Consider the following 115,343-nt stretch of genomic DNA (forward strand, 5'->3'; position numbering starts at 1 on the left):
AGTGACACTTAGGAAGCTGGACAAGGCTAAGTGATTCGACCAGTTTACGAGAGGAAGGTTCACTAATGTGGAAATACGTACGACGACTTTCGTTCATTATCATTTGTCTAAGCTTATTCGCACTTCCATCCCTTACAATGGCTAGAACTATTATTCCAACTGGTAAATTACTGTGGAAGCAAAATCTCGTTCATACATCGGTTAACGCTTTAGCGATTGGACCGGACGGAACCCTATACGTCATCAAATCTATTCAGAACGGCTTCCAAATGGACTCCTTTCGATCGGATGGATCTTTCAATTGGTCGTTCGTCATTCCGGATGCAGTCCCCTTCCCCTCATCCGACTTTATGGAGATCACGGTTGGACCAGATGGCGTTGTGTACCTGAGCGCGAATAACACTTGGGGAGCTGGCAAAGATTTTTTATATGCCATTACGAAGAATGGACAGCTTAAATGGAAATTGAAGCTTGATGGCAGCGCCATAAGCAAGCTTGCTTTTGCCAAAGATGGGACGATATATGTAAATACCTACCGCGGACTTCATGCAGTTACTACCGATGGTCATCTGAAATGGGAGTTACTTAACTTGGGTCATCCGGAACATTTAACAGCGCCTGCGGTCGGGCAAGATGGAACCGTGTATCTCGTAACGGAACCTGATAATTTAATCGCCGTCAATCCGGTTAGAGCAAACAGTTGGTATAAATTCCATTCACGGAATACATCAAACTACCTTAACCCTTTCACACCTGTAAAATGGAAACATCCCCATGGGAAACACTTGACGACACCAGTCGTCGGGCCGGACGGCAGCATATATGTTGGCTCGCACGTCTCGAATAACGGACAATTGGATAATGAAGTCTACGCATATGAGCCCAATGGTTACACCAAATGGGAATGGACATTTATGACCGATAACAGTGACATCCAACTATCTCCAACTTTCGGTAATGATGGGACCATTTATCTGAGATCGGATAATCATAAGCTATACGCCATTCGCCAGGATACCGGAAAGCAGAAGTGGGAATTTACAACGAAAGGTAGACTTACAGCTGCGCCTCAAGTTGGAGCAGACGGAACCATCTATATCCTTTCTTTAGATAATTATCTATACGCTATAAATCCTGATGGCTTTGTAAAATGGAAGTATAATGTCGGGCAAGGCTACTCGCTTGTACTCGATTCGAACAAACGCGTGTACGTATTAAGCTATGTTACTACTACTACGAGTACTTTGTTTGCAGTCAAAGCTCCGACAATCCCGTTCATCCCTTTTTAATAATGAGAGTCTATTATCTTCTCTTTCTCAACACTCTAATTATCGTGCTAATTACCATGTATATGATGAAAATATACAACACAGAAAACAAATAGGACATGAAAGTGAAACTTATCCATTGCGCTGTCACTGTAACTGAACCGTCCGAATGTACGACTTCGGTTGTTGATTTGTACTTGAAAACAAGTAGGAGTGCTAACGGAGAAACCGCTGAGATGATGAGACCTATGATTATATCTTTTAATTTGAACATTCTAGTATTCCCCCAATACAATTGAGACGCAGATGGAAAAATATAGTTGCGGTGAACTGTTCGCCATCCATTTTACACCATCCCCGTACAAGCTATAAGCCTTTCTCATCAGCTTATTTCTATGTAGGGACACCTGACCTAGCAACGGCAAGCGCCTTGCTCGTATCGTAAAAGTGCTGAAATAAGCGGTTCCGTTCGGAACAGATTGCGTTTATCGTTGGGCGGCAATAATTATGCGTTTTCCATGATGGCGTGAAAAGACAAAAACGTGACTTTTCTATCTAAATACCGGAAACCCTTGTAGCATCTACAATTAGTCTATAAAAATTGATCATATCCTTTGGAGGAATGTACGATGATAACAACTCAAGATGCGGAATTTTACAAAGAACATGGCTATTTGCTCGTCAAAGGCGTTTTCAATCAAGAGGAAGTTGCAGAGATGCGCAAAGCGGTTAACGGCATCGTCGATCGCGCCGCGAAAGAGAAGATGGATCATAATACGCAATGGCAGGGCGATTTTCTTCCGCCGGAAGAACTGAAGAAGCTCGTGCTTAAAGGTTTCCATGACGTGCACTATCACGACGCATCATTCCTCAGAGCACTGGCTCACCCGAACATGACAGCGGTGCTGTCCCAGATCATCGGGCCGAACGTTCAACTGCACCACTCCAAAATGCTGGTGAAGCCGCCTGAGAACGGCGCGGCGTTCCCGATGCATCAAGACCATCCATATTTCCCGCATGAGCAGCACACGATGCTGGCGGCGAGCGTTCACCTGGACGATGCCGACCTTGAGAACGGCTGTCTTCATGTCATCCCGGGTTCCCATAAGCAAGGTTCTCTGCCGCACATAGGTAAACATTATTTGAATGCGAAGGAATATCCAGTATCTGACGGTTTGCCTTGCATCGCCGAGGCCGGTGACGTGCTGTTCTTCAACTACCTTACGATACACGGTTCGCCGGCGAACCGCAGCGAACGAACCCGCCGCAATGTGCTGTTCCAATACCGCAGCGCGACGGACTCCCCGGTTAACAACGAGCACTTCGACTGGGGTATGGGCCTTATGGTGTGCGGCGAGAACCCGAATGTCAACCAAACAAGTCCGGAATTTACGCTCCTCTAATCATGCCTTTGAGGTAGATTGACTTTATAAAATGCAGAGGCGCCCCGACAAATCATCGGGGCGCCCTGCACTTTAAATCAACTTCACCATGCGGCGGTAGTCGCTGTCTCCGATGCGCAGCGTGCCGGCATCGCTATAACCGCTTGCCGCGTAGAGCTTATAAGCTCTATCGTTGTAGGCTTCTACGATCAGCGCCGTGCGGTCGAACCCGAGCTCGGCTGCACGCTGCTCGGCCGCAGCCATAAGCAGCTTCGCGATGCCCCGCCCTCGGTAAGACTCCGCGACAGCCAGCGCATCCAAGTAATATTCTCCGTCCTGAGCTTCCCTGACGATTGCGCTGTCAGCCATCGACGGAGACTGGCGGCGCAGCTGCGCCAGGAAAGGCTCGTCCAATTGATGCGCATCATTGCCGGAGTAGGCGACGAGCATGCCCGCGACCTGCCCGTCTTGCTCAGCGACGAGGACGTTGTCGCAGCTGACCCTATTGCCCGGCTGATTGTAGAATTCTCTCAGCCGGTCAGCCGCCTCGTCCTCATCGGAAGCGCCTGTAAGCAAATACGCGATGTCCCCGATCGCCTCGAGCAGCAGCGGAATAACCGCCGGCGCGTCGTCTCTTGTTGCCATACGCGTTAACACAGCAATTCGCCTCCATTCCATATGCACATTATAACCTTCTGCCGAATGTTGCTAAACTGCGGTAGTTGAACAAAAGCAGCCGGTCTATTCTGACCCGCTGCCTTCTATTTTATTTTCGTTTCCCAAGGAAGAGCTGACTCACGCGTTTAGAGAAATCTTCAATCCCAAAGCTGGCCGTATCGATACGGTTATACCAATTCGTTATCGTTTCCAAGATCCACAAAGGTACCTTTACCTCGTTGATCAATGGATAAAAATGCTTATATGTCCATACCAAGTGCTCCCACCGGCTGTCGTTGCCTTCTTGGATATATTCCGATACGTCAAGAACCTTCCCTCTTCCATCTTGCAGAAGCACGTTCTTCAGATGAATATCCCTTGGGTTCAGCCCCTGACTACGGACAAACGCCCTCGCATCTTCAACATCCTGCATGACTTGCTCCGGCACGCGTATACCTTGCAGAAGACAATCATATAAGGTCAGTCCTTGTTCGTAACTCAATACTAAGTAGTTGTCTCCTGCTCCATAACATCGTGGAAAATACTGTGATCCTTCTAAACGGCCGTATATATGTTGCTCAACTTCCTTCTTCTCTAACGCCTGATCGGAATACACTTTATATGCGTAATTCGGGGTTTCAGGGTGATAAAAGACCGCGGCATCCGTTCCGATACCTACGCAGCGTAAATCTTCCGCACAACCGGTGACTGAAACAGGCTTATTGTTGTCATGTCCAACAACCTCGATATCTCCCAATGTTTCCTCGACTTGTTGCCAGTCTGCAATCACAAAGATCCTCTCCTTCTTGTTTGGCGTTCTTTACTCCGAAGGATTCTAGTTCCGATTCGTGATTCGAAGGTGAATTTGATTTCGTAGGTCGCCTTATATAAGGGTAATACGATTTAAATCCTTTCTCGTTACAAGTAGACTGCATTTTGCATCTTACTCAGGAGAAGCTTGTTTTCATGTTGTCCAACCCTTCATGAATATGCATATAGGGAGCAGTCGATGCTTGCATTACGAGCGCTATCATCATCTTAGGAGTGAGGTGGAGCTGTGAGCTTGATCCGCATGGAACATATCAGCAAGCACTACCGGATGGGCGGAGAGACAATTAAAGCGCTGGATAACATTAATCTCACGATATCGCAGGGCGAATTCGTGGCGATTATCGGTCCGTCAGGGTCGGGCAAATCGACACTAATGAACGTCTTGGGCTGTCTGGACGTGGCTGATACAGGCGTCTATGCAATCGAAGACGAATTGGTCTCTAAGCTTCGGTCGAACCAGTTGGCCGAGCTGCGCAACAAGAAAATCGGCTTTATTTTTCAGCAATTCAACCTGTTGCCCCGGCTAAGCGCTTATGAGAACGTCGAGCTTCCACTCATCTATCGAGGGGTAAGCAAAAAAACGCGACATAAGAAGGTACTTGAAATGCTGGAGCTGGTCAATCTGCTAGAACGCAAAGGGCATAAACCGCCTGAAATGTCTGGCGGCCAGCAGCAGCGTGTCGCCATTGCCCGCGCACTCGTCGGGGACCCGCCGATCTTGCTCGCCGATGAACCTACGGGCTCTCTGGATACACAGACCGGACTCGAAATTTTGGAATTGATGAAGAACATGAACGCGCTTGGCCGCACAATTATCTTGATAACGCACGATCCGGCGATAGCCGCGCACGCACAACGGATCATCAAAGTGCAGGACGGACAAATTTCGAGCGATTCGTCTAAGCCGGAACAGATTGCCGGACGTTAACCTCTTCTTACCCGGGCAAGATGTTTTCGCAACAGAGGCTATATAAAAGAATAGCGGTAGTCTAGGAGTGATCGATAACGTCCTAGACTACCGCTATTCTTTTATTTCGTGTAATTTTCGCCTCTCTCGGGCCGCTGAGAGAACGTATATGTGCTCTCGGCGGAGTTCTTGTAAAAAAATAATTACCAGTTTGAAGGAAATAGCCACACGTTTCTCGAAAATAATGTCAATTACTCACGAAAGGAACAGAGCCCCATGCTCTCACATTCCGACTTACTCCTCAATGCGTTCATCATTTTCCTGCCTTTAATTTTTTACCGTCCTTTCTATAAAGACAAGCATCCTCTCTTCTTATACGTTTTGTTTCTCATTCCCATGATTATTACGATGACTTTTCCGATCAAAATCTATGGCTCTGTGCTTGATTTAAGGGGAATTCCGCTCTTGATCGGCTCCCTCTACGGTGGTATTTATACGATGCTGCTCTTATTCGGCAGCCTTCTTGCGTATCGGCAAATCTTAGGCGACATCAATCTGTTTCATTACTTCCTCTCACTGCTGCCAACAATTATTCTGCTGCTATTCCTCTTCAAGAAGTTCGAGATCGCCAGCGCCAAGACAAGAATGCTGCTTGTTCTCGGCATGTGTTTCTTTCTCCGTTTGACGGTCGTCAATTTGTACGCTCTGCTTGAAGGCAATACTTCATTCTTTATTGATTCGTTCCTTCCGACTCTGCCCATCATCTTCGTCCAGTGCACGATGGCGGTGATGCTGGTGTTTATGATTGAAATGATTCGCGCACAGAATCGGATGCAAGAGGAAATCATCCAAGCGGAGAAAATGAAGGTCGTCAGCGAAATCGCAGCATCAGTCGCGCATGAAGTCCGCAACCCGTTAACGTCCGTCCGAGGCTTCATCCAATTGTTGTCCGACTCGGCACTTAACGAACGAAAGCGTAAAGAGTTCTCGGCCATTACGCTCGAGGAGCTGGACCGGGCGGAATCGATTATTTCAGATTACTTATCGCTCGCCAAGCCGCAAAGTGAGAAGCTTGAACCGATCCTCCTGGAAGAAGCGCTCACCAAGGCATCTCAGATCCTCAGCTCCTACGCGAATTTGCAGAATGTCGAGATTGTCACGGCCATCCCGCTCCCAGCAACGGTGTACGGCAGCAAGTCCAAGTTCAGACAAGCCATCATTAATATTGGCAAGAACGCCATTGAGGCGATGCCCCGCGGAGGAGTCCTGACCCTGACGTACTCGGTCAGTGAGCCTAGCCGTACCGTCACCATCATTATCACCGACACTGGCATTGGCATGAACGAGGAACAGGTTAACCGGCTAGGTTCGCCTTATTACACGACCAAGGATAAAGGCACTGGTCTCGGAACCATGGTCATCTTCAGCGTCATTCGGAGCATGAACGGCAAGATCGAGGTCCGAAGCAAAGAAGGTGCCGGAACCACGTATTACATCACGCTGCCATTGACACAGCAATCATAGATGTATACAACCATCCGACCTGATACTTCAACTGAAATAAGACCCGCAGAGCATCACCCTGCGGGTCTAAATAATATTTAGATGGAACCCATTTGGTTAGAGTAGTATTTCCACGCAATTTCATGATTCCAAATCTGCGCTTCGACGTACGGGATTGTACCTGCCGGGTGCATGGATTCTATGCTGTCCATTAGCTCAGTTGTAATAAGTGATCTTATTTCAGTTAATGTGAACACTTGCCCATGATAGCTAGGATGGTAAAATGCTTCTGGTTGATCTCTTGCGATCCAATATGAAACCATACTGTCCGGTAATGTGAAGCTTATATCATCCTCACTAAATAATGAAAGTGGCATTTGAAGCATATCAATAGCTATATCAGCAGATAATGAATAATTCTCTATCCAAGTTGCTGAACCAAGTACGGAATACAAAGGATATCGATCTCTGGGCTTGCCTCCTTTTTGAACAAATGCTGATTTTAACCAAGCTTCTGTTTCTAAGCGGTTTTCCCAATATTGATGCGGCTCCTTGAATCTCTCGAAGAAGGGGGAGTCATCGCACAAATCTTCCATTACTCTTAGCGCATCAGGCTTTGACAGTGCAGATAAACTTCGAAAGGGCACAGTATTATAGCAGTGTGTTATGTATTCAAAATTCATCATTATACCTCCAATTATGGATTACACACTAGAGAAGATAAGCAAGAATTATTACCTTATAATACCATAAGAAAAGAGGGTGAAGTGATGAAAAACCTGCGTGGAGTTCGCGGATTCGTAGTTGGTCTCCTTAGCGGTTGCATGCTCATGCTGGCAATGCCAACGATGGCTGCGACAGTGAAGCAATTTGTGCTTGGTGAGGCGCCTTATTCCATTGAAGTCAACGGGTCTACCTATGAGAGCGATCAGCTGCCGGTGATGAACTATAAGGGAAGCACGTATGTGCCGCTGCGAGCGGTCGGCGATCTGCTAGGCGCGAATGTCGGCTGGGATAGCGCTCAGAGACGGGTCATCATTACGTACGGCGGCGGCGGACCGATCCAGAACAATGCATTCCGCAACGTGCAGGTCACGGGGAGCGGAGGCAAATATACGGTAACGGGCGAAGGCAGAGTTTTCGAAGCGATGATGAGCTATGCCGTAGAGGACGGGCATAATTATTTGCTGGAGAAAAACTACATGCTGAGCGAAGGCGCACCGGCTTGGTCGCCTTTCAAGCTGAATATCACCATTCCAGCCAATAAGATTCCAGCGAACGGCACGTTGATGCTGCAGCTGTTCGAGTATAGTGCCAAGGACGGTAGCAAGGTGAATATATTGAATATTCCGCTGGAGACGTTCGGGGCGTAGAACGATCCGTATAACAATGAAATGCAGCCGACCACTCCATGGTCGGCTGCATTTATGTGTATCTCGTTCGTTGAACCTGAACAGTTTCAACGTAACGATTGATCTAGTTGATCCTGCAGCTGTTGGAAAGCCGCATCGGCGGTAATCTTGCCATCCGTAACGGCATCGAGCTGCTTGCTCGCAAGCTCATTTAACCGCGCAACTGTTTCCTGATATACTGGATCATTGTAGCCTCGTACGCTCTCTAGCACTTTAACCGGGTCCACCTTCGCCTCATAGAAAGCTCTCCACTGAGTTGCAGGCAGTTCCTTCATATTCTCCTCTCGTGCTGAAAGCCCTATATACGTATCTTCAAAGTTGTAAAATTGCGTATTTCTCTTGTTATCGTTCCCCGCAATATACGCAATTAAATGCCAAGCGGCATCCTGCTTATCGGATGCAGCATTAATCGCGTAGACGAGGCCTGGATTCAAGTACTGCCCCTGATTCGTCGCCGACGAAGGAAGCTCTACCGTTCGGGTAGACCAATGCAAGTTCCGATTCATATGTGCATCATAATACTTTAGATTGCTGTAAAAGAAGCTCGAACCAAGTTCCATTGCAACTTTACCTTGTACGAACAAGCTTTGGTTAGCCAGCTCATCAACCGACTTGTTATCGTTATACGCTGGATCTGACCGTTCATTTGCGATCCATCCGTCCTGATAACCATCGGCGACCTGTTTCCATACGCCGCTCCAACCGTTGCTGAATGTATAGGCTTCTTCCTTACTCTTGTGTTCTAATAAGGACAATCCTTGGGACTGACCGATAAAAGATACAAGCCGAAACGGATCACCAAGAGACATCGATCCAAGACCATAGGCACCGGTTCCTTTAAATCGAGCAGCCGTTTGCAACACCTCTCCCATCGTCATCCCGTCTCTAGGAATTGGAATATCGTATTTTCGGAAGAGATCCTCATTGATGTAGAGTCCAGATGAAGCAAATTCGTTAGCTAATCCGAATAGCTCACCATGACCGGCAGCTCGGAGCAGCTGAATTAATGGCTGGTGGAGTGAATCCAAGTCAAAGTGTGAAGAAGCGATCGTCGAATCAAGTGCCTTCAGCTTACCTTGTTCTACAAGCTCAGCATAAATCCCGATTGGAACTTGTACGACGTCTGGCTTCTGCACGTCCATCCAACTTATAAATGATGCTGCATCTTTATACTCATCAAGCGAAGCACTTATGACGTCAATGTGTAGCGACGGATGCTTAGCCAGATATGGCTTCTCAATCGTTTCTTCGAAAGGAATATCCGAGAACTTCTGAACCTTCAACGCGGAAGTAAGACTTACGAAATTATTGCCGGTACTCGATAACGGTGTAGTATCCGTACTCAGCTTCCTATGTAGTTGATCTAGATCCCCGCGGAACCACCAGAAACCTAGCAATATAATTACACTCAGTGCCGCTGCCGTCATTCGAAAAACAAATCTACGTGGTGTCGTCCTCATACGAATGCGTTCCCTCACATTCTGTTCTAAGTTTGAGGTGAACCCATTCTTAATCGGTGGTGAACCCGTAAGCCGGCGTTCCCAATTAGGTACCGGATCTTTCATGTCCATTCTTCCTCCCCGGCCAATAACTCTTCTTCGCGAAGACTCCGATTGACTGCAGTGCGCGCCCGGTGAAGCCGAGACTTGACTGTGCCGGGCGATACTTCAAGCATGTCTGCCATTTCTTTCATCGAGAGTCCATAATGACTGCTAAGCAGAAGCACTTCGCGCAGCTTGCGCGGCAGCTTCAACACAATTGACCATATTTCATCGGTCATCATTCGATCCATCGTCTCTCGCTCTGCCGATTGCACCTTCCGCGAGTCTTCCGTTGATTTTGCCATCAGTATGACTTTACGTATCCATGACGACCGCAACGCGTCGCGCGCCGTGTTGCGGGTGATGGCAAGCAGCCATGTTTTGACAGACGATTGCCATCGGAATTCGTATAAACGTTCAAACACTTTCACAAAAACGTCCTGAGCGATGTCGTCAGCCAGCTCTCTACGATTCGTCAAGAAATAGGCGAAGTTCCAGACATCTTTGCCGTACGCCAGCATCAGCTCATTTATTACGGCATGACGATCCAAGCCGCCTGTCACATGCTTCAAGTAATCAAACTGCAAGAATGTTCACCTCGTGAAGTAGACGATTGAGAATGGATTTGGTTCCCTCATTCGCAAAAAAATATTTCGTTGTTTGTAGGCCATCCAGGAAAAAGCATGCTAAAATATGAAAATATATCAAGAAAGGGGCTCCAATTGGGATGAACAACACTGATGCTTCACTAACGAAACCTGATGAAATCAACTACTTTACCGCCATCGAGAGTGGCGATCTTGCAGCGGTAAAATATCAGCTGGATCTCGGAATTCCTATCAATCTAACAGATGACAATAAGAGAACCGGAATCCTGATCGCAACCGACAATAATTATTATGAACTCGTAAAGCTATTTCTTGACCTAGGTGCGAATATCAATATTCCAAGCGATGAAATAGACAATACGCCAATTATGATTGCTAGTGTTAAAGGCTATGTCGATATTGTTCGTCTGTTGATTGAAAGCTCCAATCCGGATATGACCATCTTAAACGGGTATGGCGGAACAGCTTTAATTCCCGCCTGTGAAAGAGGTCATGTAGAGGTCGTCAGAGTGCTGCTCGAGAAAACGAATGTTAGTGTCAATCACGTCAATAAGCCTGGTTGGACTGCATTATTAGAAGCCATTGTCCTCTCAGACGGAGGAAGAAACCAACAAGAAATAGTAAAGTTACTGCTTGAATACGGAGCGGATAAACAAATAGCCGACAGAAATCGCATATTGCCAATAGAACATGCTAGTAATAGAGGCTTTACCGAGCTAGTTAACATTCTGTCGTAATTCTACCATCATCGCAACAAGAGGCTGCCATATTATTGGCAGCCTCTCCATATCATGAGCTTGTCTCCATGAGGTCTTCCATCTTAAACAGTGACCGGAATGACAGTCCTGAACGTTCCAAATTCTCTCGTCCTTGTTGTTCTCGTTCGATGACACATATTACATGATTTACAACGGCTCCGCAATCGATTAGCTCCTGCGCGCTCAACAATATTTGCCCGCCAGTCGTTACGACATCTTCAATGATACAAACATTTTTCCCTCTGATATCTTTGCCTTCCGCTAATTTACTCGTTCCGTATTCCTTCGCTTTCTTTCTAACGAAAGCAGCTGGAATTCCTGTCTTGAGCGATAATGCGGTCGCAATAGGGATTCCTCCCATCTCGAGTCCAGCCAGCACCTCCGTACCTTCCGGGACTAGCTCTGCTAGACAATCTGCAATTTGACTCAATAGCAGCGGATTCGATTCAAACAAATATTTATCAAAATAATCATTAGACACTTTTCCAGACCTAAGCTTAAAAGTTCCTGTTAAATGTGCGGTATTATAAATCGCTTGTGCCAAGTCTCTCTTTTCCATTTGATTCAATCTCCCACCTTCCACTTAAACCAACGACCATGGCCATCCGTTTCTGCCAACGTTTCACTGTGTTCGATCCCATTCACGTAATAATCGAGATGAAGATCGAGGTCCCACATATTGTTATACAGGTGGAACACGTCCCGTACTTTACCTACCGACTTGACGTATTCAATCAAATTAATCTTCGAGTCGGAGGCGATCTGATTGGCTACATGCGTATGAAATATACATAGAGTTGACTCCTCAGAAATCGTAGCGACGATATTCGGCAACAGTGCTACCCCATCTCCTTCGAATAATTCAAGGGAATGGGATCTTAGGCAATCGGCAGCCTGCTCGAAGTAGGAATTCCGTTCATGATGCTCAGGCCAGATCAATGCTTTTAGCCAAAAATAATCTTCAGGGTCATTCAAGTCATTCACGTGCAAATCCAGTCCGATTCTGCGCGAGACTGGTGGGCTATCTTTGCATACGAATGGCGTTGTATCGCCTAGAATCTCTGCGGTTATTTCTAGGGACGATGGCGTCGCTCCATAAGTTGCGTTCGGTTTATAGGAGTAACGATATTGGTCCCATAGAAGCTGCAAGCCTGCACTTGTGCCTATCTCTATGAGTGCTAGAGGTTTCTGCGTAATCGAGTAGATGCGGCAAAAGCTAGGGTACAGGTACGCGCAGCGTCTCACTTCGTTTGTTTGAACCAGCTTGCCCTGGAGGAGCTGAATAAGCTCATTCTCATACTGCTTGCAAAAGTCACTGAAGCAATGAATTGCCTTAGTAGGCTCTCTTGGTTCGTCTGCAATGCTGGCGTAATATGTGGCTAGCTCATGTTCGATCCCACTTAATAATAAGTGATGAACTGCCCCTAGGAAGACGTTAGGTACAGGCTGTCCTGGTCTCGAATTCGCTGCCAATTGAAGCAGCTTCGGGTCATTCGCAACGCCTCTAGCAAGCTGTTCATAAAGAGGGCTCGAATCCTTACACTCCCTCTCTGCAAAATTTCTAAAGCGTTCCGATAGCAATTCCAAACTGTCCACCTCGGTCACCACCTTTTCCAGATAATGTTATGATAGCATCGCCATCCAATAAACAAAACTTCATATATTTTATTAACTATATAGATATTATTTATTGAGCTGTCTTACTCATAGCTTCGACTCACTCACGATTCCCAAAAATATGAAATAATACCGAAAAAAGCTTCTATTTAAAGAGAATCAACACTTCGTTAAAGTTGAGTACAAGACATCAGAGCGTTATGCAGCCAATGTAAATCTATTCGGTAAAGGAGCTTTGGCATGAACGCAATCTTAGGTATATCGGGCATTTCTTTTATGCTTGTGGTTGTACTAACTCCGCTGCTCATATGGGGACTTCGCACCTTGAAGCTGACTCAACCTATTCGAGCTGAATTGCCTCCCGACCATCAAGCTAAGCGAGGTACACCATTGATGGCAGGCCTGATCCTGCTAATCGGAGTCATCTCTTCTTTGAACTTCTCTCCTGCGCCTCTGATGATTTTCTTGTGCGTCACGTTTATTTTATTCAGCTCGATTGGTTTCATGGATGATATCAAGAAGGCTGCATGGCAGGACCCGCAGGGCATTTCCAGCCGGACGAAACTAGTCTTTCAATTCGCGATCACCGCTATCCTCTTCATCGTGTTGTTCCGTTCGTTTGGACTAACGAGCGATATATCGCTGTTTCATGGCTCTCAGCTCCACTTGCCCGTCTATATCTATGTCGTCATCCTCTCCTTATTCGTCGTCGGTTCAGCCAATGCCATCAATTTCACGGATGGTTTGGACGGATTATTAATTAATGTTGCGATTCCAACGTATTTCTTCTTCTTTCTCATCTCGGACAAGCCGGAGGTACGGACCTTCTCGCTCGTCATGATCGGCTGCCTGCTAGGATTATTCCTCTACAACATCTTCCCTGCCAAAGCCTTCATGGGGGACACCGGATCACTTGCCATCGGAGGCTCACTATCCATCTTGGCGGTCATAGAGAAAGTGGAGCTATTGATTCCGATCTTGTTCTCCGTTTATCTCGCTGAGCAATTATCGGTCATTCTGCAAGTCTGGTACTATAAACGCACGAGAAAGCGGTTATTTAGAATGGCACCGATTCATTATCATTTTAGTATCAAATATGGTTGGAGCGAGAATACGATCGTCATGATCTTCGGCTTCGTTTCTTGGGCGTCTGTTCTCATTTGCTGGCTGATTTGGAAATATGCATTTTAGAAGCGTGTAGTTTTGAATGCATGGATGTGGTATCCTACTACCAATGTTTCATGCGGGCTAATTGTAATACGAAGCTCCGCAATCCAATGAACGAAGATGAGGTTCGTTTCTTATGCACATATCTGCTACGCATACACGCACTCATATCATCGAGACGTTCCTCAGATTATATGAAAGCCAGCCGGTCGAACGGATTCATATCAAGGCATTAACGGAACAAGCAGGCATCAATCGGGGGACTTTCTATCTCCATTTTTTCAATCTTGATGACTTAATCACAAGCATCGAGCAAGAACATTTAACCGCTATGGAAAGTTTCAGCAAGTCTGGAAAGAATTACTTCCTTTCTCCTCATGAAGGAGAGTTTCTGCAGTTCTTCATTCCGATCTACCACTATATCGCGAAGCACCATAAGTTGTTCAAAATCCTGACTGGACCTCACAGCCGTCCTCAGTTCCGTGAAGGATTTCTCGAATTGATTAGAGAAAACGTGAATAACCGGTTGCAGCATTATTTATCTACAATCCATGGGACTGAACGTATTAAGAAAGACTATTTGATTGAAAGCGCCATTCACGGCAATCTCGGCATTCTCGTGAGATGGATTCAGTCGGATATGAATCTTACGCCTGAAGAACTGGCTGTATTAATGAGCCGGATCGTACTTAAGAGCCCCCTGGATAACGTGCTCCATCCGGAAAAATAAGACCAGAGCGGTTTCCGCACTGGTCTCTTTATTACTGTATATGAAAGATTACGATTGAACTTCAACAACTGTCACGGATGGGACATCTTGTATAAGGGGCAGAAGCTTCTCGATTTCAAAATGAACAGGCAATCTAATGGTAATGTCGAGGACGAGCTCGGAAAGATCCTTCAGCTTTTCCGTATGGAAATGGATGATTGTGATTTCTCTGGCTTTAAGAAAATCCAGAATGTACGTAATGACATCAGGCTCATTATTCAATCGGATGGAGATCTGCTCGGTCTTAGGAGCTGCAAGCCAATTATTCTTGCTATGCAGCAGCTTCTGCGCAAACAGAATCAGAACGGTCGTACCAATACCTAATATATAAAGATCAGCAGCAATGGCCATGCCGATCCCAGCAGTCAACCATACCCCCGCAGCCGTTGTCAGTCCCTTAACCGTCTGCCGTTGCATGAAGATCATTCCTGCCCCAAGAAAACCAACACCGCTGACTACTTGAGCCGCAATTCGCGATGGATCGAGGGCAATGCCGCTCTTACCCGTCATATCACCAAAGCCGTATTTGGAAATTAACATCATTAGCGCCGCACCAGCAGCTACGACAAAATGCGTTCTAATCCCCGCTTCTTTCATTCTGTTCTTCCGCTCATAACCAATAATCGCTCCGCAAACACCGGCTAAGACGACACGTAATAAGAAACCATATTGCATCCTACTTCCTCCTTTAAGCTGCTCTCCGTTAATCCCTCTCCTTTTAATTAAACAAATTCGATCAATGAAAAAGCAGCCGAAACGAAACGGCTGCCTTTTATTTTCCAAAAAAAGGTGATACGTTTATAGGGACAACTTCGCTTTCCAAAGGAGAGGTTCATATGAATTATCCAGACCTTGTTTTGCCGCGTTTGCGTTATCAATTCTGTCCAATGTGCCGGAGCGAGCTAGTAAAGTCAGTGATAAACGATGATCATATCGAGCGAATGTGCTGCCCCGATTGCAAATGGGTTCACTATCCTACAAGTGCAATTGGCGTGGTTATTCTCATCACTACCGATGATGGTATAGTTGCGATATTACCCCATAACGCGCCTAAGGATTATCCAGCCGCGCTTCCAGGCGGACATGCCGAGTATGGTGAATCACCGGAGGAAGCGGCTATCCGGGAAGCGTATGAAGAAACAGGGATTCAAGTTGAAATTACGCGATGCCTCGGATGGGAATTCAAGAAAAATAACAAGTACCCTGGTCCAATGGCAAGCTTTTATTACGAAGCTAGGGCTGTGGCGGGCCATATAACGGATAGCGATGAAGGACGCGTAAAGATATACCGTCTTGAGGATTTCCCTCCAATTGCAGAAGGTAGACAAGGAAGTCGCAGGACGATGGAGCTTTATCAACAGAGCCGAAGCTAGAAGCTATTGATCTAAAGAATGACATACCTCTTCCAACTTCAGCCCTCTGGAGCCTTTCACAAGTACAACATCGTTCTTAGCTAATACTTGTTTACATTCGAATATAAGATCTTCTTTTGAAGTAAAATGCTTCACGGTTCCTTCAAAGCTTACATCGCTAAGAGCATCAGATATAGATCTGCTTAGCTCGCCATATGTAAACACGGAATGTATCTTTGCAGGATCGATGCTGCTTGCGATTTCATGATGAAACGCAATTTCGTCATCTCCGAGTTCCAGCATATCGCCTAACACCAACAAGCGTTTATGAAAGCCATCTAGATTGGATACAGTCTCAATTGCAGCTCGCATCGAAACCGGACTTGCATTCCAGGCATCGTTGATAATTAGGAAGCCATGCCGCGACGGAATCCGTTCCATCCTCATTCCAGTCATTTCTAACTGGTTTAGCCCACTCTGAATGTCCTCTGGACTGATGTGCAAACGATCCGCCACGGCAATCGCTGCCAATACGTTTAATACGTTGTGCTCCCCAATTAGAGGTACGGTAAAAGGTTGATTATGCCTGTTTGTTGTAAAAGAGATGCCAGATAGGTTAAGGCGGGTCGTAAGCGGAAAATAATCGTTGCTCTGAGATTCGCCGAATCGAATAACCGATAAGGATTCTGGGAGGTTCATTCCCTCAATTGGCTGCGTAAGTAACGGCTCATCCCCATTAATGATGAGAGCTCCATTCGTGTTCAATCCTTCGAGCAATTCCAGCTTGGCTAGAGCGATCCCCTCTCTCGATCCAAGGTTTGATAAGTGAGACACGCCAATCATCGTTATAACACCGATATCCGGCTTCGCAATCTCCGATAGGACCTTCATTTCGCCAGCGCTGCTCATGCCCATTTCCAACACAACAATGTCCGTATCTTCTTCAACCTCTAATAATGATAAGGGCAGACCGTATTCTCCATTTAAGTTCCCATACGTTTTTTGAACGTTGTAGGATGTACGTAATATCGAAGTGACAACATCTTTAACCGTGGTTTTACCGTTGCTCCCTGTGATTCCAATAACTTTACAGTCGAGTTGTTCTCGGTAGGACTGCGCAAGATTGTGTAAAGCGGTTAGCGTATCTTCAACAATAATGAGCGGCAAATCTCCGGGGGGTAGAGCATGGTCTGCTTGCCATAATGATGCGACAGCTCCATTCTCGAATGCCTGCATCACATAGTTGTGTCCATCATCTATTCTCACGATTGGAACGAATAAGTTACATCCCTTAAGTGTCCGGGAATCGATGGATACCCCTTGAATACTTAAGTTCTCAGGGGAAGCAATCGTTGTCTTACTTCCGCCAACCATGGATAGTAATTCTGCAACTGAGCGCTTAATCACCTAATCCCCCCTTAAGTCTCTACCCAATATAAGTCAGCAATTGATCCGCATTTCGTCTCATATCTTCTGTACGTTCCTTGAATGCGCAGTAGGCGATATGATCAAGCCCATTGTGGATGAGACAGCAGAGTAGACGTTCCTTCATCTGCTCAGGCGGGCCGCCACGCTTCGCCCAATGGTCATCTAGAATTTCCTGCAGGTCAATGCCCTTCCATTGTGGGAACCAAGGCCACCAATAGAGAAACAAAGCATGTTCATAGAGCGGATCGCCAAAGAACGCATTACCCCAATCGAAGACCCCGGTTAGTTTCCCCTGACTCACCAATACGTTTCGGTTCAGAAGATCGTTATGCACGATTCCTCGGATCTCCGGAAGCTGTGGTACGAGTTGACGCAGCTTCTCTACACCGGCATCGAAGATGCTAGCCTCTCGCGGCGATTGGTTTAACCGCTCGCGCCAGCCAGCAAGCCTCTCTCTTGGTTCTGCTACCGATAATAGCTCTGCTCCCCAGCTTGATCCTGTTCCTTCCGGACGCCACAATCCAACTTCCTGTGTGCTTGTAAGATCCATCTTCTGAAGCTCGTAAAGCGCATCGAACAATGCCGGAAGGATCATTCGCATCTCCGATTCGTCAAGCTCATCGAGATGCTTATCACCTTGAACTCGTTCCGATACGGCGAAGAATCCGTTCTCCGTCTCACCAACCTCGATAACCTTCGGAATCGGCAATGCTCCCGTGGAGAACGCCCCCATGACTCGATCCTTCTGAAAGTCATCCACATATGCGCCGAAACGAATAACCATCTCTCGCTCATCGAGCTTGAAGGAATAGGCTTTCGACCAACCTCCAGATGCCAGATGCGCTAGATCATGAGCACGGTCACCATAGCGCTCTTTGACAAAAAGGTTCGCTGTTTGCGTGAAATCTTCAATCGATCTAATACCTGCCTGCGCGAGCTTCTCATCCAATATTGCCTTTTGTCGCAAGTGGTGCTTGCTATGCATGCCGACCATTTCAAACCATTCACTCGCATCCAGCCAACCAAACCAGCCATGGCGCACCTTACAAGCTGGATTCGACTGATCGATGATGCCAACCCAGTAGTCCAATTTCTCTAGCATATGCTCGAGACCAGCTCTGATTTCATCCTTGCTCTCGGGATTGATTGTCGCGTTAGGCGGTTCATCCAGCTGCACACGGATATTCGGCCACTCTTTCTCGGCAAGAGCCTTTACTCCGACAGCAGTCTTTCCCTCAGACTCTTCGCGTGTTGCTTTGCTGCACGTTTCGATATGCCCGATGTACTCTTTCGCCACTTCGATGACATGGATATACATTTGCCCAATCGACCATACATTTTCTTCGCACTTATAACGCAGCTGCTCGATCGAATACCTATCCAAATTCCGTATGTATTGCTCAATAATTGCCGATGAATCGTTCAATTTCGAATCCTCTCCCTCGAAATCATTGGAAATTAAAAACCTGCTCCTGACATATCGTCAAGAGCAGGTTTGATTTTCAATATTACAGTTTTACAACATTCTCCGCTTGAGCACCGCGTTGACCTTGAACGACATTGAACTCAACACGTTGACCTTCGTCCAATGACTTAAAGCCGTCGCTTTGAATGGCAGAGAAATGTACGAATACATCGTCACCGTTTTCTCTTTGAATAAAGCCAAAACCTTTTTCTGCATTAAACCATTTCACTGTACCCTGTTCCATTAACAAATAACCTCCAAAGTTTAAACAATATGCCGCAACGAAGCGGACTATTCCAAGTATAACCCATCTTGGACGAAAAATTTGTTGAAATTTGTCTTTTGTAATAATTTTATTAAGAAATTTTCTAATTTGCCTTGTCCAATCACATTTAGACCGAGTTGCATACCTTTATTATAACGAAAATGAGGCAGGTGATTAAGCTTTGACCCGATTATTAGATTCGAAAACTTCACAAAATGCCAGCTATGCAAATTCCATTGCAATACCGATCATTCTGATTTCGCTCCCTCAGATCATAGCTCAACAGACGCTGAATTTATCTGCTGGTGCAGCGAATATGACTACGGTGTCTTTCTCCGGAACAGTTACCCTGCAATATGGCCCTTCACCTTCAGTAACCAACATCACCGTAACCGTGATTAGAGGCTTAACGACTTCTGGTGTTAGCGTCTTCTCTGCTTCTCAGAACTTGGATATTAACCTGCTCGGACCGCAAATCATTTCCTTTTCGGGGTCGGATTTCAATGCTCCTAATACAGCCAATGTCGCATACACGGTATTTATACAAGCCTCTCTTCTTGGTGTTACAAGGGTCGGACCGGAAAGTGTTAATTTTACTGCTGTATCTGAAGTCTGAACATCTTTAAGATTGCGCGTATTGCAGCTGGAATTTCGTGATCGCCTCGTACTCGGTTTCGAGCTGGCGTGCCAACCGAATATAGATCGGCAGCAGCTGATGATAGACTTTGGTATTCTCCTGTATGGGATGATGCACATGCGTTGCGCCGACCATCTTCGAGACGACATCCAGCGAATCGACTCTGCCAGTCGCGTAGAGACCGAGCACAACAGCGCCGAGACAGGAGCTCTCGAAGCTCTCCGGCACGACGACCTCCTGATCGAAGATATCCGCCATCATTTGGCGCCAGAGCGGCGACCTTGCGAAGCCACCTGTCGCTTGGATTCTGGTAGGGCGACCGATGTTCTCCTCCATGGCGAGCAGTACCGTGTACAGGTTGAAAATAACACCTTCCAGCACGGCGCGAATCAAATGCTCCTTGCGATGATGCATCGTCAGCCCGAAGAATGAGCCCCTTGCATTGGAATTCCACAGCGGCGCTCTCTCCCCAGTCATATAGGGATGGAACAGCAGACCGTCTGCCCCAGGCCGTACTTGCGAAGCGACCTGCATAAGCAGATCGTAAGCGTCTATCCCGAGCCGCTTCGCCGTTTCCACTTCTGCAGCCGCAAATTCATCTCGCGCCCACCGCAGCAGCATCCCCCCATTGTTGACGGCCCCGCCGATGACCCATAGCTTCTCTGTGAGCGCATAGCAGAATGTGCGTCCTTGTGGGTCTGTCACCGGCGTGTCCACGACTGTCCGGATCGCCCCGCTCGTGCCGATGGTCGCTGCAACGACGCCTGGCTCAATGGCGTTAACGCCAAGATTCGAGAGCACGCCGTCGCTTGCGCCGACGATGAATGGCGTCGAAACGCCGAGCCCCATCACTTCGGCGAATGCTGCATCCATGCCTTTCATGACATGCGTCGTCGGTACGGGCTGCGACAGCCGATCTCTTGTCACGCCAGCGAGGGCAAGCGCTTCTTCGTCCCAATCGAGCTTGCTTAGATTGAACATGCCTGTCGCAGATGCAATCGAATAATCAATTACATACTCGCCGAACAATCGAGCGAATACATATTCCTTAATCGAAATGAACTTGCTTGTCCGATTGAACAATGTTTCCTGTTCATGCCGAAGCCACATGAGCTTCGGCAGCGGTGACATCGGGTGAATCGGCGTTCCTGTTCGCAGATAGATGTGATGACCGCCGAATTCATGCTTCAGCCGCTCGGACCATGCCGCGCTCCGGTTATCTCCCCATGTGATGCAGCGCGTCAGCGGCTTGCCTTCGGCATCGACGGCAATTACACTGTGCATCGCCGAGCTGAACGAAACAAACCTAATTTGATTGGCGCTCGCGCCGCTTTGCGCGATTACGTTCTTAACGGTATGGATGACGGCGTGGAAAATTTGATCCGGATCTTGCTCGGCGATGGATGCTGTCGGCGTAAACAGCGGGTATCCTTCATCAGCCTTCGCGACAACAGTTCCGTTCTCCTCGAACAGCACGGATTTCGTGCTCGTTGTCCCGATATCTACTCCAATCACATACATAGGTTGACTCAAGTGAATAACCCTACTTTCCGGTGGATTGCTGCTCTCCTAGAGTAGCTTACATTAAACGACTACACTGAGAAGCATAATTAAGATGAGACCGACAACAGACAGAATGGTCTCCATCACCGTCCACGATTTCAACGTCTGGGGAACGGACATGTTGAAGAACTCCTTGACCATCCAGAAGCCAGCGTCATTAACATGAGACAGAATCAGCGAGCCTGCGCCGGTCGCGAGCACGACTAGCTCGACGTTGGCATCTGGCGTTTGTCCGAGGATCGGCGCTACAATGCCCGCGGCAGTCGTCATGGCAATTGTTGCCGAGCCGGTTGCCACGCGAATCAGCGCCGCGATGAACCAGGCGAAGAAGATAATATTCACATGCGCCGATGTCGCGATCGCCGCAATGGCATCGCCGACGCCGCTCGTAATGAGAACTTGCTTGAACGCTCCGCCTGCACCGATGATTAGGATAATCGTAGCGGTAGGAGCCAAGCACTCGCTTGCGAATCGTGATACTTCCTCTTTGTTGAATCCGCGTGCGAACCCAAGCGAGTAGAACGAGAACACGACCGCGATCAGCAAGGCAATCACTTCATGGCCGATAAATTCGCAGAACACCGTCCAGCTGCTTGTCGCAAGCGGGTCGATAATATTCGCAACCGATCCGATCAGCATCAGAATGACCGGGAGCAAGATTGTGAATAACGTAATGCCGAAGCCGGGCAGAACGCGTTCCTCTGAAGTCGCGAATTGCTCGACCAGCTTTGTTGGCGGCTCAGCCTCAATGCGGCTGCCGATCATCTTCCCGAACAGCGGACCAGCTAATATCGCAGTAGGCAAGCCGACGATTAGCGAGTAAAGAATCGTTTTGCCGATATCCGCATTGTAAGCGCTGATCGCAATCATTGGCGCAGGATGCGGCGGCACTAGTCCGTGTACGGTGGACAAACCGGCCAGCACCGGAATACCGATCTGTAGGAGCGGCATCTTCGTCTTCTTAGCGACAATAAATACGATCGGAATGAGCAGAATAACGCCGACCTCGAAGAAAACCGGGATACCGACGATAAAACCAACGATTAGCATCGCCCAATGAACGCGTCGCTCGCCGAAGAGGCGAATCATCGTGTTCGCGATTCGTTCCGCGCCGCCGGACTCCGCCATCATTTTGCCGAGCATCGTACCGAGTCCGATGACAATCGCGATTGTGCCAAGCGTGCCGCCAAGTCCGCCGGTCACCGCTTTAATATTGTCTGCCGGCTTCATCCCGGCAAGAAAACCGAGCATCAGCGCGGAAATAAGCAGCGTGACGAACGGATTCCATTTGAATTTTGCAATAAGCGTTACAAGAAAGGCGATCGACACGAGCGCCCAAATAATTAATGTCACATTATGACTGAGTCCGAAGATACTACTCATCATGAACCTCCTGTAAATTCTGGTTGTACGTTACCTAGGGTTCGACTAGCGTGATGCGGTTATTCCAATGTTGTCATAACTTGCATTCGCCACTATTTGTATACTTGTCGACAAGTTTGATTATGCGCTTGCTGAGAGCGCTTGATGTGTTAAGTAATACTGCTGTGCAGCGTCTGGTTCGAGTCGGCAAAATAATTCTCGACCACTTGCTGAATCTCCGCAGGATCCTGAGTTTCAATAGCCCGCACGAGCGTCCGATGCTTCTCGATAACGGTATGAAGCTTCTCTTCCCCTTGCGAGAATATTTCATCCGTCGTAATCAGCATCACCGTAAGCACGATATGACGGATGCTCTTCCATAAATGAAGAATGCGGGAATGCTTCGCCCCGACAATCATCGCCTCATGGAAGGTGAAGTCGAGGTGCGAGAACTCAACACTATCGTTGTATTTGACGGCAAGCTCCATTTTGTCTATGAGCTGTTTGAGATGAACGAGCAGCGGCTCGTGACCACCTTCTCCCAGTCGCTTCTGAGCAAAGCTCTCGATTAGATAGCGGACATCGTACAGCTCCTCGAGATCCTTCATGCTAAGACCGAGCACGACGGCACCCATCCGTTCCAGGCGGATGAGCCCTTCATTGGACAACGTCTTCAACGCTTCACGAACCGGAGAACGGCTGGTACCGAAATCAGTGGCAACCCGATTCTCCGAAATCACTTCCCCTTGTTTGATCGTTCCTCGAATAATTTGCAGTCTCAATTCACAAGCGATGGAGTCACCGCGAGAAACACCAGCAAGCCAAGCGGAAGGATAACGCATCTCTAATTCAACTCTCCTACGTCGATCAAATTTGAATGATTGCATAATAAAATCAGCATGACTGATTTTAACATAGATTCACGATTTGATACTATGTCTCTTCCTTATGAACGGACGACTGCATGTCCACCGAACTCATTACGAAGTGCGGCAACGACCTTGCCATGGAACGTATCCGTCTCTAGCGAACGGTAACGCATCAGCAGCGATAGCGCAATAATCGGCGTGCTCGCTTCGAGGTCAAGGGCTGTTTCAACTGTCCATTTGCCTTCGCCCGAGCTCTGCATGACGCCGCGAATGCCGTCCAGCTGAGGATCCTTTGAGAATGCATTCTCTGTCAGCTCCATTAGCCAGCTCCGAATGACCGAGCCGTTCGACCATACGCGGGCAACATCCTCATAATTGTAGTCAAAATCGCTCTTCGACAGCACTTCGAAGCCTTCAGCAATCGCCTGCATCATTCCATATTCAATCCCATTGTGGATCATTTTCAGAAAATGTCCGCTGCCGTTCTTGCCTGCATACAGATAGCCCTTATCAACCGCGATCGCTTGGAACAAAGGTTCGATGACGCTGAATTTTTCTTTGTCGCCGCCGATCATGAAGCAAGCACCTTGTGCTGCGCCTTCCGTTCCTCCCGATGTGCCGACATCGAAGAAATGGATGCCTTGCTCGCTTAATCGCTCAGCACGCGTGATCGATTCTTTATAATGAGAATTGCCTCCGTCAATGACAATATCTCCTGCAGCAAGCACTGGAGCCAGTCGGTCAATGACTTGATCAACAATATTTCCTGCGGGAACCATCAGCCACACGACGCGCGGCGTCGGCAGCTTCACAGCTACTTCCTCAATTGTAGCGGCAAACTCCGCGCCAAGCTTGGCAAGCTGCTGGCCTGGTTCGGGATTCACGTCGTTCACGACGACTTCATGCCCGTTTTGGAGCAAATTTTGCACGAGATTATAGCCCATCTTGCCGAGCCCAATCATACCTATCTTCATCATATCCACCTCTATTTAAGTCTACAAGTATACTTGTATACAACTTTACTTGCTCACCAATTTTACTGCTTCCTTGCATTTCTGTAAATATTGAATTTCGCATCTACTAGCTACCGAGAGCCCTGCTCTCTATGAATCATTTTTTATACCAATAAAGAAATATATCATATATCAAACGCATATCTATGGAACGAGAATCATTTTCAAGAATTGCTTGTATAAGACTAATCTCTTGAATTGGAGTGAACTTGTGCCATGTCCGTTAAGCTTGGTGTAATTGGTACCGGAGGAATCGCGAATCACCATTTGAAGAATCTCGTGAAGATGGATGGGGTTGAAATGTCTGCATTCTTCGACGTGGACTCATCGCGTGCTGAGAAGGCGGCTTCAGAATTCGCTGGAGCGAAAGCGTTTACTAACCTGGACAACATGCTGGATGATCGTAAGCTGGACGGCGTATACGTCTGCGTTCCTCCGATGGCTCATGGAGATGCAGAGCTGAAGCTCGTAGAGCGCGGAATTCCGTTCCTCGTTGAGAAACCTCTAGGCATCAACAATGAAGTGCCTGCTCTCATCGCTGAGAAAGTGAATGGCAAGCAGCTGATCACTTCCGTCGGATACCACTGGAGATATGAAGAGGCTACTGCTCAGACGAAGAAGCTGCTCGAAGGCGCTAAGCAAGGTATGGCTCTCGGCTACTGGATGGGCGGCATGCCGATGGTTCCATGGTGGAGAGTGATGAACGGCTCGGGCGGTCAATTCGTCGAGCAAACGACGCATATCGTTGACTTGCTCCGCTATTTGTGCGGAGAGGTCAAGGAAGTCTATGCGGCTTACGCTCTTCAAATCATGGATAAGCAAGTTCCGGGCACTGACGTTCCAGATGTAGGTTCCGTAACGATGAAGCTTGCGAACGGTACGATTGCAACGATTTCCAATACATGCGCCATTCCTGTCGGCTCCCATGTCGGACTCGATCTCTATACGAACCGCGGCGTGCTCGAGATCAGAGGCGGAACGCTTCGCGAGATCACACCTGATGGCATTAATACGTTCAGCGGCAGCACGAACCCTTACAATACCGAAGACGAAGCTTTTATTTATGCGCTGCGTACAGGCGACACTTCCAGAATCTTATCGAATTACGAAGATGCGCTCCGCACACATGCTGTGACGATTGCTGCGAACGAATCTGCCATATCGGGCAAGCCAGTCACCCTATAATCGAGTAAAGGCGGTTAGTTACAATGAAATTTGCACTCTGTATCGGCGCTTACCCCGGTAAAGACGAGATCTATCATCTGGAGAAAATCAAAGAACATGGCCTTCACGGCCTTGAATACTATGCTTGGTGGGATTTGAAGGACATTCGCCGCACGGCGAAGGAGCAGGAGCGCATCGGCGTTGGCATCAACGCGACCTGCACCAAGTTCATCAGCCTTGTGAATGAATCGCTTCGGGACGCATATGTTGCGGGTGTGCGTGAATCGATCGAAGCTTGTAACATCCTTAACGTTCGTTCGATCATTACCCAAACAGGCAACGTTCTCGACGGCATCCCTCGTTACATTCAGCGTGCGAACATGATCGAGACACTGAAACGCTGTGCGCCATTGCTTGAAGAAGCAGGCGTCGTTCTTGAAGTAGAGCCGCTGAACGGTTTAGTTGATCATGCTGGTCATTTCTCGCAGCGTTCCGATGAATCCGTCTACATCATTGACCAGGTCGGCAGTCCGAACGTGAAGATCGTATTCGATGTGTATCACCAGCAGATTACGGAAGGCAATGTCACTCGCAATGCGGTCAATTACATCGATCGGATCAACCACTTCCATATCGCTGACAACCCTGGCCGCAAGCAGCCAGGTACGGGCGAGCTCAACTATGTGAGCATCCTTAAAGCGATTCAAGGAACCGGATTCGACGGTTTTGTCGGTCTCGAGTGCGGCTATACCGTTGACACGGACGTTGCGATCGAGCAATTTAAGCGCGACATCGTAGCTAATCTCGAGTAGAACGGCTCCCGTGGTGGGGCACTTCGCACAGGAATTACGATTAGCGCTCCCGTGGTACTTCGTACCAAAGTCGCTCTAATTCGTAATTCCTGTTGCTGCGCTTACCACCAAAGTCGCCGGTGCGCTTCGTGCCGAAGCGCGCAAGGCAGAAGCTGAAGAGCCTTCGGCTCTGCTGCGCTAGGCGCCGCTGCGGCCAGCCTAATTGGATTTGCGCTCCCGTGGTGTTCCACCAAAGTCGCTCAAACCCAATTAGGCTGGAGCTGACGCTCGCCTTGGCGCTTGCAGCGCCTGAAAAGCAAAACCACAAGAAGCAAAAACATAAAAGCTAAAACACAAAAAGCTAAAAATACAAGCTAAAACACGAAAGCTAAAACACAATAACAAACACAAAAGCAGTGACATCTGGTCACTGCTTTTTGTGTTTGCGACTACGCATTGGCGTATGGTGACTTTACTAACGAATCGTAGGAACGCTATTTGGTCGAAATAAGCAGCTAAAAACTTCTAACGAACTCCAGCGGCGTTATCTGATGCATCTGGTGTTGAAAATAGCTCGATATACTGGAATAGCGTGACATGGATTCGTTAGAAGATAGACGAAGCTCTTTTGGAGCGAATATCGCTGACTGAGTTCGTTAGCGCATCGCAATCACCTGGCAGCGTGAATTCCGCCAGAATCTGAGTCGCAGGTGCAGCAGCCAGAGCTCAAATCCAGGTGTAGGCGAAGCTAGTTTTCTAGGTGCACCGAGGATTGCCTGTTGGTGAAGGCACAGCAGCCAGGTTCTGGTTACAGTTGAAGCCAACTTCTGCGTTGGTGTAGGCGAAGCTAGCTTTTAGGCGCAGTCCCTAGCCCAACATCTTGCAACAGCGGCAACAAATTAGCTAACGGAACGTAGCGGTCTTATTACGCCAATAATCGCGCTTTACAGAATCTAACGGAACACAGCGACACTATTGGCCGCATATCGTACCGTTAACGACCTATTTCCTCGCAATAACGTTTCCTAGTACCGTTAGACTCAGCATGAAGATGAATTTCGGCCAATAGCCCTTCTCTATTCCGTTAGAGTAGTTCCGTCGTCGCCTATCTTTTGGCTGGACAGCCCCACTCCGAACATCATCAGCGACGCGACCTGCGCATTACCAATTTCCGGGAAAATATTAACGGAAGGTCAACATCCGCCAGTTCGGATCAAAGGGAAGCAACAGAGCGGAGCAATAATTTAGAAAATATATGTATATTTAAGATAATTATAGGAATAGAGGAATCGTTTGGAGCATTCTCGAATGATATATGGGGTGTAAGCCTGCCTGGCGAAGCTGGTATCACACCAATATTGCAGCAGAGGAGCTGTCTTTTTTGACTTCCAACGAACCGACCAGAAGAGGAGAATTTGGATTAGCATTCCCTGTACGTTTAGTATCTGACATCAGAAAGTCTCAGGAATGGTATCGCAATGTGCTGCAATGTCACGACATCAGCGGCTATGGACATGCAACTCGGGGAGACGGGGGCGGCTTGGGGCTCATTGTCTGCACAGCTGCCTCGCAGGACCAGATTCGCCCGAACGCGGTCGCACAGAAGCGCTCAGATGAACCAGCTGAAGCGACAAGCTCAGAGTATGGCTGTGATTTTCTAGTTGAGGTCGCTTGGAACAACCTCGCTTACATCATCGAGGAAGTACGCAGCAGAGGCGGTAAAATTACGGTAGAGCCTTATGAATATACGCACGAAGAGCGACTCTATATGAAAGCGCAAATGGTGGATTATGACGGATATAACATCGTTCTCAGCGCTAACCGGTCACTGGCTGAAGAACCGACTACGAATCAGCCGGAAGATAAGTTTATGAAGACGATTCAAGTACGACTTGTTACCGATTTGAAGAAGTCACTGGACTGGTACAAAAACGTGCTGGGATGCGATGAAGTGAACGATTCCGGGTACGCAAGACGTGGAGATCCGAATGTACCGTATCCTGTAATGGAAGTGCTTTTACAACAGGCAGTATCTCCACAAGATGTATGTCCAAATGCTCTTTCCGCCAAAGTCAGAGGTGTCGAGGGTTTATGGGAAGGCCCCGATTACCCTTGGGATACATTCGTTCATGTGTCATGGGAGGATGTATCTCTTATCGTTGACGAAGTACGAGCAGCTGGCGGTACGATCGCAATGGAACCAGTGGAAACCTCAAATGATGGATGGGACTTTCTCGATGCACGCTTTACGGACCCGGACGGATACAGCATTATTCTTGGAGGTATGAGAAGGACCGGCGAAGCCTAAGAAGATCTTTCGCAGAGTAACAAGTAGCTCTTTATTGTACAGATACATAAACCAACAGCCTGCTGGACTCCAGCAGGCTGTTGGTTTATTGACGTATCGTCACGTTAGCACTAGCTACTCCGTTTACTACTCAAGCTGCCATGATACAGATCACTATACAGCCCCTGCTTTCTCAACAGCTCTTCATGAGGCCCCTGCTCCACCAGACATCCATCCTTTAGCACCAGAATGCGGTCGGCTTCGCGGATCGTGTTCAGCCTGTGGGCGATAACGAAGCTCGTTCGCCCCTTCATCAACCGCTTCAAGCCCTCCTGGATTTTGATCTCGGAGACGGTGTCGATACTGCTCGTCGCCTCGTCCAGCACGAGAATGGCCGGATCGGCAAGAATGGCGCGCGCGATGGCAAGCAGCTGCCGCTGTCCCTGACTGATACCGCTGCCATCAGCCATCAGCTTCCGGTCATATCCGCCGGGCAGCCGCATGATGAATGAATGGGCATTGGCGAGCCTGGCGGCTTCTTCCACCTGACTGTCGGTGGCATCGAGCTTGCCATACCGTATATTGTCGCGGATCGTACCTTCAAACAGGAAGGAATCCTGCAGCACGAATGCCATATGGGAGCGGAGGCTTTCCCGCCTAATCGTCCGGATATCTCGCCCGTCTAACGTGATCGTCCCCGCATGCGTATCATAGAAACGCGAGAGCAATTGAATAAGCGAAGTCTTGCCGGCTCCGGTAGGACCGATGATCGCTATCGTTTCACCGGGCTTCGCCTCGAAGCTAATCTCCTTTAGCGTATTTCTTCCCGCCTCGTAAGCGAAGGACACCTTATGGAAGACGATCGCGCCTGCCACGGCATCAAGCGAGGCAGCCGTGTGCTCGTCCACGTCTTCTTCCTGCTCATCTATGATTTCAAATACCCGTTCCGCTCCTGCGATGGCGGACAAGAGGGTATTCCACTGGTTGGCCAGATCGTTAAGAGGTCTAGTAAACTGCCGGGCGTACTCGACAAAAACGATGATGACCCCGACGGTTATCGCTCCCCGGATAGCCAATATTCCGCCGACACAGGCAATAATCGCGAAGCTCAGATTGTTGAGACCGTTCATCAGCTTGGGAATGAAGCCCGATATGGTCTGCGCCCAGAATCCCGATTGCTTGATGCGCACATTGCGTTCATGAAACGCCTCAATAACCCGCTCTTCCTGGGAAAACGCTTTGATAATCCGCTGGCCGGACAGCGTTTCTTCCACGAACCCGTTCAATTCACCCAAATTCCGCTGACGCTCCTTGAATAGCGCTCCTGTCCGCCGCGTAATCCACCGCATGCCGAGCACCATTAGCGGAACCACCAAAAAAGTAAGCAGCGTAAGCAGCGGACTGAGCAACAGCATGACGACGACCGTGCCCGTCAGCATCAGCACGCTGGATAACAGCTGGATCGCCGAGCTGTTGAGCGTAGAGCTCACGTTGTCGATATCGTTAGTCATGCGGCTCATGAGATCGCCCTGCCGGTTTTTCCCGAAGAACGGGATCGGCAGGCGATGCAGCTGCGCGAAGAGATCGGCGCGCATCCTCAGCACGGTTTCCTGGGCGATCTGAATCATCCATATATTTTGCAGCCAGCCCACAATGGATTGAAGCACATAGACACAGGTCAAACCGAGCAGAAACAGCAGCCATGGCCTGCCCCCCGGTCCCCCCAGATAATCGTCAATGGCCATTCCAATCAGATACGGACCAAGCAGCGTAAGCCCGCAGCTTCCAATAACCAGCAGCATGACCAGCGAAAGCTTGCCTCTCCGGTGAGACAGATAATTCCAAATCCTGCTGAGCGTTCCCTGCCAGTCCTTAGCCTGGGCTTTGGGACGCTTGTCCGCTGAAGATGCGCCTTGAACGGCATCCTTCCCGAGTGGCCTCGGATACCGGAAGGGCTCACGTAATGCTTCCCACATATGCCGCCCCCTCCTTCCCGAATTGCGATTCATAAATACGCCGATACAAGTCGTCGCTGGCCATCAGCTGGTCATGAGTTCCCTGTGCAATGAGACTGCCCTCGTCCAGCAGCAGAATCAGATCCGCCCCTATCGTGGAGCTGATCTTCTGCGTAATCAGGAGCGTCGTGCAGGACATGCCCTTGATCGCCTGCAACAATGCCGCTTCCGTTCGTACATCAAGCGCGCTGGTGCTGTCATCCAGCAGCAGGATAGCCGGCTTTCGGATCAAGGCGCGGGCGATTGACAGCCTTTGCTTCTGCCCCCCAGAGAGATTGATGCCCCGCTGTCCAAGAAGGGTATCGTACTGATCGGGCAGCTTCTCGATCGTCTCGTGAATTTGCGCCAGCCTAGCCGCTTCCATCACCTGCTCCATACTGGCATCCTCCAAGCCCCAAGCGATATTATCGCGTATCGTGCCCGAGAACAGCAGCACTTCCTGGGACACATAACCGATGGAGCGGTGCAAATTTTCCGAATCCAGTTCGCGGGCATTCCGTCCGTCGATGAGCACGCTACCTGCGGTTTCCTCATAAAGGCGCAGAACAAGCTGCATCAGCGAGGATTTGCCCGAGCCGGTAGCCCCCAGGATCGCCACGGTATCTCCCGGACGGACCTTGAAGCTAATATCCACCAGCACGCGGGCCTCCGAGTTCGGGTATTGGAAGGAAACATGTTCGAATTCTATGCCCCCAACACAGAGCCCTTCAGGATTCCGGTCCGACCTGACCGGCGCTTCGCTGTCCGTGTTCAATGCTTCATCAACCCGCTGAGCAGACGCACGGGCTCTGGAGAAAGTCGCCACGATCATGGAGAAGGCCGATAGGGCCCCCGCCGTTCGGAGCGAATAATTCACAACTGCCACCACCTCGCCCGCAGTCGCGGTCCCCATGCTTATTTGCTTATGCCCAAACCAAAGCACGGCAATAATTCCTGCGTTCATGATTAGCAGGATAAATGGCATCGTAATCTCCGTCAGACGCAAGGCGGAGACCGTACTCTTCATTAATTCGTCGCTCAGCTGTGCAAAACGGCCCGCTTCTTCCTTACGCCGGACAAACACGCGTATCAGCCGCATGCCGGTCAGATTCTCCTGCATCACGCGGTTCAGCGTATCCAGATTCATTTGAACTTTTTTGAATAAAACGGATGCTCTCTTCATGATCCAAATGACGAATACAAGCAGTGCGGGAACGGTCAAGGTAAGCAGGAAGCCCAGCTGCACATGGACGACAAGCGCCATGATGATGCTCCCGATGACAACAAGCGGCATACGCAGCATAAACCTCAGTCCCATGAATACCGTATCCTGAAGCTGCGTAACATCATTCGTTAACCGGGTGATGAGGGATGAGGTGGCAAAGCGATTAAAGACCGGATAAGCGAAGCCCTGCACCTTGGTGTAAAGGGCCTCACGGACATCGAACGCAAACCCCTGACTGGCATGCGAGGCAAAAAAAGAGCTCAGAATACCTGCGATGAATGCGGCAACCGAGCCCACTACCAATAATCCACCCCACAGCAGCACCACCGACGTATCCTTTTGCGAAATACCTTCATCAATAATGACCGAAATGAGAAAAGGCTGAATCAGCTCCACTGCCAGTTCAATCAACATCATAACGACAGCCATGCTGGCTGCAACCCTGTATTTCCCCAAAAAACGCAATATGTTCATGCCTGTGTTCCTCCGCCAAGTTTTGAAATCTTTACCTTCATTTGTTTCGTTCATTATAGCCGATTCTAGCAATAATCTGTGAATCTTGTTTTGCGAACATAGTAGACCATGTGACTGAACTAGACAGTCCGTTAGTGTTTTTAAAAGCAACAGGTATGCCGCTTTGGCGGCACTCCCTATAAACTCCATATTATCCCATATCAACTAAAACGCTATAAATGACGATTTGTTGCGCTAAACTGCCTCGTTACTTCAATGAAAAACGGCAGCTGATAACTAAGCCAGCTGCCGTCGTGTTGTATTGAGCGATAGTGCCCGTTAGCGCAATGAGCGACCGGGGAAGTTAACTATTCTAATCAGGGCTGAGCTCTACCAAATCATCAATAAATCGCTTATAAAGTTCTAATTCTTGCTTTTCCTTCTGTAGAAATTTCACTTCGACTGAACCTTCAAATCTTCACCAATCAGCTTTGTTCCATCATAAATGACACCTTGATCATAATTTTTGATATCAAAGAAACCATTGTAATAATCCCAGACATCTGGTTGATTCGAAAACTCGGCAATAGTATCCATTATGCGTCTGAATAATTTAGTTGCCTCATCTTCTGTAAGATTTCCCTCAACCATAAGTCTGAATTTAACATCTTTTTTACCATCAAACGCAGATACTGCTGTATCAATCCCATCAAGTCTTCTAAAAGAGTCCTCGGCTTTCCCTACTGCATCCCCAATATCAATGCTTGGCTTATTAGTGCAAGATACAGTTAATGAAAATAAAATAAGTATTAGGACGAATACTATCTTTCTACTCATCAACTTTACCTCCATTCCTGCGTTATATGATACCACATATTGGAACTAAACTGTCCGTTAGCTCAACAGGCCGCCAATAATAGGCGGCCTGTTCATCATAGTGCTATCGTGCCCGTTCCAATCGTCCGAAAAGCCCTTAACCTCATCTTGTATTTATTGAATTTTTCGTGAGTATTAGTTTTTTAGTTCTTATATTAAGTGTTCTACTAAACGTGTTACTGCCTCTGGAGAATTCTCTAAACTTTTTGATTTTTTAACACCATCTCCGAGAAAAAGAGCTGGCAACAAAAAAGCCCGAAGTCTCAATAGTTGTTCATCGCTATATGTGTTAATATCGGGCGTCAATTGCAAACAAACACCATTATGATCAAATGTTTTCATTTGTTCGGCATGAAAACAAGGATGGTTATTCATTACCTCGTTTATGCCACCCATTTTATCTATGTGAGTTTCTGTTAAGTAATTCATCCAGTAATATCCACGTAAACATTCTGTAAAACGAGGAGAATCAATTAACCGGATATTATAGTAATTCTCTAGAGGGCTTGGATTTAAAGACACGCTAGCCACTGATGTGTCAAAAGATATATACCCAGTTACTCCATTTAATGACTGAATAGCTTCTTTGAAAACAGAAATAAACAATTCTTGAATTTGCAAGGGAATTTGATTATTAAATAATCTCTCACTCAATCCTACTGTAAATGTATTAAAAAGATTAAAAGCACCGAGTACTTTTGCCCGTATTTTATCAGCATCATAACAAGATATACCAGAACTAATATTTGGAATGATATGTCTAGGACCTATTGATTGACTTTTTTTATCTTCAATAAGTATCTCTATATTCTCACCATTTAATATAGACTTATATAATTTTTCAATATCCTTTTTATTGAATTCATACTTCTTATAATCTAAATTGCTTTTCTGTGTCGTAATAACTACATCATTTTTAATAAATGGAATAACTTTATCAAATACAATGTCTAATAAATGAATTAACTTTTCTCCTTTACTTGCGAGTAGATCATATGTCGTTACATTTAAATTAATAGATCGGTCAAATATATAGTTCACGTTCTTCACCATCCTACTTATGATAACTAAATTGTTATTAGCTACTAACTACATTGCTTCGTCTCCCTGTATATAGTTGAGATATGGCTCATAATCGAATACTGCATACTTGAGGTATTCGCAATCTGCATTATATTTCCTACCCATTAAGAAAACGAGGCTGCCGGATCTACTTACCGGCAGCCTCGCTATTTTAGTAATAAGTGAGTTCAACTAGTCCATCTTCTTTGTCTAATCCCTGTTTAATAAAACCCACTTTTTTAAAACAATTTATACTTGCATGATTACCAGTTTCTATTTCTACCTTTATCATCTGTGTCGATGAGAGTTCCGAGCGTTTTACTAATGCTTGAAGCATTTTAGTACCGTATTCTTTATAGCGCCGTCGAGGATTTGATAATATACTTATTGCCGCTGTTTGATCATCATACAGATCCACACTAATTTGACCTACTGGAACGCCGTTTTCAATTACCATCCATGCAAAATATTCTGAACTCTGCTCAACATGGTTATACCATTGCAGTAAAGGTAATGTTCCACTTAACCATTTTAATACCTCTGGATCTTTGAACCATTCTTCTAAAATTGAAAGTCCATCCTGATCCAACTTTTTAAAGTCCATTTATGATCTCCCGTCAGCGCAACAGGCTACCGATTATGGCAGATCGATTGGAGTCTCCATAGAAGTTTCCCACTTATCAACTTCAGTGGATCAACTTCAAATACTCCAACTAATTCCTTTACAATTGCCAAATCAGTACTCTGCTCGGGAATGTTCTAGCATATTTATTATCTTCCATATGTGCCACTTCGCACTTGCTCCAACTGCTACTTATTCATTCTTCAAATTCATATATCAGCGGTACATGATCACTGCTTAATTCTGTTAGCAAAGACATGTCCTCAATATTGAAATGAGTTGTATTACTGATTAGAGCATCGGAAGCAAATATATAGTCGATATGAAATGGGGTCTTAGGTTTATTGTGAAGGTATGTATGCAACGTTTCTTTCCCAAACCCTTCTCCACTCCGAGTATGGTAAAGACTAGAAATACCTTTGTTTTTGAGTATTTCTACTACGGTTGAGTGATTATTCTTTCTTGAATCATCCCAAATAGCATTACTATTGAAATCACCAGCAATGATACACTTACCATCTAGCAATTGTTCATATTTCTTAAGGGCTAGGTATAGTTGACCTATATAAGTTTCTTCCTTGCTCTTTGTTTTATCGCCCTTAGTCCAAACAGCAAATAGTATAAAGGACTCGTCTTCACTTGATATGCTTATTGGGACTATATATTGAAATTCATCTGTATAATCATCATGGATTTTCAGTTTATACTTTTCATTAAAAGAGAAAATGCCTAACCCTTTATTATCATTTTCTCCAACCCAAATAAAATCCTGATAATTAATGTCATGCTTCTTTTTCATTAGGTTTTCACATTCTGGGACTACAATAATATCAGGACTGTAACGGGTCATTTTATCATGCTTTTTACGAAAAGCCATTTTACAATTCCAAGAAACAATTCTCATCTGCAACCTCTCTTTTCTACGATGAATTATCGAGTCTTGCGACCAGCTCGTTTTGCTTTTGCTGCTTCTGTTGTCCTAAAACTGAAATCATTATGAACTTGGCCATCATCAATTCCTAAGTTAATTACTTTATAAATGCCATTGTTACTATATCCATTAAACTGCCCAAGACTCCTTAGGTATCTGAAGCATTCTTGAAGGTGCTCAAATTCTCTTTCTGGGAGATTTTTCTCTTTAAGGAATACTGGAATCCATCTTGGGTTTGTTATAGATATTACAGTCATTATTATTTCAGCTCCTTGCGATTAGCCTATTGTATTTGCACTATCGGCAGATGCCACGCCAAACTTATACTCTTCAGCCATTTCCAGTAGCTTGAGCGATAACCTGAAGAAGATGCTCAATATTATCCAAAAAAGTGCATATGTAAAGAAGACTTCCTGCAATTATAAGCAATAGAACAATGGTTATAACTTCATATAGTGAGAGATTTCTCTGCATTAGCTTACCACCACCAACGACTTTATTAAATTCTTTCATCTATAAGCCTCCCATAAAATGGTTCTTCCTTGCCATCCATGTATACGAGTTGAAGGCTAGAAATGTTGTCCATTAGTTCTCTATTTTTTCTAAGTCTGAAGCCTAATATTTCGACGGATATTGACCTATTCCTTTAGTTGAGAAACGGCAGCCTTACGCCGGCCATCAATTAGAGGTCCCTAAAATAATAATACTCTCTATAACATCATTATCATCCGAATAGAAGGTAATTGCTTTATTACCTAATTCATACTTACCTTCATTATTTTCAAACTTAATATCGCCATAACTTTGTGTTACACGCTCCACTTTGTCCCCAACCTTCAATCCTCTGCTCGTTTGAACACTTAATAAAGTTATCTGACTTACTTCTGAGTCTCCAGAAACAATTTCTTGTCTAGTATAAACTTCAATTACAGGATCTTCCTTCGGGTATCCTCGCATGTAATACTTATATTTATTGTCTGGATCATTCCCAACATAACCATAATTATTAGACTCCTCCGCTGTACCATCCCCTAGTTTATCGACTAATAGCTCGGTTTCAAGTCCAATAAAAATGTTTACTTCTTGAAACATGATCTCAAAATCAGTTGTCTGTAAGTCTTTGGTTAATGTTTGCTCAGAACTTAAGTTCGGATGTTCCGTATTACTACATCCACTAATAAAGATTAATAACATAATGTAAAACAAAAAAATCTTTTTCAACATAACTGACCCCCAAGATTTCTGAACGATAGTGCCCGTTAATTCAATGCTGATACGCATACACTAATAGACCACATAGCCAATGCAAAAAAAGCACCACTCCAAAACATCTCCGTGCCGTAACGTCTTTTATTGACTATCTTTTCAATGGCTTTTAGTAAAATAACAACGAATAGAAAGCTGAATATCGGCACCAGAAATACAGCGCTAAAAGGAAAAAAAACCATTAACAGTAACCTCCTCTTCCTGACAGGCGAGAACACAGTTGGCTTTCTAACTCCCTTTTCTCTTTGATTATCATTAAGGTTATTCAATGACATAATCATTGACATGTTGGTCTCTTAAGAAAACTTGATTTGCAAATGCAGCAGCATCTTTAATTCTTTGAATGGTAAAATTGGACATAGGTTTCGGAAGGTTTTTCAAGTCGAAATAGCCATATTCATCGATTTCTTCGCCGTCTGGACTTGGAATTCCATTAAATGCATTCGCACGAAAAATAAAAACATACGCATTACGGTGGGATAAGAAATAAAGTCCACTAAGAGACAGGTCAGTAACTTCGATTTGTATTTCTTCTCGACACTCTCTAATTGCCGCTTCCCAAGAAGACTCACCGCTTTCGACAACGCCACCTGGCAATGCCCACTTCTTCTTCCCATATGTGTGATGGACGAGTAGAACCTTCCCAAACTCATCAAAAATCGCACAACCAGCCGCGTCAGATGTTCTTTCCATCTTGTTCTAATCCTCCCTTAATAAGCTGCTGCTAAGTAGCAACTGATTTGTTTGATCTAAATGCTCCAACGCATCATCTACCACTTCTTCTGAGAAGTTCTTCACAATGATTTGATTCTTTATCAAGAAACCATTTCCGTCCATATTCCGATCAATGTAATCCAGTAATCCAGCTCTCGTGCAAAGAGAACACCATCTCTTATGCCCATCACTAAAGGTAATTGTGATTTCGATGTGCTCCAGAGAACTTTCACTTGAATCTTCAATCGTGTCGTCAAATTTCCAGGTATCCATTAGAAGAACGCTACTTCCGACAGGGACAAAATAATGCCTACTAAACCACCTTGCTCGGTTATTATCACCAACGACTCTAAACTGTTCCTTCGCAACATCCTCCGCTATTACTTCATAATGCTTGCCGCGTGACAGAGCCTGGACGTATAAACCTACATCATTGCAGACTACAATCTCTTTATTGTTATCTGTCATCTTCGTCCCCTCCGCAGTATTACGATATAGATATAAAAAACAACTGATCTTTCGATCAGTTGTCTAAGAACATTTCAATCACCTTTTCGCTGTCAGTTCACCTTGATAGTTCTGACGGGTTACTTTGCGCCCCATCAGGTAACGTCCCAGACGTATGGATGGCAGCTCGACATACCGATAAGACAGTGCGGCGAGTGCCAAGCTGAGGACTACCGTGCCAGCTAGCAACCAATACGGCGAAATATAGTATTTGTCATAATCTTCAGGGTAAAGCAGGAATGATGGGTTAGTGAACATGTTCATCAATGCGAGCAAGACGACAAGGTGTACGAGATATAAGCTGTACGAGACACGTCCGACAAACGCGATCGGCCGCCAATGAAGAATGGCTTTGAACTTGATCGACCCTAAAGCCGCAATAATAAAGAAGCCCGAAGTTAGCATGGTGAACCAGTCCGACACCAGGTTCCCGAGAAGTCCCCCATGTTCCCAGCCTAGATTGTTGCCCCATGTATAGATGAGGAAAGCAATAATACCGAGCACAATTCGCGTGACGAGATGAAGTCTCTTGAAATATTCCACCAGGCGATGACGGTGCTTCGCCATAATTGCGCCAAACATAAACATGAATACATAATGCGCTGTATCGTAATAATTCGTGAAGAAGTCAATGCTGTCTTGATAGTGCACATGCAGGAGAATTCCGCTGATCGATAGAGCGAGACCGATCAAGAAGCTCCATATCCAGTTCGCCCTCATGACTAGCCAGATAATGAAAGGAAAGATAAGCGCAATCCGCATCTCCATAACAAGTGACCAGATGACCGGATTGAAATACTGCTGATGGAATTGATCAATCATGACAACGTGCTGTAGAATCGGGATCCAGCCGATCGGCCTGGACCAAAGATCATCAATCGGAACTCGATAGAATAGAAGGCGAAGTGCACACCCAAATGCGAGAGAGACAATATAAGGCGGGTAGAGTCTGATCAGACGCCGAAGAATGAAGTTGCCGTAACCACGCGATTTCCCCTCGGCATAAGGCAAGGACAATACAAATCCACTTAGTAGAAAGAAGAAAATCACGGCCTGATGGCCGGCCAGCAGAACCTGAAGCGGTGTATGATACAACCATGGCAAAGCAGACATAATTCCGAGAAGCGCCGCGGAATGATAGAGCACTACACTCATGGAAGCGATTCCACGAAGAGAGTCTAGTTCACCTAGCCGCCCATTTTCAGCCATCTGAAGTGTCCCCCTCATTATGTACGATCATTTTACTAGGGAAATCTATTTTAGCTAAAATATTACATAGAGTCTACGAATTGTCAATCCTAATAAGCAGCCGGTTCATTCTGACCGACTGCTTGTCTGCGTAAGTACATTGTAATGGTCAACCGATACTGTTTCGGAAGCTTGCTCTAACGAATTCGTAGAAAGCCTGTAACTCGTTCAGTGTCCCGAAACCAGCCTGCGCCATGATGCTGCTGCCTCCGCCTTTGCCGCCGTACGCCCCTAAATGCTCCTTAAAGAATGCACCACAGGAAAGCTCGAATTTCCCGCTGTGCGTGAGTACCACTTTGAATTCCGCAAGATCGGCGAACAGCACGGAATCATCTGTCAATGACGTGAGTTTGATTGCCAGGCTTTGTAACTCTTTCAAAGGCTTGTTCTCAAATTGGTGCGCAATCACATTGCTTTCCTTGCTATCCGTCCGTTCCAAGATCTCGCGCGCGACGAATGAGTCATTCTGCTCCTTAAGTGCGGCCAATTCCGTTTGAAGCAGTTTCTGCTCTTGCTCCCACTTCTCAATGCGAGCCAGAATCTCATCTTTCCCGGTATTGAACTTTAACGATAACTTCCCTATGATCCCCACGCAGTCATTAAACTCCGCTAAGGCACGGCTGCCGCTTTTGAATGAGATCCGAGTATTCCCTTTCATCTTCTCCGTTCTCAGCAGCTTGATCATCCCAATGCTACCCGTAGATGATACATGTGTTCCGCCACACGCATTGTACTCTACGCTCTCTATCTCAACAATCCGAACGTTCCCCGACACTTTCGGCGGCTTCGCCAGCGGCAAACGTCTGGCTTCCTCCTCGGAAACCATATAGCTCGCTATTCGGTGATTATTATAGATCGCCTGGTTCACTTCCCGTTCCAGAAGGGTTAACTGCTCCGGTGTTAACTCGGGAATTTCCACATCGATAGTCGCGGACTCGAGCCCTAAGTGAAAGCTTAGCGTCATCGCGCCAAATAACTTTAGACAAACTGCCGACAGCAGATGCTGACCGCTGTGCTGCTGCATATGATCGAATCTTCGCTGCCAATCAATCCGGCATGACGCTTCCGTCCCCTCCGGCAATTGTTCTACTTTATGCAGCACTTCATCTTCCTCGCTAATAACTTCCAATACAGGCACACCGTTGATGGTCCCCGTATCGCAAGGCTGACCCCCTCCGTGAGGATAAAAGGCGCTCTCCTCCAAAAGGACGTACCATCCATCCTCTCTCTTAAGCGACTTCGTAATCTTAGTCTCCCATTCGGTTACGTAGGAAGCGTCATAATACAATCTGATCGTCATCGTTCAACCCTTTTCTTGTGCGTAATCATGTTCTCATTCTATTTTATCCTATTGCCTCTGAATTCATAGGTGTTAGTAAGGTTTATGGCTCTTAAAAATAACAGTAGAAGGTATAACCCTCGCCTTTGTACCCGAATACCACTTTGAAGGATTACTGGTATCAGGATCATCTGCCTTTGATTCTTCGATTACTTTATCTATTGTTCGTTTGAATATTCGACGACACTATGTATGGGGTGCTCCCAACTGAATACGAAGATCCCACCTGTTCTAAATATACCCTGTAGACATTGGCGGAAAAAGAGTAAAATGGTAAAAGGTACTACCTGTAACTATTCATTCAACGGAGAAGGAGTTGGCACTTTCCCATGAAACGATATGCGTTCGTAACCGGCGCAGACCGCGGTCTCGGTTTTGCGCTCGTGAAGGAGTTGCTGAATCGCCAATATTTCGTCATTGCTGGACGCTACATGGCTGACAATCAGCAGCTCACTGACCTTGCCGAGATATGGCAAGACCGGCTGTCGCTCGTAGAGCTGGACGTTGCCAGCGATCAAAGCGTCGCCGATGCTGCAGCTCAGATCGCCCACATCACGGACACTTTGGAGCTAGTCATCAATAACGCGGGGATATTAGGCGATATTCAAGCGACAATCCTCGATTCGCTACCTTTCGCGGATATGCAGCGCGTCTATAATGTCAATACGCTTGGCCCGCTTCGCGTCTCTAACGCGGTTGCGCCGCTCGTGCTTCGAGGCCAATCGAAGCTGTTCGTGCAAATTTCTTCGGAGGCCGGCAGCATTGCTGATAGCGAGCGCAACAGCTGGTTCGGCTACTGCATGTCCAAGGCTGCCGTCAATATGCAAGGTGCGCTCATCCATAACGAAGTGAAGAAGTCCGGCGGGAAAGTGCTGCTTCTCCATCCGGGCTGGGTGCAATCGTACATGAGCGGCTCATTAAATACGCAAGCGACATTAACTGCGGACGAGTCCGCTGCTCATCTTATTGATCGGGTTCACGAAGCGGTACAAGCCGCCCCCGGGGAGAAGCCGAAATACCTCGATTATGCAGGGAACGAATTGCCTTGGTAAAGCGAAGAAAGCGAGGAGATTAGTGATGACCGTCAGAAAAACTATTCTTGTGCTAGGTGACAATAATGAGCGAGCGCCCCACCATCCACTGATTAATATTCAAGACGAGCTTGCTGCCATCATTGGCGACCACTATGCAATCGAGTTCACCGATCACTACAGCGCGCTTGACCCCGATAGCATTCATTCTCACGATTTGATTATTGCGTACACCGACTGCTGGAGAGCTCCAGTTGCGGAAAGCCACGCTACATCGCTCATCCAATTCGTGCAGCGCGGAGGCCGCCTGCTCGTCATCCATAACGGCATTTCGCTGCAGTCACGCGAGGAGTGTGCGATGCTCATTGGCGCCAAGTTTACCGGTCACCCGGACTATCAACGCCTAGACTTCTGCAAGACAGCGGCACAGCATCCGGTTACGAGCGGTATCGAGCCTTTTGCACTTGAGGAGGAGCCCTATCAATTCGAATTCTATTCCGATGCTAACATTGAAGTACTGCTAGAATATACGCTAGACGACCGGCGCATACCGGCTGCATGGACTGCAGCCCGCGGGCAAGGCCATGTCGTGTACTTAATGCCTGGCCATCACAAGCCCTCCTTCCTGCATCCATCCTGCCGCAAGCTGATTCAGAACAGCGTGCAATGGCTGACCTCTATCTAACTTCACATCGAATGAAAGCCGATGATGGTTTCTCTGAACGTCCCTTACTTCAATCATATAGAGACCCACAGCAACGGGCTGTGGGTCTTTGCTTTATCTTTAAGAAGGGCTCGACAACAAGCGCCATTCCTCGCAACTCGTTTACGATAAACTAGTTCTGGTTCATAGTTTCGTGAGGAGGAATCGACGTTGAACAAGTACGACGTAATCATCATCGGCTGCGGCCACAACGCATTGATCGCAGCCGCCTATTTGACGCGAGCTGGGAGAAGCGTTCTCATCCTTGATAAGAATGACCGACCCGGCGGATTTTTGCGAACAGAAGAGCTGACACTTCCCGGATTCAAGCATGACGTCTACGCAGCAGCTCACCCTTTGTTCCTGACAGGCCCTGCTTATGCGGACTTCAGGGAAGCACTCGAGGCGCGAGGGCTTAGATACGTGAACACGGAACTGCCTACAGGTGTTTCGATGGAGAACGGAGAAACCGCAGTTTTATCACGCTCTAGCGAGGACTTGGCCGCTGAAGCCGAGCGTCTTGCCCCAGGCGACGGTGCCGTGTTAGGACGCTTGTTCGAAGAATTTGCGCCTTATGCGGGAGATGTATTCCAATTGTTTTCTTTAGACTTGTCCGGTTCGAGTGCTTCCAATACGTTACAGGATTTGTTATATGACGAGCGGACCGGGGGCAAAAGCTACTCGGCATTCGCCGCGTCCCTCTTCTCCACAGCTCGTAATGTGGTGAGTGATTTCCGGTCTCCTACCATGCGCGCGATGCTAGCTTCATGGGTTACTCATCTCGGCCGGACGCCGGACGAAGTCGGCAGCGGCATCTGGGTACCGCTCACGACGATGGCGCTGATGGGCGGCGGGATGCCCATTCCCGAAGGAGGCAGCGAGCAGCTCGCTCTAGCATTAGCTCGTTTAGTACAGGATCAAGGCGGCACGATCATAACAGGTACACAAGCTACACGAATTATCGTCAATAACGGCAAGGCTGTTGCCGTACGTACAGCCGAGGGCGAGGAATACCACGCCAAGCATGCAGTCGTCGCCTCCACGGGTCCGGATCAGCTGTACCTGTCGCTCCTGGCAGATGCGCCAATCAGCACCGACATTCGCAGCCAAGCGAAGCGATTCCGCTATGGAAGAGGCTGCGTTCAAATCCATTTGGCGCTGAATGAAGCGCCAAGATGGCGTGATCCGCGGTTTGCCAAAGTCGGGCAGCCCCATCTTACAGATGGGCTTGACGGCTTCACTCAAGCCATTGCGCAAGGGATGTCGGATCTGCTGCCGGCCAAGCCGACTTTTACAGTCGATTGCTCTACCAATCTCGATCCGAGCCGCGCTCCTGTCGGCAAAGCGATTATGAGGGTCCAGGTGCTAGAAGTTCCGTGCCGTCCACGCGGTGATGCTGCCGGTCGGATTGATGTCGGCGACGGTACGTGGACACATGAGCTGACCGAACGATTCGCTGAGCGCGTAATCGCTATCGTTGGCAAGCATATTCCGAATATACCGGATGCTATAATCGGCAAGTCCGTCGTCACGCCAGACACCATTGCCCGCTTTAATCCGAATTCCGGTCCTGGTGATCCCTATGGTGGAGCTCACGATTTGATGCAGAGCTACTTGTTCAGGCCGCTGCCTTCACAGCCCGGCCACCGAACAGAAATCGGGAATCTTTACATGCTCGGTGCAGCCACATGGCCAGGTCACGGCATCAACGGCGGCTCGGGCTACATCGTGGCGCAGCAACTTCTATCTCACGCTCAGTAGCGTGTTCGTTTCGGCAACCCCCTCCCTCATTGACATAGAAATAGATATGTTGCATATACTATTTCATTTGGCCATTCACGGTTGAGGGTAGGTGGGAGCAATGAATACGTTCATTATAGAACAGGATAAGAATTGCGAGATTTACTATCGATATGGGAACTATACCCCCGCTGTCAGTATGAAAGGGACAATCATTGCATATTACAGTACGGACGACGCGTATGTGCATTTCAAGTTAAAAGACAACCGGATGATTATTATCTCATTGACCCACATTGTTGGGATTCATTACGAGTAGCTGATTCAGGGGAGTTAGCGCGCATTCATGCCCCGTTAGCGGAACAACAAAGGCAGTCGATCACATGGTCGACTGCCTATCGTATTTTTATTGTATTGAAAGATTGCCTTATCCCCGCCACCAACCCGTTGTTGGATACGTCCCATCTACGACCATGACGGTTTCTCCAATCTGCGGAGTGGCGATGCTGACGTTGCAGGCGGCAGCTGCCTTCACCGCGCGCTCGACCGGATCGGTCCAATCGTGGAGAGCCAGAGAAAATGCGCCCCAGTGGACCGGAATCATCAGACGGCCTTTCACGTCGAGATGCGCTTGAACCGATTCCTCCGGCATCATATGGATGGACGACCACCGTTCATCGTATTGACCGCATTCCATAAGCGTCAAAGTAAATGGCCCGTACTTCGTGCCGATTTCCTTGAAATGTGGACCATAACCGCTGTCTCCGCTGAAGAATACTCGGTCCCGCTCACCGGAGATTACCCACGAGCACCATAATGTAGAGTTCTTATCCCCAATGCCGCGGCCCGAGTAATGTCTGGCTGGTGTACACACCAGCTTCAAATGCGCGAGTTGAAGCTCTTCCCACCAATCGTGCTCCGATATTTTCGAAGCTTCTACTCCCCACTTGCGCAGACGTTTCCCAACGCCAAGTGGCACGATAAACCGCCCCGTCTTGTCCTTCAGCTTACGTATAGAACCTTCATGCAAATGATCAAAGTGATCATGAGACAGAATAATAGCATCCAGAGTTGGTAATTCCTCGGGCTGAAGTGGAAGCTCACCGCTGTAGCGTTTCCCGCCAAAGAACGGTAAGGGTGATAGCGTGTTCGCGAACATCGGATCAACCAGTAAGCGCAAGCCTTCGATTTCGAGTAGAAATGCCGAATGGCCAAACCAGGTTACCTGCATGTTCTCCGTCTGTGGCTGATCAACGAAGGTTACTTTTTGGTACGGAATGGTATTGGACGGAAAACGGTTCGGAGTGCCACGTATCATATCTCTAAGAATGCCGAGCGTCGTTATTAAGCTGTTACCCGTCTTGGTTGGGATCCTGTTACTAAATTTGTTGTTCTGATTGTGGGATGTCATCTGAGATCACTGCCCTTAGTTTGAATAAACTCTATCCATGAAAAAGCTCCCCTTACAGTAACAGGGTGTATTGTTTCTCCTGTCTACCGTATGGAGAGCATAGCTGCGATGGTAATCTGCTCTAAGAAGAATGATTAATTTATTATGCCTTTGGCATTTCGTTAAAGAAGGTCACATCTTCAATTGGGAGCCTTGTCGTTTGATGTCCAGGCTTTGCCGATTTACCAACAGCGACCAGCATAATCGGAACATATTGTTCTGAAATACCGAATGCTTCCATGAACTTTGCTTTGTCGTAGCCGCCCATCGGGACTGAATCATAACCTTTGGCTCTCGCGACGAGCATCAGTTGCATAGAAACCAATCCCCCGTCAGTTGCAACGATTTCACGGATAGTATCAGTCGGCATGTTCTCGAATATACCCGTATATTGCTCAACGAACGATTGTGCCGTTTCCGCAGGCATGTAGCCGGCCTCTACGGTTTGACCGTAAATCTTCCCAGCCTGCTTATAACCCTCCAAGTCTCCGAGAACGGCTATTACAGCCGAAGCTTCAACGACTTGCTGTTGGTTGAACGCAATTGGAAGCAGCTTGTGCTTTAGCTCCTGAGAGTCAATGACCAGAAACCGCCATTGCTGAAGGTTCGCTCCTGAAGGAGCTAGCGTAGCTTGCATCAACATTTCGCTTATTTCCTCGCGTGAGATTCTGACTTCGGAATCATAGCTGCGGACAGAGCGACGTCCTTGAATGACATCGAAGAAAAGTTGTTGCTCTAGCGTTTGGGACTGTTGTGTGGCAGACATGGTTCTCCTCCTTGTAAAGCGGGCTCTACAGAATCATTCTGTGATTGATCTTAAGCATCAACATCGGTCGAGTACGCAATATCTTTTTGAGCTACGAGCGCAGCCAACCGAGCATTCAGACTCTGATAAATAAGCTCATAAGCATCGCTTCCAAGCGTTAATCTGAGCGGAGCTGTTTCAGCATCAGCTGCGGCAATCATAGCTCGAGCCATCTTGACCGGATCTCCTTTGATCGACTCGATATCATTTGATCTGATCATTTGGCGGAAATAGCCCACTGCTGTAGTTTCATATACATCCATCGCTTCTCCCTCAATCATGCTGCTGCCAGGAAAGTTCGTACGGGCAGTCCCCGGCTCAACCAATGTAGCTTGAATGCCGAAAGGAGCTACTTCCTGTACCAGAGATTCGAAGAAGCCTTCCATTGCCCATTTTGTCGCATGATAAATGCTTAAAGCCGGGAACGATTTTTGCCCGCCCATGCTGGACAGCTGTAGAATGCGGCCGCCTTCTTGAGCACGGAGATGAGGAAGAGCAGCACGAGTAACCTGAATGGAACCAATGACATTCGTGTTGATTTGATGTGCAATTTGCTCGTCGCTAACTTCCTCTACCGCCCCAAACAAACCGTATCCCGCATTGTTAACCAGAACATCAATACGCCCAAGATCCTTAAACGCCTGATCCACAACTTGGCGAATTGCCCCAGTATCGGTTACATCCAGTGTAGCGACCCATAATTGATCTCCGTATTGAGCCTTCAGATCATCTAGCGCACTCGTTTTACGGACGGTTGCTGCCACCCGATCACCACGCTCCAGCAATAGTTCAGTAAGACTCCGGCCAAAACCGCTTGAAGTTCCTGTAATAAACCATGTTTTCATTGATAATTCCTCCATCGTGTTTAAGTGTGTTGTCGTCCCGACAGAGACTACAATACCAAACTATATTAACTAAATCAATAAAAATAGTTAATTTGGTTTCCCTCAAAAGTCACCAGAGAGGGAACGTTTGTCCGAGAATCAACACCATCATTTAAGTTGCTTCATTAATGGCATGCGATAGATTGATCACAATTTTTCAGAGAAATGTTCAACGATTTTCCCTCCATGGTTTACGGATTCTCCTTGGTCATCTCCATTTTCACAGTTGGTTAAGCATTTTGCCGCCTCGCCTCACGGACATCAATATTTAAGCTATAAATTCACGATTGACAATTGACTTAGAGTCACTTATAGTTGACTCACGATCAATTAATAAACACAAAACATGGAGGTTTTCAAATTATGAGTAACACAGTTGCGTTGATTACAGGGGCATCTTCGGGCATAGGTAGAGAAACAGCACTCGAGCTAAAGAATAAAGGATTCACGGTTTATGCAGCAGCACGGCGCATAGATAAAATGCAGGATCTTGCTAAAAGAGGCATTATCCCCATTGAATTAGATGTAACCGATGACGAATCCATGGTGAATTGCGTCAATACGATTCTTAAGAAAGAAAGCAAAATCGACATTCTGGTTAATAACGCAGGATATGGTTCATACGGAGCAGTTGAGGATGTATCCATGGAAGAAGCAAGACGCCAAGTGGAAGTAAATGTGTTCGGGCTTGCGAGAATGATCCAGCTTGTTGTACCGAGCATGAGAAAAAACAGAGCCGGGAAAATTGTTAATATCTCCTCAATGGGCGGTAAAATTTGGACGATGTTCGGCGGATGGTATCATGCGACTAAATTCGCAGTTGAAGGTTTCTCGGACAGCCTCCGTCTGGAATTAGAACCGCTTGGTATTGATGTCATTGTCATCGAGCCAGGGGGCATCAAGACAGACTGGGGTATTATTGCCGCAGAGAACCTTAAAAAGGTGTCTGCAAAGGGAGCATATGCTCAAGCGGCTAATAAAGCGGCAGACAGTATGATCAAGAATTATAGAGGTAATCAATTATCGAAGCCGGAACTAATCGCGCGGACGATTGGTAAAGCAGTCACCGTCAGAAAGCCTAAAACACGTTATCTGGTAGGTAAATTTGCCAAGCCAATGGTTTTCATTAAAAATGTTTTTGGAGATCGTGCCTTTGATCGAATTATCAAAAGCTTCAGCTAATGTAAAGTTAAATCAAACGCGAGAAATCAGAGTGATGGATTATGGCTAAACGTGCGATGACACCTCAAGCAAAGGCTTTGAAGGCTGGGGCCATTCTGGATAAAGCGTCAGAAATGTTATTGTCCTCCGAGTATGAGCAGATCAAAATGTCCGATATAGCCAAGCAGATGGACCTGTCAAACGGCATTCTCTTTGTGTACTTCAAAACCAAAGAAGCATTATTCTTTAGCCTCTTGTGTCGGGAGTATGAGAAAAGGTTTGAGCGTCTGACCGATATGGCAAGAGAATCGCCTATCATGGATTTCGACGACTTTAAGACTCTCATCATGAATGAACTTACCGAACTGATTGACTGCAATCCCCTGTATGTAAGATTGGAATCCATGCGTACGGCGGTCTTCGAGAAGAATGTAGATGCCGAAACCATGCTAAATCGGAAAATGAATCTTTACAAGCTGTTAATCGATTTCGTGAGTATTGTTTGTGAACATCATTTATTATCACAAGCGGATGTGCTGGATATTCTTCAAGCTGAAGCATCCATCATAACCGGCTGCAAATTATCTGCTACTTTGTCTGCGGAAGTTATACGCATTATCGAACAGTACGAACTGGAAGGACTTAAACGTGATTTTAAGCATGATGTTCTCTCTACCATGAACCATTATTTGAATGGGTATATTGGAACTAGAAGATGAATCTTGAAAAGAGGCTGGAGGCATGATACAAATCAGGGGATCAACAGCTGTTGTAGTGGGAGCGACGGGACTGGTCGGACGCCAGCTAGTCCATATGCTTCTCAATCACCCGTCGTACAACCGCGTGATTGCACTTGTAAGGCGAAGAATCGGCTTATCTCATCCAAGGCTGGATGAGCGGATTGTCTCCTTTGACCGTCTGGAGGAAGAAATAGACGAGCAGCTATTGCGGGACGCTGATGTTTTCTGTGCGCTTGGAACAACAATCAAGCAAGCGGGCAGTAAAGAAGCATTTCGCCAGGTTGACTATGTGTACCCGCTCGCCCTGGGACGTGCAGCTCGGCGTTCTGGAGCAGCAAGCTTCGTTGTAATTACAGCGATGAGCTCGTCTGCTCAGTCAAAGTTTCTCTATACTCGCGTTAAGGGAGAGCTGGAGCGTGACTTGGCAGCCCTCGGTCTACAACGCCTTGTCGTGATAAGGCCATCCTTGCTGCTTGGGGAGCGCACCGAGAAAAGGTCTGGCGAGCGAATACTCATTATGTTGTCCCGGCCTCTCGGAGCATTAATGATTGGATCCCTTGCTAAATATAGGGCTATCGACAGTCGGGATGTCGCCCGTGTGATGATTGCGAAGGCCCGGGGCGAAGGTCCAGCTGTTGAAATTCTGGAGTCGGACGTGATATCATCACTCGCTGGATCACTTGCTGCAGTCCAACGAACTCATCTCTTATAGGCAAACACCAATAAAGGCGGAGAATGGTGTGATCCCTTCTCCCTCTTCTGGGCGAACCCGGGGTTCGCCCCCGTTGGCGTCAAAGACGGAGTAGCACGACGTCTGAATCTACCATAGTTGGCTGAGTATCTGAGTGGCTGAGTGGTGTAGGCTTCTGATCAGGACAATAATGACCGTTAGCATCGATTATTTAGATTCAAGCTTTCATGCGGACATTAATGTCCATAAGCGAGGTAATTGTCAGAGAAAACCGTGAAATAACCACTCTAATGGTCATTGGTGACCGTAAAAAGATTGGATGTACTATATTCTTATTCTAATGGTCAATCTTGACCATTAGGCAGTCCGATAACGCTATTGTAATGCCCTCACCAACCGAAATAATACGCAATGTAGTAAACAAAGCACAAGATTGCCCCTGCTATCGGCAGCCATATCTTTGGTGCCCGCAACTTCCTGTGTTTGAAATAGGCGACAATATTAAGGATCAGACCCGCTAAAGGGATCAACCCCGCTTTGTAAAGTATGATGCTTGCCAGCCCGATCCAAAAGCCGAGCCAAGAAAGTGAAGGCGCTTTTGAAGGACGCAGCGGTTTGTACGATAAAGGTTCCATGTCATCTTCCCTTCCTGGCAGCGCTACCTAGTTGCATGATGAGCGCCTGCTCATCGCTTGAAAGGCATGACTCGTAACGCATTGCTCCAGCCATCGAAGTTCAAGACCGCTGTTCGCTGCTTCAGGGAAAAAGTCCGTGAACAAGTGATGGTATGGCCTCAAGTTTCCGCCTTTGTGCTGTCCAACATTGTACCAGCCGGTATCTTGAGACAACAGAACTCGATCACCGACGCCGCAGCCCAGCAACTGACTTAGCAGATCCACATGCTCCTCATACGTCCCCGGCAGAATCGAGTCGATGGATATCCAACCTCCTGCCTCCGCAAGTCGTTTGTACACATCAGTGACTTTGAATGTTTGTGCATGCACCCAAATGAACCGTTCTTGGTCGAACTTCGCCAGTTTCATGATCTCGTATGCGTGCAGAGCGACATCATGGCCTATCGTATGGCACTGAATCGGCAGGCCGGTTTCCAATGAAGTTCGCATTGCGGCATGGAGGATCTTCAGCTGCATGTCGTCGATGACCGTTCCGTCATTCAGCGCGATTTTGATAAAACCCGGATATACTCCGCTCTCACCGATACCCTCCTGCGCTTCCCGAATCCATATATCGGCTAGATCTCGTTCTGTCATCTCATAAACGATAGGTGCTAGATACGGCTTCTTATAAAAGCCGGTATTCGTGATAAGATGGACTCCGGACAGTTCCGACAGCCGCCGCAAAATGTAAGGATCCCTTCCCAAGTACTCTGGTGCACAGTCCACCATCGTGCTGCATCCCGCTTCCTTCAGCTTCAACAAATACGGAAGGATGGACGTGACTACCTCGTCACGGTCATACATATCCGGCGTAAGCTTCCCGTCTTCCACAAACCCTACGAGCACATGCTCATGTTCCAATATTCGTCCAGCTTCCTGCGCAGTAATGAGACCTGTAACCGTTTGCAGCAACGACAGCACCTCTTCTCTCTTCTTGGAAAAATATGTTCATAGTTATTATCACATCAATTACATCATTTTGAAAACAACTGCACAAAAAAAGCTATCCGATTAACCGGATAGCTAGTTTCTATTTCGAAAATACCCATCTAAATAGTTGTTCATTGTGGAAAGTGCATCCTTCTTAAAATCACGTATTAATCCTTCCAATCCGTTCTTCTCAATAATCTCTACCACTTCCGCAGGTAAAGTCGCAGATAACTTGCATCCCGTTATAATGGAAGCTTCCGCTTGAAGAACATCGATTACATCATTCAGCGTTAATACTTGATGTTCACAAATGATGTCCACCAAATCTGTGATCATTTTGTATATCCTAATTTTCTGATTTAACATGGTTTCAGCGTCTACATTTCTTTCAAAAACCGCCGTACGCATGGATTCCAACCTTATATACAAGGGATTATGGTCAATCAGTTCTTGAAGCTCAGTCATGATCAGATTCTTGAAATCAGCGAATTCTCTGATTGGCAGCTCACGAACCATAACCGTCATGCGTGCAAACCTCTTCTCATACTCCCTACACAGCAAGCTGAAAAACAATGCTTCTTTCGTCTTAAAGTATACAAAGAGAATACCGTTTGAAATCCCCATCTGTTTAGCTATATCGGACATTTTAATTTTTTCATATTCGGATGAAAGGAACATCTCAGCCGCTTGATCCAGAATCGCCTGCGCTTTTAAAGCTTTTGCTTCTGGTGTCATCGCACGCTTTGCCATCGTTACATCACTCCATTTTGATTCATTCTAATCCCTAATTGATTCGGAGTCAAACTGAACATAAACAGCCATCCCGCAGCAGCGAAATGGCTTAATAAACAGATCTATATAGTCATTTCGTCCGACCACTGGTTTACAAATGCCTTGAATTCTTTGCAACAAAGTGGCTTATAACCTTCTCAACCGGTGAATCGTCCATAACACTCAGGTACTCGTGACAGATTAGTTTTCTCTTCTGCATTCCGTAGTAATCTAGCAGCGCTTGCTCCAAAGTTAAACCATGTTGAACCAAGAATGAAGGCTCAAGAATTCGTCGCATAATCATTTCATCATCTAATATGAAGATCGCAGAGTTCACTGGATAAAACACACCTTGTTCCGCTCCAAGACGATACAATTTATCGAGTTGTGTTAGGCGATAATTCTGCGCAGCAACGATCTCTTCATACAAACTTGGGTTATACGTTCTGAAGCCATTGACGAAGTGTTCTGAGAAATAATAGTTAATCATCAAGGATTGTTCGAATGATTCTTGATACCGTTCAAGGATCGACTCTGACACCTGAGTTGAGATTTCCTTATTGTTATGCAGATATTTCGTAAAATTCACGACGACCAAGGCTAGGATTTCATCTTTGGAAGAAAAATATTTATACATCGTCACTTTGCTTACTTCCATGTATTTCGCCATATCCTCAACTCTCATGGAGTTAAGGTTATCCTTGCGGGAGCGAATAATGAGACGGTGTATCATTTCTTCACGCGTCTGATCGCGTTGCTCTTCTTGCATATCTTACTTCCCCCTTGTTAACTATCGAAGTATTATAACACAATTCACAGATTATATGTACAGAATAAACGTAATTAACTAATTTTATTGATTTAGTTAATTGCGTTTGGTATTGTAGTCTTTAACAATAAGTCATTACACTTGAACAGAATGGAGCGAGATCATTATGCAACCGTATAAAGTAATCTGTCATATGTTAACTTCATTGGACGGGAAGATTAACGGCAACTTCGCGGAATCACCGAGCTCTGTCTTTTTGGGGCAAGAATACGAAAGAATCCATCTGGAATATAAGCCTAAAGCGTGGATTTGTGGTCGAGTTACTTTTGAAGAACATTTGACCAAAGGCAATCAGGTAGATTTATCAAACTATCAGGATGCCTATGTTTCTCGCGAGGACTTTATTGCGGGTACAACCGCTGCAGCATACGCAATCTCCATTGACCCTTCAGGTAGATTAGCATGGCAACATGGCACGATAAGCGATGATCTCGAAGAACGCAAGGGACATCACATCATCACGGTACTAAGTGAAGATGTAGGCAATCCGTACTTGGCACATCTTCAGGCAATCGGAGTTTCCTATATATTTGCGGGAAATGGCACGAAATTAGACTTGAAATTGGCACTTGATAAAATAAGCCGGTACTATAACATAACCGAATTCATGCTCGAAGGCGGCGGGTATATCAATGGCTCCTTCCTAAGCGCCGGGCTAGTAGATGAATTAAGCATGATAATAGCTCCAGTAGTTGAAGGAACTACCGGTTCAGTTTCTCTATTTGAATATGGTGACAATCCACTTTGGAATGAGATCGAGTTTACACTTGTCAAAGTAGAGCCTCTTGAGAATAGCGGATTATGGTTGCGTTACCGATTGAACCGGTGAAAATTCTAACAAAAAGCCGCATTGCTTTATCGGCAATGCGGTCAGCGTGAAGTGAAAGCCTCTTGTAGTGAAACCCAAGTTTTTCAAGAGTGCAAAATCCGAACTCTCAGCAAGGAAATCGGTCGATTGCTGCTCTGAGAGTGCAGTTTCAGCACTCTCATTTGACTGTCGAGGCCTTCTCGACAGCCCGACCGGATTTCCTTATCGGCAAAGCGGTAATTGTTCTATCAGCTGTTCCAAATCCATGTCCAGCATTGAGTGAAGACGAGTGTGATACTGCTCGAAAGTTAAATCCTTTGTAATCTCATTTGGTACAATCACGGTGTGTACTTGTGCGGTTATTGCGGATTTTGCACCATTCGGTGAATCTTCGAAAGCGATTGCTTTGTGAGGCGGAAGGCCGAAATGCTCTAATACGCTCAAATAAACCTCCGGGTCAGGCTTCACCTTGTTCACATGTTCATGTGTTCGGATACAATCAAAATAACGGACGATGTTTAGCTCCTCCAAGTTTGGCATCACCCAGTCAGATGGAGCACTAGACGCAAGACCAATCTTCAATCCGAGCCTCTTAGCAGATTCTAGATAATTCATCACACCTGGGCGTGTATGTACATGTTGAATCATCAAGTCGTACTTTTTTTTTCGAAAAGCTCTTAATTCCTCGCGATTTAAAGGCTTTCCCACACATTCTTGTAAATACGAATAGGGGTCAAATGCGTTCATATGCCCTCCTATTCTTTTGCAATATAATTCAAATGGCAGTTCAAACCCATGTTCTCTGAATACCTCTTGAAACGAATAATACTCATAGGTTTCTGTATCCCGTATCAAACCGTCAAAATCAAAAATAACGGCTTCAATCATACTTGCCGCCCCCCAGCTAAGTTTTTTGAGCAATCAGAAAACGATAGCCACCATCATATGTATCACACGATCGTAAATGCCCATATTTGTGATCCCACACTCCTGATAACAAATCACTCTCTAACCTTCTCAATATTGGCTGTAGAACATCATCTGGACAATTAGCGAGCGGTGACACACCTGCGCGAAAATCCTCTTCCAAATAAAAATCGGGGTTCCTCCATCCGGCAACAAAGAAACAATCTTCAATGTCGTAGGGGACTTGAAAGTCAATTACTCGCACTTCATTGTTCGTAGTGTTTCTAAGTAAATTCGCGATTTCTCCTATTGGCTTGTAGGCATGATAGGATTGCATGATGATTGGCATAAAATAATCTTTCAACCAACATTGATTATCTGGACATAGACGAGGATCAGCGAGGAAGAGGACCAGCTTGCCATTCGTTCGTAGCACACGAACCATTTCTTTACAAGCTCTCTCAAGATCGAAGAAGTGGTGGATCGCTAAGGTGGATACAATACCATCGACTGAGTTATCCTCTAATGGCAATTGTTCTGCAACTCCTTCCATCCATTCTAATTTCGGATGCCTCTTCCCCGTTTCCCGCATGATCTCGGATGGCTCCACGGCTATAACTTCAAACCCATGTTTAGCAAGCTCGATGGAGGTCACGCTCACCTCAACTAGGAGTTTCCTTTTATATATTTTTGAGTAGCCATTGCCCGTAACCAAGCCAGCTTTCCTCTTGTTCCGGTTTTGTCTCTCGCAACTTCTCATAAATAGCGAGTGATAAATCCATTCCGTCATTTAGCTTAGCAAGGTACTCCATACACTCTTGATGAGTTCTTAGGTTAAGCTTGAAGCTCAGATATGCCTCTGCTCCAACAACAAAGTATTCTTCAGGCCCACTGTTATATTCCGTAATCAATCTATGGTATTGCTTCTCGAATTCATGATCATATTTCCGCCGTTCTTCTTGGCTTTCCTGAGCAAGTTCCGAATCAGGAAAACCATGCAAAGATTCGTGCAAACAGAGACAGGCGATGTATTGTGGAAGGGATGAAGCCCCTTGATGGCTAGGGTGTATCACCATCCCTCCTATCGGTAACTGGAAGGCGATTGGCTTAATATAGGTAGACAAGAACACTCTTGAACAGACAGACTGAGAAGCTCCAAGAAACAAGTCGATTTCTCTTCTCATTTCCTCAAGAGGATATGTCTGATTCATAACAGTGCTGTGCTGTTTAGCCAGCTCCTCTAAATACGGCTTCACTCTGCTATTCCAGATTATATCGAGCTCCAAATCCTTCAGCATCTGGAAACATTCTAGGAAAAGCTCACGATGAGGCAGCAAGAAGTGCAGGTTTGATTGATGTAGATTGGCATTATTCGAGAACAAAGAGATTACTTGATCCAGTCTCACGATTTCGAGTCGGGATAGCTCTGAACAGAGCTTTGACATGGAGATTACGCTTCTTACTTGAGCAATCAATGAAGAGCCGTTTTCTCCGAGTTTGTCCGCCCATTTTGCCATCACGTCTAGATAATGTTGGTTATAGAACGGATCACTCGAGAGCGCGTTTAATAGAAGGATCATGTCAAAAGCCTCGTTGGTTTCAAATGACCACGCTGTACTCAACGACTTATCACCTCATTGTTTGTAGTCTGTGAACAAACGAATCCATTCCATCACCAGTTACGTGTTCGTGTTTTACTAGTTAATAAGAAACTCCATAAAGATGTGTGTCTCGTTAACTGCTTTCATCTTTTTAAATCCACACTTTTCATAACACCTTACAGCGCTATGATTATCAGTAGCTGTTTTTAAAACGATACTGTTAGCAATCGCATTCGCTCGTATAAATGCTTGAAGCAATTGAATGGCTTGTGTAGCGATGCCCTTATTGCGGTGTTGACTGCTTCCGATGAGAATGTCCATACCAACTACAGCCAATTGAGCATTCATCTCATAATGTCGCTTCTCTTCAATAGTAAGCTCATAATATTGCAGGTAACCAACTGGATTACCGGAATACTCGATGATACATGGGATTTTCTGATCCGTTCCGTCTACTCTTGCTTGATATTTCTTAATGACTCTTTCCATTGTATAGTAATCATTCGGGTTGCTGTAATTCCTCATTACTTCACGATCTTTCCGCCAATCCAGCATGTACGAATAATCGTCTGCCGTCATTCTCCTAAGGAGCACTTCACCATCACGAATCATCTCGATCACGCCTATCATAATCAGCTCTCGATAACTCATAATGAACCAAGTCTTCATAGATGCCAGATTCCAAAATTTGTCTTGGGTTATTCTCTACTGCTCGCATCCCGAGCTTCTGCATGACCTTATACGATGCCGGGTTTCTTGCCATTGCAGCTGCCAATATCCGGTGTAAATTTAACACGTCAAAACCAAACTGCACGATCCTTCGGGCAGCCTCTGTCGCATAGCCTTGTCCCCATGAAGAATAACCGACCCAATAAGCGAGTGCAGCTTGATTCTCCTCTTTATTTATTCGCAAGCTGATACATCCAATAAGAGAATTATTTTCCTTATCAATAATGGCAAAAGAAAAGAGATTCCCGCTCTGTGATGCAGTCCGCGTACGTTCGATCCATGCTTCAGCAGCACCATCCGGATAAGGGTGTGGAATGGAGAGTGTGGTACTTGCTACTCTTTCGCTCCCCGCCAGATTCTGAACCTGCTTCGCGTCTGAGAGTTCAAATAATCGAAGCTTTAAACGATCGGTTTCCAATTGAAGCTCCATATCTTTCACCCCATTCGATTTCATTGAACTCCAACTATGATTAGTGTAACGATGCAATTTCACTGCTTAAATTCCACGACTCTTCTGCCAATTCAAGCAGTACCTGTGCGACTGACAATAGATGTGTGATTTTCTCGTTCTGGTTTACTTGATTCTCTTGTTCTAAGTTACTAATCAGCTTGTCAATTACCATAATAAACCGAAGCGACGCACTCGCAATAAACCCGAACTGAGCAAGCCTGGAATCTCCGTCCCACCCTACATTTCGAAGTCCTTGCACATAGTTTAGGAACAACTCTCTCTTACATTCCTCTACCTTATTAATCGGGATGATATTCTTGATCAATGCATACCCAAACATTCGGCCGAGCTCTTCGCCAACACCAGAGATGCTTGCAAATTGCCAATCGATTGCGACTAAGGTATCGTTGCCATTCAAATTCTCTATCATAATGTTATCCCAATGAACGTCTTGATGGGCAAATACTCGGGGCAATAACGCTAATGTCTCCAGCAAGCAATCTACTCGGGTTCGATTATTATGATAAAGCTTCCATATCGAGGGACTACCGATTTGATCTTTCAAACGAGATTCCCAAATCAATTGCTGCTCTTCAATAGGTTTTGCGTAAGCAGTACAGACTTCTACCCAAGAACGCATCCAATTGTGGCATAAGGAAGCTTCAGTAGGGACAGGCGTTCCGGTTAAGTAAGCGCCATTGAATTGACCAAGTAAGTAGGAGATTCGACACATGTGCGCGAGAGTCCAATCAACATGCATGGATTCAAGAGCAATATCTTCGAGCCAAATCCATATATCCCCGCCATGCTGCTCATCTACTGCGTAGCAGATAGGCGCCTTGATACCAAGTGGTAACCGATCAAGAATTCTTGATTGATAGACCAAAGCTTCTCGTTTCCAGTAATAATAGTGCTTGGCATCATTTCGCATAGGGTCGGGTTTTAAGATTTTGAGAATCAAGGTGTAAGTTTGCTCTCTACCTTTATCGCTGTCATGAACCCTACAAAATACCCTATAGACCGCGCTTTCTCCCTTGTTTTGTCCAAGCGGGCTGCAATGCCAATCTAATAACTGTAGAGATTTTGATGGCTCATTTCGCCGTAATAGGGACTGTAAGTACTCAGGCTCCAACCTAAATTCAATTCCCGGCTCTACTGTTTTCATCTCAATTTGACCTCTTCCCCATCAACCTATATACCAATAATAACCAGTTGGGCAACCGATGTCAGTTAAAAAAGCAAAAAAAGCCGCAAGAGCGCGGCTTAAATTTGTTCAAAGCTACTACGTTTAACGGCCACCTTATCTACTAAGCGCTCACATAATACTGCGCCTGCGCATTCCACAGTTCAGCGTACTTCCCGCTTCGGTCAGCTAACAGCTCCTCATGGGAACCGCGTTGGATAAGCTGTCCCTCGTGAAACACGGCTATGTCATGGCAGAACCGGCAGGACGAGAGCCGGTGGGAGACGAAGAGGGCTGTTTTGTCGCCGATCAACTCATTGAATCGGGAATAGATTTCGAACTCCGCGATCGGATCTAGTGCTGCTGTCGGCTCGTCAAGTACCACGAACGGCGCATTTTTGTACAGCGCTCTTGCTAGAGCCACCTTCTGCGCTTCGCCTCCAGATATTTCTACGCCATCGTCAGAGAAATCCTTATGCAAGTGGGTACCAAGCCCTTCTGGCATACTCTTAAACTTCTCTCCAAATCCAGCAAGAATAAGGGACTCCTCTGCCACATCTGCGTCGTAGCTCTCCGAGGCGGCAACGTTATGCCCCAGCGAGAAGGAATAGAGTTTGAAATCTTGGAACACGACACTGAACACGCCCATATAGGCTGAGTAGTCATATTCCTTAATATTAACTCCGTTTAACGTGATAGCACCTTCCGATGGTTCGTAAAGCCTGCAGAGAAGCTTAATCATTGTCGTCTTGCCGCTGCCATTCAAGCCAACAACTGCCAGCCGCTCACCGATATTAAACTTCATGCTTAGGTTCTTAATAGCATAGTTTTCGGAGCCGGGATACTTGAACGACACATCATGAAACTCAAATTCCAGTCCTTCTTGCGGGATTTGCTTGTTTCCTGCGCTCTTCTGCATATGATCTGGCAGGTCAAGGTAGTCGAACAATCGGCCGAGATACTGGTTGTTCGTAATAAAGTTACCTAGCACCGAGACAAGCTTCGCCAGCGCACCGACTGCGCCCGTAACCGCGCCGATATATTGAACCACGCTGCCTAACGGATACATGCCATATAGCGCACGCAGACCGATGAAGAGATAGACGCAGCCGCCAATCACGGCATTAATAGCTGCTGCCAATGCATTGTTACGTCCGAATAAGTCAAAGATTCGATACCAGTACTCTGCTCCAACCGATTTATTGTAGTGTTCTTCAATCGCAGGCGCTTGTTTATAGAGGCGAATGTCCTTGGCGGCATTCTTGGCACTCATATATTCGTTAAAGAAATGCACGTAAGTATTAGACTTCGGATTATCCTCGAACACCTTCATCTGAATCCGCTCTTCCCTCTTCTTCAGTACATAGGTAAACGGAATGATGAGCAGGATGAGAACAACCAGCAACCCCGTTGCAACTGGAGAGGTGACGAACGTCTTCTCATAGGAAGAAGTAGATGTAAACATGCCGATTAACAGGAAGATCGATGCCACCAGTTCAAAAAGAGGCTGAAGCAGCTCCGGCAGACTGTGGTGCAAGCGCATCACGCCAAGACCGTTGCCGTTCGTCTTCGCTTCAATATCCGCTAACAGTTCATTATTATTCGTATCTTCGACTTGATCGTAATCAAGCTGCATATACCGTTGTCCCAGGAAAAAGTAGAACCGCGCCCATAGCGTGCTGTTCAAGGTCGCAATCTTTCGCGATACTACGGTATTGAGAGTCGAGAACAAGAATGCGAGCCCTACTGTAAGAACGGCGTACAACGTAATGCGCCCGGTGTCTCGAGCACCTGCCAGTTCATTAATGATCTGGGCTGACAAGTAGAGCACCATTAATGGCTGCACGGCTCTAATAAAGGATGAAACGATAGTTAGCGGAATATAGCCCGGTGTTAGGCGATTTACAATGCCGTATCCCCGCTTCAGATTACGCCAAGTGGAGCGCTTCTTCATTATCGGCTACCTCCCCGTCCTTATAGTAATGAGATTGCACATTAAACATTTCGGCATATTTGCCGCCATTTCTCATAAGTTCGTCGTGCGTGCCGCACTCGGCGATGCCGCCGCCGTCAACTAACAGAATCCGATCGCAGAATCGCGTACTTGCGAGCCTGTGCGAGATGTAGATCGATGTTTTGCCTTCCGTCAATTCGGCGTAACGCTGATAGATTTCGCTCTCAGCGATTGGGTCGAGCGCAGCCGTAGGCTCATCCAAGATAATAACCGGAGCGCCTTTATACAGCGCACGCGCCAGAGCCAGCTTCTGCTTCTCTCCGCCTGAGAGTTCGATTGCATCGCTGTGCACGCGTCGGACTAGAAGAGTCGCCGCCCCCTTCTCAAGACTGTTTACCTTTTCCATAAAGCCTGCATTCACAAGGCATTCCTTTACCAACACATCGTCTGTCTGATCAGGCGGCAGCTGGGATACATTCCCTGCTATATCACAGCAGAACAGATGGATATCCTGAAACACCGTACTAAAGAGCGAGAAATATTCATCTCTGTTATAGCGCGTTATATCGACGCCCCCGAGCGTAATCTCGCCGCTTGTTGGCATATACAGTCCGCATAAGAGCTTGATTAGCGTCGTCTTCCCCGCTCCGTTTGCTCCGACAATTGCAATACGCTCTCCCGGCTTAATATCCAGATCAATATCGTAGAGCGTCGGCTCCTTGGCATCTGGATAGGTATATCCAACGTTTCTTAGCGTAATCGCAGGCGGCAGCAAGTCGCCGGACGGCAGCTTATGGCCAGCGCCTGTGTTTGATTTATCTGGCACGTCCAGATATTCTCGGATATCCGACATCTCGCTTAAGGAGCGAATGAGCTCGCTGGAATGTCTCAATATGCCCGATAACCAGCCTGCAAAAGCGCCAATTGCCGCAAAAACGAGCACGAAATTGCCCAAGCTCATCTTGTCGTTCAACAGCAAGTAAATGAGAAACGCATATGCGGCGCCGTCTCGAATTAGGCTGAGGCCAGCATCTGAGAGTTGAGCTTTCATATCGCCGGTCGCGACTTCTTTTTCTTTGGCCGTACTCGCTTTGAGCACGCTCTGAAACACACCTTGGATCAAGCTGCTTAGGTCATACAGGCGTACATCTTTGCCGCCCGATTGCTCTTTCGATACCCTCTGCATATACCACAGCTTGCCCTGAAGCTTGGACCGCTCTTCGCGAGTGTCCTTCTCAATCTTGCGCGCACGGGAAAGCGCCAGCCAGTTGATCCCGGCAGAAACGGCGAGAACGACAATGATTAAGGGGTTTACCGTAACAATAACTAGGCCATATGTAAGAAAACCGAGTACGTTCATCAATAGCTGCGAAATGACTCGCGGTACGTTGGACGCTGGAGAATGATTGCTTTGCATGGCGCGCCATGCCTTCTCGCCCTTCTTGGCGTAGCCGGGACTCTCCAACACTTCGTAATCCATAATGAGATGCTTGTGCATCGTGGTTTGAAGGTGCTTCAGAATGCTGATGGTTCCTACAGATTCATTGGTGATGAGGTCAGCGTAGCTCTTCACCCCGCTTAGCACGGCCAGAAGAAGCGCCAAAGCACCCACTGACCATATAAATTCACTTGGCGTGACACTTGCAGTAATATTGTCGATCACAATTTTTGGCATGAGAATACTCACAAAAGGCAGACCGACTCCAACAAGCAGCGAGATGACACAACAAATGAGAGTAAGCGGCCTTGCCCGCCAGTGCAGCCGCATGGAGTAACTAATGTTTGACCATGCGGAATACACTGCTCGTTTCTCTGTTGACACTGTAAAACCCCCTTATGGTAGTTAGGCTTTGCTGCAAACGAATACTGCTGTGCTTAGCCCGAGTTCAGCTTAGCACAGCCGTGACTCTCAACCTATCAAGTATCAGTTGAGTTACAGGCTGCGATAAAATTCAACTAACAGTGGAATTTACAACCAAAAAGAATTTCGCGGTCATTGCTGCGTTGACCTGCCATTCGTATTAAAAAGGCAGCCGGTTGTCCAGCTGCCAATTCGCAAACTTTAACCAATCTTCGAGAACAGACAGGTATCCACCAACTCTTTCCCATCTGCCGACACATCTTCATTCCTAATAATCCCTTCTAATTCGAACTTCAATCGTACTGCGATCTTCTTACTTCTGTCATTTCTGGTGTCACATCGTATTTCAAGTCTTCTAGCCTTCAATTCACGAAATGCGAACTCACATAACCCTTGAACAGCTTCAATCATATATCCGTTGCCACTATGCCGTGTATCGATCCAGTAACCGATCTCAAACTTACGCACTTCCCAATCTATGTTGTGCAAGCTTGTCGTCGCAACGAATTGACCTGTCTCTCTTAGAAACACAAGAAATCTTAGATCCTCCCGACTCAGGAATCTGACTTGCGCTTCTCTAACTCTAACTTCTGTATCATACTCGGTAATTGCATGTTGTACCCACTTCAACCATGGCTTGAATTCCGGCAACGATGCGTTGATCGCTTGATAGATAGCTGCACCATCCCCAGGTTTCGGGATTCTAAGCAACAACCTATCTGTACAAAACTCATCAGGGAAATCTATCATAATCGGATTCATAAACATCCCCCTACAATTTAGCTTTGATCATAAACCGCTCCGAAGTTGTTCGAATGCCTTCCTCCGTCTGATTCTCCTCAATAAACTGCTGCAGCAGCTTGAAGTCATCTTCGTTCTGCCCAAAGTCAGGCATAATTGGCGTGTGCTTCAATAAGAAAATCAAATCTTCTGCCGTCTGGTAGTACTCGGTTGTGCTTATGTCGGACGACTGAATGTCGCTGAACCCCGCCTTGCTTAACTGGTTCAGATAATGCTCCTTTAACGTACCCGCCTTCGTCCCAAAGGCCTGACCTCTACCGAAAGCCTCTTTCAGATTAGCCTTGTCGTTCTCACTGACTTGCTGGGTTAAGAATACGCCGCCATCCGCTAGAACTCTTACAACTTCATCCGCATAGAACTCCGAGTGCCTGCACGAGACAATGTTGAAGAAGTTCTCCGGGAACATCAAACTCTCCGCTTCCATCTGCAGAAATCGCACATTAGGCACGCAAGATTGAACTGCATTTCTAGTAGCCGTTTCGATCATCCCGCTCGACTGGTCGATTCCAACCAAGAGAAGTGCAGAATCAGCTGCAATTGTGAGAATTGCTTCCCCACCGCCAGTGCCGATATCGAGCAAAAGATCATTTTTCCCGCAGGATCTCTGGACTTCGCGATACAGATCAGGCTTCTCTCCGACAGACACGCATTTTACGCTGCTGAAATCCCATCCATTGACCACGCCGACCTTGTCATAGAACGCTCTATAATCAACGATACTCATTCGTCTCCGCCTTTCGTATCTGCGCTTTCAAGATCAATTTATATCACCAACATAGCAAGGCTTTGAGTTGTTGCCACTCGCGACAGCAATTAATTGAGGCACTAGAGCTTTGGGATAGAATCGAAAGCTTGCTATCTCTTGTACATCTATCCATTCCACTCCGATTTGGTCCGGATCTGGATGAGGGGGAGCTTGAGGGATTACCTGGTCTCGAGCAATACTGCATGAGAAGATCGGACTGACAATATGCAGTTCGCTGTTTCCTTCGTCTCTTACATGATTGCCGCTTATAAATTCTCTTAGGAATAATAGCTCTTGGACATTTACGAGTATCCCTACCTCTTCAAATACTTCACGTCGAACAGCTTGCTCCATCGTCTCGCCGAACTCTTGCTTGCCGCCCGGGAGAATGTAACAAGCCTCTCCGTCGTCATCTATTTTCTTAATCGTTAGAATCTTATGATTCTGGATAATGACAGCTTGAACGCCTACGCTGATTTTCATTGAGGTGTCACCTCTCGCAATGAGATATCCTCCCATTATAGCAATTCAAGAAAATTCTGGAAACAAAAAAGATGCAATGTCGAGGTGACGTTGCATCCTTTTCTGTCTATCATTCTACTTTTTTACTAATCTCTCCAACAGCTCAATAATACGCTCATCATTCTTCGCGCGACGCTTCAGATTATAGCTAATGCCATTTAACCCAATGAGGAGTATCACCATGATGAGAAATAATAAGGTGTTCATCAAAGTAAGATTTTCCATCCTATCTCACCTCTCATATACTTACTGATTTATATTCCTCACAACCTGAATAATCTTCTTCAAATCCTTATCATAGGTGAAATAATACACCTGCTGCTCATCAACCTTATACAGCCAGAACCCATCTCCTGAACTGCCCGACGTCACGCTGTTGTTATTGTAGAGCCCCAGCGTTCCGTTCATGTTAATAGCCTGGTTGCTGCTCGTAACAGTGCTGCGCAGCTCCTGCTTAAGATTCAACATTTGATACAGCAACACGACAATTACGGTGAGCAATGCGGCAACGACAATGGTATTACTGTTCTTCATTTCGGGTCTCCCTCACAAGTTACTCTAGCAAAATAAGCTTCAGCTATGAGCAACATTATAGCAGGATAACTAGATTTTGGTAAATCGACCTCAAGCCTCACGTGCCTTCCACCAGCGTATGGACACGTATACCGTTAGCAGGAACACGAGATAAACAGCTATCGCGAGCAGCAACGATTGCCAGCCTGATGCGACACTGCCACCGATGAAGGCGAACACAAGCATCCCCGGGATCTTACCAAGCAGTGAAGCGCTTGCGTAGCTCAAGAAGGGGATCGATACGACCGCAGCATAGATATTGACTGCTACTTGCGGCACTATGGGCATCAGCCTTGCGAGGAGAATCGAACGAAACGGATACCTCTCCACCATCACGGTCCATCGCTCCGTTAATTGATAGCGCCGCAGCATGGCTCGTCCACGTTCACGCAGCGCATAGCGAAACAACCCATAGAGCAGAAGCGCAGCTACCCATGCTCCGATCAAGCTCATTAACGCGCCAAGCAGAGGTCCGTAGAGATAGCCCATCGTACCGATTACGACACTGAACGGGATAATGGGTATGCACGCTAAGCCGATGACCAGCAGCAAGAGCAGAAGAATCGGCACATCGCCGTCTCTCATCCAAGCAAGCAGCTCCGCCCGGTTACTCCATACGGCAACGATGACAATGATATAGAATGCAATAAGCAGCAAGCGTTTCATGCCTAACCTCCTCCTTCCTCTACATAGCAAAAGACATCCCGAGCCCGAGCGAATCAACGTACTGCTCGAATGGGATGTCTTCTGGCCCTTTCACGGGTGCTAAGTTATAGTGGTTTGCGCATATTCACATGCGGGATATTCGCATCAAGGAACGGCTCATCTGATACGGTCGAATACCCAAGCTTCTGATAGAATCCTTCAGCCGTACACTGTGCGCCGAGGAATGATGCGTTATAACCAGCCGCCTTCGCATCCTGCTCCATCACGTCAATCAGCTTCTTGCCGACGCCGTGCCCGCGATACGGCAGCAGTACGGCAATACGCTGCATCTTCGCCACGCCAGGCTCATATTCTTTCCATCTGCCGGCTGCGACAGCTTTGCCATTGTCCTTCACGACAAAGTGATGACACGACTGTGGTGTATCATCATATTCATCCCGCTCCAAATCAGCAGGCACTTGCTGCTCATTAACAAACACTTCGAATCGTACGGCAATTGCTTCTTCAAGCAGCTCGCTCGTCGTTGCTCTTAAATATTCCACGAATGATACCTCTTTCGGGTGATAATGGTAATGGGATCTCATTGCATCTATTATCTTGCCGCGCTGCTGCCAGCGCCGTTCATGACCGACAATAAGGACTGCGCAGCTTCCCCAATGAATGGCGTCACTTGCCCATGCTCAGAGCCGGAACCGGATACGAACAGATGCAGCTCATGCATCGCACGCGTGCATACCGTATAGAACAATCTCCGTTCGCGCTCCAACTGATAGCCTGTTACAGCATGATTAGATGCATCATACACCAGAACGGCATCAAACTCTACTCCTTTTGCCAGATATGACGGAATCACAACAATTCCCGGGGCAAAAGTCGACGTTTCCCGCTCTATCAGACGAATCGGCAGCTTCTCCTTTAGCGCTTCATAAGCTTCTGCGCTTTGTGCGGCTGTTTTGCAAATGACGGCAATCGTTCGATTGCCCTCGCCATTCAGCTTCTGAATACGCTCCTCAATACGGGCGTGTAGTTCTACCCCATTCGCCGCAAAGCTCAGCGTTGGCTTCGAGCCGTCACGGTTGAACGGCTGTATCTCTTCGCCGCCCGGTATTAGCGTGCTCGTGAACTCCACGATTGGCCGAGTTGAGCGATAGCTCTGGCGCAGCACAATCGTCTCGGTCTCTTCAGCTGGATACAGCGCAGCTAACGCACTAAATCCCATCATGCCATCTGCCGCCGTGTGGGCATTAATGGATTGATTCAAGTCCCCAAGCGCCGTCACCCGGCTGAATGGGAACAGTCTCTTCATATAGGCGAATTGGAATGCCGTATAGTCCTGAGCTTCATCAACAATAACATGCCGAACCGAGGTGTTCGTTTGGAAGCCTCGAATTCGCTCCACAACATACAAGAACGGCGTAGCATCTTCGTATGGCATGACGCGGTTCATCAGCTTCGAGAATGTCCATGCACAGATTTCGTTCCATGCGGCCGGCAATTCTGAACCTTCAACGCCAGCGCCGGCACCAGCACCAGCTTCAGCAGTAAGCAAAGAAGCAGCAAACGCCGGATCCCGGAACAAATTCACGTACGAAGCACGCAAGTCGACAAAAGCAAGCTTACGCAGCCGTGACCGAATCGGCTTGAACTGCTCCGAAACAACGTACTGACCCAAATACTCGCGTTCCCGATCGAAGTCGTCGAACGAGTCGTCACGGCGATTATGCTTGCGGATGCTCTGATGCGCCTTCAAATAGGTTTCTTTGTCGAGCAGCTCGACAGCTTCATCGACCCACTCCTCTTCGAGCGCCGCCTTCTGCCTGTCTCTCAATTGACCGAGAAGCCATTCCGCTACGAGGCGAAGCCGGTTCGGGATCGCGATGCTATGGTCCAGCGCATAGAAGTATTGATGAATGTCCGCTGCGGAGACGAAGATTTCATCACGGAACGCGATGTCACGGAATACAAGACCTTCCGATCCAAGATGAACTAAGTATTGATTAATAAGCGAGACGAAATTCCTCGACGCTTTATATGCAATGCCAACCATGCGCGCATTGTAATCCGGCTCGCTCATTCCGGTCAGTGCATATTCCAGCTGCGCATAAGGATTCTCCAGCTTGAATGACTTGCCAATCCGTGCCATGAGGTACTCATGGAAAGTCGTCTGCTGCATGTTCTCTTCGCCCAGCTCCGGCAACACCGTGGAGACATAGCTGTTGAACATCGGATTCGGCGAGAACAGGACGATCTGATCCGCCTTCAGCATGCCGCGGAATCGGTACAGCAGGTACGCTACGCGCTGCAGCGCAGCTGAAGTCTTGCCGCTGCCCGCTGCGCCTTGAACAAGCAGCAGCCGGCTCCGCTCATTGCGAATGATCCGATTCTGCTCCTTCTGAATCGTGCCGACGATGCTCTTCATCGCAGCGTCGGATTGCTTGCCGAGCACCTCTTGAAGCAGCTCGTCTCCTATGGTTACACCCGTATCGAACAGGCTGCGAATCTCTCCGTCGCGGATTACGAACTGCCGCTTCAGCTTCAATTCGCCGGAGATTGACCCCATCGGCGTCTCAACAACCGCCGGTCCTGGCGGATAATCGTAATAAAGACTGGCAATCGGCGCCCGCCAATCATAGATCAAATAGCCTTCATCTTTCTCATCGCGCAGTGAGGCGATCCCAAGATACACTTGATCGACCGGCTCGCCATTCTCCGCAAAGTCAATCCGGCCAAAATACGGCGCGGACTTCAGCTTCCGAAGTGTGCGCAGCTGCAAGGCAGCATGCCGATGCGTCCGCTCGCGCTCCGAGAGAATCTCCGCTTGCTGCTTCAAGCTCGCATAGGTTTCCGCCATTTCCGCCGAATCCTCGAAATTAACGGTTACGTCATCCCAGAAGTTTTTGCGAATGTCGACCATTTCGGTCTTTGTTTCCAAGGTTGATTCTTCGAGCGAGTCAATCTTGGCTCGAATATGCTTCGTGACATCATTCACGCGCTCTTGTTCCTGCTGCCAATCCTGTGATTTATGACTCACCTGTATTTCCACCCTCTCATGACAGAAAAACGAAATTGATTGTATCAAACCATAATTGGAAAATCAATATGATTCCATCGTTGCCGCTCTAAGCGAAACCTCAATATTCTATGTATTTCGTACTCGACCTATGTAAACCAAGCTCCTCCATTCGCATAAGCGTCAGGAGGAGCTTTAGTTCAATCAGCTACACATTCACTGCAACAGCACCAAACACTTTCGCTTCCTTCTTCGCTTCGGCAATCGCCTTTTCCTTGATCTCAGCCGCATTCTCCGGCATCGCGTTCATGCCCTCAACGAAGATGCCTTTGAAATCCGTGATGCCAATGAACTGCATAATCGTATTCAAGTGTCGATGGCCATTTTCTATTTCTGCTGCAGGACCACCATCCGAATAAATGCCGCCCCGTGCTTGAATATGAATGGCTGACTTGCCTTTCATCAGCCCTACGGCTCCATCCTTCGTGTACTTGAATGTCTTTCCCGTTATGCAGATGGAGTCGATATAGGCCTTCATAATCGGCGGATAGGAGAAGTTCCACATCGGTGTTACGAACACAAACTTGTCTCCGGAGACGAACTGATCCACAATCTCGCCAAGCCTTGCGACCTTCTTCTGTTCCTCAGCAGATAACGAGCCGAATTCCCCGCCGCTGCGCAGCTTGCCCCAGCCGCTGAATACATCCGCATCAATATGCGGGATATCCATCTTGTACAAGTCCAGATGCACGACTTCGTCTTGCGGATGCGATTCTCGATATGATTCAATGAATGCCTGGCCGACAGCCATACTGTACGAAGCCTGATGATCGTGCGGATGCGCAGTAATATACAGAACCTTTGCCATAAATGACGATCCCTGCCTCTTTATTAGAATGACGGACACGTACGTTAGAATGGTCCGGCAAGAGGCGATGGATACTCGCTTAAGTACTGATTGTTGCTGGCGCACATGCTAAATCCTGCTTTGGACTCTAATCAACATCAAACCGCTTATAAATAAGATAACAGAACCCAGATAGAACATCAGATCAAGCGTGAATAGATCGATTAAGAATCCACCAGCCATGACAGCAGCCCCCGAGAATAATGAAACACCGACGTGGTACCGGCCGATTTGTTCCCCTCGCCGTCCTTCTTCCGTCATATCGGCAAGAAATGCTTTCTCGCAGGTTCGCTGCATCGCCCCGAATGCACCCATCGCGATTTGAAGAACATACACTTGCCATATACTTGTCACTAGAGGAAAAATGAGAAATAATAGCGCTGTTCCCCACGCAGATAACAATAGAAACAACTTCCGCCCATAACGATCCGAGGACTTTCCGAACCACCAATTCAAGTAAGCGGAGCAGAGCGTAAACAAGCCATAAGCGATTCCATATTGCGTAAAGTCGCCGCCGATTTCCTTCACGAAGATCAGATAGAACGGAAATACGATACCAGAGCCGAACGTCATGATGCTTTGTGAAATCATCATCAGCCTCATCATCTTATTCATGGGCATACCTCGCATAAAATTCATTTTGGAACCTAAGATTCGGATCCTCGAGCTTCTTGGCAGCGAAGAATGCATCCGTGTGAGGATATGCGGCACGCAGTTGACGATCATCCGCATACAGCTGATAAGGAAGATAATAAGTACCGTTCTGCTTAAGTGCCAAGTCAATCAGTTTTCTCGTGGAAGCCTCGAACTTCTTGGTAGATGAAGCTGACCGCTTGTTATTAAACAGGAGTACGAAAGCAAAGCTGTCGCTCTTCGCATAACGGAGAACGGACTCTTCATCTCTCGGTACATACCGCACCGTAATATTGAGCAAATTAAGGTTATCCTCGATTAAGATTGCTCGAAAGCCATCAACAAATGGTTTAAATTGATTGATTGGTACAAAATACTCCTGAAGCAAATCAGTTCGCTGCGGATCCGCGTATTCCATGAATTTGGCATCGGGACGCATCGCATTGTTGCGGGATATGAGCTTGCCTTCACTTAGAAGATACCCTTTCTTCTGCAGTCGCCAAACAAGAGACTTGCCCCAATCGAACTTGCGCGATAATCCGAGTGCAAACTTCGCTGTTCCGGCTCCCGCAGCATTCTCATGACGCAGCTTCGTCAGCTTATCTGTAAGTGGATCATCGGTCTTATCATAAGTCGTTACAAACATGTCCGTTAAGTAGGCTTCCGGAGCAACGGATAACCGCGCAATCATCATTGCTGTTAACGGGTGATTTCGAACTTTATTCTCAAAATAATCTGCAAACGCTTCATATTGAATCGGTACCACATGCTGCTTATAAAGTTCATCTTCGGTTAATGACAGCGTTACGTCTAAAATAACTCCGAATAACCCGTAACCGCCAATCACTGCACTGAACAAATCGGGATGACTAGTTCGGCTGACTTCGATGACTTGCCCCTCTGCATTCATCAAACGGAACGACTTCACCGACTCAATGAATGGACCCTCATGAATATCGCGGCCATGTGCGTTGACGCTCATCGTTCCGCCGACTGTGAACAGATTCTGAGACTGCATAATCCGAAGCGACATGCCGAGCGGATTGATCGCTGCCTGTACTTGATCCCAAGTCGCTCCGCTCTGGACCGTAATCTCCTTGCTTGCTTGATCAATTCGAAGTACGCGATGATAGGGAAGCATATCGAGAACAATCGCATCCTTGGCAAACGTTTGACCTCCCTGGCTATGTTTCGCGCCGGATACAGAGATCGGCAAACCACGCTGCTTCGCCTCTGCCAAAGCCTCTCGAATGTCCTCTGTATTGTGAATATGTACGGTTTTGAAGATCCGAACCTCCATCAATCTGCTGACATCAGAGGCATATTCGTTATGCGGCATGCCCGTCCGGATGACAAGGGAACCCGCGAGCAGCAACAAGTAAACAATAATCGCAGCGGTATATATAACGGCTCTATTATCCTCGAATACCTTGCGTATTAATGGTCCGATCCGATCACCGCCTTCACCTGCTTCATCATGACCTCCACAAACTGCTGTGCAGCTGGAGGAAGCTTCTCGCCATCTCTCATATACAGCACGATTGGATTAAGCAACTCTGCTTCATCTGCCACATGAATTCTCGCCAGCTCTCCCCTTGCGATTGCTCGCTGTGCTTCTAGTGAAGAGACGAACGAGATGCCGAGTCCGGCTGCCACCGCATGAAGCGATTCGTGAACACCGCTCACCTCAATCGCTGTCTCTGGTACGGCTATTCCATGGATGCGGCAAAGCGCTAGCAGCCTCTCGCGTGCCGCACTGCCTTCCTCGCGCATAATGAATGGCTCTGTGAACAGTTCGCTGAATGGAACGGTTTGACCTGCTAAGGCATGAGCCCGCGAGGAGACGAACCATAGCTCATCCTCAAGGATCACCTGCCGCGTTAATCCCTCTCGCGCTTCCCCGCTTCCTCCGATCACCGCTATATCCGCTTCGTATTGATACAAGGCTTCCATCGCGTCATTCGCATTTCTCGTGACCATCGTTACCGATACGGCAGGGAAGTCATGCTTGAATGACGCAAGCAACTCCAGCAACAGGAAATTCGCCGGCAGCGATGTCGCGGCGATTCGCAACTTGCCTACGGTACCGTCTCGAAAAGATGCCATATCGCGAACAATGTCCTGCTCTAGAGCGAACACTCTGGAAGCATGCGCGGCTAGCCGTTCTCCCGCTTCCGTGAGCAGAATGCCTCTCCCTCTCGGAGCCAGGAGTGTTACGCCAAGCTCCGCAGCCATATTGCGGACATGTGCCGTTACGGCTGGCTGGCTGATGCAGAGCAGCTCCGCAGCTCTCGTCACGCTGCCGGTCGTTGCAACATGATGAAATACAATTAGCCCATAGAGATTCATTTTCTATCTATGCCTCCGTCCACTACCTCTTCCTCGATTCATAATCTCACATTATCAATTACGAATTTATATGTATTAGTATTATAGATCATTCCAACTTATTGTAGGTAGTAGAACGACTCCAATCCAGACAGTCGTGACAAACGATCCAAAAGGAGGATCTACACAATGAGAGCAGCATGTATCATCTGCAATACGACATACGAGATGGACACTAGTCCCATGAGGTACACTTGCAGCTGCGGCGGTCTTTTTCAGCTCGTACACGATTTTAGCAGAATTGACGCAGAGCAGCTAAAGCGGCAGTTTCATGAGCGCCGCGCGGAGCGCCATACCCTGTCTGCAAGCGGTGTATGGCGTTATAAGGAGCTTATCGCGCCAGAGCTGCCAGAGCCGTTCATCGTTACCCGCAATGAAGGCAATACGGGATTATACAAGTCAGAGCCCGTGCGGACATTCACTGGCGTTAGACAGCTGTGGCTGAAAGCACAGAGCGAGAATCCGAGCGGTTCCTTCAAGGATAATGGGATGACCGCTGCCGTGTCCCATGGGCAATCTCTTGGCTATCGCAAGTTTGCATGCACATCTACCGGGAATACCTCATCCTCGCTCGCGATGTATGCGGCGACCGCCGGCCTCCCTTCCGTTGTGCTCGTTCCTGACCGCGAGGTCGCACTGAACAAAGTGCTGCAGACACTCGCTTACGGCGCACAAGTTCGAACATTCACCGGCACTTATGATGACGGAATCCGTTGGCTCGATAAGCACGCGGAAGCAGAAGGCATATATGTGTGCAATTCGATTAACCCGTTCCGAATTGAAGGTCAGAAGAGCATCGTATATGAACTCGCTCAGGATTTGAATTGGACGCTGCCGGACTGGATCGTGCTCCCCGGTGGTGCGCTAAGCAATGCGTCTGCACTAGGTAAAGGGCTTCTCGATCTGCACTCGCTCGGGTTCATTGACAAGCTGCCGAGAGTAGCGGTCATTCAAGCCGAAGGCGCAAGCCCGTTCCACCGGATGGTTGCGAGCGGCGCCAATACGCTAACCCCGGAAGCGAAGCCTTTCACGGTGGCGTCGGCGCTCAACATCGGCAACCCGCCGAGCTGGCGCAAAGCACGTGATGTGCTGCAGCTAACGAACGGAGTCACAGCGGCTGTAATTGACACGGAAATCATGGAAGCGAAGCTGCAGCTCGACCGCTCAAGCATCGGCGCCGAGCCCGCGTCTGCCGCTGGCGTCGCCGGTCTGCGCAAGCTAGTGAAAGATGGCACTATCCATCCAGATGAGACAGCTGCCTGCATTGTAACCGGCCATCTTCTCAAAGATTCCGATGCACTCCGTACGTATCTCGATATGCCTGCAGGCATTCAGCATGTCCAGCTCCTTTCTTAATAAAAAACGCACCTCCTGAGCGGATGCCAGGAAGTGCGTACTTTATTAATGCTGAGTCGGCTGACCGGTGGGCAGCGTTACGGTAATGGTTGTGCCAGCATCTGCTACACTGCTCGCAGTCACAGTCCCATGATGCATATCGACAATTCTTTTAACGATAGACAGCCCGAGGCCGCTTCCTCCTAATTTGCGGTTACGCGACTTATCCGCCTTGAAGAAGCGTTCGAAGATGTGTGGCAGATCCTCTTCGGAGATTCCTATTCCCGTATCTGTTATGGAGACGATCGCTCCACCGGCTGTCTGCTTCACTTCAACACTCACGGTGCCGCCTTCAGGCGTAAACTTCATACTGTTCGCGAGAATGTTCATCCACACTTGCGAGAGCAGCTCATTATCCCCTGAGATCGTCACTTCTTCGTCCAAGTTGACATCCATAACGATATTCTTCTCCATCCAGAGCGGTTCGCAAGCAAGAATCATCGACCGAACCTGCTGATCGAGACGCAGCGGCTTCAGCTTCGTTGGCTCCTCCCTCGCTTCAAGCGTCGTCAGCTTGAGGAGATTGTCGCTCAGCTTGGATAGCCTTGCACTCTCATTCTCAATAATGCTTGCGTAATGATTACGCTGTTCGTCATCGAGACCTTCGTGCTGCAGCGCCTTGGCGAATCCGCGAATAGAGGTTAGCGGCGATTGAATCTCATGTGAGACGTTGCTGATGAACGTCTGGCGCATCTGTTCCAAGTGGCTCAGCTCAGCGGCCATATCGTTAATGCTCGCGGCAAGCTCGCCGAATTGCGGGATTTGCTCGGATTTGGCAATCGATACCGAGAAATCCCCCTTCGACATGCGGCGGATCGCGTTAATGTATACCCGAGCTCCATCCCGATGCCGCCATGGCCGACCGATCAGAAGCAGAATAATAAACAAGAGCAAGAATCCAAGAAACACCGTGAACAACTGCTGCGGCAAGCCGCGATACAAGCTAGGCGCTTCCTCTTGGATAAACAGCGCATAATCCTTACCGCTGCTGCTCACCTTCATGCCCGCTAGTGCGGTTCCTTTGACAAAAGGATTCGACCGCTTCAGCAGCTCCACTGTCTCCCCGCGTTCAAGCACTGCCGCAGTTGCCTCCTGAGAAGGCAGGCTGCCAGCATTCTCCGCATCGCCGTAAGTCTTCACTTTCCCTGCTGCATCGACTAGTACAATCCGGTAGCCGTATCTGCTTGCAGCCGGCAGCAGCACATCCTTCCATTCACTGCTTGGCTTGCTAGCCATAATGTCCGAGATGAGCTGCCCGTCATGCACGAGCTGCGCCGTTAAGGCCGAATGATTATGCTTCTCTTTGTAGTAAGATATCGCCGTGTAAGAGACCGTGAACGTGGAGTAGATTGCAAAATTCATGAGGATGAGGCCCGCGAGACCTGCCAGTATTCTTTTCCACAGAGGCATCTCCATACGCTATACCTCCAGCCTGTATCCGAGGCCGCGGATCGTCTGAATTCGGATTCGGCTCCGCTCCTCTGGAAACTTCTCGCGAAGCCGCTTAATGTGGACATCGACCGTCCGCTCGTCGCCTTCATAGTCGTAGCCCCATAGCTGTTCGATGAGATGCTCGCGGGAGAAGGTTTTGCCCGGATAACTTGCAAGCTTGAAGAGCAGTTCGAATTCCTTCATAGGCAGCGTCATTGTCGTGTCATCCATCGTAATGGCATACGTCGAACGATTGAGCTGCACGTTACCAACGGTAACCGTATGTGAAGTCGCAATCCTGTAACGCTTGAGCAGAGCTTTCACTCGAGCGACAAGCTCCACCGGCTCGAACGGCTTGACGAGATAATCGTCTGCGCCTAGCTCGAACCCCTTCACTTTCTGGCTGGTCTCACCTTTCGCCGTAAGCATGAGCACTGGAAGCTCGGTCGATTCACGAAGCTCCCTGCACAGCTCCCAGCCGTCCATCTTCGGCATCATCACGTCGAGAACAGCAAGGTCAACCTGCGTGTTCTCTAGAATGCGGAGCGCTTCCTCGCCGTCGCCTGCCTCGACAATTTCAAAGCCTTCACGAGAGAGAAACAGCCGAATAAGCTCGCGAATATGGGGATCGTCATCGACGATTAATAGTTTCGTCATCTTAAAGTTCATCTCCGGTTGTCGTTAGAATGGCAAATCATGCACTTAATATACGGCCCGATCATGAACAGAATATGAACAGTCCAATCCATCTTACCAATACTCGGCAAAAAGCAAAAGAAGCCTCAACCTGCAGCTAGCAGGCTAGGCTTCTTGACCATAATATCGCTACGAGTTCTGTTCGTACGCCCTCAATATACTGCCATTAGGGTGCGGCTTCTCAAGCAATCGCAGCAGCTCCGCAGCTACATCTGACGCCTGGCGTAGCTTCCCTGTCTCGTGGCTCTCTTGGAAGAAGCGCTGCAGCGGGAACTGCTCTCGCTTCTGCCCGCGCGCAGTTACTTGCATGGCGGTTTCCACCATGCCGGGATCGAACGCGAAGGCTTGGATAGGACGCGCGGCATCCCGCTGCTCATCCGCGATACAGCGAGTAAGCATATTGAGCGCCGCTTTGCCGCTGCAGTACATACTCATGGACGGCGCGGAATATTCGCCCAGACCTGAGGTTACGTTCACGATTGTGGCGTGGATAGGCAGTTCCTGAACGAGCTTGATGAACCGGCTGCATAGCACCATTGGCGCGAGCAGGCTTGTCTGCAGATGCTTCGCCATCTCTGCGGATTCCAGATCGGATAGCGGCCCTAGCGGTTCCAGCATAGCTGCGTTATTGATGAGCAGCAGTTCCTCCAAGGGCTGAGAGCTGACGGAATTGGCGATAGAATTGAAGGTAGCTTCCACCGCTGCAGTATCCGCCAGATCACAGGGGAGGAAGGTGAATGCTGCTTCGCGACTAAGAAGTTCTCCCGAAGATGTCCGCGCAATTCCATATACCTGATAATCTTGCTGGACAAGTGCTTCTGCAATGGCTTCCCCTAATCCGCGCGAAACCCCTGTTACGATTGCTGCTTTTGTTCTGCTCGCTTGCATCTCGTATTACGCCTCCTTAGCTCCTGCTAGAATGGACGAAAGCCTCGTCGCTTCGCTTGGAACAACAAGCGGTCGATGCTGTATGCCGCTCCAACGCCTACGGTGTATCGAATCAGATCGACAACCAGAAAGCCATGACCAAGCACAAGCGCCCCAAGCGTCGTTTCACGAATTCGGTTTATCCAGTCTGCTTGATACAGCTGGCTGATTTCATCTAGATAACAGAAGCTGAGGCTCATGATTGTAACTACACGAAGCCTCAGCTTATAGAAGCAGAATCGGAAGCCTAAGTAGATCATGCTCGCCCACAGCGCATCTCCCGCGTGCTCGGCAATCCATCCAGGCATAGCCTCCTGGTAACGTCTGACGGCAAGGCCTGATACAATCACCACTCCCGCCGCAACGAGATACAGCCAGCGTCTAGTATGGAAGATCGTCGAGCCTTGACGTTGACTCGGCTGCTTTCTCTTTTTTCTTGCCGACAAACTCAAGCACCTCCAGCAAATCCGGCGGCTGCAGGAGCTCCACCGGCGACATGCTGCGATCGAACTGGAAGCCGTCTCCTTCGATAAGAGCAATATAACGACCGTTGTAGGTTGCAAAATGGATCGATTGGCCGAATTCGGCAAGCGGCCCTTTGACTGCCCAATCGCCCAGCTTGAACGCCACGCTCAAGTTAGGCTGCTGTTCAACAAGCCGTTCCGCTGCGGCGACAACCCGCTCCTGCGGCCAAGATTCCTGCAGCTCCCGCTTCTCGCTCGCGGCCCATACCTCGAATTGCTGCGCTTCCTGTTCGCGCGCTTCGCTCGCATGACCTTGCCATTTATCCTCCATATACTCGTGAACCATCTCGAGCATATGGTCGCTCATCAGCTCCGGCATCGCCTTCTCATAGCTCACGAACCGGAGGAAATCCTCGAAATATCTGGCATGCGACGCTTGGTGGATCTTCATCTCCCAAGGCTCAAGCATCCCATCTTCCGGCATGAACGGATATTGAATCGACTTCATATTCCGCGCGCTAATCGCCATCTCGACATGCGAGATCAAATTATGCTCATCCGTAATCCGTGCAATCTTCGGCTCAAAATCACACTTGAGCACGAACAGAAGCGGCTCGTCCGTATGCCGGTTCGGCGTCGCATGCACGACGATGAAGGCGCCGCCTCGAACGGCCGCCGCTTCCATGTACAGCCGAACAAGCTCATCGGCGAAGCCGTGGAACTCTTGTGCGGATGCAGACTGGCGAAGACGCTGAAGCGTATTGTAGTTCGGATTGCTGTCCAGCTCGTAGCCTGGCTCCACGATAAACCGGCCGATCTTCGTCGGAGCGGATTCCGTGGACGGATGGCGCTCTGCTTTTCTTTTGCAAATGCGGGTAAACTCGCCGTCCAGGAACGACTTCAGCTCACTATCTGCGTAATCGTAGCGGTCCAGCGTCTGAAAATGTTTAAAGGTCTTGGCAGCGTTATTGTCGCCGCCTTCGCCTTGAATCACGAAGAACGATAAATACTCGACGATAAAATCCATTGATGCGGCTCCTTTTGTAAGTACATTAAGACACTAGTTTAGCATATTTCGTTTTCGGATAGATACATGCTTCTAGTTCGGGGAGCTGCAGATTCGGTTCGTTTCCGCATGAATGTATCGCAGCAATGCCGCGAGATCGCCCAGCCTCTTGTCATTATCCGTATAAATTCGTTCAGGGCGAAGCTGCTTGATCCATATCGCTTCTTGAATGATGCTGTGCCATTGCTCTGGAATGACCGTTAGTCCATATTGACCAGCTTGAACCTTGCTCTTAATACCATGTTCTGAAACGGTGTAGAGCTGTCGTAGCATGCCAAGCGCGCACCAATCGACTGCTTCATCCAACTGTCCGCTCGAGAAGCTTCCCTTACTCGCTATGAATTGCTCTAACCGCTCAATCCAACCTAACCAATAGCTGTTCATATTCTCGATAACATAGCTCACCAGCGACTGCGAATCGAGAATGTAATCCATCGTTTGCTCAACTCCCGCGACGCGGATGCCGTGATGCTTCAGAGTCCACCATGTGATCGGATTCCAATCGGCTCCAAATCCGTTCGTGTGAAGCTGTTTGTTGTAGAAGGTTAGAGAATAACGGTCTGCGCTGTACGGCTGGCCCAGCTCATGCGCGAGCAAGTACATACCCATGATGTCGACCTCAGGGAACTCCTGCTCCGTCTCCTCATGCGCCTCGCGGATTGCTTTGATGTCCGTATCAGCTGGCTTCACACGAACAATAGCTACAAAATCGATATCGCTCGTACCGTCAATATAATCGTCTAACGCGACCGAGCCATACAGATAGATGGACTCGATGAGAGAAGTTCTGCTCTGGAGCGCACGGGCTAACTTGCTCATCTTTCGCTCTACGGATGGGTGTAACATGTTTCCGATGCACCTCGCCTATTGGAAAATGCTCTGCTGATGCCATCATAATGCCTGATGCTTAGGCGATAAAGAGAAAATATGGCTTGCGAAATTTTCATATTATGAAACCAGACCGAATTCTTGTAACGCGCTAATCTGGAAATAAAATGTGTCGTTGTTCTTTACCATCCATGCAGGCATGTCGCTAGCATCTATAGTCACGTCGTACATACTCCAATTAATGATCCAATGGAAAAGAAGCTCAGGCGGCTTCGTATTGCGAATAAAGTAAAAATCGTATGAACCCAATACCACCCCCAGCTGTCTATTCGTAGTCCAGCCAATATTATAGATTTGCTCAAGCAATTGCTCGGATATCCAGCCTTCGCTTAGCAGCGGCGGCAGCGGGTCGCCGTGTTCTCTTGCGATGGCGACGTTCGGATCTGCGTCGTCTGAATAATTCAAATACGAATCGTCCAGCGCGAAGACGACGAATTCGGCCCACAATTGATGATCCTGGCCGACGAAGCTCACTAAGTAGTAGCCGGGACCATTGTCGAAGGTTAGTTGTTTCGTAAAAGATGGGCCGTCTACTACAAGCTGCTCGGCTCCAGAGTTCGTGAATTTGCTTATAACAATCTGCATGCTGGATGAGGACAACAGTTCGCCTTTTACCTGGAGCGCGTTGCCTACTTTCACGGTTTCGAAGCCGCTCGCGGGCTCATTGATCTGTAGATGCGTTTTGCCTTCATCGGTCATGTAGATGGGCACCGTCACTCCTGCCGGAATGCGGCGGAGTATTGCTAGCTGGATGCTCTCACTAGGAGCCAGCGAATGCTTGAGCTTCAGTGGATTGTTCCCTGGACGCAGATGCACGGTGTACGTCAGCCGATTGTATGTACGGCCGTCTTGTACGATAGGCGTGGTTGATAATTGACCTTTCACCAATTGAGCGTATTGAACGGATTGAACTTGTGCCGGATAGAATGGTACCAGCTCTGGTGCCGGTAACCCCTGCTCGACCAAGATTGAGAAGGTCGATGTTTCTTGATCGGTTGCCCATTGCGATGATTGCTGTTGATACCATAACTGACTCCATTCGAGACGGATCTCGCTTCCGGATTTATTCATCGTGAAGCCTAGATTGGCGAGTGCGACGGCTGGCAAGTAGATGCTGCCGTTGGATAGGAAGGGCTTCGGAATAGAGGGAAGCAGAAGCGTTCCATTCTCATGATATAACTGGCCCTTTCCGATTTGGAAAACGATGTCGGTCCATTTACGATTTATCGCCGGGTTAAGCTGGATATGCACTTGCCCCTTCAGCGCATCCCAACTTACATGTTTCACAGTAGAACTGCTCATCAAGGTACGCAGCGGGATAAAGACGCGGCCTTGTCTTAGAATCGCCTTGCTCGATTGAATGTTCTGATCGTTGAGTACAGCTCCGGGCTGCTGCAAGCTCATAGTTAATAATGACTTGAAGCGATAGAACTTCGCGACATCCGATAGGGGATCGTTCTGTACGCCATCAGGCGCAGCAGGCGTTGGAGCGGCGTAAGCGCTCATATTGAAGGTAATGATCACAGATAGGAAAATAATTAGGCTGATGAGTTTCTTTGGCATTTGAGTCCTCCTAGTTCGTGGAAAATTACACATGTAATTTCCTATATTTGGACGCAGGAGGAGCGTGATTAGTTGCGGGGAGTTGGAATTTATAAGCTGACAGTTTGCCGCGAGGGAAATCTCAGTACAAAAAAAAGCAGAGAAAGCCCCTGTTAAGGGAATTTCTCTGCACGCATACTTCTATTGCCAATAAAGAAGAGCTTCACAGGCACTTCTTTCACTCTTATCACTGGAAAGTCTGCCAATGTGATGACTTACAGGCTTCACTTTCACCTAAACCGCCAATTTACAGGCAATGTAGTGACCCTCAGGCTTCTCTTTTGCCGCAAACACTTATTTTCAAGCTATGTGGTGACCTACAGGCTTCTCTTTGCCGGAACAGTCAGCTCTCGCCGAAGCAGCACCTAGCGCTAGCGAGCGTTACGTTCAACCAACCGCCACCGGCTGCTCCGTTACGAGCGTCGTCAGCTTGCCGCTGTACAGCAGCTTCAGCTTATGAAGCGCACGCGTGCAGGCTACATACAACAGCTTCGCGTCATTCGCGCCGAAGCTATCCGCATCGGCATCGGCGATGAGCACGGCATCGAACTCGAGCCCCTTTGCCAAATACGCGGGGACGACGGTTAATCCGCCGCCATAAGCCTCTTGCTTGCTCTCGACGAGCGAGCAAGGCACACCTGCTGCTTGCAGCTGCGCGGCAATCGCCGCACATGAACGGGCAGTCCGCCCGAGCACAGCCATCGTCCGATAGTGGCCGGAAGCCTGCCACTCCTTCACGGTTTGCACAACTCCCGCGAGCCGGTCGGTATCCGACCCCGCATCGATCACATCCACAGCCTCGCCGCTACGGAACACGGGGACAGCCGGCTTCACGCCGTCGCCCATGCCGCCGAGCACCAGGTTCGCAAAGTCAATGATCTCCATCGTCGAACGGTAACTCCGATCAAGCTCGAAATAACCCGTGTCCGCTTCCGGAAACAGCGCGGTTTGCTCCTTCCAGCTGTGAATGCCGGCATAGCCGTGAATTCCTTGCTGCAAATCGCCGAGTACCGTCATGGACGGCTGACGTTGGCACTGTTTCAATGCTTCAAGCTGGAAAGGCGAATAGTCCTGCGCCTCATCAATGACAATGTGATCATATGGCGGCTGCTCGTTGCCGTACATTCGAAGCTGAATGTACACGAGCGCGGCAAGATCCTCTGGGAGTATAACCTTCTTTTTGAGCGATTTAATCGTATCCTTGCATGCCTGAACCCCAAACAGCTCCTGCGCAGCCGCTTCGCCAAGAAGCGAGCTGTACAATTGCGGTGCTGTAAAGGAAGGAATTTTCTTCGTATATGCATTTAACTTCGTGTTCAGCTTCGACTTAAGCGTCTTGTCCGTGAGCCTGCGTGTTTTCCACTCCGACTCCAGCCAGCGCTTCAAGCGGCTGACCAGTCTCGCATGTCTCTTCATATAAGGCTCTTTGCTATCATCGGTCGAGAGCCATTCGATGATCATCGCCGGCGTCACCTTCCAACCAGCCATCGGCTCGAAGGATTCTTCCGGAATAAGCGATGATTCGGTGAGCGTAAGCTTCGCGTCAACCAGCTCTTTGAAAGCAAGACTGCCTTTCAAGCGGCTCGTCGAAGTATCCATCTCTTCTCTCGTGCGCGGATGCTCGAACCAATACGTAAACGGGTCGAAATCCTCGTCGAGACGAACGGCTCCTTGCAGCTGCTCAAGCGCCCAATCGGCAAATGTCGTCTGCAAAATATCGCCAACGCCCAGCTCCGGCAGAACGCCGGAAATATAGTCAAGGAACATCCGGTTCGGCGCAAAAATAACCATCCGATCCGCGCGAATCGCGCCTGCATAACGGTACAGCAAATACGCGAGACGATGGAGCGCAACGGTTGTTTTACCACTGCCGGCTACCCCTTGAATGAAGACAGCTTTGTTCTTGTCTGTCCGAATAATGCTGTCCTGCTCTTGTTGAATCGTCGAAACGATGTCGCGCAGCTTGTTGTCCTTGCTCTCTCCGAGCCGATAAAGCAGGAATTCGTCAGTGACGGATTCTTCCTCCTGCCCTCGAACATAGCTGTCGACCACTCGCTCAAGCTTCCCTTCGCGCACCATCAGGTTGCGCTTGAGATGAACGGTCCCTTCCACGTCGCCATCCGGCGATTCGTAAGTGACGGGCGCTTCCCCGCCGCTGAACGCGTAGAATAAGCTGGCTACCGGTGCGCGCCAATCGACGACAAGCACTTCGTTCGACTTCTCATGGGCGACGCCAGCTTTACCGATGTAGAGCGGTTTGGGATCAGGATGAACGACTTCTTGAAAGTCAATCCGGCCAAAATACGGCTCGCGATGCGCAACCTCCAACCTTTGCTGCCGCTGTTCACGTTGAATTTCGAGCATTTGCTCAGTAAAATCATTGCCGGTGTAACGCGGTCCGATCGTACGAAGCTGCTCCCGAATGTGCATCAGCACTTCTTCAACCCGTGCAGCCTCTTCTTGAAAGGCACTTTGAACGGTCATGTCAGTTACCTCCCTCTGCGACTTCAAGCCTGATTGTTGCTAGCAGCTCCCCCGCATTTCTGCAATAGAAGGCGGCGAAAGCCGCATTCGCATGCGGCTTGGTCTGTTCGTATAAATAATGGCGTATAAAAGCTCCGTTCACGGAGCACGAGTGAACAATATAGCATATCAATCTGTAAGTGTCAATTCATACCAAGTCATTCCAAAATGTTACAGCATGTACCGAATTAACAAGCAAACCAGCGCGACGTGAAGTACCAGCATGAGGGGCATCCCAAGGGAAAAAGCGAGATGCTTCGTCTTATGCCGAAACATCCGCATCGCAAAAACGCCTCCAAGCGAGCCTCCGAACAGGCTCATTCCGAGCAATGTCTTCTCTGGTATCCGATGCCTGCGGTCCCTCGTGGCACGCCGCTTATCGATACGCATTAGATTGAACACGTAGATGTTCATAATGATGAGGTAAAGGACGAATATTTTTATAAGCAGTGTCATTTTGAGCTTATTTCACTTCTTTCCATACAGATTAGTGCGAATCAAGCTTGCGGTCGTGGCTTCACGCGGCTTGTCGGCTGGGCCTCAAGCGGATTGTCCGGCCAATAATGCTTAGGATACCGACCTTTCAAGTCCTTCTTCACTTCAAAATAGGTGTTCTGCCAGAAGCTTGCCAAGTCCTGCGTCACTTGCACCGGCCGCTGCGCCGGCGACAGCAGATGGATGGTAATCGGCAGCTTACCGCCTGCAATGCGCGGCGTCTGCGCAAGACCGAACAGCTCCTGTAACCTAACCGCGAGCACTGGCGCCTCCGGATTGCTGTAATCGACAGGAATACGAGAACCGCTTGGCACTTTGATATGCGTCGGCACTTCATCATCAAGCTGCGAGCGCTCCTGCCAAGACAGCATCGACTCTATAATCTGCGCCATATTGAGGCGGGCTAGATCAGAGCGATTGCGCGTACCGCCTACATAAGGGCCGAGCCATTCAGGAAGAGATCCAAGCAGCGCTTCCTCGGAGACATCGGGCCAGCTCGCATTGTGCGTATGCATAAGCGCAATCCGCGCTTGCAGCTGGCGAGCTTGCTTCGTCCAAGGGAGTATATCCAGTCCTTTCTCGGCGATGCCGCTGAAGAGCGCCTCCATAACAAGCTCATGGTCAGCTCCTTCGAGCTGCGTATCTTTCAAGATAAGCGCACCTAATCGTACGCGCCGCCGAGCCCGCACAGCTCCAGCTTGACTGTCCCACCGAACATCCGCCTCATCGGTAAGCTGATCGGCGAAGTGCCGCTCAATCTCAGCGAGCGTGATCGGCGCGCCGAGCAGGATGCGGCTGTCGCTGCCGCTATCCTCGAGCTCCGCAGTCGCGAGGTACGTCGCGCTGGAGAGCGGCTGCAGCTCCTGCACAGCCGCGCCTCGGCCGCTGCGCAGCAGAAACCGGCCGTCGCCTCGACGCTGCGCGATGCGATCCGGATACGCGAGCGCGAGCAGCAGCCCGGTCGCGTGAGCGTCCGTGTCCGCGGTGGCTGTCGCTTGCCGCGGCTTCGGCGCAATGCCAGCGGCGCGCATCCACTCGCGCGCCTCCGCGGCGAGCCGCCCCAGCACGGCGGCGTCCGGCTGCTCGCCGCCGGCGGCGCGCCCGCGCAGCGCATCCACTCGCAGCCGCATATCTATGCTGCGCGTCTGCCGAAGCAGATCGCGGTCGCCGAGCAGCGCGGCCAGCTCGCATGCCGCTTCGCCAAGACCGAGCGGCTTCGCCACGAGCACCATATGCGCGAGGCGCGGATGCATGCCGAGCTCGGCCATCGCTTTGCCGTGCGCAGTCGGCTTGCCTCCCGCATCAAGCGCGCCAAGCTCGCGCAGCAGCTCCAGTGCCTGCGCATAAGCGGCCGCCGGCGGTTTCGTCAGCCACGCAAGCTCCTCGAACGGATCGGCGATGCCCCAGATCGCTAGTTCGAGCGCGAGCGGCGCAAGATCTGCGCTGAGCAGCTCCGGCTCGCTCTGCGGCTGCAGCTGCCGGTGCTCCTGCTCCGTCCACAGCCGGTAGCAGACGCCTGGCGCTTCGCGCCCGGCACGCCCGCGGCGTTGATCCGCCGAGGCGACCGACACCGGCACGGTTTCCAGCCGTGCCATGCCCGTCCGCGGCGAGAAGCGCGGAACGCGGCTTAGTCCGCTATCGACGACGATGCGGACGCCGCGGACCGTGACGCTCGACTCCGCGATTGTCGTCGCGAGGACAATTTTGCGCTCGCCCTTCGCAGATGACGCGACGGCACGATCCTGAGCCTCCGGCGATAGTGCGCCGTATAACGGAACGACTTCCGTGCCAGCCGGCAACGCCGCCGATGCGCGAAGCAGTCCGGCAACGCGGTGAATCTCGCCCGCTCCCGGCAGAAAGACAAGCGTATCGCCTTCATTCCGATGCACCGCTTCCAAGACCGTGCGCGCGACCGCATCTTCCACGCGTCCGCCGCCATGCAGCTTAGGCTGCGCCGCATAATGCGTCTCCACCGGATAAGCGCGCCCTTCGCTCACGAGAAGCGGCGCACCGCCAAGCAGCTCCGCGACTGGCTCTGCTTCCAGCGTCGCTGACATGACAAGCAGCCGCAGATCGTCGCGAAGTACCGACTGCGTCTGCAAACATAGCGCGAGTCCAAGATCGCCATGCAGATGGCGCTCGTGGAACTCATCAAAGATAACAACCCCGACACCTTCAAGCGCCGGGTCTGCTTGTAACATGCGTGTTAATACCCCTTCGGTGATCACCTCAATCACCGTTGAAGGTCCTACCTTCGTATCCATCCGAACGCGGTATCCGACCGTTCCGCCGACCTGCTCGCCAAGCGTTGCCGCCATGAACCGCGCTGCTGCACGCGCCGCCAATCGGCGCGGCTCCAGCATAAGAATTCGCTGGCCTGCCAGCCATGGCGCGTCAAGCAACGCCAGCGGTACTCGGGTCGTTTTCCCTGCCCCGGGCGCCGCTACGAGCACAGCCGAGCTACGCTCAGCCAGCACCTGCTGAAGCTGAGGCAGCAAGCCGTCTATTGGCAGCTCGCCTTGCTTATGTATTTGTTCTTTCCGATCATCCATTCCATGAGTCCCCTGTCCAACGAATCGAATTCGTATGTTCTATTATAGGGACTTTACGCTTTCAACGTCAAAACCCCATTCATCACTCGATCGTCAGCCCCCCAATGTGTATCCCCCCGGGTCACTCTGCTGCTCGTTTCTCTGGTTCCCCCCACACGTGTATCCCCCAGGGTCACTCATCTGCTCGCTTCTCCGTTTTCCCCGACATATGTATCCCCCACGGTCACTCTTCTACTCTTTTCTCCGATTTTCCCCGCATGTATATCCCCCAGGGTCACTCTGCTGCTCGTTTCTCTGATTTCCCCCCACATGTGTATCCCCCAGGGTCACTCTGCTGCTCGTTTCTCCGATTTCCCCGACATGTGTATCCCCCAGGGTCACTCATCTGCTCGCTTCTCCGTTTTCCCCGACATATGTATCCCCCAGGGTCACTCTTCTACTCTTTTTCTCCGAGCTCCCCCACATGTGTATCCCCTAGGGTCACTCTCCTGCTCGTTTCTCCGATTTTCCACCAATGTATATCCCCCCCGGGTCACTCTGCTGCTCTTTTCTCCGATTTTCCCCGACATGTGTATTACCCAGTGACACTCTTCTGCTCGGTTCTCCGTTTCCCCCCACATGTGTATCCCCCAGAGTCACTCTTCTGCTCGGTTCTCCATTTTGACCGACATCTGTATCCCCTAAGCTACTCCCTACTTCCAAACACGGTTCCCGCAACTTTTCCCAGCAAGTCTTCGTCCAGTTCTATAGTCATTATCTGGAAAGGAATGGTCATATGAAGAAACTAGTTCTCATTTCACTCATCCTGCTCCTTCTATGTTCCTGCAGCAAGGCATTTTCGACAGAAGCCTGGCAGAGCAACCCGCAGAACAGAAATAGCATGGTTCAAGACTTAACCAGCAAGTACGAGCTCGAAGGAATGAAGGAGTCCGAAATAATTGATTTACTGGGCAAACCAGAGCAGATTGTAGATCAGCCCGAACGACAATTCGTTTATCTCTTGGGTAGAGCTGGCTTAGGTGTAGACGACAGCTTGCTGCGACTTACATTTAATAAGAACGGTGAATTGGAGAGCCACGCGATAACGCAAGATTAAACAAAAAATGCCGTGGAGCCTCATAATAGGCTTCCACGACACTCGTACACTACTCGCTCCGCACACCTGACTTGCCCATCCCGCCAATTAGCTCTTCCGCCTGCTTCATCACTGTCTCAACCGTCTCAGCAGCAGTACGCTCGCCTGCTAACCGCAGCCCTTGACCTGCCCATAGCGACATATACTCGGGTTGATTTGCCTTTGCAGCGGCTTGGCGAATGTCTCTCGTCATCGCATTCTGAATCGGATATTCTGGCACTTCCTCTTTGTAGGCACCCATCTCACGCATAAATTCCGTTTGAATCCCACGCGCGGCTTTGCCTGAGTAGACATAGGTAATCTCGGTTGAATCCTCGTGAGCGGACAGAATCTTCTGTTTGAACGCAGCATGTGCGCCGCTCTCCGGACAAGCGAGGAACGCCGTGCCCATCTGTACAGCGGAAGCGCCAAGCGCAAGGCTCGCAACAAGCCCCCGTCCATCCATGATGCCGCCGGAAGCAATGACCGGAACGGACACCTGGTCCACGATTTGCGGGACGAGAGCAATTGTGCCGATTAAGGACTCCTCTGCTCTCTTCAAGAACGTGCCGCGATGTCCGCCCGCTTCGCTTCCTTGCGCCGCGATCGCATGGACCCCGGCTGCTTCCAGCTTAATAGCTTCCTCTACGGTTGTCGCTGTGCCGACGAGGACGATTCCCTGCTGCCTCATCGCTTCCAACAGTTTCGCCGATGGAATGCCGAAGGTGAAGGTAAACACAGGTATATTTTCCTCCAGCAGCACTTTCGCTTGCTCTTCGAAGCTTTCTGCATATTTCGGGATTGAAGGGTTAGCGTCTATTCCGAGCTTTTCACGATAACCATTCAGCACATCATTCATCGTTGCGATCGTTTCTTCTGACGCATTCGGCTCCTCCGGAACGAATAAGTTCACGCCAAAAGGTCGAGCTGTAAGCTTGCGAATCTCGCGGATCGCACTGCGAATCTGCTCCGGCGTCATGTATCCCGCTCCGAGGCTGCCCAATCCGCCTGCGTTCGAGACAGCTGCCACCAACTCAGGCGTCGTCGGGCCACCGGCCATTGGCGCTTGAATAATCGGATGCTTGATGCCCAGCAAGCGCGTTAAGTTCGTTTCCAGCATATTGAATGCCACCTTCACTCTCATCTACTAGTGCCCAACCAGCATCATAACGGCAAAAATCAACCCAGCCTCAATGATCTCGCTTACCGCTCCATACGTGTCGCCAGTCAAACCGCCAAGCTTACGAGACAGCCAGCCGCACGCGATGCTTCCCAGACCAGCCATAATAACAGCTTGGACAATCAGCGTTAGCCAAATACCATCCCATGCAGATGAAAAAATAACGACAACGACGCAAACGAGCACCAACTGAACAGTAAGTGCAGCAGCCGCGTGGCGCAAGCGAACTTCCTTGAACAAGGATGCCATCCCCTCGTTCGGGCGAGCGAACGGCCATAGCACCATCGCAGCGACGATCCACAGCCGACTCCAACTGAACGCGAGCGCAAGGAGCGGTGCAACCGACTCCCAATCGGGGCGCTCAGCAAGCAGCGCAGCCAACGCCGAGAATTTAAACAAGAACAGCAGTACTGCCGCCAGTACGCCCATCGCTCCGACACGACTGTCTTTCATAATCTCCAGCATGCGCTCACGTGGTCGATTGCTGAGCACGCCGTCAGCGGTATCCATGAAGCCGTCCACATGCAAACCGCCGCTCAGCGTCGTCATCACAATCAGCACGAGGACAGCTGCAGGCATGCTCGGCACATGTCCATTGAGCAACCATGCAAGCGCTGCGACGATGCTTCCAATGACAAGTCCAGCCAGCGGATAGTAAGCGACGCTTCGTGCGAGCACTTGCGGAGTGAACGGGAGTGCGGCAGGAATAGGAATTCGGGTCAGCAGTTGAAATGCCGTGCCTGCCGCTTGCAGCTGGTCTTTCATAAACTTTGCAATCATGCCGCCCCTCCCACGACTATGAATTCAGCCGAGCATAACTTTTTACTCACCAATGTGAAAAGCATGCGCCTTCAAATCGAGCGGAATGCCCGCTACCACAAGCAGCGCTTGCTCGCAGCGCGCAGCCAGCTTGCGGTTCATACGTCCCGCTTCATCACGGAATCGGCGTCCGAGCGGATAAGCGGGAACGATCCCGCTGCCCACTTCATTCGTCACAAGCAGTAGCGGACCTGTGTAGGCAGCAACAGCCTCCACTAGTTGATCGATAACCGCTTGCAGCTTGGAATCGCGCAACTCTTGCTCGCTCTCTTCCTCATCGAGCTTAAGCATCCAATTCGTCAGCCATAGCGTCAAGCAGTCGACGAGCACCGCTTTGCGCTCATGCCCTTCATCTGTACGTGCTCCCGCTCTCTCAAGCTGCATAAGCAATTCCGCGAGCGCATACGGCTCTTCAATTGTCTGCCAACCGTAGCCGGATTGCTCACGCGTAAGCTGATGATACGCCGTGCGCGCAATCATTTCTTCGTCGCCCCAGCTTTGCGAAGTGGCAATATAGATGCCCTGCTTCGCCAGCTTCATCGCATACGCTTCCGCGAATCCGCTCTTCCCGCTGCGGGCTCCGCCGGTGATGAATACCGCCATTCCAATCACTCGCTTCCTGATCTTCTAGCTCTAGCCTCGTGATACCCCGGCGCTTTCGAACGTTGCCATTTCCCGCATAATCCGCTGCGCAGCGTCTATGATATGGAATCCAAGAACGGCGCCAGTCCCTTCGCCGAGTCGCATATCCAGATGGAGCATCGGCGATAAGCCGATGGTCTGAAGCAGCTTGCGATGTCCCTGTTCCTGCGACAAGTGAGAACCGAGCATATAAGCAGCCGCCTGTGGTGCGATGGTTGCGGCAACGAGAGCCGCTGCCGATGAAATAAACCCATCGATGACAACAAGCGAGCGGTTCGCAGCCGCGCCGAGAATAACGCCGACTAGTCCGGCGATTTCGAGTCCGCCCACTTTGGCAAGCACGTCAATCGGATCATCCGCATTAGGCGCATTACATGCAATTGCCCGGCGTACGACATCGACTTTATGGCTGCGGCGTTCCTCATTAATGCCCGTGCCGAGTCCGACCGCCTCATCCGGCGTCATTGAGCCGAGAACCGAACACAGCGCAGCGCTTGCCGTCGTATTGCCGATGCCCATCTCGCCTGTCGCGAACAGCCGATAGCCCTGTTCAACTGCTAGCTTCTCTGTAATCTCATAACCGCTAATGATCGCAGCGAGCGCTTCCTCGCGGGACATCGCAGCTTCCTTGGTCATATTCGCCGTTCCTTTGCGCGTCTTGCAGCTGATGAGCGCTTCATGGCTCAAATCCGCGTTGACGCCCATGTCCACGCAGAACACATCTGCGCCAGCTCCTCGAGCGAGCACATTGACTGCAGCGCCTCCAGCCAAGAAGTTCATTACCATCTGTGGCGTAACTTCTGCCGGAAATGCACTGATCCCCTCTTCGCATACCCCATGGTCGCCTGCCATCACAATAACAGCGCGTTTCGTTAAGTCAGGCGTTATCTCACCGGTGATCCCAGCAAGCTGCCGAACAATCTCTTCCAGTTTGCCTAAGCTGCCAGGCGGTTTTGTTAAGCTGTTCAGGTGGTGCTCGGCTGCGTCTATGCTTTCAGCAACTAACGGAGTAATCCGTGAAGCAATCTCTTGAAGCTGTTTCTCAAGTTCAAGCTCAGGTTGTGTCATCTATATCTCCCTCTCCAATAAACGTGTCTCACTCGGCGCCACAGATGGAGCGAGCAGCAGCTGCGGCACGCCGGTCTCCGGGTGCGGCAGAATAACCGCTCTCGCTCCGAACACTTCCAATATCAGCTCCGGCTTCATTATGGCTGAAGGCGGTCCATATGCAGCCGCTCGCCCATCCTGCAGCACGAGCAGCTCATCGCAATAATGCGCCGCAAGGTTCAAATCATGCAGAACCGCGATGACGGTTAATTGTCTCTCCTGCTGCCATCGCTTTACCGTATCAAGCAGCTGTACCTGATAGCCGATGTCGAGATACGTGGTCGGCTCATCGAGCAGCAGCAGCTCCGGCTCTTGTACCATGACCTTCGCAAGCGCAACCCGCTGCCGCTCGCCGCCGCTGAGCTGGTCTACTTGCCTATTCGCCAGCGAGGTCAACCCCATCGTTTCGATCGCATCGTCAATGAGCTGCTCGCTGTCCCCCTTCTCTTCGCCGAGCCAATTTTGAAACGGGAACCTGCCCATCTGCACCACTTCACGAACTGTGAAAGCAGCTGCTGGAATGCCCCCTTGTTGAAGGACAGCTACCCGCTTCGCCAATTCTTTTCGCTTAATGGAACGAATTGCTTGCCCTTGCAGAAGAACTTCACCGCTTGTCGGCACATCCGTACCTGAGAGCAGCTGCAGAAGTGTCGTTTTGCCAGCGCCGTTCGGTCCAATAATGCCATACATTCTGCCTTTCTCCGCGCTGAAGCTAATATCCTGCACAATGGTCCGTGCTCCGATTCGTCTAGAGACTTGATCCACAACGATCATACGGAAGCACCTCCCCCTTGCAGCACTTTGCGCCGATAGAGCAGGTAAGCGAAGAAGGGGGCTCCGATGATTGCCGTAACGACGCCCAGCGAAATCTCTTTCGGGCTAAGCGCTGTTCGAGCAAGCGTGTCTGCCCATAGTAGATAGATTCCTCCGCCTACCGCAGAGAGAGGAATTATAATCCGATAATCCGGTCCGACCAGCAATCGGATCAGATGCGGTACGACAAGTCCCACGAAGCCGACAACGCCGGCGATGGAGACCGCAACCGCTGTCAACAGCGTGGAGAGGATGAGCACGACCAGCTTCGTCCGTTCCACATTCACGCCGAGATGCCCTGCGTGCCGCTCGCCCATAACGAATAAGTTCAAATGCTGAGCATATCGGAACATAAGCGGCAAGCCAACGATGGCAAAAGGCATAATGAGCTTCACATGCTCCCAGCTGCGCGTACTCAAGCTGCCCATCAGCCAGAACATCACTTCATTCACGACGCCTTGCGACATGGAGACCATGAACGAGACGAATGCACCGAGAAACGCTTGTACAATGACGCCGGACAAAATGAGCGATTCCACATTCATCGTGCCGCGTGCCCGTGAGAGCGTGAAGACGAGCACAAGCGTGACCATTCCCGTGCCAAAAGCAACAAGCGGAACCGACCATAACCCGAGCCAAGCCGTATAGCCAAAAACAATCATAAACGCTGCGCCCACCGAGCACCCCGAGGCTACGCCCAGCGTGAACGGATCGGCAAGCGGATTGCGCAGGACGCCTTGGAAGCCGCTGCCTGCAAGAGCCAAGCAAGCTCCGACGAATACGGCAAGCAGGACGCGCGACAACCGCAGCTGTGTCACGATAGCAATTTCACTAGCATCCCAGTGGGTGCTTGGATCAGACATCCACGGCAGCTGATGAATGAGGATGCCCCAGACATCGGCAAGCGGCAAGCCCGATGAACCGATCGACAAGCTGACGACAATAGATACAGCTAAGAGGAGCATCGCTGCTCCTCCATAAATCGCTAACTTCGCACGCATCTTAGTGAATCAGGTCCGGATGCAGCTTCTTCGCCACTTCCAGCAGCCCTTCCGCAAGGCGCGGGCCTACGCGTGTGAGCGGATCTTGGTCCACTTCGAACACTTGCTTATTCTTAATGGCATTAATCGTATTCCAGCCGGGACGAGTCTCGATTGCCGTCAGAATCGGATTCTTCTCGCCTGCCTTCAGCGTCATTGAAGCGTAGATAATATCTTCCGGATTCGATTTCACGACGGCTTCGGGGTCAATCTCGTACCAGCCAGCGTTTGTTGCAATGTTCGTGCCGCCTGCGAGCGTGATGAGTTCATCCAGAAACTCGCCTTTCCCTACCGTCCAGCCTGGAGAGAATTCCAGGTAAACATTCGGCTTCGGCGCATCTTTAACGGCATTAACAACCTGCTCGCGCACGTCAGCCATATGCATAGCAACAGCCTCCGCTTCGCTGGACTTGTTCAGAATCGATCCGATTTGTTTGATTTTGTCCATCACGCCATCATAGTTCTTCGGATCGGTTGCGTACACTTGAATGCCAAGCGAACGCAACTTATCAACGACGGCTTGCCCCATCGTATACGATGCAAGGACAAGCTCGGGCTTCAGCGATACAATCTTCTCGATATCGGCATCCATGCTGCCAATCTTCGTGATTGCAGCTGCTTCCTTCGGATAGTTGGAGAAGTCGTCCACGCCAACCAGCGCTGGACCTGCACCAATTGCGTAGACGATTTCCGTCTCACTTGGGAGCAGCGTCACAATACGCTCAGGGGCCTTCTGGAAGGTTAGCTCCGTTCCAGTTACATCCTTCACAGTCAGCGGATATGTAGTCTCGCTCGTACTCGCGCTGCTATTATTCGTTGTATTGTTTGCACCTGTGTTATTCTTGGCCGCATTCTGGTCGGTTGAGGCCGTATTCGTGTTGCTGGAAGCCGTGTTGTTTGCGCCCTTCACATCTGTATTCGCGTTCGAATTCGATGCGGTACCGCAAGCTGCCGTAATCATGATGAGCAGCAGCACCATCAGTGCTAGTGTCATTTTTGAACGAATTGTTTGTCTCATTCTCATTCCCCATCTCTCTCCCATTCCCATTCACGAATCTTCAATGCTACAGGTCGGTGAATGCAAAAAAGAGCATTCCCGACAGACAGATGTCAGAAATGCTCATGCAACGCTTAAGCAGCGGCAGACGGACGGTTACGCCACGAGCAGGCAAGCTGCGAACGAACAAGCAAGCTAGCGAGCAAGCGATGGCGGAATTCGTGCCTAGGCCAATCTCTAACACCTGCCTAAGTCCTCGTAGGCAGCGTAAGTTTACGAAACAGGCAGGTCTCCTGACTTGGAGCATCTGTTATCCACGTCTTCCCGCGCGGCCAATAGCCGTTCAGTGACATCTATGGATACAGTGCCGATTGCTTGCCTAAGCGAATTCGATGCTTAAAGCTAGCAACCTGCGCTCCTTACAGTGGCGGGTCCGTGCCGGTCTTTCACCGGACTTCCCTATTAAGCTAAGAAGATATTTGATCCTCTAAGCACCTGTTTTACGCGTACTATGCAATTGTGCTTGTGTAACTATACCATTTGGGTTATAGGTTGTCTATAGCGTGCTTCTTCCTCCCGAGCGCCCTAGTCATCTGCCCATTTAAGCGCAGCGCATTGCCAACGACAGACACAGAACTTAGCGCCATAGCGGTCCCTGCCATCCACGGTTCAATGCCTCCTACCGCTGCAAAAGGAATGATGATGGAGTTATAGACAAACGCGAAGCCGAGATTTTGCCGGATGTTGCGAACGGTCAGACGGCTGATGATAAGCGCTTCATAGATGCCTGTCAGTCTGGCGCGCAGCAGCGTCATATGTCCGGCATGGAGCGCAGCTTCCGTACCGCCGCCCATTGCAATGCCAACGTCAGCAGCCGCGAGAGCAGGCGCATCGTTCCATCCGTCGCCCGCCATCGCAACGACATATCCCTTATCCTGCAGCTCTCGGATAAGCGTTGCTTTGTGTTCTGGCAGCATTGACGCATGAACGCTTGCAATTCCGATTTGGTCCGCTACATTATTCGCAGCAGAGACATGGTCACCGGTTGCGAGCAATACCATCAGCCCTTCTCCGTTGAGCAGTTGCACGGCCTCTCTGGAGGAGCGCTTCACCTGATCGGCAAAAGCGAACGCGCCTGCGCAACTCCCGTTAATCGCGACATAGATAACTGTCTCTCCTGAAGCTTCTTTCCTATTGATGAAGCTATGCATCACACGGCTCATCTTCCAAGACCGTTCAGCAGCGAACACGGCATTGCCAATCTCAATCCGTTTGCCTTCGACATTCGCTTCGATTCCTTTGCCTGGAAAAGCTAGAAACGCAGAGCATTCCGGCGCATCAATACTAGCACGTCTTGCAGCAGCAATGATGGCTGAGGCGAATGGATGCGGCGAACTCGCTTCCGCAGACGCTGCCAATCGAAGAAGCGCGCTTGGTTCACCGCTCAGCGAATATACTTCTGTTAACGCCGGCTTGCCTTCCGTTAGCGTGCCCGTCTTATCGAGCACAATGGTATTAAGCTGCGCAAGCCGTTCGAGCGCGCCCGCTTCCTTCAACACGATGCCTCTTCTTGCAAGCTTCCCTGTCGCAATGACGAGCGAGATCGGCGCTGCTAACCCAAGCGCACAGGGGCATGCTGCGAGCAGCACTGCTAGCGCGTGAATCGAGGCGGTTCCCCACTTGCCTGGCTCAAGCCATAACAGCCATATGAGCAGCGTTCCTAGAGACAGCACCATCATGACCGGCACGAAGATAGCCGCCATCTGGTCCACTCTGCGGCCGATCGTCGATTTGGTCGCTTGCGCATGCCTCGTTAGTGCTGCAATTCGGCTAAGCATCGTCTGATGACCTATGGCCGTTACTTGAATAACAAGCTCTGCGCCGCGCACAATCGTACCCGCAAAGACGCGGTCGCCTACCGTGCGCGTTACGAGTGCGCTCTCGCCCGTCAGGAAGGATTCGTCGATTGCAGATTGTCCTTCCACGATGATGCCGTCAGCCGGGATCGGCTCATTCACCGCAGCAAATAACTGGTCGTCTTCTCTAACTTGCGTTAGCGGTATCCGCTCTCTTCGTCCTGCTCGCAAGACGACTGCTTCCTTCGCCTCTAACGCGCCGAAGCTGTCATTTTCCTGAATGACCCGCTCCGACGCGGTCGCTTCGAGCAGCTTGCCTCCGAGCACCGCCGTAATGACGACGGCCGATGTCTCAAAGTACAGCGCCCCGCCCGTCATCATCGCGATATAGCTGTACACGAATGCAGCAGACGTCCCGATGGCGACAAGCACGTCCATATTGGCAGTCCGCTCCCGCAGCGCATAGAAGGCGCCGAAGTAGAACGGCATGCCGATGAAGAACTGCACAATCGCCGCAAGCACGAATTGAAGCAGCGGCTCTTGAATGAATAACGGCACGGGAATACCTTTCGACCAGCTATAATGATGTGCCATCGTCCATAGAAGCGGCAGCGTCAATATAATCGCACCGAATACGCGCAGACGCAGCGCATCTATTTCGGAAGAGCCGTCCCCGCCTTTCCCGTGCGGAGAAGCATGAAACCCAATCTGCTCAATGCGATCCATAATCGCGGTAGGCGTAATACTGCCTGGCGTATAAGCAACATAAGCGGATTTGGCCGCATAATGAACCGACACGGCAGTCACGCCAGCCAGCTTGCCGACAGCCCGTTCAATTCGGGTCGCGCAAGCCGTGCAGCTCATGCCTTGAATGCGCAAATCCAATACACCGTCGCTCTGCTCTTGCTGCTGCATCGTCATCCATTCCTCCCTGCTCAGGAGCTAAAGCTATTTGCCTGCTACATCGCAATAAGCTGTCCTACTCTCCAATATATGGTCAGGTTGTCTCCCTCATGATTCAAACACAGAACTTCTGCAACAAATGCAGGTGGAATTCGTCATAAGACATAAGAACGTCCAAAAAAGGGAGAGAATGCAAATGCGAACGCGGACGCGTATTCGAGCGGTTCAGCTCACGCTTCTCGCAATAATGCTGCTGCTATCAGGCTGCGGTGAGAGAAGGAACACGAAGATGCCGGATGAGATGCCGAGCGAATTCGACTTCTCGGTCATCTTTGGCTACGGAGAGATAAATAAGAATGAAGTCAACACCTATACCGATACGGTAACGAAGGATTTAATTGTGAAAGGCACCGCGACTGCGAACCTCATCTTATCGGCAGATGAGATGGCAAACATCTATGCGAAAATGAAAGCGATCGACATGATGAATCTACCTATTAAAGATCAAGATTCCCGTACCGCCAATTGTGAGCAAACGCCATATGGAGAGGATACGTGGAAAATAACGATAGACGGCGAGACGCGTGAGTTTTCGTGGACAGATCGATATTGCAGTGTATCCGATGAGGCGATTCAGCTCAGGCAGCTTCGCGTAGACATTATGCAGATCATAGCTGCCAGGGAAGAATACAAGGCGCTGCCTGAGGCAGAAGGCGGCTACGACTGAATCGCGCAAATAAAAAAGCATTTTGCTCACCCTCTGTGGATGATCAAAATGCTTTTTTTTCATACAGCAAAGCTTATTCGCCGGTTATAACTTCACCCGGCCAGCTCATCATTCCGCCAAGCACATTCACGACTTCATAGCCTTGTGCAGACAAGTAGTCGCCCACTCTGCCGCTGCGGTTGCCGCTTCGGCAGACCAGGTAGATCGGCTCCTCCATATCGTTCAGCTCGCCGAGACGCTCCACGAATACGGACATCGGAATGCTCACCGCTTCTTTAATATGTCCGTCTACCCACTCGTCAGGCTCTCGAACGTCAATAACGTTCAGCTTCTCTCCCTCACGCAGCCGGGTTTCCAGCTCGCTTGCCATCATTTCTCTCATTTCCAGTTACAGCTCCTTCAAGCATAGGTCTTGTGCTAGTAGCATTTTACTCTTCGTAAGCTCAATATGTCCACCCTATAATGACATAAAAAACAGCATCCGGTTCTCACCAGACGCTGCTTCTTCTGTTATACGCGAACCGCTGTACCGCTAACAGCAACCATCAGCATCCCGTCTCGCACCACTTCATAATCAATATCAATACCGACGACCGCATTCGCGCCCATGCGGGAAGCTTGGCTGGACATTTCGCCAAACGCTAAGTCCCTTGCTTCCTTCAGCTTCGTCTCATACGCGCCGGAACGTCCGCCGACGATATCTGTAATCGACGCGAACAGATCGCGCACGATGTTCGCTCCCATAATCGCTTCCCCAGTTACAACGCCTAAGTACTGCTGAATCGGCTGGCCTTCAATTGTTGGTGTCGTTGATAAAATCATTCGTATCCCTCCCATTTGGTATATGGTGTCATACGGTGCAGCTTTGCAAAAAGATTCAAATTAATACCATCGCAGCCGGCAGCCCATTCTTTCTGTCATCCTCCGAGAAATGAATGCGCACAACCCGCTCGCTCTGCTGCTCGAACCAAATGCGTACGGTCACTTCGAACTCTCTAGATCCTTTGCGCAGCTGCAGGCGAAACGTCTCCGTCATCAGTCCGCCGTCTTCCACTTTGCGGCCAAGATGCTTGTAATCAATAATATCGGCATGGTAACGCTGCGTTGTTTCCTTCATCGCAAGTCTGCCCCATTTGGCATATGCCGGCTCCGCGCCAGCTTGAATTGCCGTCGTGCTAAACATAAACACGGCTAGCACCATTGTCATCCATACTGCTCTCATCGCAGCCATCCACCTCCAACTCATACAGCTGGTAGAATTCCCCATTATAGGTGATTTCATTCGATGTTTGGCGACGATGCGAGCTGCGGTTAGTTCAGTTGACCAAATTTATTGAGCGGCCACAGTCTGAAGACAGCACGTCCTTCTACGCTAGAGAACTTGATTGGCCCGATTGCACGGCTGTCCATGCTGTTCTCACGGTTGTCTCCCATGACAAACACCGTACTCTCCGGCACCGTGTACGGCACTTGCAGACCGTTTGCATATGTACGTCCTTTGCTATACGGCTCATCTAACACTTCACCATTAATCGTCACTTGTCCATTTTCCGTGAAATTAATAACGTCTCCAGGCAAGCCAATCACTCGCTTAATGAGTCGCTTATCACTCTCAGGGCCATTAATAATGACGATATCTCCTCGCTGGGGCTTCTCAAAGTGATAGCTAAGCTTGTCCTCGATGAGGCGCTGGCCTTCAACGAGTGTTTTTTGCATCGATATATTTTTAACTTCTGTTTGTGCGAACGCATAATTCTGAACGAGCAGCGCCACGACAACTGCCACTACAAGCGAGATGCACCACTCCCGCACCTCATGCAACCAAGTTTTCTTCGCTTTCTGAACCGGCGTGTTACTTGTCTCCATCGTCTTCCCCTTCCTTACTTACAACGATATTGAAATGATTCCTACCTTATTACGAGAGAAGCTGGCGATAAGTTCCCGCATAAATCTCTAATTCTGTAAAAAGGATTGCCGAGCCTCGTTCGTGTGCGATACAGTTAGGAAGATTGTTCATATTCTATCGTAAAAGGAGTGACCCCTTCTTGTCTACTGCAGCAGAGACCTCCGAACAACCGCTTATTGCCGCGAATCGGACGGATCATCTCATCTTTATCATTGTCACGCTGCTGTATTGGTCGACGCTTTATGTGTATGTACCGATTCTAACTCCATTCATGACCAGCAGAGGGTATGCCGATGTGCTAATCGGCGTCGTACTTGGCAGCTATGGTTTTGTTCAAATGATCGTTCGATTCCCGCTTGGTTTGTACTCGGATAAACTACATAAGCGTAAGCCATTTCTCATGCTGGGCATGATCAGCGGCGCATTAAGCTGCTTGCTGTTCACAATACCGGGCTCCTGGGTCTGGCCGCTTGCCGGACGGATGATGTCAGGTGTATGCGCCTCGGCGTGGGTCGCTTTTACCGTGCTCTATGCCGCTTACTTTGCTTCATCACAAGCGACGAAGGCGATGAGCAACATTAGCTTCTTGACCGTCTCGGGCCAATTAATCGGGATGACGCTTAGCGGCTGGCTGGCTGGCGAGTTCAGCTACAATGCAGCATTCACCACAGGCATCTTCCTCGGCCTGGCCGGACTTGTTCTTGCGTTCGCGGTGAAAGAACCGCGCGAAGGCGTCAGCCGGGCGCCGATATCGATGCAGCACTTGCGCGAGGTTGTACGAACGCGGTCGCTGGTGCAAGTGTCGACCTTGTCAATTCTGGCGCACTGCGTGCTGTTCATTACGATGTTCGGCTTTACGCCGCTCAAAGCAACATCGCTTGGCGCTTCCAGCTCGCAGCTGACGCTAATCGTCATCGCCTTCATGGTGCCGCATGCCGCTACTTCACTCATGTCGGGGAGATGGCTTGCGCCGAAGTTCGGCAGCTGGAATGTCATAGCAGTCGGCTATGCGCTTAGCGGGATCTTCACGGTCGCCATAGCGTTCTCCCCAACGCTTGGCTGGCTGGCAGCGACGCAAGCGCTGAATGGACTCGCACAAGGCATGTATATGCCGCTGCTGCTCGGTCTTGCGATCCAGCCATTCGCCTCCACAAAGCGCGCGACGGCAATGGGCTTCTATCAGGCGGTATACTCCGTCGGCATGTTCGCCGGTCCGTTCCTTGCTGGCTTCATCAATGACGCCTTCGGCCGTGACTACGGGTTCTGGCTCGGCGGCTGCTTCGCGCTCATCGCATTCATCCTTACACTAAGCTGGCGACGCGCCAATGCACATCTGTAACGCAAAAACACCTGCTGATCTTCATTGAGATCAGCAGGTGTTTTATTGTCACACATTACAGATTACATGCACTCTTCCGGAGCTTCGACGGATGCGTCTTCCACGTTGATCTTCTCTGCTACTGTATCACGGATAACGGATACGATCGTTTGCAGCAGGTAGTTGATGTCCGCTTGGCTTTGTTGGAAGTCCGATACGATTGGAATTCCGTCGAGATCGTCCTGCAGCACTTCGATTTCCTTCTCGATCTTCTCTACCATATCCGCATTCTTGAACGTCGTCTGGAATGCGACGAGCTCCTTCTGCTTCTTCTTGATTTGAGCGATCAAGCCTTGCACGCGCTCATTGCCATTAATTTGCTTCTCAGCACGCTGGAACTGCTGAACTTCTTCCGACGTAAAGATCATGCTTGCCAGTTCCTTCGTCTTCGCCATAATGTCAGCGCGAACGATGATATCCTCTGTATTGAATTTCGGTACTGCGCAGCTCGTACCGTGATCGTGGTCGTGGTCGTGATCGTGATCATGCTTATGTTCTTGGTTTGCCAATGGTTCCAGCTCCTCTATGTGGTTAAGATACTGCTTCTTCGTTTAAATAATCATCCAGCGGTTCAGCTTTCACATACCAAGTCGTCGCATCCGTCACGCTGACCGTTACGAATTGACCGATATATTCGGCTGGCCCTTCAATATGAACGAGCTTGTTCGTGCGCGAACGACCGGACAGCACCTTCGCATTGTTCTTGCTCTGGCCTTCGATCAACACCTCGATCTCTTGCCCAACCAACAACTCGTTGCTCTCGCGGCTTAGCTCGGCAATCAACGCATTCAAACGAGCCAATCTCGCCTTCTTCACGTCCAGCGGGATGTTATCTTCCATATCCGCTGCTGGCGTTCCCTCGCGCGGCGAGTAGATGAACGAATACGCAAATGCGAAGCCAACTTGTCGCACGAGCGACAGCGTCTCCTCGAACTGCTCGTCCGTCTCGCCAGGGAAACCGACGATGATGTCCGACGTGAGCACGACATCCGGGATTGCCCGTTTGATTTTGCCTACAAGCTCGAGGTACATCTCTCTTGTATATTTGCGGCTCATCCGCTTGAGCACTTCCGTGCTGCCGGACTGGACCGGAAGATGAATATGCTCGACCAGATTGCCCTTAGTTGCAAGCACTTCAATCAGATGATCATCGAAGTCACGCGGGTGGCTCGTTGTGAAGCGAATACGCGGGAGGTTAATCTTCGCCATATCCGCCATCAGATCACCGAACCGATAGCTGATATCTTCGAAGTCTTTGCCATACGCGTTCACGTTCTGACCGAGCAGCGTAATCTCCTTGAAGCCTTGACGCGCCAGCTCTCGCACTTCTGCGATGACGTCTTCAGGACGTCTGCTGCGTTCTTTACCACGTGTATAGGGCACGATACAGTATGTACAGAACTTATCGCAGCCGTACATAATGTTGACCCAGCCGCGCATCCCTTCCCGCTTCTTCGGCAAGTTCTCGATGATGTCGCCTTCCTTGGACCATACTTCCACAACCATTTCTTTGCCAAACAGCGCATCTTGCAATAGATATGGCAGTCTGTGAATATTGTGCGTTCCAAAGATGAGATCAACGAAGCTATGGCGCTGCATGATGCGGCTAACGACCGACTCTTCCTGTGACATGCAACCGCAAACGCCAAGGATGAGCCCTGGCTTCTCGAGCTTCAGATGCTTCAGATGACCAAGCTCGCCGAACACTTTATCTTCTGCATTCTCACGAATCGCACAAGTGTTAAGCAGGATTACATCCGCTTGCCGGCGATCTTCCGTAGGCGTATAGCCCATCTCTTCGAAGATCCCCTTCATCACTTCCGTATCGTGCTCGTTCATTTGGCAGCCATACGTTGTAATATGATATCGCTTGCCTTTGCCAAGCTGCTGGAGCTCGGGAGGAATTGAAGATTCGTAGTGAACTTGAATCTCTTCTTTGCCTCTACGTTTCTCTTCAGTGTGATTAGGCGCAGCATTAACCGTTATATCTCGACCGTTAATCCGGTAAGTTGTTTTGCCATCCGCTTCCTTCAGTACTTTCGCGCCTGAGAAGTCAAAATACTTGGAGAAATCCTTGCCTTTGCTTGCGGATTCCTTCTTCACACTTACTCACGCTCCCTTATGCCCAACGTGTCCATTCCAACATTATAGCAAACCGGCATCACTTAATAAAGAGAATGAGAAGGTGACTAATCGCTAGACGTGAAATTTGTAACAAAAAAGAGACAATTCGCCTTAGCAGCATAATTGCCTCTTCATCCTATCGCAGGCTAGCCGATAATCTCCGCTTGATCGCCTGTCTTCGCGCCAGCTGCATTCGCTTCATCCGTATCAATGTGCATATCGAGTGCAAATTCAGACGAGACACGAGCCACGACATTCTCCAGCACTAAGCCGCGCTCACCTTGCAGCCTTACGGTAAGCTTCTGTTTATCCGCAATGCCCCACCGCTCAGCATCGCTGGTATGGAAGTGAATATGACGCGCCGCTACGATCACGCCTTCTTCAATCGTTACTTCGCCCGCAGGGCCTTTGATCGTAATGCCTGCCGAGCCGGCAATGTCGCCTGACTCGCGAACCGGCGGGTTAATGCCGAGTTGGAAAGCGTCGGTACGCGACACTTCAAGCTGCGTCCGCGGGCGGACTGGGCCGAGAATCCGAACTTTGGCGAAATTCCCCTTCGGTCCGATGACTTCTACTGTTTCATTCGCCGCATATTGCCCAGGCTGGGAGAGATCTTTGAACACCGTGAGCTCCGCGCCTTGTCCGAATAATATTGCTACGTGTTCCTTCGATAGATGAATATGTCTGGCTGATACGCCAACCGGAACCATTTTCATATGTATTAACCCCGCTCTCGCATGTCATAGTCGTTGTCGATAAGAAAGGCATACCATTCGCGGGAAGCGACGATATGCCTTCATTATTATATAGCTATTGCTTATTTAAATTCAGTAAGCAGCTTGTCGAACTGATCTTGAGATAAAGTCAGCTCCTGGTTCGCAAGACCTTCCGGCTTGAAGCCGCTGATCATGCTCTCATACGCTTGACGCTCTTTGTTCTGGTAGATAAGGCCAGTAAGCATGCCGTTCGTTTCCATGATCTTGTTCATCGCTGCGATGCGGTTCGTCGGATCATAATCCGGGAATTGTTCCAGGTTAACGATGTTCTCTTTGAACCAGTCGTACGTGTTCACTTTGTTGAACGTTACGCATGGGCTGAACACGTTGATAAGCGAGAAGCCCTTGTGGTTCAGACCCGCTTCGATAAGCGCTGTAAGCTGCTTAAGGTCGCTGGAGAACGATTGCGCGATGAAAGTCGCGCCAGCGGACATTGCGATTTCAAGCGGCGACAATGTGGACTCGATCGAGCCTTCAGGCGTCGATTTCGTCTTGAAGCCTTCCGCAGAACGCGGCGATGTTTGACCTTTCGTCAAACCGTAGATTTGGTTATCCATTACGATGTACGTGAGGTCGATGTTACGGCGAATCGCATGAACCGTGTGGCCCATACCGATCGCGAAGCCGTCGCCGTCACCGCCGGAAGCGATAACCGTCAGCTCGCGGTTCGCCAGCTTCACGCCTTGCGCGATTGGAAGCGCGCGGCCGTGAATACCGTGCAAGCCGTATGCATTCACATAACCGGAGATACGGCCGGAGCAGCCGATACCCGAAATAACAGCCAATCCTTCCGGCTCAAGGCCGACGTTAGCAGCAGCACGCTGAATTGCAGCTTGTACGGAGAAGTCTCCGCAGCCTGGGCACCAGTTCGGTTTTACGTTGTTACGAAACTCTTTAAATGTTGCCATCTTAGACCAACTCCTTGCATGCTTTGTGCACTTCGGAAGGCAGGAACGGATTGCCGTCGTATTTCAAAATGCTCTTAATCTTGTCGCCATAACCTGTGTACAGCTTCACTTGATCCGCCAGCTGACCAGTCGCATTGTTCTCAAGAACAACAATGTTCTTCGCGCCAGCCAAGTAAGATTTCACTACGTCTGTCGGGAACGGATGGATTTGACGGATTGTGATGTGGTTCGTTTTCAAACCGTCATCTGTAAGACGAAGACGAGCTTCGTCAATTGTACCGCCTGTGGAGCCCATACCGATAATCAGCAGATCAGCTTCCGCGTGAGGCGCATCCGCACGAACTGCATCGCGGATCAGCATTCCGTTAAGCTTGTTAAGACGTTTATCCATCATCTTCTTACGGTTAATCGCACTCTCAGACGGACGTCCTGTTTCGTCATGCTCAACGCCTGTTACGTGGTGCAAGCCGTGCTTGTCGCCAGGGATAACGCGCGGCGACACGCCATCAGCCGTTAGCTCATAACGCTTGAACAGTTCATTCGTTTCTAGCTCTGGCAGATCACGTACGATCTTACCACGGTTGATCGGCATTTTATTCAGATCCAACGGCTCGCAGGATTGCTTACCAAGCGAGAGCTGAAGGTCAGTCATTAGGATAACTGGTACTTGGTATTGCTCCGAGATGTTGAAAGATTCAATCGTGTCATAGAAGCAATCTTCCAATGTAGCAGGCGCGATTACGACCTTCGGAATTTCGCCATGCGTACCGTATACCATTGCGTTCAAGTCGGATTGCTCTTGCTTTGTCGGTAAGCCTGTTGAAGGGCCTCCACGCTGCGTATCTACGATTACGAGCGGCGTTTCTGTCATACCTGCAAGACCGATCGCTTCCATCATGAGCGACAGACCAGGGCCTGCAGAAGCTGTCATCGTACGAACACCTGCATAGTTAGCGCCGATTGCCATCGTTACCGCTGCGATTTCGTCTTCCGTTTGAACGACTGTGCCGCCGAACTTAGGAAGCTTCTTAATCAGGTATTCCATGACCTCTGAGGCTGGAGTAATCGGATATGCGCTCATCAGTCGGCAGCCGCCAGCGACAGCGCCGAGGCCAATCGCTTCGTTACCGATCATGAACAGCTTCTGTTTGCCGTCAGCCGGCTCCAGAAGGAATTCTTCCAGCGGGCCGCCCGCCAATTCAAGTACGAAGTCAGAACCGCGTTTAACCGCTTCAATGTTCTTCTCTACGATTGCTGGACCTTTACGTCCGAACTCTTCTTCTACTGCTTTATTAAAGACATCGATCGGCAGTCCGAGCAATGCCCAAGACGCGCCAGATGCCACCATGTTCTTCATCAGGGATGTACCGAGCTCTTCAGCGATCGAAGTGATCGGAACCGGGAATAGACGAGCGTTGATGCCCTCTGGCAGTGTCGGATTGAACTTCGCATCCGCTACGACTACGCCGCCTGGACGAAGTTCATGCGCATTTAGATCAATACTCTCTTGGTCGAATGCAACCAGAATATCCAAATCATCCGAGATTGCCAGCATTGGCTTTGTGCTGATCCGGATTTTATTATTTGTGTGTCCGCCCTTGATACGGGACGAGAAATGACGGTATCCATACAAGTAGTAACCCAAACGGTTCAATGCTGTCGAGAAAATACGGTCGGTACTTTCTACGCCTTCCCCTTGTTGTCCTCCGATTTTCCAAGACAATTGACTAATCAAAATGCCCATCTCCTCTTTTGATGAACCTGCAATATTTTCGACAGCTGTTTACATTAAAATATTAAAACTTTTTAACAGTCACATAAATTTTATGTCCCAAAGTAGTAAAATGCAAGTAGAAATCTCGGATATCTCGCATAGTTCTTTTCGATTATATCCATATCACAAACAGAATGGAATCCCCTGATCGTTCATTCAGGCAGATGCTTTACAAGAAATTGCAGGATATTGCCCGAGCAAAAACCGGCTACGGTTGATTCGGAATAATGTGATAATAGCGCCTGTTGCAGCTGTTCTACCTCTCCGGGGTGCGCAAGTCCTTTCACGTGCGCTTCAATGCCGTCGAAGTCTGAACCGAACATGAGTTGGTCTGTCCCGCCAAGCTCGCATACTCGCTCTATGTGACGCAGAACGTCAGCAATTTGCACGGGATGATGAGAGGCGACAAAATGAGGCACGAAAGTAACCCCAACCATCCCTCCTGAGGCAAGCAGTGCCGTTAGCTGATCATCTGCCAGGTTACGTGGATGTGGGCAGATCGCACGGCAATTGGAGTGCGAAGCGATAACCGGCTTCGTAGATAGCTGGAGCACGTCCCAAAACGCGCGATCGCTCAAATGAGACACATCAACCAGTATACCCAATCTATTACATTCTTCTACTAGGGCACGGCCTTTTTTTGTAAGTCCGCCTCCTCTTGCCTCCATCACGCCATCTGCTGCCCAGTTGGCATGGTTCCAAGTGAGACCGACTGCCCTGACACCCAGAGCGAACAGTATGCGCAGCATCGCGAGGTCGCCGTGGAGCCCGTCCGCTCCTTCAAGCGATAGCATCGCCCCAATCTGGCCGCTGCTCTGCAGCTTGAGAGCATCCTCTGAAGTACGCACGAAGGTCATCTCCGGCGCTGTAAGCACCTTACGATGGAACAGATCAATACTTCTCAGAATCGGGATCATGGATTTCTCCATGCTCTCGGATATATAGATGGCAAACGTCTGCAGAACCGCCCCCGCCTGCCTCAGTCTCGGCAACGTTACATCCAGAGCATTCGTCCTATCCTGCTCGAATGAAAGCGAAGGATCCTCTAACAACTTCCACAGCACATCGCAGTGAAAATCTGCACTATATAAGTCAGCCATCTTATTGAACGCCTCCCTTTTCATTAGCAGACCACTCCATATTAACGCAAAAAAACCTGCCTACGACGTAAACAGGTCAATTAGATTGCTCCCATATTTGAACTCCTAGTTGCTCTATCTTGGTTCCACGATCAGCTTAATCGCCGTCCGATCTTCGCCATCAATGACAATGTCTGTGAACGCTGGGATACAGATTAGATCCACACCGCTCGGAGCGACAAACCCCCTTGCAATCGCAACCGCCTTTACCGCTTGATTCAACGCACCAGCCCCGATTGCTTGCAATTCAGCCGCGCCGCGTTCGCGTAATACGCCTGCAAGCGCCCCTGCAACAGAATTTGGATTGGACTTTGCTGAAACTTTTAAGACATCCATGGAAAGTAAACCTCCTCGGGAATGATGGATGAATACCACTATTTAGATAGTATTCGAGAGAGGGGAAATAATTCCTTCTTCTTTCCAGCCCAGTTAGCAAAATCTTCTGAATTGTGCGAATTTTAATAGAATAGCGATACAATGCGTGGCGAATTACCTCAAATTAGAAAAAAAAGGCTGCTACATGAGCAGCCATTCTGTCTCGGTTAACCGGATCTTCTGGATCTTGCGTGCCTTGCCTGTTGCATCGTCAATATCGACGACAATCGCATGGAAATGCCAGTCGCCTTCGTCAACGACGAACCGCGTCGGCAGCTGCGTTAGAAACCTATGTAATACCGCATCGCGATCCATGCCGAGTACACCATTCTTCGGACCAACCATGCCAACGTCCGTCAAGAAAGCTGTACCGCCCGGATGAATCGTATCGTCATTCGTTTGCACATGCGTATGCGTGCCGACAACAATCGATGCTCGGCCATCAAGATACCAGCCCATCGCGATTTTCTCCGAAGTCGCCTCAGCGTGGAAATCTACGAGTATGTTCTTCGTCTTCTGCTGTAACTGCTCAATCAACTCATCCGCCTTGCGGAACGGGCAATCAATTGGCGGCAGGAATGTCCGGCCTTGCAGATTCACGATTGCAAGCTCCTTGCCATTCGCTTTAATAATCGTTGCGCCTTGTCCTGGCAAGCCTTCAACATAGTTCGCAGGTCTTACAATTCGCGGCTGATCATCAATCCACTCGAAAATATCTTTGTTATCCCATGTGTGGTTGCCCATTGTAATCCCATGTACACCAGCATCGAGAAGCTCTTTCACAATAGCAGCTGTGATGCCTCTTCCTGCTGCTGCGTTCTCTCCATTTGCAATGATGATGTGCGGGTTATACTTGGACTGCAACGCAGGCAGTACCTTCTTCACTGCGGCACGACCAACGCTTCCGACAATATCACCAATAAATAGTACGTTCATTCGATCAAAACCTCTCTAATCACAGCGTAAACGGCTTTTTCCGTCCAACCATTTGGGGGCAAAAGCTAACGTTTCGCGGGAAATATAAGCAAAGCAGCGGACTGCATTCCTTATATTAAAGACTAGAAAAGTGGCCGCAAGCAGCCACTTTTCTAGTTGTATTGCTATGAAAGTTATTTCGCATATTCGACAGCCCGCGTCTCGCGGATAACTGTAACTTTAATATGCCCAGGGTAATCGAGTTCACTCTCGATCTTCTTCGTAATATCACGCGCCAAGCGGAATGCCTCGGTATCGTCGATCTTCTCCGGTTGAACCATAACACGAACCTCGCGGCCTGCTTGGATCGCGTACGATTTCTCAACACCTTCGAACGATTCAGAAATACCTTCAAGCTTCTCCAGACGTTTAATATACGTTTCGAGCGTCTCTCTTCTAGCACCTGGCCGTGCCGCCGACAACGCATCTGCTGCGCCGACGAGCATTGCGATAACCGAAGTTGCTTCGCAATCGCCGTGGTGGGAAGCGATACTGTTGATAACAACAGGATGCTCTTTGTACTTCTTGGCCAGCTCTACGCCGATCTCGACATGTGAGCCTTCCACTTCATGATCGAGCGCTTTACCGATATCGTGCAGCAAACCTGCACGTCTTGCAAGCGTAATGTCTTCACCCAGCTCTGCTGCCATGAGACCCGACAAATAAGCGACTTCCATGGAGTGCTTGAGCACGTTCTGACCATAGCTTGTACGATATTTGAGGCGGCCTAAAATTTTAATGAGATCTGGATGCAAGCCATGCACGCCAACTTCATACGTCGCCTGCTCTCCGTATTCACGGATACGTTCGTCCACTTCTTTACGCGACTTCTCAACCATTTCCTCAATCCGTGCAGGATGGATACGACCATCTGCAACGAGCTTCTCGAGGGATGTACGAGCAATTTCACGACGAATTGGATCGAAACCAGACAAGATGACCGCTTCCGGTGTATCGTCAATTATGAGATCGATACCGGTCAACGTTTCCAGTGCGCGAATGTTGCGGCCTTCACGTCCGATAATGCGGCCTTTCATCTCTTCGTTTGGCAACGCAACTACGGAAACCGTAGTTTCAGCCACGTGATCAGCTGCGCAGCGTTGGATAGCAAGCGAGATAATATCACGAGCCTTCTTATCTGCTTCTTCCTTGGCTTGCTGCTCGATCTCTTTAATCATTTGTGCAGTTTCGTGGCGAACCTCTTGTTCAACGTTCGTCAGGATGATCTGTTTCGCATCCTCCATCGTCAAGTTCGAGATACGTTCCAGCTCACTAAGCTGCTGCTTGTAAAGGGAATCGATTTGTTCTTGTGTCTCCTCGATCCGCTTCTCTTTGTTGGCTACTTGTTCTTCTTTGCGTTCCAGCGCTTCTATTTTTTTATCCAACGACTCTTCTTTCTGAATCAGTCGTCTTTCAAGACGCTGTACCTCATTGCGACGTTCGCGAATGTCTTTCTCAGCTTCGGTACGGAGCTTGTGGACTTCATCTTTCGCTTCAAGGACCGTTTCTTTCTTCAGCGCTTCGGCTTCTTTCCTCGCATTGTCAATAATTTGACTAGCGGCCTGCTCGGCGCTTGAAATTTTGGCCTCGGCGATCGATTTGCGAATAAAATAACCGACACCAAAGAAAATCACACCAACAACGAGAGCGATCAGGATACCTAACCATACTGGCATCTTCTCACCTCCTTGTTGCTCACCTAAGCAAACGCTTGGGATAGTATTTGGTTTTTTTCATAGCCGGTTTTTAACCCGATACATACATACTTAATTGACGAAAATAATGGGTTCGAATCAATTTTTGGAAGGAAAATCGATTCTAGAAATGAATAATACAAACTCATTTTATCTTTTGTGAAAATCAATTGTCAAGCATGTGCCCATCTTCATCATCTTCCATCCGCTGCGCAGCAGCCTTAACCGCTTCTCGCACAACGTTCATCGGAAACCCTCGGCGCAGCAGAAAAGCAGCCAGCTTCTGTTTCCTCTCGCGCGGCTCTCCCTTTATATACGGCCACTTCTTATGGGCCGCCCGCACCGCGACCTCGATCTCTGATTCCTCGCTCAGATCCTGCGAGGCTTGCTTCGCCATATCCTTGGAGATGCCGCGCTGGCGCAGCTCCTGCTGAAGAAGACGTCTGCCCTTCAGCTGCGTTCTCATCTTCTCCGATGCGTACATGTTCGCGTACTGGTTATCGTTAACCAAACCTTCCTGCGTCAGTCGCGCAATCGCTTTCGCTGCCGCCTCGGGTTCAATCTCTTTCCTTGCCAAGTAGCGCTGTATCTCCTTCTCCGTACGTTGTCTCGCCCCAAGATACGCGAGAGCCGTTATATAGGCGCGATGGCGGCTGTCCTCTTCCACAATTTCCTTCAGCTCGTCCACATGGATCTCTCGCCCCTTGAGCAGCCGAAATTTAATGAGTAAGTCTTCATGCACGTTGATATACGGTTCCTGCGCATCATTGACAAACAAATGGTACCTTTGCTTTAATTTGCGGTCCTGCTCTACGCCGGTAATCACTAGCATCGTCGTCTTTCTCCTCCTTTACACCAAGCCGTAACCTACAAAAACAGAGAAGCACCTGATAACAGGTGCTTCTCTGTTCCACCTATTGACATAAAGTCAACAACGGTTTATTCAACTTCCAAGTCCAATTCGTCCTCGAAATCATCATCGTCATCTTCGCTTACAGGTTGATTACCTGCCGCAGCCGCGGCTACGTTGCTTGCTTCGCGGATTAGTTTATCAATGACCGCTGCGATATCTTTGTGATCCTTCAAGAACTGCTTCGCATTCTCACGGCCTTGGCCGAGACGCTCACCATTGTAGGAGAACCAAGCGCCGCTCTTCTGGATGATCTCCAGCTCAACGCCGATATCAACAAGGCTTCCCTCTCTGGAGATGCCCTCACCATACATAATATCGACTTCGGCTTGCTTGAATGGAGGAGCTACTTTGTTCTTTACAACTTTAATACGAGTCCGGTTACCGACAATGTCGTTACCTTGCTTCACAGACTCAATACGGCGCACATCAAGGCGAATCGTGGAGTAGAACTTCAGTGCGCGGCCGCCTGGCGTCGTCTCAGGGTTACCGAACATAACGCCGACTTTCTCACGAAGCTGGTTGATGAAGATCGTGATCGTCTTCGATTTGCTAATCGCACCGGACAGCTTACGAAGTGCTTGCGACATCAGACGAGCTTGCAAACCTACGTGGGAGTCGCCCATATCGCCTTCGATTTCCGCTTTCGGTACGAGTGCTGCTACGGAGTCAACGACAACGATATCAACTGCACCACTGCGAACGAGCGCTTCAGCGATTTCAAGACCTTGCTCCCCTGTATCAGGTTGGGAAAGCAGTAGTTCGTCGATGTTTACGCCTAGCTTGCTTGCATACGATGGATCGAGCGCGTGCTCGGCATCAATAAATGCAGCTTGTCCACCAGCGCGTTGAACTTCTGCGATTGCGTGCAGCGCAACCGTTGTTTTACCGGAAGATTCTGGACCATAAACTTCAATAATACGGCCTCGTGGGAAACCGCCGATTCCAAGTGCAATATCTAACGCCAGCGCACCGCTGGATACAGTTTCAACTTGCATATGAGTAGATTCACCGAGCTTCATAATAGAGCCCTTACCAAATTGCTTCTCTATTTGACGAAGTGCCATTTCGAGTGCGGCTTTACGATCTGCCAACGAACTCACATCCTTCATGATTTATACTGTTATGATACCTTGTTTCATTCGCTTTGACAAGAGTTTTTACGAACATATATTCTTATTTTCTCTTTTGGCCAAAAAGGAGAAAAAAAAAGAACCGCAGCAAAGTAATCTTCGCCACGGTTCTTCCGGTAACTAATGTCGATTATAGTCGATTTGTTAGGATATTGGCAAGCCTTATTTATACAATAGTTGCTAATTCTCCTCTGCTCCGCTTAGCACTTGCCAGAGCCGGTACATCAATGACTTCGCTGCACGCAGGCGGATAATGCCGCGATTGCCGCTCAAACGCGCTGTGAATACTCGCGTTGGTCTACCTCGCTCAGCAAGCCCGAAATAAACAAGACCAACCGGCTTCCCTTCGGACTCGGCCGGACCCGCAACGCCTGTCAGCGACACGCCGAAGTCACTGTCAGCCAATTCACGCACCCGCTCCGCCATAAGCGCTGCGGTCGACTCACTGACTGCCCCTGGCGCATCTGTCCCTTCCAGCTGGGACATCGGGATGCTCAGCAGCTTATGCTTCATCATGTTCGTGTAGGTCACGACGCCGCCGGCAAACTCACCGCTGCTGCCTGGAATTTGCGTAAGCAGCTGCGCGAACAGACCGCCTGTAAGGCTCTCTGCACTAGCCAGGGTCCGCGTGGAAGTACGCAGCAGTCTTATGACCGCCTCTTCAAGCGGAATGTCCTCGCGCGCATACAGGTGCTTCCCAACGCGTGCTTTAATCTGCTCCTCAGTCGCATCTAGCCGCGCATCTGCTTCCGCTTGATCCAGCGCTTTCGTCGAGATCCGAATCGCGACTTCGCCATCCTTCGCATATGGTGCAATCGAAGGATCCGTCTGCGCATCAATCAGATCGATCAGTGCTTCCTCCAGACTCGATTCACCGATCCCCGCGAACATCAGCTGGCGCGAGAACAGCTTGCGCTCCTCACCCATAACCGAGCGGATCCACGCCTTCGCCGGACCTTCAAACATTACTTTCATCTCACGCGGCGGTCCTGGCAGCAGAACGTAGTGCGTTCCGTCCTCGCTAAGTGCATTGCCGACAGCCAGCCCCGCATCATTCATAAGCGGCTCGCTGCCTTCAATCAGGTGCGCTTGTCTGCGATTGCTCTCAACCATATGGATGCCGCGTGACGTGAACAACTCCACGATTTTGTCCATGGACGGCTGATGAAGCTCGATCGCGCGGTTCAAATAAGCAGCAAGCGCATCTTTCGTCAGATCGTCCTGCGTTGGGCCAAGTCCCCCTGTGAAGAGAATCAGATCGGCTCTCGAGCGTGCGAGCTCAATCGCTTGGCGAATACGACTGGCATTGTCGCCAACAACCGTTTGAAAATAAACATCAATTCCAAGCTCCGCAAGCCCTTGCGATAAGTATGTCGCATTCGTGTTCACGGTCTGACCGAGCAGCAGCTCCGTCCCGACTGCGATAATTTCGGCACGCATCTCAACAACTCCATTCTTATGTAGATACAATTTCACATAACATAACCGGCATTAAGACAAACACAGCATCACCTCTTCTATTATTCAGAAGAAGTGATGCTGTATGCAACCCGAAATATGAAGAACTATTTATTTATTGGAATCAAATTCTTATTCTTCACGAAGTAATCAATACCGGAATAGATCGTGATTAACGCTCCAGCATAGCTCGCAATGATGTCAAACGGGATGTCCAGGAATGCAAACGGGAAGTTATTCAGCAATAGAGCAATAATCATCGTGATTTGCACAGCCGTCTTCCACTTGCCCCATTTGCTCGCTGCAAGCACATAACCTTCAAGCAGCGCAATTTGGCGAAGTCCTGTTACAGCGAATTCGCGGCTAATAATTACAATTGCAATCCAAGCATCCAGCTTGGACATCTCAACAAGCGAAATAAGCACTGCAGCGACGAGCAGCTTGTCCGCTAGCGGATCAAGCAATTTGCCCAAATTCGTTACAATCTTATTTTTACGAGCAATATAGCCATCCAGACCATCAGTACTGGCTGCAATAATGAAAACAAGCGCAG

115 protein-coding genes and 1 riboswitch (1 of these 116 only partly in view) are annotated in these 115,343 nt (G+C 49.1%); of the genes, 25 read left to right on the top strand and 90 right to left on the bottom strand.

Going from position 1 to position 115,343, the window contains the following annotated elements; genetic code table 11:
* The first annotated feature begins 137 nt into the window (after positions 1 to 137).
* Positions 138 to 1,289 (top strand): outer membrane protein assembly factor BamB family protein, encoded by a 1,152-nt coding sequence (locus tag AC0YNX_RS09700; protein WP_475815486.1) that lies wholly within the window; start codon positions 138 to 140, stop codon positions 1,287 to 1,289.
* Between the two features lie 608 nt (positions 1,290 to 1,897).
* Positions 1,898 to 2,671 carry a phytanoyl-CoA dioxygenase family protein gene (locus tag AC0YNX_RS09705; RefSeq protein WP_475815487.1) on the top strand — a complete coding sequence of 258 codons (774 nt, stop codon included), beginning with the start codon at positions 1,898 to 1,900 and terminating at the stop codon, positions 2,669 to 2,671.
* A gap of 72 nt (positions 2,672 to 2,743) precedes the next feature.
* Here the strand turns inward: AC0YNX_RS09705 and AC0YNX_RS09710 are convergent, their stop codons facing one another.
* Positions 2,744 to 3,295, bottom strand: a complete 552-nt coding sequence (locus tag AC0YNX_RS09710; RefSeq protein ID WP_475815488.1) for an N-acetyltransferase family protein — start codon at positions 3,293 to 3,295, stop codon at positions 2,744 to 2,746.
* A gap of 121 nt (positions 3,296 to 3,416) precedes the next feature.
* Positions 3,417 to 4,097, bottom strand: a complete 681-nt coding sequence (locus AC0YNX_RS09715) for a serine/threonine protein kinase (protein WP_475815489.1) — start codon at positions 4,095 to 4,097, stop codon at positions 3,417 to 3,419.
* Between the two features lie 282 nt (positions 4,098 to 4,379).
* On the opposite strand from AC0YNX_RS09715, the gene AC0YNX_RS09720 reads away from it, so the two are divergent.
* Together AC0YNX_RS09720 and AC0YNX_RS09725 are read left to right on the top strand one after the other, a co-directional pair.
* Positions 4,380 to 5,066 (top strand): ABC transporter ATP-binding protein, encoded by a 687-nt coding sequence (locus tag AC0YNX_RS09720; RefSeq protein ID WP_475816214.1) that lies wholly within the window; start codon positions 4,380 to 4,382, stop codon positions 5,064 to 5,066.
* A 375-nt stretch (positions 5,067 to 5,441) separates the two neighbouring features.
* The gene (locus tag AC0YNX_RS09725; protein WP_475815490.1) at positions 5,442 to 6,569 is read left to right on the top strand and encodes an ATP-binding protein; all 1,128 of its coding nucleotides are present in this window, start codon (positions 5,442 to 5,444) and stop codon (positions 6,567 to 6,569) included.
* 77 nt (positions 6,570 to 6,646) lie between these two features.
* Here the strand turns inward: AC0YNX_RS09725 and AC0YNX_RS09730 are convergent, their stop codons facing one another.
* Positions 6,647 to 7,234, bottom strand: a complete 588-nt coding sequence (locus AC0YNX_RS09730) for a hypothetical protein (RefSeq protein WP_475815491.1) — start codon at positions 7,232 to 7,234, stop codon at positions 6,647 to 6,649.
* An 84-nt stretch (positions 7,235 to 7,318) separates the two neighbouring features.
* On the opposite strand from AC0YNX_RS09730, the gene AC0YNX_RS09735 reads away from it, so the two are divergent.
* Positions 7,319 to 7,921 carry a Gmad2 immunoglobulin-like domain-containing protein gene (locus AC0YNX_RS09735; protein ID WP_475815492.1) on the top strand — a complete coding sequence of 201 codons (603 nt, stop codon included), beginning with the start codon at positions 7,319 to 7,321 and terminating at the stop codon, positions 7,919 to 7,921.
* 86 nt (positions 7,922 to 8,007) lie between these two features.
* Here the strand turns inward: AC0YNX_RS09735 and AC0YNX_RS09740 are convergent, their stop codons facing one another.
* Both AC0YNX_RS09740 and AC0YNX_RS09745 read right to left on the bottom strand, forming a co-directional pair.
* A complete protein-coding gene (locus AC0YNX_RS09740) occupies positions 8,008 to 9,525 on the bottom strand; it encodes an ABC transporter substrate-binding protein (protein WP_475815493.1) in 1,518 nt (505 codons plus the stop codon).
* The gene (locus AC0YNX_RS09745; RefSeq protein ID WP_475815494.1) at positions 9,522 to 10,088 is read right to left on the bottom strand and encodes an RNA polymerase sigma factor; all 567 of its coding nucleotides are present in this window, start codon (positions 10,086 to 10,088) and stop codon (positions 9,522 to 9,524) included. The genes AC0YNX_RS09740 and AC0YNX_RS09745 overlap by 4 nt, the downstream gene beginning before the upstream one ends.
* A gap of 140 nt (positions 10,089 to 10,228) precedes the next feature.
* Between AC0YNX_RS09745 and AC0YNX_RS09750 the strand changes: the two genes are divergently transcribed.
* Complete coding sequence (locus tag AC0YNX_RS09750) at positions 10,229 to 10,846, top strand: ankyrin repeat domain-containing protein (RefSeq protein WP_475815495.1); 618 nt, start codon at positions 10,229 to 10,231, stop codon at positions 10,844 to 10,846.
* Positions 10,847 to 10,898: 52 nt separating this feature from the next.
* Here the strand turns inward: AC0YNX_RS09750 and pyrE are convergent, their stop codons facing one another.
* Positions 10,899 to 11,426, bottom strand: a complete 528-nt coding sequence (pyrE, locus tag AC0YNX_RS09755; protein ID WP_475815496.1) for an orotate phosphoribosyltransferase — start codon at positions 11,424 to 11,426, stop codon at positions 10,899 to 10,901.
* 5 nt (positions 11,427 to 11,431) lie between these two features.
* Positions 11,432 to 12,463 (bottom strand): DUF2332 domain-containing protein, encoded by a 1,032-nt coding sequence (locus AC0YNX_RS09760; protein ID WP_475815497.1) that lies wholly within the window; start codon positions 12,461 to 12,463, stop codon positions 11,432 to 11,434.
* 261 nt (positions 12,464 to 12,724) lie between these two features.
* Here AC0YNX_RS09760 and mraY point away from each other — a divergent pair, with 261 nt between their 5' ends.
* The gene (gene mraY / locus AC0YNX_RS09765; protein WP_475815498.1) at positions 12,725 to 13,675 is read left to right on the top strand and encodes a phospho-N-acetylmuramoyl-pentapeptide-transferase; all 951 of its coding nucleotides are present in this window, start codon (positions 12,725 to 12,727) and stop codon (positions 13,673 to 13,675) included.
* A gap of 112 nt (positions 13,676 to 13,787) precedes the next feature.
* On the top strand, positions 13,788 to 14,381 hold the full coding sequence (locus tag AC0YNX_RS09770) for a TetR/AcrR family transcriptional regulator (protein ID WP_475815499.1): 594 nt from the start codon (positions 13,788 to 13,790) through the stop codon (positions 14,379 to 14,381).
* Positions 14,382 to 14,429: 48 nt separating this feature from the next.
* Here the strand turns inward: AC0YNX_RS09770 and AC0YNX_RS09775 are convergent, their stop codons facing one another.
* On the bottom strand, positions 14,430 to 15,095 hold the full coding sequence (locus AC0YNX_RS09775) for an MgtC/SapB family protein (protein ID WP_475815500.1): 666 nt from the start codon (positions 15,093 to 15,095) through the stop codon (positions 14,430 to 14,432).
* Positions 15,096 to 15,256: 161 nt separating this feature from the next.
* Between AC0YNX_RS09775 and AC0YNX_RS09780 the strand changes: the two genes are divergently transcribed.
* Positions 15,257 to 15,793, top strand: coding sequence for an NUDIX domain-containing protein (locus AC0YNX_RS09780; RefSeq protein WP_475815501.1), 537 nt, complete (start codon positions 15,257 to 15,259; stop codon positions 15,791 to 15,793).
* Positions 15,794 to 15,796: 3 nt separating this feature from the next.
* Here AC0YNX_RS09780 and AC0YNX_RS09785 read toward each other — a convergent pair whose 3' ends face one another.
* From AC0YNX_RS09785 to AC0YNX_RS09795, 3 genes are all read right to left on the bottom strand, one after another.
* Complete coding sequence (locus AC0YNX_RS09785) at positions 15,797 to 17,179, bottom strand: UDP-N-acetylmuramoyl-tripeptide--D-alanyl-D-alanine ligase (protein WP_475815502.1); 1,383 nt, start codon at positions 17,177 to 17,179, stop codon at positions 15,797 to 15,799.
* A 19-nt stretch (positions 17,180 to 17,198) separates the two neighbouring features.
* A complete protein-coding gene (locus AC0YNX_RS09790) occupies positions 17,199 to 18,626 on the bottom strand; it encodes a phosphotransferase (RefSeq protein ID WP_475815503.1) in 1,428 nt (475 codons plus the stop codon).
* Between the two features lie 82 nt (positions 18,627 to 18,708).
* Positions 18,709 to 18,909 carry a cold-shock protein gene (locus tag AC0YNX_RS09795; protein WP_475815504.1) on the bottom strand — a complete coding sequence of 67 codons (201 nt, stop codon included), beginning with the start codon at positions 18,907 to 18,909 and terminating at the stop codon, positions 18,709 to 18,711.
* 202 nt (positions 18,910 to 19,111) lie between these two features.
* Between AC0YNX_RS09795 and AC0YNX_RS09800 the strand changes: the two genes are divergently transcribed.
* Positions 19,112 to 19,546, top strand: coding sequence for a hypothetical protein (locus AC0YNX_RS09800; RefSeq protein ID WP_475815505.1), 435 nt, complete (start codon positions 19,112 to 19,114; stop codon positions 19,544 to 19,546).
* A 6-nt stretch (positions 19,547 to 19,552) separates the two neighbouring features.
* Here AC0YNX_RS09800 and gntK read toward each other — a convergent pair whose 3' ends face one another.
* From gntK to gnd, 4 genes are all read right to left on the bottom strand, one after another.
* Positions 19,553 to 21,088, bottom strand: a complete 1,536-nt coding sequence (gene gntK, locus AC0YNX_RS09805; RefSeq protein ID WP_475816215.1) for a gluconokinase — start codon at positions 21,086 to 21,088, stop codon at positions 19,553 to 19,555.
* 63 nt (positions 21,089 to 21,151) lie between these two features.
* Positions 21,152 to 22,513 carry a GntP family permease gene (locus AC0YNX_RS09810; RefSeq protein ID WP_475816216.1) on the bottom strand — a complete coding sequence of 454 codons (1,362 nt, stop codon included), beginning with the start codon at positions 22,511 to 22,513 and terminating at the stop codon, positions 21,152 to 21,154.
* 149 nt (positions 22,514 to 22,662) lie between these two features.
* Positions 22,663 to 23,334 carry a GntR family transcriptional regulator gene (locus AC0YNX_RS09815; protein WP_475815506.1) on the bottom strand — a complete coding sequence of 224 codons (672 nt, stop codon included), beginning with the start codon at positions 23,332 to 23,334 and terminating at the stop codon, positions 22,663 to 22,665.
* A gap of 104 nt (positions 23,335 to 23,438) precedes the next feature.
* Complete coding sequence (gene gnd, locus AC0YNX_RS09820) at positions 23,439 to 24,335, bottom strand: phosphogluconate dehydrogenase (NAD(+)-dependent, decarboxylating) (RefSeq protein WP_475816217.1); 897 nt, start codon at positions 24,333 to 24,335, stop codon at positions 23,439 to 23,441.
* A 255-nt stretch (positions 24,336 to 24,590) separates the two neighbouring features.
* Between gnd and AC0YNX_RS09825 the strand changes: the two genes are divergently transcribed.
* The 3 genes from AC0YNX_RS09825 (at position 24,591) to AC0YNX_RS09835 (ending at position 28,637) form a co-directional block, all read left to right on the top strand.
* A complete protein-coding gene (locus tag AC0YNX_RS09825; protein ID WP_475815507.1) occupies positions 24,591 to 25,559 on the top strand; it encodes a Gfo/Idh/MocA family protein in 969 nt (322 codons plus the stop codon).
* A 23-nt stretch (positions 25,560 to 25,582) separates the two neighbouring features.
* Positions 25,583 to 26,350 carry a TIM barrel protein gene (locus AC0YNX_RS09830; RefSeq protein ID WP_475815508.1) on the top strand — a complete coding sequence of 256 codons (768 nt, stop codon included), beginning with the start codon at positions 25,583 to 25,585 and terminating at the stop codon, positions 26,348 to 26,350.
* Between the two features lie 1,849 nt (positions 26,351 to 28,199).
* Positions 28,200 to 28,637: a VOC family protein gene (locus tag AC0YNX_RS09835; protein ID WP_475816218.1), complete on the top strand. Its 438-nt coding sequence runs from the start codon at positions 28,200 to 28,202 to the stop codon at positions 28,635 to 28,637.
* 110 nt (positions 28,638 to 28,747) lie between these two features.
* Here the strand turns inward: AC0YNX_RS09835 and AC0YNX_RS09840 are convergent, their stop codons facing one another.
* From AC0YNX_RS09840 to AC0YNX_RS09900, 13 genes are all read right to left on the bottom strand, one after another.
* Entirely contained in the window at positions 28,748 to 30,592 is a 1,845-nt protein-coding gene (locus AC0YNX_RS09840; RefSeq protein WP_475815509.1) for an ABC transporter ATP-binding protein, read from the bottom strand.
* A complete protein-coding gene (locus tag AC0YNX_RS09845) occupies positions 30,573 to 32,309 on the bottom strand; it encodes an ABC transporter ATP-binding protein (RefSeq protein WP_475815510.1) in 1,737 nt (578 codons plus the stop codon). The genes AC0YNX_RS09840 and AC0YNX_RS09845 overlap by 20 nt, the downstream gene beginning before the upstream one ends.
* A gap of 432 nt (positions 32,310 to 32,741) precedes the next feature.
* Positions 32,742 to 33,125 (bottom strand): IolE/MocC family protein, encoded by a 384-nt coding sequence (locus AC0YNX_RS09850; protein ID WP_475815511.1) that lies wholly within the window; start codon positions 33,123 to 33,125, stop codon positions 32,742 to 32,744.
* Between the two features lie 189 nt (positions 33,126 to 33,314).
* Positions 33,315 to 34,205, bottom strand: a complete 891-nt coding sequence (locus AC0YNX_RS09855; protein WP_475815512.1) for a hypothetical protein — start codon at positions 34,203 to 34,205, stop codon at positions 33,315 to 33,317.
* 193 nt (positions 34,206 to 34,398) lie between these two features.
* Positions 34,399 to 34,830: a GNAT family N-acetyltransferase gene (locus AC0YNX_RS09860; RefSeq protein ID WP_475815513.1), complete on the bottom strand. Its 432-nt coding sequence runs from the start codon at positions 34,828 to 34,830 to the stop codon at positions 34,399 to 34,401.
* A gap of 214 nt (positions 34,831 to 35,044) precedes the next feature.
* Positions 35,045 to 35,752: an endonuclease/exonuclease/phosphatase family protein gene (locus AC0YNX_RS09865; RefSeq protein WP_475815514.1), complete on the bottom strand. Its 708-nt coding sequence runs from the start codon at positions 35,750 to 35,752 to the stop codon at positions 35,045 to 35,047.
* Positions 35,753 to 35,778: 26 nt separating this feature from the next.
* Positions 35,779 to 36,036 (bottom strand): hypothetical protein, encoded by a 258-nt coding sequence (locus tag AC0YNX_RS09870; RefSeq protein WP_475815515.1) that lies wholly within the window; start codon positions 36,034 to 36,036, stop codon positions 35,779 to 35,781.
* A 73-nt stretch (positions 36,037 to 36,109) separates the two neighbouring features.
* Entirely contained in the window at positions 36,110 to 36,292 is a 183-nt protein-coding gene (locus AC0YNX_RS09875; RefSeq protein ID WP_475815516.1) for a hypothetical protein, read from the bottom strand.
* A 165-nt stretch (positions 36,293 to 36,457) separates the two neighbouring features.
* A complete protein-coding gene (locus AC0YNX_RS09880) occupies positions 36,458 to 37,060 on the bottom strand; it encodes a hypothetical protein (RefSeq protein WP_475815517.1) in 603 nt (200 codons plus the stop codon).
* Positions 37,061 to 37,306: 246 nt separating this feature from the next.
* Entirely contained in the window at positions 37,307 to 37,738 is a 432-nt protein-coding gene (locus tag AC0YNX_RS09885; protein WP_475815518.1) for an NUDIX domain-containing protein, read from the bottom strand.
* Positions 37,739 to 37,744: 6 nt separating this feature from the next.
* Positions 37,745 to 38,227 carry a hypothetical protein gene (locus AC0YNX_RS09890; protein WP_475815519.1) on the bottom strand — a complete coding sequence of 161 codons (483 nt, stop codon included), beginning with the start codon at positions 38,225 to 38,227 and terminating at the stop codon, positions 37,745 to 37,747.
* 78 nt (positions 38,228 to 38,305) lie between these two features.
* The gene (locus AC0YNX_RS09895) at positions 38,306 to 39,475 is read right to left on the bottom strand and encodes an acyltransferase family protein (RefSeq protein ID WP_475815520.1); all 1,170 of its coding nucleotides are present in this window, start codon (positions 39,473 to 39,475) and stop codon (positions 38,306 to 38,308) included.
* Positions 39,476 to 39,623: 148 nt separating this feature from the next.
* The gene (locus AC0YNX_RS09900; protein WP_475815521.1) at positions 39,624 to 40,814 is read right to left on the bottom strand and encodes an alanyl-tRNA editing protein; all 1,191 of its coding nucleotides are present in this window, start codon (positions 40,812 to 40,814) and stop codon (positions 39,624 to 39,626) included.
* A gap of 368 nt (positions 40,815 to 41,182) precedes the next feature.
* Here AC0YNX_RS09900 and AC0YNX_RS09905 point away from each other — a divergent pair, with 368 nt between their 5' ends.
* The 4 genes from AC0YNX_RS09905 to AC0YNX_RS09920 all read left to right on the top strand — a co-directional run bounded on the left by AC0YNX_RS09905 (position 41,183) and on the right by AC0YNX_RS09920 (position 44,646).
* Positions 41,183 to 41,905, top strand: a complete 723-nt coding sequence (locus AC0YNX_RS09905) for an SDR family oxidoreductase (RefSeq protein ID WP_475815522.1) — start codon at positions 41,183 to 41,185, stop codon at positions 41,903 to 41,905.
* Between the two features lie 25 nt (positions 41,906 to 41,930).
* On the top strand, positions 41,931 to 42,569 hold the full coding sequence (locus AC0YNX_RS09910; RefSeq protein ID WP_475815523.1) for a ThuA domain-containing protein: 639 nt from the start codon (positions 41,931 to 41,933) through the stop codon (positions 42,567 to 42,569).
* A gap of 189 nt (positions 42,570 to 42,758) precedes the next feature.
* Positions 42,759 to 44,348, top strand: coding sequence for a phytoene desaturase family protein (locus AC0YNX_RS09915; RefSeq protein ID WP_475815524.1), 1,590 nt, complete (start codon positions 42,759 to 42,761; stop codon positions 44,346 to 44,348).
* Between the two features lie 100 nt (positions 44,349 to 44,448).
* Positions 44,449 to 44,646 carry a hypothetical protein gene (locus AC0YNX_RS09920; protein WP_475815525.1) on the top strand — a complete coding sequence of 66 codons (198 nt, stop codon included), beginning with the start codon at positions 44,449 to 44,451 and terminating at the stop codon, positions 44,644 to 44,646.
* A 108-nt stretch (positions 44,647 to 44,754) separates the two neighbouring features.
* Here the strand turns inward: AC0YNX_RS09920 and AC0YNX_RS09925 are convergent, their stop codons facing one another.
* From AC0YNX_RS09925 to AC0YNX_RS09935, 3 genes are all read right to left on the bottom strand, one after another.
* The gene (locus tag AC0YNX_RS09925) at positions 44,755 to 45,738 is read right to left on the bottom strand and encodes an MBL fold metallo-hydrolase (RefSeq protein ID WP_475815526.1); all 984 of its coding nucleotides are present in this window, start codon (positions 45,736 to 45,738) and stop codon (positions 44,755 to 44,757) included.
* 142 nt (positions 45,739 to 45,880) lie between these two features.
* A complete protein-coding gene (locus tag AC0YNX_RS09930; protein ID WP_475815527.1) occupies positions 45,881 to 46,543 on the bottom strand; it encodes a nitroreductase family protein in 663 nt (220 codons plus the stop codon).
* A gap of 50 nt (positions 46,544 to 46,593) precedes the next feature.
* Positions 46,594 to 47,427: an SDR family oxidoreductase gene (locus AC0YNX_RS09935; protein ID WP_475815528.1), complete on the bottom strand. Its 834-nt coding sequence runs from the start codon at positions 47,425 to 47,427 to the stop codon at positions 46,594 to 46,596.
* 402 nt (positions 47,428 to 47,829) lie between these two features.
* Here AC0YNX_RS09935 and AC0YNX_RS09940 point away from each other — a divergent pair, with 402 nt between their 5' ends.
* Genes AC0YNX_RS09940 through AC0YNX_RS09950 form a run of 3 tightly spaced genes read left to right on the top strand, consistent with a single transcriptional unit; the run spans position 47,830 to position 50,079 of the window.
* Positions 47,830 to 48,648: an oxidoreductase gene (locus tag AC0YNX_RS09940; RefSeq protein WP_475815529.1), complete on the top strand. Its 819-nt coding sequence runs from the start codon at positions 47,830 to 47,832 to the stop codon at positions 48,646 to 48,648.
* A 41-nt stretch (positions 48,649 to 48,689) separates the two neighbouring features.
* A complete protein-coding gene (locus AC0YNX_RS09945) occupies positions 48,690 to 49,346 on the top strand; it encodes a TetR/AcrR family transcriptional regulator (protein WP_475815530.1) in 657 nt (218 codons plus the stop codon).
* Between the two features lie 22 nt (positions 49,347 to 49,368).
* Positions 49,369 to 50,079 carry an NAD-dependent epimerase/dehydratase family protein gene (locus AC0YNX_RS09950; protein WP_475815531.1) on the top strand — a complete coding sequence of 237 codons (711 nt, stop codon included), beginning with the start codon at positions 49,369 to 49,371 and terminating at the stop codon, positions 50,077 to 50,079.
* Positions 50,080 to 50,447: 368 nt separating this feature from the next.
* Here the strand turns inward: AC0YNX_RS09950 and AC0YNX_RS09955 are convergent, their stop codons facing one another.
* The 4 genes from AC0YNX_RS09955 to AC0YNX_RS09970 all read right to left on the bottom strand — a co-directional run bounded on the left by AC0YNX_RS09955 (position 50,448) and on the right by AC0YNX_RS09970 (position 53,205).
* A complete protein-coding gene (locus tag AC0YNX_RS09955) occupies positions 50,448 to 50,693 on the bottom strand; it encodes a hypothetical protein (RefSeq protein WP_475815532.1) in 246 nt (81 codons plus the stop codon).
* 27 nt (positions 50,694 to 50,720) lie between these two features.
* Positions 50,721 to 51,647 carry a phosphotriesterase family protein gene (locus AC0YNX_RS09960; RefSeq protein WP_475815533.1) on the bottom strand — a complete coding sequence of 309 codons (927 nt, stop codon included), beginning with the start codon at positions 51,645 to 51,647 and terminating at the stop codon, positions 50,721 to 50,723.
* Positions 51,648 to 51,758: 111 nt separating this feature from the next.
* Positions 51,759 to 52,415 carry a TetR/AcrR family transcriptional regulator gene (locus tag AC0YNX_RS09965; protein ID WP_475815534.1) on the bottom strand — a complete coding sequence of 219 codons (657 nt, stop codon included), beginning with the start codon at positions 52,413 to 52,415 and terminating at the stop codon, positions 51,759 to 51,761.
* Positions 52,416 to 52,548: 133 nt separating this feature from the next.
* Positions 52,549 to 53,205 (bottom strand): TetR/AcrR family transcriptional regulator, encoded by a 657-nt coding sequence (locus AC0YNX_RS09970; protein WP_475815535.1) that lies wholly within the window; start codon positions 53,203 to 53,205, stop codon positions 52,549 to 52,551.
* 166 nt (positions 53,206 to 53,371) lie between these two features.
* On the opposite strand from AC0YNX_RS09970, the gene AC0YNX_RS09975 reads away from it, so the two are divergent.
* On the top strand, positions 53,372 to 54,094 hold the full coding sequence (locus AC0YNX_RS09975; protein WP_475815536.1) for a RibD family protein: 723 nt from the start codon (positions 53,372 to 53,374) through the stop codon (positions 54,092 to 54,094).
* A gap of 201 nt (positions 54,095 to 54,295) precedes the next feature.
* On the opposite strand, the gene AC0YNX_RS09980 is transcribed toward AC0YNX_RS09975, so the two are convergent.
* The 19 genes from AC0YNX_RS09980 to AC0YNX_RS10070 all read right to left on the bottom strand — a co-directional run bounded on the left by AC0YNX_RS09980 (position 54,296) and on the right by AC0YNX_RS10070 (position 72,964).
* On the bottom strand, positions 54,296 to 54,961 hold the full coding sequence (locus AC0YNX_RS09980; protein WP_475815537.1) for an HAD family hydrolase: 666 nt from the start codon (positions 54,959 to 54,961) through the stop codon (positions 54,296 to 54,298).
* A gap of 16 nt (positions 54,962 to 54,977) precedes the next feature.
* Positions 54,978 to 55,694, bottom strand: a complete 717-nt coding sequence (locus AC0YNX_RS09985) for a class I SAM-dependent methyltransferase (protein WP_475815538.1) — start codon at positions 55,692 to 55,694, stop codon at positions 54,978 to 54,980.
* Positions 55,660 to 56,601, bottom strand: coding sequence for a hypothetical protein (locus AC0YNX_RS09990; protein ID WP_475815539.1), 942 nt, complete (start codon positions 56,599 to 56,601; stop codon positions 55,660 to 55,662). Before AC0YNX_RS09990 ends, AC0YNX_RS09985 begins: the two co-directional genes overlap by 35 nt.
* A 75-nt stretch (positions 56,602 to 56,676) precedes the next feature.
* Positions 56,677 to 57,192: a GNAT family N-acetyltransferase gene (locus AC0YNX_RS09995; protein WP_475815540.1), complete on the bottom strand. Its 516-nt coding sequence runs from the start codon at positions 57,190 to 57,192 to the stop codon at positions 56,677 to 56,679.
* Positions 57,182 to 57,763: a GNAT family N-acetyltransferase gene (locus AC0YNX_RS10000; protein WP_475815541.1), complete on the bottom strand. Its 582-nt coding sequence runs from the start codon at positions 57,761 to 57,763 to the stop codon at positions 57,182 to 57,184. The genes AC0YNX_RS09995 and AC0YNX_RS10000 overlap by 11 nt, the downstream gene beginning before the upstream one ends.
* Positions 57,764 to 57,779: 16 nt before the next feature.
* Complete coding sequence (locus AC0YNX_RS10005) at positions 57,780 to 58,925, bottom strand: phosphotransferase (RefSeq protein WP_475815542.1); 1,146 nt, start codon at positions 58,923 to 58,925, stop codon at positions 57,780 to 57,782.
* A gap of 142 nt (positions 58,926 to 59,067) precedes the next feature.
* Complete coding sequence (locus AC0YNX_RS10010) at positions 59,068 to 60,897, bottom strand: ABC transporter ATP-binding protein (protein ID WP_475815543.1); 1,830 nt, start codon at positions 60,895 to 60,897, stop codon at positions 59,068 to 59,070.
* Positions 60,872 to 62,719, bottom strand: coding sequence for an ABC transporter ATP-binding protein (locus AC0YNX_RS10015; RefSeq protein WP_475815544.1), 1,848 nt, complete (start codon positions 62,717 to 62,719; stop codon positions 60,872 to 60,874). The genes AC0YNX_RS10010 and AC0YNX_RS10015 overlap by 26 nt, the downstream gene beginning before the upstream one ends.
* 240 nt (positions 62,720 to 62,959) lie before the next feature.
* Complete coding sequence (locus AC0YNX_RS10020; protein WP_475815545.1) at positions 62,960 to 63,520, bottom strand: GNAT family N-acetyltransferase; 561 nt, start codon at positions 63,518 to 63,520, stop codon at positions 62,960 to 62,962.
* A gap of 10 nt (positions 63,521 to 63,530) precedes the next feature.
* On the bottom strand, positions 63,531 to 64,283 hold the full coding sequence (locus tag AC0YNX_RS10025) for a class I SAM-dependent methyltransferase (protein ID WP_475815546.1): 753 nt from the start codon (positions 64,281 to 64,283) through the stop codon (positions 63,531 to 63,533).
* Positions 64,284 to 64,316: 33 nt separating this feature from the next.
* Positions 64,317 to 64,787, bottom strand: a complete 471-nt coding sequence (locus tag AC0YNX_RS10030) for an NUDIX domain-containing protein (protein WP_475815547.1) — start codon at positions 64,785 to 64,787, stop codon at positions 64,317 to 64,319.
* A gap of 285 nt (positions 64,788 to 65,072) precedes the next feature.
* On the bottom strand, positions 65,073 to 65,360 hold the full coding sequence (locus AC0YNX_RS10035; protein ID WP_475815548.1) for a hypothetical protein: 288 nt from the start codon (positions 65,358 to 65,360) through the stop codon (positions 65,073 to 65,075).
* Positions 65,361 to 65,450: 90 nt separating this feature from the next.
* The gene (locus AC0YNX_RS10040) at positions 65,451 to 66,065 is read right to left on the bottom strand and encodes a TVP38/TMEM64 family protein (protein WP_475815549.1); all 615 of its coding nucleotides are present in this window, start codon (positions 66,063 to 66,065) and stop codon (positions 65,451 to 65,453) included.
* A 104-nt stretch (positions 66,066 to 66,169) separates the two neighbouring features.
* The gene (locus AC0YNX_RS10045; protein WP_475815550.1) at positions 66,170 to 66,607 is read right to left on the bottom strand and encodes a GNAT family N-acetyltransferase; all 438 of its coding nucleotides are present in this window, start codon (positions 66,605 to 66,607) and stop codon (positions 66,170 to 66,172) included.
* A gap of 50 nt (positions 66,608 to 66,657) precedes the next feature.
* On the bottom strand, positions 66,658 to 69,096 hold the full coding sequence (helD, locus tag AC0YNX_RS10050) for an RNA polymerase recycling motor HelD (RefSeq protein WP_475815551.1): 2,439 nt from the start codon (positions 69,094 to 69,096) through the stop codon (positions 66,658 to 66,660).
* 187 nt (positions 69,097 to 69,283) lie between these two features.
* The gene (locus AC0YNX_RS10055) at positions 69,284 to 69,943 is read right to left on the bottom strand and encodes an FMN-dependent NADH-azoreductase (protein ID WP_475815552.1); all 660 of its coding nucleotides are present in this window, start codon (positions 69,941 to 69,943) and stop codon (positions 69,284 to 69,286) included.
* A gap of 108 nt (positions 69,944 to 70,051) precedes the next feature.
* On the bottom strand, positions 70,052 to 70,597 hold the full coding sequence (locus AC0YNX_RS10060; protein ID WP_475815553.1) for an MFS transporter: 546 nt from the start codon (positions 70,595 to 70,597) through the stop codon (positions 70,052 to 70,054).
* Positions 70,590 to 71,993, bottom strand: a complete 1,404-nt coding sequence (locus AC0YNX_RS10065; protein WP_475815554.1) for an FAD-binding oxidoreductase — start codon at positions 71,991 to 71,993, stop codon at positions 70,590 to 70,592. Before AC0YNX_RS10065 ends, AC0YNX_RS10060 begins: the two co-directional genes overlap by 8 nt.
* Positions 71,994 to 72,052: 59 nt before the next feature.
* Positions 72,053 to 72,964, bottom strand: a complete 912-nt coding sequence (locus tag AC0YNX_RS10070; RefSeq protein ID WP_475815555.1) for a LysR substrate-binding domain-containing protein — start codon at positions 72,962 to 72,964, stop codon at positions 72,053 to 72,055.
* Positions 72,965 to 73,132: 168 nt separating this feature from the next.
* Here AC0YNX_RS10070 and thrC point away from each other — a divergent pair, with 168 nt between their 5' ends.
* A complete protein-coding gene (gene thrC / locus AC0YNX_RS10075) occupies positions 73,133 to 74,359 on the top strand; it encodes a threonine synthase (protein WP_475815556.1) in 1,227 nt (408 codons plus the stop codon).
* A gap of 45 nt (positions 74,360 to 74,404) precedes the next feature.
* Here the strand turns inward: thrC and AC0YNX_RS10080 are convergent, their stop codons facing one another.
* The 10 genes from AC0YNX_RS10080 to hrpB all read right to left on the bottom strand — a co-directional run bounded on the left by AC0YNX_RS10080 (position 74,405) and on the right by hrpB (position 87,042).
* The gene (locus AC0YNX_RS10080) at positions 74,405 to 75,814 is read right to left on the bottom strand and encodes a sensor histidine kinase (protein WP_475815557.1); all 1,410 of its coding nucleotides are present in this window, start codon (positions 75,812 to 75,814) and stop codon (positions 74,405 to 74,407) included.
* 3 nt (positions 75,815 to 75,817) lie between these two features.
* On the bottom strand, positions 75,818 to 76,486 hold the full coding sequence (locus tag AC0YNX_RS10085; protein WP_475815558.1) for a response regulator transcription factor: 669 nt from the start codon (positions 76,484 to 76,486) through the stop codon (positions 75,818 to 75,820).
* A gap of 168 nt (positions 76,487 to 76,654) precedes the next feature.
* Entirely contained in the window at positions 76,655 to 77,413 is a 759-nt protein-coding gene (locus AC0YNX_RS10090) for an SDR family NAD(P)-dependent oxidoreductase (RefSeq protein WP_475815559.1), read from the bottom strand.
* A 26-nt stretch (positions 77,414 to 77,439) separates the two neighbouring features.
* Positions 77,440 to 77,898, bottom strand: a complete 459-nt coding sequence (locus AC0YNX_RS10095; protein WP_475815560.1) for a ribosomal maturation YjgA family protein — start codon at positions 77,896 to 77,898, stop codon at positions 77,440 to 77,442.
* Complete coding sequence (locus tag AC0YNX_RS10100) at positions 77,834 to 78,943, bottom strand: DUF3900 domain-containing protein (protein ID WP_475815561.1); 1,110 nt, start codon at positions 78,941 to 78,943, stop codon at positions 77,834 to 77,836. Before AC0YNX_RS10100 ends, AC0YNX_RS10095 begins: the two co-directional genes overlap by 65 nt.
* A gap of 72 nt (positions 78,944 to 79,015) precedes the next feature.
* Entirely contained in the window at positions 79,016 to 79,801 is a 786-nt protein-coding gene (locus tag AC0YNX_RS10105) for a nucleotidyltransferase domain-containing protein (RefSeq protein WP_475815562.1), read from the bottom strand.
* Between the two features lie 129 nt (positions 79,802 to 79,930).
* A complete protein-coding gene (locus AC0YNX_RS10110; RefSeq protein WP_475815563.1) occupies positions 79,931 to 81,433 on the bottom strand; it encodes a stalk domain-containing protein in 1,503 nt (500 codons plus the stop codon).
* Between the two features lie 426 nt (positions 81,434 to 81,859).
* Entirely contained in the window at positions 81,860 to 83,956 is a 2,097-nt protein-coding gene (locus AC0YNX_RS10115; RefSeq protein WP_475815564.1) for a HelD family protein, read from the bottom strand.
* A gap of 210 nt (positions 83,957 to 84,166) precedes the next feature.
* Entirely contained in the window at positions 84,167 to 84,451 is a 285-nt protein-coding gene (locus AC0YNX_RS10120; RefSeq protein WP_475815565.1) for a DUF1294 domain-containing protein, read from the bottom strand.
* A 41-nt stretch (positions 84,452 to 84,492) separates the two neighbouring features.
* Positions 84,493 to 87,042: an ATP-dependent helicase HrpB gene (gene hrpB / locus AC0YNX_RS10125; protein ID WP_475815566.1), complete on the bottom strand. Its 2,550-nt coding sequence runs from the start codon at positions 87,040 to 87,042 to the stop codon at positions 84,493 to 84,495.
* Positions 87,043 to 87,922: 880 nt separating this feature from the next.
* On the opposite strand from hrpB, the gene AC0YNX_RS10130 reads away from it, so the two are divergent.
* Entirely contained in the window at positions 87,923 to 88,138 is a 216-nt protein-coding gene (locus AC0YNX_RS10130; RefSeq protein WP_475815567.1) for a hypothetical protein, read from the top strand.
* A gap of 49 nt (positions 88,139 to 88,187) precedes the next feature.
* On the opposite strand, the gene AC0YNX_RS10135 is transcribed toward AC0YNX_RS10130, so the two are convergent.
* The 9 genes from AC0YNX_RS10135 to AC0YNX_RS10175 all read right to left on the bottom strand — a co-directional run bounded on the left by AC0YNX_RS10135 (position 88,188) and on the right by AC0YNX_RS10175 (position 97,531).
* Complete coding sequence (locus AC0YNX_RS10135; protein WP_475815568.1) at positions 88,188 to 89,276, bottom strand: NAD(P)H-dependent flavin oxidoreductase; 1,089 nt, start codon at positions 89,274 to 89,276, stop codon at positions 88,188 to 88,190.
* A gap of 27 nt (positions 89,277 to 89,303) precedes the next feature.
* Complete coding sequence (gene cobS / locus AC0YNX_RS10140) at positions 89,304 to 90,116, bottom strand: adenosylcobinamide-GDP ribazoletransferase (protein WP_475815569.1); 813 nt, start codon at positions 90,114 to 90,116, stop codon at positions 89,304 to 89,306.
* Between the two features lie 42 nt (positions 90,117 to 90,158).
* Positions 90,159 to 90,758, bottom strand: a complete 600-nt coding sequence (gene cobU / locus AC0YNX_RS10145) for a bifunctional adenosylcobinamide kinase/adenosylcobinamide-phosphate guanylyltransferase (protein ID WP_475815570.1) — start codon at positions 90,756 to 90,758, stop codon at positions 90,159 to 90,161.
* 30 nt (positions 90,759 to 90,788) lie between these two features.
* The gene (gene cobT / locus AC0YNX_RS10150; protein ID WP_475815571.1) at positions 90,789 to 91,865 is read right to left on the bottom strand and encodes a nicotinate-nucleotide--dimethylbenzimidazole phosphoribosyltransferase; all 1,077 of its coding nucleotides are present in this window, start codon (positions 91,863 to 91,865) and stop codon (positions 90,789 to 90,791) included.
* Positions 91,866 to 92,678, bottom strand: coding sequence for a heme ABC transporter ATP-binding protein (locus AC0YNX_RS10155; RefSeq protein WP_475815572.1), 813 nt, complete (start codon positions 92,676 to 92,678; stop codon positions 91,866 to 91,868).
* Entirely contained in the window at positions 92,675 to 93,718 is a 1,044-nt protein-coding gene (locus AC0YNX_RS10160; protein ID WP_475815573.1) for a FecCD family ABC transporter permease, read from the bottom strand. Before AC0YNX_RS10160 ends, AC0YNX_RS10155 begins: the two co-directional genes overlap by 4 nt.
* Position 93,719: 1 nt before the next feature.
* Complete coding sequence (locus tag AC0YNX_RS10165; protein WP_475815574.1) at positions 93,720 to 94,751, bottom strand: ABC transporter substrate-binding protein; 1,032 nt, start codon at positions 94,749 to 94,751, stop codon at positions 93,720 to 93,722.
* A 70-nt stretch (positions 94,752 to 94,821) separates the two neighbouring features.
* On the bottom strand, positions 94,822 to 94,998 hold the full coding sequence (locus AC0YNX_RS10170; protein WP_475815575.1) for a hypothetical protein: 177 nt from the start codon (positions 94,996 to 94,998) through the stop codon (positions 94,822 to 94,824).
* 22 nt (positions 94,999 to 95,020) lie between these two features.
* A riboswitch (cobalamin riboswitch) is annotated at positions 95,021 to 95,268 on the bottom strand.
* Between the two features lie 31 nt (positions 95,269 to 95,299).
* Positions 95,300 to 97,531, bottom strand: coding sequence for a heavy metal translocating P-type ATPase (locus AC0YNX_RS10175; protein ID WP_475815576.1), 2,232 nt, complete (start codon positions 97,529 to 97,531; stop codon positions 95,300 to 95,302).
* A gap of 178 nt (positions 97,532 to 97,709) precedes the next feature.
* On the opposite strand from AC0YNX_RS10175, the gene AC0YNX_RS10180 reads away from it, so the two are divergent.
* Positions 97,710 to 98,240 carry a hypothetical protein gene (locus AC0YNX_RS10180; protein WP_475815577.1) on the top strand — a complete coding sequence of 177 codons (531 nt, stop codon included), beginning with the start codon at positions 97,710 to 97,712 and terminating at the stop codon, positions 98,238 to 98,240.
* Positions 98,241 to 98,313: 73 nt separating this feature from the next.
* Here the strand turns inward: AC0YNX_RS10180 and AC0YNX_RS10185 are convergent, their stop codons facing one another.
* From AC0YNX_RS10185 to lepB, 4 genes are all read right to left on the bottom strand, one after another.
* Positions 98,314 to 98,622, bottom strand: a complete 309-nt coding sequence (locus tag AC0YNX_RS10185; RefSeq protein WP_475815578.1) for a rhodanese-like domain-containing protein — start codon at positions 98,620 to 98,622, stop codon at positions 98,314 to 98,316.
* A 128-nt stretch (positions 98,623 to 98,750) separates the two neighbouring features.
* Positions 98,751 to 99,062 carry a heavy metal-binding domain-containing protein gene (locus tag AC0YNX_RS10190; RefSeq protein ID WP_475815579.1) on the bottom strand — a complete coding sequence of 104 codons (312 nt, stop codon included), beginning with the start codon at positions 99,060 to 99,062 and terminating at the stop codon, positions 98,751 to 98,753.
* Positions 99,063 to 99,117: 55 nt separating this feature from the next.
* Positions 99,118 to 99,462, bottom strand: coding sequence for a DUF3889 domain-containing protein (locus AC0YNX_RS10195; RefSeq protein ID WP_475815580.1), 345 nt, complete (start codon positions 99,460 to 99,462; stop codon positions 99,118 to 99,120).
* A gap of 89 nt (positions 99,463 to 99,551) precedes the next feature.
* The gene (gene lepB / locus AC0YNX_RS10200; protein ID WP_475815581.1) at positions 99,552 to 100,106 is read right to left on the bottom strand and encodes a signal peptidase I; all 555 of its coding nucleotides are present in this window, start codon (positions 100,104 to 100,106) and stop codon (positions 99,552 to 99,554) included.
* Positions 100,107 to 100,285: 179 nt separating this feature from the next.
* Here lepB and AC0YNX_RS10205 point away from each other — a divergent pair, with 179 nt between their 5' ends.
* Positions 100,286 to 101,485, top strand: coding sequence for an MFS transporter (locus tag AC0YNX_RS10205; protein WP_475815582.1), 1,200 nt, complete (start codon positions 100,286 to 100,288; stop codon positions 101,483 to 101,485).
* A 62-nt stretch (positions 101,486 to 101,547) separates the two neighbouring features.
* Here AC0YNX_RS10205 and AC0YNX_RS10210 read toward each other — a convergent pair whose 3' ends face one another.
* The 13 genes from AC0YNX_RS10210 to pgsA form a co-directional block, all read right to left on the bottom strand.
* Positions 101,548 to 102,033, bottom strand: a complete 486-nt coding sequence (locus AC0YNX_RS10210) for a YlbF/YmcA family competence regulator (RefSeq protein ID WP_475815583.1) — start codon at positions 102,031 to 102,033, stop codon at positions 101,548 to 101,550.
* A gap of 22 nt (positions 102,034 to 102,055) precedes the next feature.
* Entirely contained in the window at positions 102,056 to 103,627 is a 1,572-nt protein-coding gene (gene miaB, locus AC0YNX_RS10215) for a tRNA (N6-isopentenyl adenosine(37)-C2)-methylthiotransferase MiaB (RefSeq protein WP_475815584.1), read from the bottom strand.
* Positions 103,628 to 103,794: 167 nt separating this feature from the next.
* A complete protein-coding gene (gene pduL, locus AC0YNX_RS10220; RefSeq protein ID WP_475815585.1) occupies positions 103,795 to 104,364 on the bottom strand; it encodes a phosphate propanoyltransferase in 570 nt (189 codons plus the stop codon).
* Between the two features lie 101 nt (positions 104,365 to 104,465).
* Positions 104,466 to 105,332, bottom strand: coding sequence for a 2-oxoacid:ferredoxin oxidoreductase subunit beta (locus tag AC0YNX_RS10225; protein ID WP_475815586.1), 867 nt, complete (start codon positions 105,330 to 105,332; stop codon positions 104,466 to 104,468).
* A 1-nt stretch (position 105,333) separates the two neighbouring features.
* A complete protein-coding gene (locus AC0YNX_RS10230) occupies positions 105,334 to 107,067 on the bottom strand; it encodes a 2-oxoacid:acceptor oxidoreductase subunit alpha (RefSeq protein WP_475815587.1) in 1,734 nt (577 codons plus the stop codon).
* A gap of 191 nt (positions 107,068 to 107,258) precedes the next feature.
* On the bottom strand, positions 107,259 to 108,206 hold the full coding sequence (locus AC0YNX_RS10235) for a dipeptidase (protein ID WP_475815588.1): 948 nt from the start codon (positions 108,204 to 108,206) through the stop codon (positions 107,259 to 107,261).
* Positions 108,207 to 108,320: 114 nt separating this feature from the next.
* Entirely contained in the window at positions 108,321 to 108,581 is a 261-nt protein-coding gene (locus tag AC0YNX_RS10240) for a stage V sporulation protein S (protein WP_028597363.1), read from the bottom strand.
* 180 nt (positions 108,582 to 108,761) lie between these two features.
* Positions 108,762 to 109,556: a TIGR00282 family metallophosphoesterase gene (locus AC0YNX_RS10245; RefSeq protein ID WP_475815589.1), complete on the bottom strand. Its 795-nt coding sequence runs from the start codon at positions 109,554 to 109,556 to the stop codon at positions 108,762 to 108,764.
* Positions 109,557 to 109,729: 173 nt separating this feature from the next.
* Positions 109,730 to 111,271 (bottom strand): ribonuclease Y, encoded by a 1,542-nt coding sequence (gene rny, locus AC0YNX_RS10250; RefSeq protein ID WP_126016474.1) that lies wholly within the window; start codon positions 111,269 to 111,271, stop codon positions 109,730 to 109,732.
* Positions 111,272 to 111,455: 184 nt separating this feature from the next.
* Entirely contained in the window at positions 111,456 to 112,121 is a 666-nt protein-coding gene (locus tag AC0YNX_RS10255; RefSeq protein ID WP_475815590.1) for a RecX family transcriptional regulator, read from the bottom strand.
* A gap of 107 nt (positions 112,122 to 112,228) precedes the next feature.
* Positions 112,229 to 113,293 carry a recombinase RecA gene (gene recA / locus AC0YNX_RS10260; protein WP_475815591.1) on the bottom strand — a complete coding sequence of 355 codons (1,065 nt, stop codon included), beginning with the start codon at positions 113,291 to 113,293 and terminating at the stop codon, positions 112,229 to 112,231.
* A 219-nt stretch (positions 113,294 to 113,512) separates the two neighbouring features.
* A complete protein-coding gene (locus AC0YNX_RS10265; RefSeq protein WP_475816219.1) occupies positions 113,513 to 114,772 on the bottom strand; it encodes a competence/damage-inducible protein A in 1,260 nt (419 codons plus the stop codon).
* Between the two features lie 125 nt (positions 114,773 to 114,897).
* A protein-coding gene (gene pgsA / locus AC0YNX_RS10270) for a CDP-diacylglycerol--glycerol-3-phosphate 3-phosphatidyltransferase (protein ID WP_475815592.1) crosses the window boundary here: on the bottom strand, positions 114,898 to 115,343 show its 3' portion. 139 nt of this gene lie beyond the right edge of the window; the window shows 446 of its 585 coding nt (coding positions 140-585); its start codon lies beyond the right edge, outside the window; it ends in the stop codon at positions 114,898 to 114,900.

It is taken from the genome of Paenibacillus sp. J31R98, assembly GCF_056269245.1.

Coding starts and splice junctions, on each gene's coding strand:
- AC0YNX_RS09795 (WP_475815504.1), bottom strand. CDS start 18,909: ATGGAACAGGGTACAGTGAAATGGTTTAATGCAGAAAAAGGTTTTGGC.
- AC0YNX_RS10060 (WP_475815553.1), bottom strand. CDS start 70,597: ATGAATAAGATGATGAGGCTGATGATGATTTCACAAAGCATCATGACG.
- AC0YNX_RS09730 (WP_475815491.1), bottom strand. CDS start 7,234: ATGATGAATTTTGAATACATAACACACTGCTATAATACTGTGCCCTTT.
- AC0YNX_RS09780 (WP_475815501.1), top strand. CDS start 15,257: ATGAATTATCCAGACCTTGTTTTGCCGCGTTTGCGTTATCAATTCTGT.
- AC0YNX_RS09890 (WP_475815519.1), bottom strand. CDS start 38,227: ATGACAGATAACAATAAAGAGATTGTAGTCTGCAATGATGTAGGTTTA.
- AC0YNX_RS09705 (WP_475815487.1), top strand. CDS start 1,898: ATGATAACAACTCAAGATGCGGAATTTTACAAAGAACATGGCTATTTG.
- AC0YNX_RS09880 (WP_475815517.1), bottom strand. CDS start 37,060: ATGCGTATCAGCATTGAATTAACGGGCACTATCGTTCAGAAATCTTGG.
- AC0YNX_RS09870 (WP_475815515.1), bottom strand. CDS start 36,036: ATGACTGTAATATCTATAACAAACCCAAGATGGATTCCAGTATTCCTT.
- AC0YNX_RS09950 (WP_475815531.1), top strand. CDS start 49,369: ATGATACAAATCAGGGGATCAACAGCTGTTGTAGTGGGAGCGACGGGA.
- gnd (WP_475816217.1), bottom strand. CDS start 24,335: ATGAAGATAGGTATGATTGGGCTCGGCAAGATGGGCTATAATCTCGTG.
- AC0YNX_RS09835 (WP_475816218.1), top strand. CDS start 28,200: ATGAAGACGATTCAAGTACGACTTGTTACCGATTTGAAGAAGTCACTG.
- lepB (WP_475815581.1), bottom strand. CDS start 100,106: ATGGAGACAAGTAACACGCCGGTTCAGAAAGCGAAGAAAACTTGGTTG.
- AC0YNX_RS10155 (WP_475815572.1), bottom strand. CDS start 92,678: ATGATCGTTGTGGATCAAGTCTCTAGACGAATCGGAGCACGGACCATT.
- cobT (WP_475815571.1), bottom strand. CDS start 91,865: ATGACACAACCTGAGCTTGAACTTGAGAAACAGCTTCAAGAGATTGCT.
- AC0YNX_RS10135 (WP_475815568.1), bottom strand. CDS start 89,276: ATGCTGGAAACGAACTTAACGCGCTTGCTGGGCATCAAGCATCCGATT.
- AC0YNX_RS10190 (WP_475815579.1), bottom strand. CDS start 99,062: ATGATTTTATCAACGACACCAACAATTGAAGGCCAGCCGATTCAGCAG.
- AC0YNX_RS09995 (WP_475815540.1), bottom strand. CDS start 57,192: ATGATTCGTGATGGTGAAGTGCTCCTTAGGAGAATGACGGCAGACGAT.
- AC0YNX_RS09740 (WP_475815493.1), bottom strand. CDS start 9,525: ATGAAAGATCCGGTACCTAATTGGGAACGCCGGCTTACGGGTTCACCA.
- AC0YNX_RS10055 (WP_475815552.1), bottom strand. CDS start 69,943: ATGGCAAAGGTTCTGTATATTACTGCGCATCCGCACGATCATCAGGCT.
- AC0YNX_RS09815 (WP_475815506.1), bottom strand. CDS start 23,334: ATGCGTTATCCTTCCGCTTGGCTTGCTGGTGTTTCTCGCGGTGACTCC.
- AC0YNX_RS10005 (WP_475815542.1), bottom strand. CDS start 58,925: ATGAAAACAGTAGAGCCGGGAATTGAATTTAGGTTGGAGCCTGAGTAC.
- AC0YNX_RS10265 (WP_475816219.1), bottom strand. CDS start 114,772: ATGCGTGCCGAAATTATCGCAGTCGGGACGGAGCTGCTGCTCGGTCAG.
- AC0YNX_RS10025 (WP_475815546.1), bottom strand. CDS start 64,283: ATGAGTATCGTTGATTATAGAGCGTTCTATGACAAGGTCGGCGTGGTC.
- AC0YNX_RS09920 (WP_475815525.1), top strand. CDS start 44,449: ATGAATACGTTCATTATAGAACAGGATAAGAATTGCGAGATTTACTAT.
- AC0YNX_RS10130 (WP_475815567.1), top strand. CDS start 87,923: ATGGTTCAAGACTTAACCAGCAAGTACGAGCTCGAAGGAATGAAGGAG.
- AC0YNX_RS10255 (WP_475815590.1), bottom strand. CDS start 112,121: ATGCTAGTGATTACCGGCGTAGAGCAGGACCGCAAATTAAAGCAAAGG.
- pduL (WP_475815585.1), bottom strand. CDS start 104,364: ATGAAAATGGTTCCGGTTGGCGTATCAGCCAGACATATTCATCTATCG.
- AC0YNX_RS09885 (WP_475815518.1), bottom strand. CDS start 37,738: ATGGAAAGAACATCTGACGCGGCTGGTTGTGCGATTTTTGATGAGTTT.
- hrpB (WP_475815566.1), bottom strand. CDS start 87,042: ATGGATGATCGGAAAGAACAAATACATAAGCAAGGCGAGCTGCCAATA.
- AC0YNX_RS10225 (WP_475815586.1), bottom strand. CDS start 105,332: ATGGCAACATTTAAAGAGTTTCGTAACAACGTAAAACCGAACTGGTGC.
- AC0YNX_RS09775 (WP_475815500.1), bottom strand. CDS start 15,095: ATGCAATATGGTTTCTTATTACGTGTCGTCTTAGCCGGTGTTTGCGGA.
- AC0YNX_RS10185 (WP_475815578.1), bottom strand. CDS start 98,622: ATGAGAGAAATGATGGCAAGCGAGCTGGAAACCCGGCTGCGTGAGGGA.
- AC0YNX_RS10245 (WP_475815589.1), bottom strand. CDS start 109,556: ATGAACGTACTATTTATTGGTGATATTGTCGGAAGCGTTGGTCGTGCC.
- AC0YNX_RS10195 (WP_475815580.1), bottom strand. CDS start 99,462: ATGAGAGCAGTATGGATGACAATGGTGCTAGCCGTGTTTATGTTTAGC.
- AC0YNX_RS09860 (WP_475815513.1), bottom strand. CDS start 34,830: ATGGACTTTAAAAAGTTGGATCAGGATGGACTTTCAATTTTAGAAGAA.
- AC0YNX_RS09700 (WP_475815486.1), top strand. CDS start 138: ATGGCTAGAACTATTATTCCAACTGGTAAATTACTGTGGAAGCAAAAT.
- pyrE (WP_475815496.1), bottom strand. CDS start 11,426: ATGGAAAAGAGAGACTTGGCACAAGCGATTTATAATACCGCACATTTA.
- AC0YNX_RS09905 (WP_475815522.1), top strand. CDS start 41,183: ATGAAACGATATGCGTTCGTAACCGGCGCAGACCGCGGTCTCGGTTTT.
- AC0YNX_RS10160 (WP_475815573.1), bottom strand. CDS start 93,718: ATGCGTGCGAAGTTAGCGATTTATGGAGGAGCAGCGATGCTCCTCTTA.
- cobU (WP_475815570.1), bottom strand. CDS start 90,758: ATGGCGGTATTCATCACCGGCGGAGCCCGCAGCGGGAAGAGCGGATTC.
- AC0YNX_RS09910 (WP_475815523.1), top strand. CDS start 41,931: ATGACCGTCAGAAAAACTATTCTTGTGCTAGGTGACAATAATGAGCGA.
- AC0YNX_RS10180 (WP_475815577.1), top strand. CDS start 97,710: ATGCGAACGCGGACGCGTATTCGAGCGGTTCAGCTCACGCTTCTCGCA.
- AC0YNX_RS09945 (WP_475815530.1), top strand. CDS start 48,690: ATGGCTAAACGTGCGATGACACCTCAAGCAAAGGCTTTGAAGGCTGGG.
- AC0YNX_RS09710 (WP_475815488.1), bottom strand. CDS start 3,295: ATGGCAACAAGAGACGACGCGCCGGCGGTTATTCCGCTGCTGCTCGAG.
- AC0YNX_RS10040 (WP_475815549.1), bottom strand. CDS start 66,065: ATGAAACGCTTGCTGCTTATTGCATTCTATATCATTGTCATCGTTGCC.
- AC0YNX_RS09895 (WP_475815520.1), bottom strand. CDS start 39,475: ATGGCTGAAAATGGGCGGCTAGGTGAACTAGACTCTCTTCGTGGAATC.
- AC0YNX_RS09935 (WP_475815528.1), bottom strand. CDS start 47,427: ATGAAAACATGGTTTATTACAGGAACTTCAAGCGGTTTTGGCCGGAGT.
- mraY (WP_475815498.1), top strand. CDS start 12,725: ATGAACGCAATCTTAGGTATATCGGGCATTTCTTTTATGCTTGTGGTT.
- AC0YNX_RS10090 (WP_475815559.1), bottom strand. CDS start 77,413: ATGCAAGCGAGCAGAACAAAAGCAGCAATCGTAACAGGGGTTTCGCGC.
- AC0YNX_RS10030 (WP_475815547.1), bottom strand. CDS start 64,787: ATGAAAATCAGCGTAGGCGTTCAAGCTGTCATTATCCAGAATCATAAG.
- AC0YNX_RS10165 (WP_475815574.1), bottom strand. CDS start 94,751: ATGACACTAGCACTGATGGTGCTGCTGCTCATCATGATTACGGCAGCT.
- AC0YNX_RS09830 (WP_475815508.1), top strand. CDS start 25,583: ATGAAATTTGCACTCTGTATCGGCGCTTACCCCGGTAAAGACGAGATC.
- AC0YNX_RS09955 (WP_475815532.1), bottom strand. CDS start 50,693: ATGGAACCTTTATCGTACAAACCGCTGCGTCCTTCAAAAGCGCCTTCA.
- AC0YNX_RS10000 (WP_475815541.1), bottom strand. CDS start 57,763: ATGAAATCGAATGGGGTGAAAGATATGGAGCTTCAATTGGAAACCGAT.
- gntK (WP_475816215.1), bottom strand. CDS start 21,088: ATGTATGTGATTGGAGTAGATATCGGGACAACGAGCACGAAATCCGTG.
- AC0YNX_RS09875 (WP_475815516.1), bottom strand. CDS start 36,292: ATGAAAGAATTTAATAAAGTCGTTGGTGGTGGTAAGCTAATGCAGAGA.
- rny (WP_126016474.1), bottom strand. CDS start 111,271: ATGCCAGTATGGTTAGGTATCCTGATCGCTCTCGTTGTTGGTGTGATT.
- AC0YNX_RS09845 (WP_475815510.1), bottom strand. CDS start 32,309: ATGAACATATTGCGTTTTTTGGGGAAATACAGGGTTGCAGCCAGCATG.
- AC0YNX_RS10035 (WP_475815548.1), bottom strand. CDS start 65,360: ATGAAGAACAGTAATACCATTGTCGTTGCCGCATTGCTCACCGTAATT.
- AC0YNX_RS10010 (WP_475815543.1), bottom strand. CDS start 60,897: ATGAAGAAGCGCTCCACTTGGCGTAATCTGAAGCGGGGATACGGCATT.
- AC0YNX_RS10020 (WP_475815545.1), bottom strand. CDS start 63,520: ATGAATCCGATTATGATAGATTTCCCTGATGAGTTTTGTACAGATAGG.
- AC0YNX_RS10100 (WP_475815561.1), bottom strand. CDS start 78,943: ATGGATTTTATCGTCGAGTATTTATCGTTCTTCGTGATTCAAGGCGAA.
- AC0YNX_RS10110 (WP_475815563.1), bottom strand. CDS start 81,433: ATGCCAAAGAAACTCATCAGCCTAATTATTTTCCTATCTGTGATCATT.
- AC0YNX_RS09810 (WP_475816216.1), bottom strand. CDS start 22,513: ATGAGTAGTATCTTCGGACTCAGTCATAATGTGACATTAATTATTTGG.
- AC0YNX_RS09930 (WP_475815527.1), bottom strand. CDS start 46,543: ATGTCTGCCACACAACAGTCCCAAACGCTAGAGCAACAACTTTTCTTC.
- AC0YNX_RS09975 (WP_475815536.1), top strand. CDS start 53,372: ATGCAACCGTATAAAGTAATCTGTCATATGTTAACTTCATTGGACGGG.
- AC0YNX_RS09825 (WP_475815507.1), top strand. CDS start 24,591: ATGTCCGTTAAGCTTGGTGTAATTGGTACCGGAGGAATCGCGAATCAC.
- AC0YNX_RS10085 (WP_475815558.1), bottom strand. CDS start 76,486: ATGACGAAACTATTAATCGTCGATGACGATCCCCATATTCGCGAGCTT.
- AC0YNX_RS09965 (WP_475815534.1), bottom strand. CDS start 52,415: ATGGCAAAGCGTGCGATGACACCAGAAGCAAAAGCTTTAAAAGCGCAG.
- AC0YNX_RS10070 (WP_475815555.1), bottom strand. CDS start 72,964: ATGAATCTCTATGGGCTAATTGTATTTCATCATGTTGCAACGACCGGC.
- AC0YNX_RS09840 (WP_475815509.1), bottom strand. CDS start 30,592: ATGTGGGAAGCATTACGTGAGCCCTTCCGGTATCCGAGGCCACTCGGG.
- AC0YNX_RS09940 (WP_475815529.1), top strand. CDS start 47,830: ATGAGTAACACAGTTGCGTTGATTACAGGGGCATCTTCGGGCATAGGT.
- AC0YNX_RS09970 (WP_475815535.1), bottom strand. CDS start 53,205: ATGCAAGAAGAGCAACGCGATCAGACGCGTGAAGAAATGATACACCGT.
- AC0YNX_RS09865 (WP_475815514.1), bottom strand. CDS start 35,752: ATGAGAATTGTTTCTTGGAATTGTAAAATGGCTTTTCGTAAAAAGCAT.
- AC0YNX_RS10105 (WP_475815562.1), bottom strand. CDS start 79,801: ATGAGCAAGTTAGCCCGTGCGCTCCAGAGCAGAACTTCTCTCATCGAG.
- AC0YNX_RS09850 (WP_475815511.1), bottom strand. CDS start 33,125: ATGAGTAGAAAGATAGTATTCGTCCTAATACTTATTTTATTTTCATTA.
- AC0YNX_RS10115 (WP_475815564.1), bottom strand. CDS start 83,956: ATGACCGTTCAAAGTGCCTTTCAAGAAGAGGCTGCACGGGTTGAAGAA.
- AC0YNX_RS09750 (WP_475815495.1), top strand. CDS start 10,229: ATGAACAACACTGATGCTTCACTAACGAAACCTGATGAAATCAACTAC.
- AC0YNX_RS10080 (WP_475815557.1), bottom strand. CDS start 75,814: ATGGAGATGCCTCTGTGGAAAAGAATACTGGCAGGTCTCGCGGGCCTC.
- AC0YNX_RS09980 (WP_475815537.1), bottom strand. CDS start 54,961: ATGATTGAAGCCGTTATTTTTGATTTTGACGGTTTGATACGGGATACA.
- AC0YNX_RS10175 (WP_475815576.1), bottom strand. CDS start 97,531: ATGACGATGCAGCAGCAAGAGCAGAGCGACGGTGTATTGGATTTGCGC.
- AC0YNX_RS10240 (WP_028597363.1), bottom strand. CDS start 108,581: ATGGATGTCTTAAAAGTTTCAGCAAAGTCCAATCCAAATTCTGTTGCA.
- AC0YNX_RS09735 (WP_475815492.1), top strand. CDS start 7,319: ATGAAAAACCTGCGTGGAGTTCGCGGATTCGTAGTTGGTCTCCTTAGC.
- AC0YNX_RS09770 (WP_475815499.1), top strand. CDS start 13,788: ATGCACATATCTGCTACGCATACACGCACTCATATCATCGAGACGTTC.
- AC0YNX_RS09925 (WP_475815526.1), bottom strand. CDS start 45,738: ATGACATCCCACAATCAGAACAACAAATTTAGTAACAGGATCCCAACC.
- cobS (WP_475815569.1), bottom strand. CDS start 90,116: ATGATTGCAAAGTTTATGAAAGACCAGCTGCAAGCGGCAGGCACGGCA.
- AC0YNX_RS09725 (WP_475815490.1), top strand. CDS start 5,442: ATGATTATTACGATGACTTTTCCGATCAAAATCTATGGCTCTGTGCTT.
- AC0YNX_RS09900 (WP_475815521.1), bottom strand. CDS start 40,814: ATGACGATCAGATTGTATTATGACGCTTCCTACGTAACCGAATGGGAG.
- thrC (WP_475815556.1), top strand. CDS start 73,133: ATGAGAGCAGCATGTATCATCTGCAATACGACATACGAGATGGACACT.
- AC0YNX_RS10120 (WP_475815565.1), bottom strand. CDS start 84,451: ATGACACTGCTTATAAAAATATTCGTCCTTTACCTCATCATTATGAAC.
- AC0YNX_RS09720 (WP_475816214.1), top strand. CDS start 4,380: ATGGAACATATCAGCAAGCACTACCGGATGGGCGGAGAGACAATTAAA.
- AC0YNX_RS10235 (WP_475815588.1), bottom strand. CDS start 108,206: ATGGCTGACTTATATAGTGCAGATTTTCACTGCGATGTGCTGTGGAAG.